This window comes from Microcoleus sp. S36a_B3, from assembly GCF_036700745.1.
Lineage (GTDB): Bacteria > Cyanobacteriota > Cyanobacteriia > Cyanobacteriales > Microcoleaceae > Microcoleus.
Genome location: NZ_JAUBPN010000003.1, coordinates 173,014 through 288,356, shown reverse-complemented (window position 1 = coordinate 288,356; position 115,343 = coordinate 173,014). Strand labels below are relative to the sequence as shown.

At 45.6% G+C, this 115,343-nt stretch carries 103 protein-coding genes, 1 tRNA gene and 1 pseudogene (1 of these 105 running past the window's edge); 51 read left to right on the top strand and 54 right to left on the bottom strand.

The features are described 5' to 3' along the window. Together mltA and QUA01_RS05195 are read right to left on the bottom strand one after the other, a co-directional pair. Positions 1-1,133: the 5' portion of a murein transglycosylase A gene (gene mltA, locus QUA01_RS05200; RefSeq protein WP_333087289.1), read on the bottom strand. 70 nt of this gene lie to the left of the window's left edge; 1,133 of the gene's 1,203 nt are visible here — the first part of the coding sequence; it begins with the start codon at positions 1,131-1,133; its stop codon lies beyond the left edge, outside the window. A 13-nt stretch (positions 1,134-1,146) separates the two neighbouring features. Further along, positions 1,147-1,401, bottom strand: a complete 255-nt coding sequence (locus tag QUA01_RS05195; protein WP_194009230.1) for a hypothetical protein — start codon at positions 1,399-1,401, stop codon at positions 1,147-1,149. A gap of 678 nt (positions 1,402-2,079) precedes the next feature. Between QUA01_RS05195 and carB the strand changes: the two genes are divergently transcribed. Then, a complete protein-coding gene (gene carB, locus QUA01_RS05190) occupies positions 2,080-5,391 on the top strand; it encodes a carbamoyl-phosphate synthase large subunit (RefSeq protein ID WP_333087491.1) in 3,312 nt (1,103 codons plus the stop codon). Positions 5,392-5,611: 220 nt separating this feature from the next. On the opposite strand, the gene QUA01_RS05185 is transcribed toward carB, so the two are convergent. Both QUA01_RS05185 and QUA01_RS05180 read right to left on the bottom strand, forming a co-directional pair. Beyond that, a complete protein-coding gene (locus QUA01_RS05185; protein WP_333087288.1) occupies positions 5,612-5,851 on the bottom strand; it encodes a DUF6737 family protein in 240 nt (79 codons plus the stop codon). A 53-nt stretch (positions 5,852-5,904) separates the two neighbouring features. Continuing rightward, the gene (locus QUA01_RS05180) at positions 5,905-6,507 is read right to left on the bottom strand and encodes a Uma2 family endonuclease (RefSeq protein WP_333087287.1); all 603 of its coding nucleotides are present in this window, start codon (positions 6,505-6,507) and stop codon (positions 5,905-5,907) included. A 247-nt stretch (positions 6,508-6,754) separates the two neighbouring features. Between QUA01_RS05180 and QUA01_RS05175 the strand changes: the two genes are divergently transcribed. From QUA01_RS05175 to QUA01_RS05150, 6 genes are all read left to right on the top strand, one after another. Then, on the top strand, positions 6,755-7,417 hold the full coding sequence (locus QUA01_RS05175; protein ID WP_194009233.1) for a vWA domain-containing protein: 663 nt from the start codon (positions 6,755-6,757) through the stop codon (positions 7,415-7,417). Between the two features lie 419 nt (positions 7,418-7,836). Beyond that, the gene (locus QUA01_RS05170) at positions 7,837-8,616 is read left to right on the top strand and encodes a PP2C family serine/threonine-protein phosphatase (RefSeq protein ID WP_333087286.1); all 780 of its coding nucleotides are present in this window, start codon (positions 7,837-7,839) and stop codon (positions 8,614-8,616) included. Positions 8,617-8,654: 38 nt separating this feature from the next. Beyond that, positions 8,655-9,326: a hypothetical protein gene (locus QUA01_RS05165; protein ID WP_333087285.1), complete on the top strand. Its 672-nt coding sequence runs from the start codon at positions 8,655-8,657 to the stop codon at positions 9,324-9,326. A 151-nt stretch (positions 9,327-9,477) separates the two neighbouring features. After that, positions 9,478-10,170: a hypothetical protein gene (locus tag QUA01_RS05160; RefSeq protein ID WP_333087284.1), complete on the top strand. Its 693-nt coding sequence runs from the start codon at positions 9,478-9,480 to the stop codon at positions 10,168-10,170. Between the two features lie 563 nt (positions 10,171-10,733). Continuing rightward, on the top strand, positions 10,734-12,485 hold the full coding sequence (locus QUA01_RS05155; protein WP_333087283.1) for an NACHT C-terminal helical domain 2-containing protein: 1,752 nt from the start codon (positions 10,734-10,736) through the stop codon (positions 12,483-12,485). A 170-nt stretch (positions 12,486-12,655) separates the two neighbouring features. After that, the gene (locus QUA01_RS05150) at positions 12,656-14,773 is read left to right on the top strand and encodes a DNA-binding protein (RefSeq protein ID WP_333087282.1); all 2,118 of its coding nucleotides are present in this window, start codon (positions 12,656-12,658) and stop codon (positions 14,771-14,773) included. A 202-nt stretch (positions 14,774-14,975) separates the two neighbouring features. Here the strand turns inward: QUA01_RS05150 and QUA01_RS05145 are convergent, their stop codons facing one another. The 3 genes from QUA01_RS05145 to QUA01_RS05135 all read right to left on the bottom strand — a co-directional run bounded on the left by QUA01_RS05145 (position 14,976) and on the right by QUA01_RS05135 (position 16,864). Next, the gene (locus QUA01_RS05145) at positions 14,976-15,287 is read right to left on the bottom strand and encodes a hypothetical protein (RefSeq protein WP_333087281.1); all 312 of its coding nucleotides are present in this window, start codon (positions 15,285-15,287) and stop codon (positions 14,976-14,978) included. 109 nt (positions 15,288-15,396) lie between these two features. Next, positions 15,397-15,699, bottom strand: a complete 303-nt coding sequence (locus tag QUA01_RS05140; protein WP_333087280.1) for an immunity protein TriTu family protein — start codon at positions 15,697-15,699, stop codon at positions 15,397-15,399. Positions 15,700-15,760: 61 nt separating this feature from the next. Beyond that, a complete protein-coding gene (locus QUA01_RS05135; RefSeq protein ID WP_333087279.1) occupies positions 15,761-16,864 on the bottom strand; it encodes a precorrin-8X methylmutase in 1,104 nt (367 codons plus the stop codon). A 295-nt stretch (positions 16,865-17,159) separates the two neighbouring features. Between QUA01_RS05135 and QUA01_RS05130 the strand changes: the two genes are divergently transcribed. From QUA01_RS05130 to QUA01_RS05120, 3 genes are all read left to right on the top strand, one after another. Next, complete coding sequence (locus QUA01_RS05130; RefSeq protein WP_333087278.1) at positions 17,160-18,284, top strand: flagellar assembly protein H; 1,125 nt, start codon at positions 17,160-17,162, stop codon at positions 18,282-18,284. A gap of 113 nt (positions 18,285-18,397) precedes the next feature. After that, entirely contained in the window at positions 18,398-18,523 is a 126-nt protein-coding gene (locus tag QUA01_RS05125; RefSeq protein WP_333087277.1) for a hypothetical protein, read from the top strand. A gap of 73 nt (positions 18,524-18,596) precedes the next feature. Continuing rightward, entirely contained in the window at positions 18,597-20,510 is a 1,914-nt protein-coding gene (locus QUA01_RS05120) for a heavy metal translocating P-type ATPase (protein WP_333087275.1), read from the top strand. A 181-nt stretch (positions 20,511-20,691) separates the two neighbouring features. Here the strand turns inward: QUA01_RS05120 and QUA01_RS05115 are convergent, their stop codons facing one another. From QUA01_RS05115 to QUA01_RS05100, 4 genes are all read right to left on the bottom strand, one after another. After that, positions 20,692-21,039 carry an IS1 family transposase gene (locus tag QUA01_RS05115; RefSeq protein ID WP_333087490.1) on the bottom strand — a complete coding sequence of 116 codons (348 nt, stop codon included), beginning with the start codon at positions 21,037-21,039 and terminating at the stop codon, positions 20,692-20,694. Positions 21,040-21,150: 111 nt separating this feature from the next. Further along, positions 21,151-22,764 (bottom strand): glutamine-hydrolyzing GMP synthase, encoded by a 1,614-nt coding sequence (guaA, locus tag QUA01_RS05110; RefSeq protein WP_333087274.1) that lies wholly within the window; start codon positions 22,762-22,764, stop codon positions 21,151-21,153. A gap of 335 nt (positions 22,765-23,099) precedes the next feature. Beyond that, on the bottom strand, positions 23,100-24,386 hold the full coding sequence (gene cbiD / locus QUA01_RS05105; protein WP_442921507.1) for a cobalt-precorrin-5B (C(1))-methyltransferase CbiD: 1,287 nt from the start codon (positions 24,384-24,386) through the stop codon (positions 23,100-23,102). A gap of 122 nt (positions 24,387-24,508) precedes the next feature. After that, positions 24,509-24,685, bottom strand: coding sequence for a hypothetical protein (locus QUA01_RS05100; RefSeq protein WP_333087273.1), 177 nt, complete (start codon positions 24,683-24,685; stop codon positions 24,509-24,511). Positions 24,686-24,894: 209 nt separating this feature from the next. Here QUA01_RS05100 and QUA01_RS05095 point away from each other — a divergent pair, with 209 nt between their 5' ends. Next, positions 24,895-25,299, top strand: coding sequence for an STAS domain-containing protein (locus tag QUA01_RS05095; RefSeq protein ID WP_333087272.1), 405 nt, complete (start codon positions 24,895-24,897; stop codon positions 25,297-25,299). An 818-nt stretch (positions 25,300-26,117) separates the two neighbouring features. Here QUA01_RS05095 and rpsD read toward each other — a convergent pair. Then, positions 26,118-26,726 carry a 30S ribosomal protein S4 gene (rpsD, locus tag QUA01_RS05090; protein WP_194071088.1) on the bottom strand — a complete coding sequence of 203 codons (609 nt, stop codon included), beginning with the start codon at positions 26,724-26,726 and terminating at the stop codon, positions 26,118-26,120. A 194-nt stretch (positions 26,727-26,920) separates the two neighbouring features. On the opposite strand from rpsD, the gene QUA01_RS05085 reads away from it, so the two are divergent. Together QUA01_RS05085 and QUA01_RS05080 are read left to right on the top strand one after the other, a co-directional pair. Further along, positions 26,921-27,529: a hypothetical protein gene (locus QUA01_RS05085; RefSeq protein WP_333087271.1), complete on the top strand. Its 609-nt coding sequence runs from the start codon at positions 26,921-26,923 to the stop codon at positions 27,527-27,529. 318 nt (positions 27,530-27,847) lie between these two features. Next, a complete protein-coding gene (locus QUA01_RS05080) occupies positions 27,848-28,201 on the top strand; it encodes a rhodanese-like domain-containing protein (protein WP_333087270.1) in 354 nt (117 codons plus the stop codon). Between the two features lie 633 nt (positions 28,202-28,834). Here QUA01_RS05080 and QUA01_RS05075 read toward each other — a convergent pair. Beyond that, positions 28,835-32,440 (bottom strand): zinc-ribbon domain-containing protein, encoded by a 3,606-nt coding sequence (locus QUA01_RS05075; protein ID WP_333087269.1) that lies wholly within the window; start codon positions 32,438-32,440, stop codon positions 28,835-28,837. A 599-nt stretch (positions 32,441-33,039) separates the two neighbouring features. Beyond that, positions 33,040-33,276, bottom strand: coding sequence for a hypothetical protein (locus tag QUA01_RS05070; RefSeq protein WP_333087268.1), 237 nt, complete (start codon positions 33,274-33,276; stop codon positions 33,040-33,042). A 184-nt stretch (positions 33,277-33,460) separates the two neighbouring features. On the opposite strand from QUA01_RS05070, the gene QUA01_RS05065 reads away from it, so the two are divergent. Further along, entirely contained in the window at positions 33,461-33,733 is a 273-nt protein-coding gene (locus QUA01_RS05065; RefSeq protein ID WP_333087267.1) for a hypothetical protein, read from the top strand. Here QUA01_RS05065 and QUA01_RS05060 read toward each other — a convergent pair. Continuing rightward, entirely contained in the window at positions 33,730-34,689 is a 960-nt protein-coding gene (locus QUA01_RS05060; RefSeq protein ID WP_333087266.1) for a cation diffusion facilitator family transporter, read from the bottom strand. The two genes, QUA01_RS05065 and QUA01_RS05060, sit on opposite strands and share 4 nt — an antisense overlap. 241 nt (positions 34,690-34,930) lie before the next feature. Between QUA01_RS05060 and QUA01_RS05055 the strand changes: the two genes are divergently transcribed. Continuing rightward, a complete protein-coding gene (locus QUA01_RS05055; protein ID WP_193974387.1) occupies positions 34,931-35,278 on the top strand; it encodes a hypothetical protein in 348 nt (115 codons plus the stop codon). Between the two features lie 85 nt (positions 35,279-35,363). On the opposite strand, the gene QUA01_RS05050 is transcribed toward QUA01_RS05055, so the two are convergent. The 9 genes from QUA01_RS05050 to QUA01_RS05010 all read right to left on the bottom strand — a co-directional run bounded on the left by QUA01_RS05050 (position 35,364) and on the right by QUA01_RS05010 (position 45,963). Continuing rightward, on the bottom strand, positions 35,364-35,510 hold the full coding sequence (locus tag QUA01_RS05050; RefSeq protein ID WP_333087265.1) for a hypothetical protein: 147 nt from the start codon (positions 35,508-35,510) through the stop codon (positions 35,364-35,366). A gap of 163 nt (positions 35,511-35,673) precedes the next feature. Continuing rightward, the gene (locus QUA01_RS05045) at positions 35,674-36,516 is read right to left on the bottom strand and encodes a sulfurtransferase (RefSeq protein ID WP_333087264.1); all 843 of its coding nucleotides are present in this window, start codon (positions 36,514-36,516) and stop codon (positions 35,674-35,676) included. Positions 36,517-36,530: 14 nt separating this feature from the next. After that, positions 36,531-37,178, bottom strand: a complete 648-nt coding sequence (locus tag QUA01_RS05040) for a type IV pilin-like G/H family protein (protein WP_333087263.1) — start codon at positions 37,176-37,178, stop codon at positions 36,531-36,533. A 4-nt stretch (positions 37,179-37,182) separates the two neighbouring features. Continuing rightward, positions 37,183-38,244, bottom strand: a complete 1,062-nt coding sequence (mtnA, locus tag QUA01_RS05035) for an S-methyl-5-thioribose-1-phosphate isomerase (RefSeq protein WP_333087262.1) — start codon at positions 38,242-38,244, stop codon at positions 37,183-37,185. A 300-nt stretch (positions 38,245-38,544) separates the two neighbouring features. After that, positions 38,545-39,132, bottom strand: coding sequence for a TIGR04376 family protein (locus QUA01_RS05030; protein WP_333087261.1), 588 nt, complete (start codon positions 39,130-39,132; stop codon positions 38,545-38,547). A gap of 430 nt (positions 39,133-39,562) precedes the next feature. Continuing rightward, positions 39,563-40,792, bottom strand: a complete 1,230-nt coding sequence (locus tag QUA01_RS05025) for a hypothetical protein (RefSeq protein WP_333087259.1) — start codon at positions 40,790-40,792, stop codon at positions 39,563-39,565. A gap of 574 nt (positions 40,793-41,366) precedes the next feature. Next, positions 41,367-43,289 carry an ABC-F family ATP-binding cassette domain-containing protein gene (locus QUA01_RS05020; RefSeq protein ID WP_333087258.1) on the bottom strand — a complete coding sequence of 641 codons (1,923 nt, stop codon included), beginning with the start codon at positions 43,287-43,289 and terminating at the stop codon, positions 41,367-41,369. 245 nt (positions 43,290-43,534) lie between these two features. After that, positions 43,535-44,644, bottom strand: coding sequence for a reverse transcriptase domain-containing protein (locus QUA01_RS05015; protein WP_333087257.1), 1,110 nt, complete (start codon positions 44,642-44,644; stop codon positions 43,535-43,537). A 236-nt stretch (positions 44,645-44,880) separates the two neighbouring features. Continuing rightward, positions 44,881-45,963, bottom strand: a complete 1,083-nt coding sequence (locus QUA01_RS05010) for an RNA-binding domain-containing protein (RefSeq protein WP_333087255.1) — start codon at positions 45,961-45,963, stop codon at positions 44,881-44,883. Positions 45,964-46,006: 43 nt separating this feature from the next. On the opposite strand from QUA01_RS05010, the gene QUA01_RS05005 reads away from it, so the two are divergent. The 8 genes and pseudogenes from QUA01_RS05005 to QUA01_RS04970 all read left to right on the top strand — a co-directional run. After that, entirely contained in the window at positions 46,007-46,390 is a 384-nt protein-coding gene (locus QUA01_RS05005) for a hypothetical protein (protein WP_333087254.1), read from the top strand. Further along, on the top strand, positions 46,380-46,727 hold the full coding sequence (locus QUA01_RS05000; protein ID WP_096830237.1) for a DUF5615 family PIN-like protein: 348 nt from the start codon (positions 46,380-46,382) through the stop codon (positions 46,725-46,727). Before QUA01_RS05005 ends, QUA01_RS05000 begins: the two co-directional genes overlap by 11 nt. A 316-nt stretch (positions 46,728-47,043) precedes the next feature. Then, positions 47,044-47,601 (top strand): DUF262 domain-containing protein, encoded by a 558-nt coding sequence (locus tag QUA01_RS04995; protein WP_333087253.1) that lies wholly within the window; start codon positions 47,044-47,046, stop codon positions 47,599-47,601. 60 nt (positions 47,602-47,661) lie between these two features. Continuing rightward, entirely contained in the window at positions 47,662-48,366 is a 705-nt protein-coding gene (locus tag QUA01_RS04990; RefSeq protein ID WP_333087251.1) for an MAE_28990/MAE_18760 family HEPN-like nuclease, read from the top strand. A gap of 107 nt (positions 48,367-48,473) precedes the next feature. Continuing rightward, a complete protein-coding gene (locus QUA01_RS04985; RefSeq protein WP_333087250.1) occupies positions 48,474-48,728 on the top strand; it encodes a hypothetical protein in 255 nt (84 codons plus the stop codon). 65 nt (positions 48,729-48,793) lie between these two features. Continuing rightward, positions 48,794-49,078 carry a type II toxin-antitoxin system RelE family toxin gene (locus tag QUA01_RS04980; RefSeq protein ID WP_333087249.1) on the top strand — a complete coding sequence of 95 codons (285 nt, stop codon included), beginning with the start codon at positions 48,794-48,796 and terminating at the stop codon, positions 49,076-49,078. A gap of 289 nt (positions 49,079-49,367) precedes the next feature. Next, positions 49,368-49,994, top strand: a complete 627-nt coding sequence (locus tag QUA01_RS04975; RefSeq protein WP_333087248.1) for a TMEM175 family protein — start codon at positions 49,368-49,370, stop codon at positions 49,992-49,994. A gap of 78 nt (positions 49,995-50,072) precedes the next feature. Beyond that, positions 50,073-50,240 (top strand): annotated as a pseudogene (locus tag QUA01_RS04970) (nucleotidyltransferase family protein); the annotation flags it as partial. A 23-nt stretch (positions 50,241-50,263) separates the two neighbouring features. Here QUA01_RS04970 and QUA01_RS04965 read toward each other — a convergent pair. After that, complete coding sequence (locus tag QUA01_RS04965; RefSeq protein WP_333087247.1) at positions 50,264-50,455, bottom strand: hypothetical protein; 192 nt, start codon at positions 50,453-50,455, stop codon at positions 50,264-50,266. Between QUA01_RS04965 and QUA01_RS04960 the strand changes: the two genes are divergently transcribed. From QUA01_RS04960 to QUA01_RS04920, 9 genes are all read left to right on the top strand, one after another. Then, a complete protein-coding gene (locus QUA01_RS04960) occupies positions 50,363-50,953 on the top strand; it encodes a Uma2 family endonuclease (RefSeq protein ID WP_333087487.1) in 591 nt (196 codons plus the stop codon). The genes QUA01_RS04965 and QUA01_RS04960 overlap by 93 nt on opposite strands. A 185-nt stretch (positions 50,954-51,138) precedes the next feature. Then, positions 51,139-51,474, top strand: coding sequence for an NADH-quinone oxidoreductase subunit K (locus QUA01_RS04955; RefSeq protein ID WP_194009618.1), 336 nt, complete (start codon positions 51,139-51,141; stop codon positions 51,472-51,474). A gap of 9 nt (positions 51,475-51,483) precedes the next feature. Continuing rightward, positions 51,484-52,911, top strand: coding sequence for a cation:proton antiporter (locus QUA01_RS04950; RefSeq protein ID WP_333087246.1), 1,428 nt, complete (start codon positions 51,484-51,486; stop codon positions 52,909-52,911). Then, positions 52,908-53,294: a Na+/H+ antiporter subunit E gene (locus QUA01_RS04945; RefSeq protein WP_333087245.1), complete on the top strand. Its 387-nt coding sequence runs from the start codon at positions 52,908-52,910 to the stop codon at positions 53,292-53,294. The genes QUA01_RS04950 and QUA01_RS04945 overlap by 4 nt, the downstream gene beginning before the upstream one ends. Beyond that, positions 53,291-53,542 carry a hypothetical protein gene (locus tag QUA01_RS04940; RefSeq protein WP_333087244.1) on the top strand — a complete coding sequence of 84 codons (252 nt, stop codon included), beginning with the start codon at positions 53,291-53,293 and terminating at the stop codon, positions 53,540-53,542. The genes QUA01_RS04945 and QUA01_RS04940 overlap by 4 nt, the downstream gene beginning before the upstream one ends. Further along, entirely contained in the window at positions 53,539-53,844 is a 306-nt protein-coding gene (locus QUA01_RS04935) for a monovalent cation/H(+) antiporter subunit G (protein ID WP_333087243.1), read from the top strand. The genes QUA01_RS04940 and QUA01_RS04935 overlap by 4 nt, the downstream gene beginning before the upstream one ends. After that, positions 53,841-54,455, top strand: a complete 615-nt coding sequence (locus tag QUA01_RS04930; RefSeq protein ID WP_333087242.1) for a DUF4040 domain-containing protein — start codon at positions 53,841-53,843, stop codon at positions 54,453-54,455. The genes QUA01_RS04935 and QUA01_RS04930 overlap by 4 nt, the downstream gene beginning before the upstream one ends. Beyond that, positions 54,452-55,114, top strand: coding sequence for a Na(+)/H(+) antiporter subunit B (locus tag QUA01_RS04925; protein WP_333087241.1), 663 nt, complete (start codon positions 54,452-54,454; stop codon positions 55,112-55,114). The genes QUA01_RS04930 and QUA01_RS04925 overlap by 4 nt, the downstream gene beginning before the upstream one ends. 355 nt (positions 55,115-55,469) lie before the next feature. Further along, positions 55,470-56,924: a cation:proton antiporter gene (locus tag QUA01_RS04920; RefSeq protein WP_333087240.1), complete on the top strand. Its 1,455-nt coding sequence runs from the start codon at positions 55,470-55,472 to the stop codon at positions 56,922-56,924. 512 nt (positions 56,925-57,436) lie between these two features. Here the strand turns inward: QUA01_RS04920 and QUA01_RS04915 are convergent. Together QUA01_RS04915 and QUA01_RS04910 are read right to left on the bottom strand one after the other, a co-directional pair. Then, positions 57,437-58,210, bottom strand: coding sequence for a TerC family protein (locus QUA01_RS04915; RefSeq protein WP_333087239.1), 774 nt, complete (start codon positions 58,208-58,210; stop codon positions 57,437-57,439). An 83-nt stretch (positions 58,211-58,293) separates the two neighbouring features. Beyond that, a complete protein-coding gene (locus QUA01_RS04910; protein ID WP_333087237.1) occupies positions 58,294-58,521 on the bottom strand; it encodes a hypothetical protein in 228 nt (75 codons plus the stop codon). A 137-nt stretch (positions 58,522-58,658) separates the two neighbouring features. Here QUA01_RS04910 and psaM point away from each other — a divergent pair, with 137 nt between their 5' ends. Then, complete coding sequence (gene psaM / locus QUA01_RS04905) at positions 58,659-58,754, top strand: photosystem I reaction center subunit XII (protein WP_015174804.1); 96 nt, start codon at positions 58,659-58,661, stop codon at positions 58,752-58,754. Positions 58,755-59,032: 278 nt separating this feature from the next. Further along, entirely contained in the window at positions 59,033-59,449 is a 417-nt protein-coding gene (locus tag QUA01_RS04900) for a hypothetical protein (RefSeq protein WP_333087236.1), read from the top strand. Between the two features lie 86 nt (positions 59,450-59,535). Here QUA01_RS04900 and ctpA read toward each other — a convergent pair whose 3' ends face one another. Then, positions 59,536-60,786: a carboxyl-terminal processing protease CtpA gene (ctpA, locus tag QUA01_RS04895; protein WP_333087485.1), complete on the bottom strand. Its 1,251-nt coding sequence runs from the start codon at positions 60,784-60,786 to the stop codon at positions 59,536-59,538. A gap of 603 nt (positions 60,787-61,389) precedes the next feature. Between ctpA and petB the strand changes: the two genes are divergently transcribed. Both petB and petD read left to right on the top strand, forming a co-directional pair. Continuing rightward, positions 61,390-62,058: a cytochrome b6 gene (petB, locus tag QUA01_RS04890; RefSeq protein WP_194013049.1), complete on the top strand. Its 669-nt coding sequence runs from the start codon at positions 61,390-61,392 to the stop codon at positions 62,056-62,058. Between the two features lie 171 nt (positions 62,059-62,229). Continuing rightward, positions 62,230-62,712 carry a cytochrome b6-f complex subunit IV gene (petD, locus tag QUA01_RS04885; protein ID WP_333087235.1) on the top strand — a complete coding sequence of 161 codons (483 nt, stop codon included), beginning with the start codon at positions 62,230-62,232 and terminating at the stop codon, positions 62,710-62,712. Positions 62,713-63,361: 649 nt separating this feature from the next. Here petD and QUA01_RS04880 read toward each other — a convergent pair. The 4 genes from QUA01_RS04880 to QUA01_RS04865 all read right to left on the bottom strand — a co-directional run bounded on the left by QUA01_RS04880 (position 63,362) and on the right by QUA01_RS04865 (position 65,150). Then, positions 63,362-63,435: transfer RNA gene (locus QUA01_RS04880), tRNA-Pro, on the bottom strand. 37 nt (positions 63,436-63,472) lie between these two features. Beyond that, positions 63,473-63,841, bottom strand: a complete 369-nt coding sequence (locus QUA01_RS04875; protein WP_333087234.1) for a DUF1818 family protein — start codon at positions 63,839-63,841, stop codon at positions 63,473-63,475. A 133-nt stretch (positions 63,842-63,974) separates the two neighbouring features. Then, on the bottom strand, positions 63,975-64,622 hold the full coding sequence (locus tag QUA01_RS04870; protein WP_194071083.1) for a hypothetical protein: 648 nt from the start codon (positions 64,620-64,622) through the stop codon (positions 63,975-63,977). A gap of 297 nt (positions 64,623-64,919) precedes the next feature. Next, positions 64,920-65,150: a DNA-directed RNA polymerase subunit omega gene (locus QUA01_RS04865; RefSeq protein ID WP_333087232.1), complete on the bottom strand. Its 231-nt coding sequence runs from the start codon at positions 65,148-65,150 to the stop codon at positions 64,920-64,922. 78 nt (positions 65,151-65,228) lie between these two features. Here QUA01_RS04865 and QUA01_RS04860 point away from each other — a divergent pair, with 78 nt between their 5' ends. Continuing rightward, a complete protein-coding gene (locus QUA01_RS04860; protein ID WP_333087230.1) occupies positions 65,229-65,921 on the top strand; it encodes a GDSL-type esterase/lipase family protein in 693 nt (230 codons plus the stop codon). Between the two features lie 214 nt (positions 65,922-66,135). On the opposite strand, the gene QUA01_RS04855 is transcribed toward QUA01_RS04860, so the two are convergent. Continuing rightward, positions 66,136-67,614 (bottom strand): amidase, encoded by a 1,479-nt coding sequence (locus QUA01_RS04855; protein ID WP_333087228.1) that lies wholly within the window; start codon positions 67,612-67,614, stop codon positions 66,136-66,138. A gap of 447 nt (positions 67,615-68,061) precedes the next feature. Between QUA01_RS04855 and QUA01_RS04850 the strand changes: the two genes are divergently transcribed. Further along, positions 68,062-69,312 (top strand): S-layer homology domain-containing protein, encoded by a 1,251-nt coding sequence (locus QUA01_RS04850; protein ID WP_333087227.1) that lies wholly within the window; start codon positions 68,062-68,064, stop codon positions 69,310-69,312. A gap of 214 nt (positions 69,313-69,526) precedes the next feature. Here the strand turns inward: QUA01_RS04850 and QUA01_RS04845 are convergent, their stop codons facing one another. The 7 genes from QUA01_RS04845 to QUA01_RS04815 form a co-directional block, all read right to left on the bottom strand. Next, on the bottom strand, positions 69,527-70,036 hold the full coding sequence (locus QUA01_RS04845; RefSeq protein WP_333087226.1) for a pentapeptide repeat-containing protein: 510 nt from the start codon (positions 70,034-70,036) through the stop codon (positions 69,527-69,529). A 136-nt stretch (positions 70,037-70,172) separates the two neighbouring features. Next, positions 70,173-71,522, bottom strand: coding sequence for an LCP family protein (locus QUA01_RS04840; RefSeq protein WP_333087225.1), 1,350 nt, complete (start codon positions 71,520-71,522; stop codon positions 70,173-70,175). 14 nt (positions 71,523-71,536) lie between these two features. Then, positions 71,537-71,884, bottom strand: a complete 348-nt coding sequence (locus QUA01_RS04835) for a DUF6717 family protein (RefSeq protein WP_333087224.1) — start codon at positions 71,882-71,884, stop codon at positions 71,537-71,539. Positions 71,885-72,020: 136 nt separating this feature from the next. After that, positions 72,021-73,241, bottom strand: a complete 1,221-nt coding sequence (locus QUA01_RS04830) for an aminotransferase class V-fold PLP-dependent enzyme (RefSeq protein ID WP_333087223.1) — start codon at positions 73,239-73,241, stop codon at positions 72,021-72,023. Positions 73,242-73,378: 137 nt separating this feature from the next. Continuing rightward, positions 73,379-73,984 carry a molybdenum cofactor guanylyltransferase gene (locus QUA01_RS04825; protein WP_333087221.1) on the bottom strand — a complete coding sequence of 202 codons (606 nt, stop codon included), beginning with the start codon at positions 73,982-73,984 and terminating at the stop codon, positions 73,379-73,381. Positions 73,985-74,093: 109 nt separating this feature from the next. After that, the gene (locus tag QUA01_RS04820) at positions 74,094-75,158 is read right to left on the bottom strand and encodes an anthranilate phosphoribosyltransferase family protein (protein WP_333087219.1); all 1,065 of its coding nucleotides are present in this window, start codon (positions 75,156-75,158) and stop codon (positions 74,094-74,096) included. 166 nt (positions 75,159-75,324) lie between these two features. Further along, positions 75,325-76,323: a LysR family transcriptional regulator gene (locus QUA01_RS04815; protein ID WP_333087217.1), complete on the bottom strand. Its 999-nt coding sequence runs from the start codon at positions 76,321-76,323 to the stop codon at positions 75,325-75,327. A gap of 583 nt (positions 76,324-76,906) precedes the next feature. On the opposite strand from QUA01_RS04815, the gene QUA01_RS04810 reads away from it, so the two are divergent. Then, positions 76,907-80,320, top strand: a complete 3,414-nt coding sequence (locus QUA01_RS04810) for a PAS domain-containing sensor histidine kinase (RefSeq protein WP_333087215.1) — start codon at positions 76,907-76,909, stop codon at positions 80,318-80,320. A gap of 92 nt (positions 80,321-80,412) precedes the next feature. Here the strand turns inward: QUA01_RS04810 and QUA01_RS04805 are convergent, their stop codons facing one another. Beyond that, positions 80,413-81,774, bottom strand: coding sequence for a HEAT repeat domain-containing protein (locus QUA01_RS04805; RefSeq protein ID WP_333087214.1), 1,362 nt, complete (start codon positions 81,772-81,774; stop codon positions 80,413-80,415). A 334-nt stretch (positions 81,775-82,108) separates the two neighbouring features. On the opposite strand from QUA01_RS04805, the gene QUA01_RS04800 reads away from it, so the two are divergent. After that, positions 82,109-82,978 carry a lipid kinase gene (locus QUA01_RS04800; protein WP_333087213.1) on the top strand — a complete coding sequence of 290 codons (870 nt, stop codon included), beginning with the start codon at positions 82,109-82,111 and terminating at the stop codon, positions 82,976-82,978. 210 nt (positions 82,979-83,188) lie between these two features. Here the strand turns inward: QUA01_RS04800 and QUA01_RS04795 are convergent, their stop codons facing one another. The 3 genes from QUA01_RS04795 to hemW all read right to left on the bottom strand — a co-directional run bounded on the left by QUA01_RS04795 (position 83,189) and on the right by hemW (position 87,281). Next, entirely contained in the window at positions 83,189-84,754 is a 1,566-nt protein-coding gene (locus QUA01_RS04795; protein WP_333087211.1) for an FAD-binding oxidoreductase, read from the bottom strand. Between the two features lie 305 nt (positions 84,755-85,059). After that, positions 85,060-85,332, bottom strand: coding sequence for a DUF1830 domain-containing protein (locus QUA01_RS04790; protein WP_194009647.1), 273 nt, complete (start codon positions 85,330-85,332; stop codon positions 85,060-85,062). A gap of 581 nt (positions 85,333-85,913) precedes the next feature. Continuing rightward, a complete protein-coding gene (gene hemW, locus QUA01_RS04785) occupies positions 85,914-87,281 on the bottom strand; it encodes a radical SAM family heme chaperone HemW (protein WP_333087209.1) in 1,368 nt (455 codons plus the stop codon). A gap of 375 nt (positions 87,282-87,656) precedes the next feature. Between hemW and QUA01_RS04780 the strand changes: the two genes are divergently transcribed. Then, the gene (locus tag QUA01_RS04780; RefSeq protein ID WP_333087208.1) at positions 87,657-88,736 is read left to right on the top strand and encodes a PIN/TRAM domain-containing protein; all 1,080 of its coding nucleotides are present in this window, start codon (positions 87,657-87,659) and stop codon (positions 88,734-88,736) included. 1 nt (position 88,737) lies between these two features. On the opposite strand, the gene QUA01_RS04775 is transcribed toward QUA01_RS04780, so the two are convergent. The 5 genes from QUA01_RS04775 to QUA01_RS04755 all read right to left on the bottom strand — a co-directional run bounded on the left by QUA01_RS04775 (position 88,738) and on the right by QUA01_RS04755 (position 96,753). After that, complete coding sequence (locus tag QUA01_RS04775; protein ID WP_333087206.1) at positions 88,738-89,943, bottom strand: RNA-guided endonuclease InsQ/TnpB family protein; 1,206 nt, start codon at positions 89,941-89,943, stop codon at positions 88,738-88,740. Positions 89,944-90,383: 440 nt separating this feature from the next. Continuing rightward, positions 90,384-92,594, bottom strand: coding sequence for a Tex family protein (locus QUA01_RS04770; RefSeq protein ID WP_333087205.1), 2,211 nt, complete (start codon positions 92,592-92,594; stop codon positions 90,384-90,386). A gap of 465 nt (positions 92,595-93,059) precedes the next feature. After that, entirely contained in the window at positions 93,060-93,959 is a 900-nt protein-coding gene (locus QUA01_RS04765; RefSeq protein WP_333087204.1) for a class II fructose-bisphosphate aldolase, read from the bottom strand. Positions 93,960-94,276: 317 nt separating this feature from the next. After that, positions 94,277-95,011, bottom strand: coding sequence for a phosphoadenylyl-sulfate reductase (locus QUA01_RS04760; protein ID WP_333087203.1), 735 nt, complete (start codon positions 95,009-95,011; stop codon positions 94,277-94,279). A gap of 290 nt (positions 95,012-95,301) precedes the next feature. After that, positions 95,302-96,753 (bottom strand): EH signature domain-containing protein, encoded by a 1,452-nt coding sequence (locus QUA01_RS04755; protein WP_333087201.1) that lies wholly within the window; start codon positions 96,751-96,753, stop codon positions 95,302-95,304. A gap of 405 nt (positions 96,754-97,158) precedes the next feature. Here QUA01_RS04755 and QUA01_RS04750 point away from each other — a divergent pair, with 405 nt between their 5' ends. From QUA01_RS04750 to QUA01_RS04705, 10 genes are all read left to right on the top strand, one after another. Beyond that, positions 97,159-97,365, top strand: coding sequence for a hypothetical protein (locus QUA01_RS04750; RefSeq protein ID WP_333087200.1), 207 nt, complete (start codon positions 97,159-97,161; stop codon positions 97,363-97,365). 378 nt (positions 97,366-97,743) lie between these two features. Continuing rightward, positions 97,744-98,109, top strand: a complete 366-nt coding sequence (locus QUA01_RS04745) for a response regulator transcription factor (RefSeq protein WP_333087199.1) — start codon at positions 97,744-97,746, stop codon at positions 98,107-98,109. 374 nt (positions 98,110-98,483) lie between these two features. After that, complete coding sequence (locus QUA01_RS04740; protein ID WP_194009636.1) at positions 98,484-98,627, top strand: hypothetical protein; 144 nt, start codon at positions 98,484-98,486, stop codon at positions 98,625-98,627. A gap of 26 nt (positions 98,628-98,653) precedes the next feature. Then, positions 98,654-99,154 (top strand): chemotaxis protein CheW, encoded by a 501-nt coding sequence (locus tag QUA01_RS04735; protein ID WP_333087198.1) that lies wholly within the window; start codon positions 98,654-98,656, stop codon positions 99,152-99,154. 266 nt (positions 99,155-99,420) lie between these two features. Then, positions 99,421-105,210, top strand: a complete 5,790-nt coding sequence (locus QUA01_RS04730; protein ID WP_333087197.1) for a PAS domain S-box protein — start codon at positions 99,421-99,423, stop codon at positions 105,208-105,210. A gap of 113 nt (positions 105,211-105,323) precedes the next feature. Next, positions 105,324-105,617 carry a type II toxin-antitoxin system RelE family toxin gene (locus tag QUA01_RS04725; RefSeq protein WP_333087196.1) on the top strand — a complete coding sequence of 98 codons (294 nt, stop codon included), beginning with the start codon at positions 105,324-105,326 and terminating at the stop codon, positions 105,615-105,617. After that, the gene (locus QUA01_RS04720; RefSeq protein ID WP_333087194.1) at positions 105,614-105,931 is read left to right on the top strand and encodes a hypothetical protein; all 318 of its coding nucleotides are present in this window, start codon (positions 105,614-105,616) and stop codon (positions 105,929-105,931) included. Before QUA01_RS04725 ends, QUA01_RS04720 begins: the two co-directional genes overlap by 4 nt. Before the next feature lie 62 nt (positions 105,932-105,993). Further along, on the top strand, positions 105,994-108,801 hold the full coding sequence (locus QUA01_RS04715) for a hybrid sensor histidine kinase/response regulator (RefSeq protein ID WP_333087193.1): 2,808 nt from the start codon (positions 105,994-105,996) through the stop codon (positions 108,799-108,801). Positions 108,802-108,908: 107 nt separating this feature from the next. Continuing rightward, entirely contained in the window at positions 108,909-109,385 is a 477-nt protein-coding gene (locus QUA01_RS04710; protein WP_333087191.1) for a chemotaxis protein CheW, read from the top strand. 196 nt (positions 109,386-109,581) lie between these two features. Next, a complete protein-coding gene (locus QUA01_RS04705; protein WP_333087189.1) occupies positions 109,582-110,286 on the top strand; it encodes a pentapeptide repeat-containing protein in 705 nt (234 codons plus the stop codon). A gap of 104 nt (positions 110,287-110,390) precedes the next feature. Here the strand turns inward: QUA01_RS04705 and urtE are convergent, their stop codons facing one another. From urtE to QUA01_RS04680, 5 genes are all read right to left on the bottom strand, one after another. After that, positions 110,391-111,089, bottom strand: coding sequence for an urea ABC transporter ATP-binding subunit UrtE (gene urtE, locus QUA01_RS04700; RefSeq protein WP_333087187.1), 699 nt, complete (start codon positions 111,087-111,089; stop codon positions 110,391-110,393). 141 nt (positions 111,090-111,230) lie between these two features. Then, positions 111,231-111,977, bottom strand: a complete 747-nt coding sequence (gene urtD / locus QUA01_RS04695) for an urea ABC transporter ATP-binding protein UrtD (protein ID WP_333087185.1) — start codon at positions 111,975-111,977, stop codon at positions 111,231-111,233. A 146-nt stretch (positions 111,978-112,123) separates the two neighbouring features. Further along, on the bottom strand, positions 112,124-112,852 hold the full coding sequence (locus QUA01_RS04690) for a TIGR00266 family protein (protein WP_333087184.1): 729 nt from the start codon (positions 112,850-112,852) through the stop codon (positions 112,124-112,126). 91 nt (positions 112,853-112,943) lie between these two features. Then, on the bottom strand, positions 112,944-114,086 hold the full coding sequence (urtC, locus tag QUA01_RS04685) for an urea ABC transporter permease subunit UrtC (RefSeq protein ID WP_333087183.1): 1,143 nt from the start codon (positions 114,084-114,086) through the stop codon (positions 112,944-112,946). Positions 114,087-114,112: 26 nt separating this feature from the next. Then, positions 114,113-115,273 carry an ABC transporter permease subunit gene (locus tag QUA01_RS04680; protein ID WP_442921508.1) on the bottom strand — a complete coding sequence of 387 codons (1,161 nt, stop codon included), beginning with the start codon at positions 115,271-115,273 and terminating at the stop codon, positions 114,113-114,115. Positions 115,274-115,343 lie beyond the last annotated feature (70 nt).

Genomic DNA, 115,343 nt, shown 5'->3' with positions numbered 1-115,343 from the left:
CCGGTTCCCATAAATACATCAACTCTCCCCGCGCCTTTAATTGCACCGCCGGTATCCTGATCCAAAACATACCGATTCACGGCATTTTGTTCGAGTTTTCCCGCCGCATTGGGATAAGGCAATTTGGTGCTAATTAATGCTAGCGCGCCGGGGGGCATTAAAGCTTTATCTGTGGCGATCGACCTTTCGGCAGTTACCGGCACTCCGATGCTGCCCGTCGGCAGTGCTCCGTTAGTGTCCCGGAAGAACACAAAGCTTTGATTTTTCGGCAAATACTTGTCCATCTCTGCCGGAAAACTGGTGAAATATGCGGTTAGTTTCGGCAATGTTAACTCCTCTAAAGTAAACTTGCCGTCCTTAACTAATTCTCGCCCTACTCCTGTATAATTGCGACTGGTTTTACCTGCGAAACCGACTGTCATCTCGCCGCCTTCTGCTAGCTGCAATCTTGCTGAACCTTGGACTTGCACGAGAAATGCTTGGAATCGATCGCGCAACCAAACTAATTCTAATCCCCGCAGCAATCCTTTGCTTCCCTGCAAAGCATCTGCACCTTCCAATTCCAATCTAGTCGGGTGAGGTTTCGACCAAGAACCGAGGTTTCGCGGCACTCGGTACAGGGGATAACGGTATTCGGAATTAGGCGTGCGAGATGCTGCATAAGTCGGTTCGAAATAACCTGTAAATGCCACTGTTCCTTTGCCGTCTTTGCCGATCGATTTGTAAAAAACAAATTCTCGCTTGACAGATTCTTGGAGTTGTGCAGGTGTAGTGGAACTGACTACTAATTGGCGGAACCGATCGAGGGAACGGCGGACTCGATCGCGCGTAATTCCTGCGACTGGATAGCGGCTGTAAGCACTTGCAGCGGCTGATGTATTGAGATAGCGGAGGCTGTTGTCGATCGACTTTAACAGCAATTGGCGATCGCCCGGTTGGCCATTTTCGCCCCAGATTTGAGCGTCAAGCCCGATCGACTCCAACTCGGTCGCCTGCAATTGATTTATACTAACTGGTTGCAGCGACGGAACTGCAACGGCGGGCACCGAAAAAGCGATCGCCAAAATACAACACGCGATCGTCAATAATTGATAGCGAACAATCTTGATCAATTTCCAATTTTCCCCAATCATTTAATAATTTTGCTTATTCCTCGTATCGTTCGATACTAGAACTAAATAGCGGTTCTACCCGAATTCCGAGAATGCTGCTAGGCCGAATTACCATGTATTCGCCTTGAATATTTTTGATCGGGACATTAACAAATTCTGACGAATCTTGTTTGGGAACCAGAGTTTTATACCACTGTTGAAAATCTTGCAGGGTTGCAAAACGGATTTCTTCGCGGTGGCCGCCCTCAAGCAGCAGGTGCACTGAATATTCGCTAGGAGTTCTAGGCATATCTGTGTTTGAGATTTTAGATTTCAAGCTTTGGGAACGATTTTATATTTTACCTCTTACTCGGCGCATTCCCCGATCTAAGCAGATTCGATGGAGCCAGAGGAGACGGCTGGCGGCGGCTTCCTGCCTTCGGTTGCGCGGTACAAGTCGCGGCCGAGGCTAGAGAGATGGCCAACTGGTAGGGTGCGCCCGCATACCGATTGACTGTGTACCCGGAGAGTGATAGCGGTGCGCCCGCACACCCTACTAGCATCGGTGAAATTTGTAGGCTGCGCCGATTAAGGTGTCAGCAAAATTTAATAATTCAGGACGCATTGCACACCGAAACCTGGTTTCTGACTAGCCCTGCTGGCGCAACTCGCGCGATCGATCTCGCACCAGAAACCGATTGTGTATTTTAGAACACGATTCGACCGCAACACTTAAAATAGTCTGGATTTAGCGATCGACTGCACCATTTTCCCATCAATATTTCTCCTTAGCTGGCAGTATCTGCCAACCACAGTCGCGAGGTTCCGCTTCCAAAATGCTGATAATGGTGCACAATTTCAAATTAACAACAAAACTTGCGCTGTTTTGAGTAAGCTTTTGGTGGAACAGCTCAAAAAGCCTGTTTCTAAGAGTGATGCAAAATATCAAATGTATCCTCAATCTCGTCCAATTACCAATTACGAACCTATGCCCCGTCGCCAAGACTTAAAAAAGATTCTTCTCATTGGTTCCGGCCCAATTGTCATTGGCCAAGCGTGCGAATTTGACTATTCGGGGACGCAAGCTTGCAAAGCTTTGCGAGAAGAAGGTTATGAAGTAGTGTTGGTGAATTCCAACCCGGCCACAATTATGACCGATCCCGAAACGGCCGATCGCATTTACATCGAACCTCTAACCCCAGCCATCCTCGAACAAATCATCGCCCAAGAAAGACCCCAAGCAATTTTACCGACAATGGGCGGTCAAACGGCACTGAATTTAGCCGTTGCTGTCGCTAAAAATGGCGTTTTGGAAAAATACAACGTCGAGTTAATTGGTGCTAAATTGCCAGCGATTGAAATGGCAGAAGACAGGCTGTTATTTAAGGAAGCGATGGCGCGAATCGGTGTCGCAGTTTGTCCTTCGGGAATTGCCAACAATCTCGATGAAGCCAAAGCAATCGGTCACCAAATCGGCAGTTATCCGTTAATTATCCGTCCGGCTTTTACAATGGGCGGCACGGGAGGCGGCATTTCTTACAATCAAGAAGAGTTTGAAGAAATGGCCCAAGGTGGTATTGATGCGAGTCCGGTGTCGCAAATTTTGATCGAACAATCTTTGATCGGTTGGAAAGAGTACGAACTGGAAGTGATGCGGGATTTGGCAGATAATGTAGTGATTATTTGCTCGATCGAAAATCTCGATCCGATGGGCGTTCACACTGGCGATTCAATCACCGTCGCACCGGCTCAAACTCTCACCGACAAAGAATATCAGCGCCTACGGGATGCTTCGATTAAAATTATCCGCGAAATCGGAGTTGAAACAGGCGGTTCTAACATTCAATTTGCCGTCAATCCAGTCAACGGAGATTTCATCGTCATTGAAATGAACCCCAGGGTTTCCCGTTCCTCCGCCTTGGCCTCAAAAGCCACCGGTTTCCCGATCGCCAAAATGGCGGCAAAATTAGCCGTAGGTTACACCCTAGACGAAATTTCCAACGATATCACCAAGAAAACTCCCGCGTCTTTTGAGCCGACAATTGACTACGTAGTAACAAAAATTCCCCGATTTGCTTTTGAAAAATTCCCCGGTTCGGAACCGACTCTGACAACGCAAATGAAGTCAGTGGGAGAGGTAATGGCGATCGGGCGCAGCTTCAACGAATCTTTCCAAAAAGCGCTGCGGGGATTAGAAACCGGCCGCGCAGGCTTCGGGTGCGACAAACCGGAAAAATTGCCGAGTTTGGAACAAATTCGCGCCGGATTGCGGACACCAAATCCCGATCGCATTTTTACAGTTCGCCATGCGATGATGATGGGAATGTCGGTGGAAGATATCTTTGAACTCACAGCAATCGATCCCTGGTTTTTGGATAAAATGCAGGAATTGTTGGAAGCAGAGAAGTTCTTGAAACGAACAACGCTCAAGCAGTTGACAAAAGAGACAATGTTTGAAGTAAAGCAGTTGGGATTTAGCGATCGCCAAATTGCTTACGCCACCAAAACATCGGAAGATCAAGTCCGCGCCTACCGCAAAGAATTGGGCGTAGTGCCGATTTACAAAACAGTCGATACCTGCGCCGCTGAATTTGAAGCATTCACACCTTATTACTATTCCACCTACGAAGCAGGAGCGGCAATTTGGGAACAGGGCGATGAAGAAAAGAAAATTTCGCCTGTCGGTCACAGTCTCGCACCGGAGTCGGAAGTTTTGCCTTCTACTAAGCGCAAAGTGATGATTTTAGGCGGCGGGCCGAACCGCATCGGACAGGGAATTGAGTTTGATTACTGTTGCTGTCACGCTGCTTATTCCTTAGGCGAGGACGGGTTTGAGACAATTATGGTCAACTCGAACCCTGAGACAGTTTCTACAGATTACGATACGAGCGATCGCCTGTATTTTGAACCGCTAACTAAAGAGGATGTTCTTAATATTATTGAGGCGGAAAATCCCGAAGGAGTAATCATTCAATTTGGCGGACAAACGCCGTTAAAATTGGCGATTCCTTTACAAAAAGCTCTCGAAAATCATCCCGACGTACAAACAAAAATCTGGGGAACTTCGCCGGATTCCATCGATACCGCTGAAGATAGGGAGCGATTTGAAAAAATTCTGCGACAGTTGGATATTCAGCAAGCCGCTAACGGTTTGGCGCGCAGTTTTGAGGATGCTTTAATCGTCGCTCAACGCATCGGTTATCCGGTGGTGGTGCGGCCGAGTTACGTGTTGGGCGGGCGAGCAATGGAAATTGTTTATTCCGATACGGAATTGGAACGTTACATGACTTACGCGGTGCTGGTAGAACCGGAGCATCCGATTTTAATTGACAAGTTCTTGGAAAATGCGATCGAGGTCGATGTAGATGCGATCGCCGATACGACCGGCAATGTGACGATCGGCGGTATTATGGAACACATCGAAGAAGCGGGAATCCACTCCGGCGACTCGGCTTGTTCCATCCCTTACCAAACCCTTTCTGAGAAAGCGGTAGAAACAATTCGCCGCCAGACAGTGGAACTAGCAAAAGCCCTGAAAGTGATCGGGTTGATGAACATTCAATTTGCTGTCCAAGGCGAAGAAGTTTTCATTTTAGAAGCTAATCCACGGGCTTCTCGCACAGTACCTTTTGTGTCAAAAGCGATCGGAGTTCCCCTAGCAAAAATCGCATCGCGAGTCATGTCCGGCCAAACTCTAGAAGCTTTAGGTTTTACTAAAGAGATCGTACCAATTCACGTTTCTGTGAAAGAGGCGGTGCTACCGTTTGCTAAGTTTCCGGGAACTGATACTTTGTTAGGGCCAGAAATGCGATCGACTGGCGAAGTCATGGGGATTGACACAGATTTTGGCAAAGCATATGCCAAAGCTCAACTCGGTGCGGGACAAGTGATGCCGTTATTCGGAGTCGTGCTAGTTTCCATGCGCGATCGCGATAAACTAGCAGTTGTACCGGTTGTGAAGGAATTCTTAGAATTAGGTTTCAAAGTAGTAGCAACTCACGGAACGCGCAAAGTTTTGCGAGAGCAAGGTTTAGATGTATATTTGGAATTGAAACTGCACGAAGGGCGGCCAAATTTGTTGGATTCGATCAAGAATGAAAAAATCCAACTAATTATCACCACACCTTCCGGCGAAGAATCCCGCGCCGACGGAACCTTTATCCGCCGCACAGCTTTGAGTTACAAAATCCCGATTATTACCACAATCGCCGGTGCCAAAGCCACAGCAGCGGGAATTCGATCGCTCAAATCCAACCCGATGAAAGTGAAAGCAATTCAAGACTATTACCCGCAAGCGTAGAGTTATTGTAGGGCGCGAAACACTCTTCGATCGTTAGGCTATCGATCCCCCCTAGCCCCCCTTAACAAGGGGGGGACAAGAGCGTCAAAGCCCCTTTTGTTAAGGGCGAAACCGTCCACTTTTCAAAGTCCCCCTTTTTAAGGGGGATTTAGGGGGATCGAGACTTTGCTATAAACCTAGGATACTTATGGCGCACCCACAAACAGCGCACCACCAAAACCTAATCTGAATGAGAATCTAAAGCACCGCTAGACACCATCAACTTCGGCCAAACCAACAAGAAAAACCCCATCCAAGCCAATAAAGGAATCGCGACTACAACAGTTATCCAAACAGTTTTTAACACAAACCAACTACCGCCAATCAGACTCGTGCCAGTCAAAAGAATTGACCAAGGCTGACACCACCAAGGTTTGTAGTCCCAAGCACTAATAGCTTTTTTTTCAGAAACAGATTTCATATTTTCAGTAATTTTGTATAGATTGGCGATCGGGCTATCTAGAGAAAACAAATTTAAACGTTCATCACCTCTTCTGCTGTCAGCGTTAATTCAGGAAAAGTCCGCGATACAATTCGTTCGCTGCCTTTGAACGCACTTCTTTGATAGTTGCCCTCTGCATCCAAAAGATGGACAAATATAGTTGGAACTTTGGGATTTCCCAGAAATTCCCTACTACCAATTGCTAAGTAATCGACAATCCAATACTCAGGAATTCCGAGGCGCTGGTACTCGTCCAGTTTGTCGATATAATCGTCATCCCAATTTGTTGATGTTACCTCCACCGCCAATTGAATTGGTTCCCGCAACGCAGCATAAGCCGAACGGTTCGAGCGCCATAAATCGCGATCGATGACGCTGACATCCGGTCTCCGCCCTTGTTCAACGCCGGCTTTACTTACAGTTCTGATAACGGCTGTATTGTTGACAACATAATTCAAATTCAATCGCCGAATTTCATCGTTGAAGTCAAATAACAAGACATTAGCAACATCATCATGATTTCTGGTGGAATTCATCTCTACAATTTCTCCATTTACCAGTTCATAGCGCCCATCTTCTGGACATTCTACAAGGAATTGGTCAAAGGTTAATTTTTTCGTGACTGTTGCAATCATAAGATTTATCCTTATTTTGCAGTAATACTATTAGTCTACATTACCACAGGCAGGAATGAATTTGTTTTTTTGACCGCAGATATCTAATTATACAATCAAAAATATACAATCAAAAATCTCAAATCGATTCAGGTAAATGGTAAAATACGATCGCCAGCCGGCAGATTGAGTTAAATATGTCACCTACTGGCTAGGGTAGAAAGTAACAAACCTAGAAATCAAGCCACTCCAAGGTCAACCCCGAACCATGAGACTAGACGAAGCTGTTGAATTTGCCGAAAACCCAGAGCCGCGCTGTCCCTGCGTTTTGCTGCTGGACACCTCCGGCTCCATGCAAGGCGCAGCCATAGATGCCTTGAATGAGGGGCTGGAAGTTTTTAGGAATGACCTAATTAAAGACGAACTAGCTAAAAAGCGAGTTGAAGTCGCGATTATTTCCTTTGACAATAATATCAAAGTCGTGCAAGACTTCGTGACCGCCGACCAGTTCGAGACACCGCTGCTGACAGCCCAAGGACAAACCCACATGGGCGCGGGCATTCAGCTCGCACTAGATACCATTGCCGCCCGCAAATCCGAATACCGCAACAACGGCATCACTTACTACCGCCCGTGGGTATTTATGATTACCGACGGCGAACCTCAAGGCGAATCAGATGATGTTGTGGAAATAGCAGCACAGCGAATTAAAGAGGAAGAAACGAACAAGCGCGTGGCATTTTTTGCTGTCGGAGTTGAAGGTGCTAATATCTCCCGTCTCGCAGAAATTGTCGATCGCACTCCTGTAAAATTGAAAGGATTAGACTTTCGAGAGATGTTCATTTGGCTGTCGGCTAGTATGCAGAGAGTTTCTCACTCAAAAATTGACGAACAAGTAGCACTGCCGCCGCCCGGATGGGGAACTGTTTAGTTAGTTAGTTGTTATTTGTTAGTTGTTGGTTGTTGGTTGTTGGTTGTTAGTTGTTAGTTGTTGATTGTTAGTTGTTAGTTGTTGATTGTTAGTTGTTAGGGCTCATTAGTTAATAATAGTAATAGATTCTTAAGGAATCTCTCTACAAAATGAACACAAACTAATAATTGATGAGACAGATTGTAAAGCAGAGATCCGAACTCAGGATTTTTTTTGATTCTTTTATGGAATAGTTCAATCTAAATTGCTGCTTGATTCTCATAGCCAATAACCAATAACCCACAACTAACAACTAATAACCAATAACCAACAACCAAAACCCACAACTAACAACCAAAACCCACAACTAACAACCAATAACCAATAACTGTTGACTAATGACTGTTGACTAATGACCACAGACTAATAACTAATGACTGATGACTAACGAATCTGAACTATTGAGTAATTGGCAAGTTGTAGCGGCATCCGTGACGGGTACTAGCCACGAAAAACGATCGCAGCCCTGTCAAGATGCCCACTGCTGGCGCGTCTTGGCCAACGGTGTTTTGGTAGCAGCAGTTGCTGACGGCGCGGGCTCGGCTGCACTGGCAGAAGTTGGGGCAAAAATTGCTGTAGAAGCGGTTGTCGAAATGATTTGTCAACAGGATTTGCAGCCTGAGAATGACGGCGAATGGCAGGTATTTTTGACAGCTTCTCTGCAAGTCGCGCGGGCGCAGGTGGAAGCAGAAGCGGCTGTGCGGGAAGTGCCGGCGAGGGATTTGGCTTGCACTTTAATTGCGGTTGTGGCGACACCGGAATTAATCGCAGTTGCTCAAATTGGTGATGGTGCTGCGGTTGCGGGCGATAGTGAGGGAAATGCGATCGCCCTTACTGTACCCCCTTGCGGCGAATATATCAACGAAACCATCTTTTTGGTTTCGCCAAATGCGATCGAAACAGCGCAATTTCAGGTAATGCGGCAACCGCTGCGGCACTTGGCCGTGTTTTCCGACGGCTTGCAAATGCTAGCTCTCAAAATCCCCGAAGGTACGCCCCACAAGCCGTTTTTTACGCCGTTGTTTCGGTTTTCGGGCGAACCGAAGGAAGAGTCGGATGCAAAAGAGCAGTTAGAGTCATTTTTGCGATCGCCCAGAGTTTCCCAACGCACCGATGATGACTTAACATTATTGTTAGCAAGTCTTTCTGGTGATGTCTAACATATTCAAATCTACTTAAAAAAAGCCAGATAAAAAATATGACTGCTCCACTAATTAGTGCCAGAAGTTTGTTACGAGAAGCATTTGCTAGTATGGGAACTATATACGTTCCCCACTTGATTATCGGCTCTCCCCTGTTCATATTTAGCGTGCTGAAACTTTCAGGAAAACTAGGTTCAACAAGTGTTGCTTTGAATATTATCTACTTATGTGTTTTAATTCCTTTAGTGAGGGGAGCCTTGATTTTCTACCTTTACAGAAGTTTCACAGGGAATCAAGTAACTGTGAACGAGGCTTTCCAACAAGCAAACAGGAGGTTGTTGCCCCTCATATTGGTTTTTGGTAAGTCGGCGGTGATGGTTTTTGCAGCCTCCCTTGCACTAATAATTCCAGGAGTTTATTTAGCCTGTCGCTTACTATTTGCACCTTGCGCTACCGTCATTGACAACTGCGCGGATGTGGACAGTCTTAACAGCAGTTGGCAATTAACTAAAGGACGCGAGTGGTTGCTATTTCGATCGAGCTGCTTGGTGTCATTTGTGTATTTTATTCCAGGAGTATTGATACCCATATCAATTGATCCGACAGGAATATCCCTAGCATCTAATCTCGCAGGTAAAGCAGCTCTCTTTTTAGTTGCGCCGTTGATAAATGTTTTTGGAATTTTATTGTACCTGCGCCTGCGGGAATCGGCAGCAACTATTAAATAGACATCTCCTAAAAATCAAGTTAAGGGCTGTCAGGATACCTACCCCACAACAATTGTTCGAGATGTCTAACGAGATATGAAAATTTGGCGCTGTTCTATAATAAAATCGAGGTGTAAACAATTCTGGTTTAATCTGTACAGTAGGTCGTCACTTGCAAGCACAAGATATTAAGGATAAGCTCAACTCCCTAATTAGCGCAGCAGATCGAATAGATCCGAGTTTGGCGAGAAGATTGGAGGAAATCAATCGCTGGGTAAAGGATCTTAAACCCGGTTCGCTAACTGCTAAGAAATTTGTGATGGCTTTTTTGCTGCAGCTTATCCGAGATTCTCAGGTTTGGCTGGCGGTTCAATCTCTACCTTCGGAAATAGAAAAACAAGCGGCGTTTGAGTTAATGACTCCGGGAGAAAGGTATTGGTACGGCTATTTATTTCCTAAATGGCTGAACGAAAACGATCGCAAATTTTACATCTGGAAACAAAAACTCAAGGCTGGTGAATTCGATCCGGCTGACGATATAGTGATTCGGGCGATCGCATCCCGGATTGTGGAACGCCAAGGCAGTTTTTTGTATCGCTATGTTGCCGATCTTTCTATGGCAACTGATTCGATCGTTAGCAACCGCCAACAGCAGCCCCTCTGCATTCAAGTCACTACTCTTTCTGATGAGTTTTCCGAACAAAAATATCAAAAATGGCAACAGACTCTTCAAGATTGGGGGATTGACAGAGGATTATTTTTAAGTTATGATAGAAACGATGCAAATTTCCTGAACCAGTTAGTTAACATTGCATTATATAATAGTGATAATTTGCCCCCAGGTCGTTACCTGAAGTTCCCGTAAATCTACCAAATCTGCTGCTGAGAATAGTTCGACTCCTAAAAACTCGGTGAAGAAGAAATTTTGAATTGCCTCATATATTCCACAACTCTAGACGGTCAAAATCTAAGCCTCAGTTCGCTTCTCTTGTCCGGGAAGACTGCGCCAAGATTTTTCCTCCCATTTTCTGTTTCCGGGAGGGGTATTCTGCCAGACTGCGGCCACAGGCATAGCTGTCAATTTAATGTCAAACTTAGTATGGGTCTGCTGTTTGATTATTAGGCCTTGGATCGCCCTGGCCCCTCCAATCTATCGGGGGGACAAGAGTTTTTTATTGCGTCCTCCACTTAAGGGGGATTGAGGGGGATCGAGATTCGGGTATAAACGAAAAATACAAAGGTTTTTAAGCGATTGTTGACATCATGAAGGGCAACAGGCTATCGATACGAATGCTAAGCAACGGGAAGATTTACCGCAGCAATCAATAGCGGTATGGTTCCTAATTTGCACCCTAAGAAAGATAGAGATTTGATTGTATCGCAGTGAAATTGTTGGAAATAAAATCAAATTACATCAAAATCAATACTATGACAGTACAAGGTACAAGCACCGTTGAAAGCAACTTGCAAAAAGTCTTGGAAGAACTGGAAGCAGCGAGGAAAATGCAGGATGATTGGATGGATCGCGGGGTAGATTTTGTTGATTTGTACGTGGAAGATGCAGGCAGTGATTGGTTGGAAAAATGGGATGAATGTGAAAAAGAATTAAAGCAGATAAAAATTCAAAAGGTAGATGTTGAAGCAGTCAAAGCAGCGATCGACCTGCAGGACTTCGGGCAAACCGAACTGCTGGAAATTGCCTTGACTAGCCGCTGGCAGCTAGGCAACAAGTGCGATCGCCAAACGGGGAAAGAGGTGAAGCAGCAACGGCTGTCACTCCTAGGCGGAGCGATTTTTGATGCTGTTGTTACCGACTACCTGTACCGCACCTATCCCGATCTGAACTGCGATTATATAGCAACGCTAAAAAGTCGTTTAGCAGACCAAAAAAAAATTGCCGAATTAGCACAAAATTTAAAATTGAGCGAATTTGGTCGGCCTGTCGGTAACTGGAAAGAAACAGACAATGGCGAGTATAATAATTTTTTGTCTCAGACTTTTGAGGCATTGTTTGGGGCGATTTACTTGGAGTTCGATCGCAATTTTTACCGTGCGGGTAAATGGCTGATTGAACGATCGATCGAAACAACTCTCAGCCAGCATATCGACCTAACTCAGCGCCCCGAAAGCGCGCCAGAGAACGAACTAAAGCGGCGGGAAATCCTGGGTGCGGCGATTCTAGAGGCGATCGCGATCGACTATCTGTACAACCGCTTTCCCGAACGTAACAGCAGCCAGCTAACTCACTGGAAAAATCTGTTAGCCGCCAAAGAGATTTTCCCCAAAGACTTTAAGGCAAAATTAGGCAGTCATTACTTGGAATTGGACAGCAATTTCTCGCGTACCCGCGACTGGTTGGTGGATAATTTTATCAAAACTGCAGTTGACGAACTAATAGAGGAAACCGACACTCAACCAGAATATCTGATTGACAGTGCCAACCCGGAATCGCTACCAGAATTTGTCAGCCGCATTGCAGACAAAAAGTGGAAAAATGAATTTTTGAGAGTCGCCGGCATTTTGCAACCTGCTGACGAACTTGTGCTGCTAATGCAAGAAAAAATTGACAGTATGGCAGCGAAAGATCAAACCTTGCAGCAGTTGCTAATCTGGGCTAATCAGAAGTCGGTGTTAGTGGGAAATAATTTGAATAAAGGGGAAATTCGGGCTTTTTATGTAGCCTTGGTTTGTGTCTTAGATTTGACTTTGACTCGCGTCCTCGAACCAAGTCTCGATTTTGATAAATCGAAATTTTGCAAGTTGCGAAATTGTTTGGCAAAAGCGGGACAAGATGTGGAATTTGCGGAGAATATCGGGATGCGAAAACTGGAATTTGACGAGGATTTGACTGGTGTATTGGTGGGGATATTGGGGCTGAATATTGAACCGGAACTCAAACAACTGCTGCAACAATTTCAGCATCAGATGCCAGATTTGCAAAATTGGAAAAAGTGGCGGAAAGAGTGCGGCAAAAGTTGGCTGGCAAAATTTAAGAGCGCGATCGGCTACAATTTAGATTTTCGCCCCCAACAAAAAACCTTGCTGAAACAGTATTACTACGCCTACAACTTGCTGGTGGAATGCCTCAACACCGATAATTGTCAGGTGACACCCGCCGTCAAACAAAAAATTGAGGATAAGATGTTATTGTCCGTGGATTTGAAGCTGATTCACGTCTAATTTGCATGGGAGGGGCGAGACACCCTTCCCACGAACAACCACAATAAAATTGGTTCGATCGTTCGGACTTCAGTCCGGATCCAAGGACGCTTCTGTACCACTACCGCAAATCTAAAATCTAAAATCTAAAATCTAAAATCTACTAATCCTCTATCCCCTAACGGAATTCTATGCAGTTGCAGCGCCAATTTAGCGGACAACTGATTGCGATCGACAGCAACAGCGCGATCGCCAGCGGCGGTGAAGGTCGCATCTACCCGATCGCCCAAGATCCATCCCTAGTAGCAAAAATCTACCACAAACCGACAGACGAAGACGGCGACAAACTCACAGTCATGTTCAGTATGCCGCCGGATGCGCCGATCGCCGAACCGGGACACGCCTCAATAGCTTGGCCAGTCGATTTGCTGCATACTGTCGGCGGGCGCGAAAAAATCGTCGGTTTTGTGATGCCGCGCGTCAAGAAAGTGATGCCAATACACACTTTCTACACTCCCAAAACCAGGCGCGAACAAAAACCGCTATTTAGCTATCTTTACCTCCACCGCACCGCCCGAAATCTCGCCTCGGCTGTCAACGCCCTCCACGTCAGGGGTTACGTCATCGGCGACGTGAACGAGTCGAACATTCTCGTGACGGATACGGCTTTGGTAACGCTGGTAGACACCGATTCGTTTCAAGTGCGCGATCCTTATACGGGTTACGTTTATCGGTGTCCCGTGGGGAAGCCGGAGTTTACGCCGCCGGAATTGCAGGGACAGACTTTTCGGGATATTGATCGAGCCCCAGAGCACGATTTGTTCGGTTTAGCGGTGCTAATTTTTCAATTGCTGATGGAAGGTACGCACCCGTTTTCGGGGGTTTATCTCGGTAGCGATGAACCGCCGCCTTTGGAAGCGAGAATTCGATCGGGCCATTTCCCCAACGGTACCAAACGGATACCCTACCGCCCGATGCCCGCAGCGCCGCCCTTCGATATGCTGCAGCCGAGGCTGCGACAGATGTTTATCCGCTGTTTTGAGGAAGGACACCTCAATCCGGCGGCGCGCCCGGATGCGAAAACTTGGGTGAATGCGATTCGGGAAGCGGAAGATGCTTTAGTTACTTGCAGCAAAAACTCTCAGCATAAATACGGAAATCATTTGAGTCGGTGTCCTTGGTGCGATCGGGCAAAACTCCTCAAAGGCCGCGATCCGTTTCCTTCGCGACAAGCAGTCAACAACGGATTGCACTTGCAGCCCGCCAAAACCAAGCGTAAAAAGCCCCAACCCACAGCGCCTGTGAGGGACACCGCACCGCGCCGTCAATACTCCTCAACGGGGCTGCCGCGCCAACTAGGCCAGTACGCAGTGCCGCTGTTACCGATGCCGATGTCTTCTCGGAGTCGGACTCCTGCGGCGAGGGCTCCGGTGGGCAAGTTGGAGCGCATTGTTCGGGATGCTGGTTGGGGCGGTGTTTGGGGTACTTTGTGTTTGGCGGCGGCGGCGGGGGTTTTTTCGGCTGTGGCCCAGGGCGGCGGCGCGATTTTGGGGGCGATTTTTGTCGGTTCGATTTGGGGAAGTTTTTTTGGGATGATTTGGGGGATTTTTACTTTGCCGCCGAACCAGATTTGGCGGAAGTGGGGAGGGGTTTTGGTGGGGACTCTGTGGGGGGCTTTCTTTTTGGCTGCGATCGGCGGTGCGGTGTTTGGGGTGATGAGTGAAAATCCGGCGATCGGGCAGGGAATTTTGTCCGGCGCGGGGGTTGGTATGGTGTGGGGCTTTGTTTGGGCTGTTTGCAAGCCTCCTCTGGCGATGCCTGTGGGGAGGACGTGGGGCCGGCGGGGAGCGTATTTAGGAGCGGTTTGGGGAGCGTTTGCGGGTACTGTGGCTGGTATTTTGTTGGGGGCCGGCCTGGTGGTTTGGCAGCAATATAGCGGGCAGATGCGGCCGGTGAACGAGTTTGCGAGTTTGTTGCTGGCTGTGGCGATCGTGGCGGCGGGTGTGGGTGCTGTTGGGGGTGTGGTTTCTGGTAGTTTGTTGGGTGTTTGCGGGTTTTCGCCGAAGCTGCCGGTGTCGTTTCAGCCTTCGGGTTGGAGGGGTGGAACTTTGGGGGCGATTTGGGGCAGTTTTTTGGGGACTTTTGCGGGTGCTGTGTTGGGGGCGGGGGTGTCTGCGATGTTTCCGGCTTTGGGCGCTGGGGTGCCGATGCAGTTTGCGCCTGTCGCGGGGGCGATCGTGGGGGCTGGTTTGGGGGCGATTTGGGGTGTGGTTTCGGGTGCTGTTTGGGGGGCGTTGGGAAAATGGTGAAGGAAGAAGCAACGATGTAAATTTGCAACCGCAGAAAGGAGAATTTGATTTGTACGCTGTTGTTCGCGATTTAGTGGTTGAATGAGCTGCCATTCGGCGTCTGTTCAGTGCTAAGGCTAGTTACAGCGTATTCCAGTTTATGAAATGTAGGGACACGGCAATGCCGTGTCCCTACGGTGAGCTAACGATCGCGCGGTGTACTTCATAAATGTGGAATCTGCTGTATTATTTCCCTACAGGCTTCTATTATTTCCTCTTTTACTAAAGAAATATATTCATTTTTTTCTGTATCTAATCTTGACAACGCTTCTGAAGCCCATTGTTTTCTTTCTGCGGGGACAATAGGAAAAATATCTGTCTCGGAATCTATTCCTCTTAATACAAAGAAGGCTTCAGGTGGCTCTGCTAATTCACGTTGAAGATGCACTAATGTACGACATCCATCTAATAAATCTATTTCTTGGTTAATGATATTGGTAGCAATTTTGATGATTTTAGCCTTTATTTCTTCCATTTTTTTAATTCCTCACATCTGGATAGATCGTAATTTTGGGTGCGAGTTTTTGACCAGTTACAATATTTTTATACAAATGAGTTTCAATATGTATATATTTAACTCCTTTTCAACAAATGTTTAAATTCAAAATATTGAAGAAGTTTTCACAAGCTTTGCTGAAGTTAAAATTCGCCTGAATCTTTAAATATTCATCAAACACCATTTTTTCTGAAACAACATCTATAATTTCTAGTTGAGAATCTCCCGATTCCCATAGTGTTATTCGAGCGATATAATTATCAGAATCTAAGTCCAAGCGTAGACTTTGTTGAGCTACATCTGACGGAGATTTTACGATCTCTAATTGATAACCCCAGTTTTCAATTTCCTGACGTTTGTCCTGAATCCAACTTTCAAATTGATCTAACATAAATCTGAACAAACTCTTTAATGTAACTTTGTTGCTGTGTGAGTTATATTTGTTGCCTTAGTCACTTGAGATGACAGTGGCAATTCGGCTTTTCAATCAAAGACTCAACCAAAGCATTCAAAGCCACCGCCGCCAATAAACCACCGCCAAAAGTTCCCACCGTCGTAATATAAGGAACGCCCGATCGCACTAACCGCCGTTTCGCCACCGGAGAATGACTAAACCCGATCGGCATTCCAATCACCAAAGCCGGTTGCAGTTGCCCGTTCTCGATCGCCTCGCACACCGCCATCAGCACAGACGGCGCATATCCTATCACCAATATACATTTTTTTTCCAATTTCAACAACTTTTCAAACCACTCACGCTCAGCCCAAAATTCCTGTTCAGCTTCCGCCGCAGCATTGATGTGCGGATCGTCAATTAAAGTTGCAATACTTATTCCCAAATGCGCCAATCTTGTGTGATCCAAAGCCGCAAACACAGGCGGCACATCAGCGACAATTTGACATTGATTTTTCAAAGCTTCCCGCGCCGATTTAATCGCCGTTTGGCTCAACTTCACAAACGGCAACAGCGAACAATCACCGCAGGCTAAAACCAGTTTAGAAAGCAAGTCTACCTCAATTTCCGAGCGATCGCTCAAATCCGGCAACAAATGCTGCAACGACTCCCCAAACGCCTCCGGGTGAGTGTGCGCCCCCGCATCCCAACCCTCCCAAAGTTGTTCCAACTGTCCCAACTCCCCGTCAGTTTGCGCCTGCAACAGCCTCAATTGCGCCAGTGCGCCCGCTTGCACCGCTTGACACGAAAGATCCCGCCCCAGCAATCCTTCCAGTGCACAAGCCGTTTCTCGGAGGCGAACAATCTGCTGAATTACCGACAGATATTGCTGTTGCAAAGCCGCCACCAGCGCGTCAGGAGAAGCATCCGCATCAGTTTCTAGCAATTTGCGAATGTGAGACAGTTGAAAGCCTTGTTGCTTGAGTGCGACTATTCTTTGAAGTCTTTGCACGTCGCTGCGGGTGTAAAGTCTGTAGTTAGAGGTCGATCGCACGGCCGGAGATAGCAGCCCCAAAGCGTGATAATGCCGCACCATCCGAGGCGTAATTGTGCCTTTTACCGCTTCAGTAAGTTGTTTGATTGTCAGGTATTCTTGTTGCACAACACCAATTCTGCAAACTAGGACTAAATCTTCTAAATTATATCCGATATCTGTAGGTAAACGGCATTGCCCTGTCCGGCGCGGGACTATGCAGTTTTTATAATAAATATTCTTATTTGAGAGCGTTTAATAGTTGATATAAGTCTATTCTTAGAAGTATCATTGCGACGTAAAAAATAATTTATATTTTGGCAATTACTTCCTTTCTCATAAGAACATAAAACCTAAAATATTGCTTTGAAGCATGATAAAATTGACTGATGCAGTGAATCCAAAATTTTAAATCTAAAATCGAATGACTCGATTAATTCACGATCGCTTTGCCAAAGAATACCTAGAAGAGATGCTGTCTCCATTAGGAACAGTCAATATCGGTCGCGATGTCACTTCCGAAGTGCAAGAAATCGATGTTTACTTTACTCATGAAGCCACAGTCCCAGAACATATCAAAAACTTAGGATTGTTGGGGCAACTAGCAACTGCGACGGCAATTTTTGAACCGTTCCGCAACCCGGCAACTATCAGGGAAGTTGTAGGTTGCATCAGCAAATTGTTTGATATTCAGAGCGAATTAGAGCGAGAAGCCAGAAGAGACAATCTTCGACTTAACGAAAATGATTTTCCGAAATTGTGGATTCTCACTCCCACAGCGTCAGAATCGCTGTTAAACGGGTTTCGCGCACAACCAGACGAACCCAATTGGATGCCCGGTATCTATTTTTTGGGGGAATATTTGCGATCGGCAATTGTGGTAATCCATCAGTTGCCAAAAACTCCCGAAACCTTGTGGCTGAGGATTTTGGGCAGAGGAAAGGTGCAGGAAAAAGCAGTGGCCGAGTTGATCGCCTTGGCTACAGACAACCCCCTGCGAACTAATGCGTTAGAATTGCTGTATCGACTGCAATCAAACTTAGTAGCAAATTTAGAACAGCCCATAGAAACAGAAGACCGGGAGTTAATTATGACTATCGCACCTCTCTTTCAAGAACAGTTACAAGCAGCACAGGAACAAGGATTAGAGCAAGGATTAGAGCAAGGATTAGAACAAGGATTAGAACAAGGATTAGAACAAGGAAGACAAGAACAACAGCGCTTAATTTTAGAGAATTTTCTGCGAGTGAGATTTGGAGAACTAGACTCGTTGATGATAGCGTTTCTCTCTCCCGTGTCCAGGATACCTGCTGCCGAGTTTACGGTAATTTTGCTGGCGATATCTATGCTCGCGGTGGATTCAGCAGGCAGGCAAGAAGCGGTGAGATTGTTAGCAGAAAATGTCTTGGCACTGCGCTTAAATGAATTTGGCGATAGTTTACCTACACTGGTTGCTAATTTGTTGGCTTTACCTGTCGCAGAGTTGACATTGTTGTTGGAACAATTGCCTCAGTTATCGGCTGATGAATTGATTTCCAGATTGGGATAGATATAGTCTTGGACGCACGGGTGGTCAGAAACCTGGTTTTTACGAAAATACTTGATTGTAGCCGACAGATTGGGTGAAAAACCGGGTTTATTTGGCTTGATGTGTCCAGGACTATGTTTGTTTGTGCAGGACATGGCAATGCTGTTTTCTTACCAGATTTACCGACAGTTTATCGCGGTTTGCGATCGCCCGAAATACAGGAAACGGCAGTTCCGTTTCCCTACCCGCAGGGAATTTAGACCAAAAGCTTGACATTGACATTAATGTCAAGGTTTACGATGCAGGAGTCATTCTACCAAGTCAAATTTTCCCATGACTCCCAATTCCCTCCCCACCTCGCGCCTCTCGCGCCTCGCAGAAGAGCACCCCGATGCTTTAACAGCCGCCCTGTGCGGAATTCTGGTAATTTTGGGCTCGATCGCCCTACAAGTCGGTTGGCTGGGCTTAGCGGTGTTAATATTGCCCGCTGCTTACGTGATCGGCGGCTATTCCAGCACCCGCGAAGGCTTGACTACGCTTTTTCAAGAACGCGAATTAGATGTAGATTTGTTGATGATTGTTGCTGCTTTGGGCGCGGCAGGTTTGGGGCTGTGGCGGCAAGAATATCATTTAATTGTTGACGGTGCGGTGCTAATTTTAATCTTTGCAATTAGCGGCGCGCTGGAAGGTTATGCGATGCAGCGGACTGAACGCAGCATCCGCAGTTTGATGAGTTTGACGGCGGATACTGCTAGGGTGATAATGTACGATGGGGAACGGTTGGTTGCGATCGACAAATTGGCAATTGGCGATCGGCTTTTAGTCAAGCCCGGAGAAATTATTCCTACAGATGCGATAATTATCGAAGGCTACAGCACCCTCAATCAAGCCTCGATTACCGGCGAATCGATGCCCGTGGAAAAAGTTGCTGGCGATGAAGTCTTTGCAGGCACGATTAACGGTGCCGGCGCGCTACAATTAGAAGTTCACAAAACTCCCGAAAGCAGTTTGATTCAGCGAGTGATTCGGCTGGTACAACAAGCACAAACAGAAGCGCCTCCTTCTCAGCAATTTGTGGAAAAGTTCGAGCGCGGTTATGCTAAATTAATTGTCGGTCTAGGCTTGTTGTTGGCAATTTTGCCGCCTTTTATTTTAAACTGGAATTGGGAAGATACCATCTATCGAGCGCTGATTTTCCTAGTAGTCGCATCCCCCTGCGCGCTGATGGCTTCGATTATGCCGGCGCTGCTTTCGGGTATGGCTAACGGGGCGAAACAGGGAATTTTGTTTAAAAGCGGCGCGCAATTGGAGATAGTTGGTAAAGTCCGGGCGATCGCCTTTGACAAAACCGGAACCCTCACCACGGGAAAACCTGAAGTTATCCAAATTGTACCAGCAACCGGATATACTGAAACAGAAGTTCTGCAATTGGCTGCAGCCCTCGAAACTCATTCCGAACACGCGATCGCCCAAGCAATTGTCCAAGCCGCCCAGCAGCAAAAGTTACAATTGTCAAGCGCGATCGACGTACAAGCAAAAATAGGTCGCGGAATAGTCGGCAAAGTTAACAATCAAACGATTACCATTGGTAAAGCCGATTTTGTGCGAGCAACTTCGGAGTTGACTCACATCAGCCAACAATTGCAAGCAGAGGGAAAAACAGTTGTTTGGGTAGCAAAGGGCGATGAACTTTTGGGCATCATTGCAGTCGCAGATACAGTCCGCCCGGAAGCGGCAGCCACAGTAAAACGCTTGCAAAATTTAGGTGTAGAACATATCATAATGCTGACAGGCGACAACGAACAAACCGCTCAATACATCGCCCAACAACTAGGCATTAACGAAGTGTACGCCGAACTTTTGCCGGAAGACAAAGTGCACCTAATTAAAAAGCTGCAAACCCAGTATCAAACCGTCGCAATGGTAGGAGACGGCATCAACGACGCACCAGCCCTCGCCCAAGCTTCCGTGGGAATTGCGATGGGAATTTCCGGTAGCGATGTCGCTTTAGAAACTGCTGATATCGTATTAATGGCAGATAAACTAGAACAACTAGGTAAAGCAATTAGTTTGGGCCGCCGCGCTCAAAATGTAGTCAAACAAAACATTGTTTTTGCGCTAAGCTGCATTATACTATTGTTGGCTGCTAATTTTTTAGGAAATATCACAATGCCGATCGGCGTTATCGGTCATGAAGGATCTACAGTTTTGGTAACATTGAGTGGTTTGCGGTTGCTGAGACATTAATTAAATTACTCGTTACCAGACACACAGCGATCAAATTAAATCCACTAAAATCCCAGAAACCGGGTTTCTTCCCCGAGATCTCCCACTCAACCTAAATCTTCATATAAACCCGGTTTATCGCCACGCAGCGATCAAATTAAATCCACCAAAATCCCAGAAAGCGGGTTTCGGCGTTGCTGAATCAAGGTATGAATGCCCCGGTCATGGGAATATCGTCAAACTTCAAGTAATCTATTAATAACTTAATAGAATGCTTGAGCATTTCCTCACATTTAGAATAACAAAGAGTCTTACGATGTAGCCTAGCCAAATAATGTCTTAGTCTGGTATTTTTCCCTTCAACTCGGGTCATATAAGTCTTGCTAATAATCTGATCCCCATCAGGAATAAACATGGGATATACAGACCATCCATCAGTTACATAAAAATAGCATTTCCATGCACTTACTTGGTCCCATAATGGTTCAAATGTCGGCGTTGCTGATTTAGGGTATGACTGGCTCAATATGCAAGTCAGAGAAACCAGTATCTACAAAACTTCGGGATTTTCAAGTTATTTTTTTCATACCCTGATTAAGCAACGCCCGCAAATCCAGCAGACGGACAAAAGAATTGTCCGCCCACCCGTCCTAAGCGAAAATCACTCCCACTCGATCGTACCAGGCGGCTTAGAAGTAATATCGTAAACCACCCGGTTTACCCCCTTAACCTCATTCACAATCCGGTTCGAGATCAGTTCCAACAAATCGTAAGGAACCCGTGCCCAATCAGCCGTCATCCCGTCTTCACTTGTGATAAATCGTAGAACGATCGGGTAAGCATAGGTGCGCTGATCGCCCATCACCCCAACACTGCGAATCGGCAGCAAAACAGCAAAAGCTTGCCAAAGTTCCCCGTACAATCCGTGCCGGTTAATTTCTTGGCGAACTATAAAATCAGCATCCCGCAGAATATTTAGTCTCTCTGCGGTAACTTCTCCCGTAATCCGAATGGCCAATCCCGGGCCGGGGAAAGGTTGTCGGTTGACGATTTCTTCGGGAAGCCCGATCGACCGGCCGACTTTTCGCACCTCATCCTTGAACAACTTTCGCAGCGGTTCGATCAACTTAAAGCACAAATCTTTAGGCAACCCGCCCACATTGTGGTGACTTTTAATTTTAACAGCAACTCGTTCGCCGCTTTTCGGGTCTACATTCGTGTCAGCAGATTCAATCACATCCGGGTAAAGAGTGCCTTGGGCTAGGTAATCAAAAGGGCCCAGACGCTTCGATTCTTCTTCAAATACACTGATAAATTCGTGACCGATCCGCTTGCGTTTTACTTCAGGATCGGTAACACCTTCAAGCTTAGCCAAAAAGCGACTGCGAGCTTGAACGTACTGCACCGGAATGTGGAATTGCTCTTGAAATAATTTCACCAACCGTTCCGGTTCCTGCTTCCGCATAAACCCTTGGTCGATAAACATACAAGTAAGTTGGTCGCCGATCGCCTGGTGCAGCAAGAAAGCCAAAGTCGAAGAATCAACCCCACCGGATAGAGCCAACAAAACTCGTTGATCTCCCACCCTGGCACGAATTTCGCGAATAGTTTCTTCGACAAAAGTAGCTGTCGTCCAAGTCGGTTCGCACTCGCAAATATGGTAAACAAAATTGCGAATCAAAGCTTGTCCGCCGATCGAGTGAACCACTTCTGGGTGAAACTGAACGCCGTACAAACTTTTCTCATGGTTAGCCACAGCAGCAGACGGAGTATTGTCCGTGTGAGCGAGGATCTCAAAACCCGACGGCAACTCGCTACAGGAGTCTCCGTGGCTCATCCACATCGTGCTGCCCTCCTCGACATTTGTCAGCAAATCCGTAGGATCGTCAATAAATAGCGATGCCTTGCCGTATTCCGCCAACTTAGCCCGCTCAACTGTCCCGCCGAGTTGCTTTACCATCAACTGCATCCCGTAGCAAACACCCAGCACAGGGATTCCCAAATTCCAAATTTCCGGGTCGCATTGGGGAGCTCTTTCATCGTATACAGAACTCGGCCCTCCTGACAGAATAATTCCTTTAGGTGCGATCGCTTTTAACTGTTCTGCAGTAGTGCGGTAAGAAATAACTTCTGAATATACTTGAGTTTCGCGAATGCGGCGAGCAATCAGTTCGGAATATTGCGAACCGAAGTCGAGAATCACGATCATTTGGCGGTCTATTTGCCCCAGAGAAGAGTTTGTGAGGTCAGAGTCAGTTTCTATTTGAGTAGTCACGGTGATTGCGTAATTGCTAATTGCTAGTTGGGCAGAATGTAGCGGAGGTATTGGTCGCTGCTTGAGTCCAAAATTGATGGAAGCGAGCTACCCTTAGTCGCTAGGAATAAATAAGATTTATACTAGATTGCTGTCAGCGATCTCAGTCAATTAATAGGGTTTGCGACAAGCATAAATTTACTTCTAGCCTTACCCTAATTAATTAAACTATTGCATCAGAAATTTATTCAGGACGCAACCCAGTATAATCAAGGTCTAGGGACTGAGAATTATTACTTGTTAAATATTATCCCTGAGCTATCTTTTACAAAGAATTACGGGATATTCACACTACATTAACAAATTTGTGTCAAAAATGTATCTCCTATGTCACTTTTAACAATAATTTTGCGATCGCGCCCAAACATCACTGAGCCCACGGGAATACGCTGGTTGGTGTGAGTAAAAATGCAATCCGCCGATCGCAAGTCTATTTCTCGGCTAATCTCACCGTAAATTCGATCGACCCAATTGCTACCAGTTGCCGCATCCAAAGCCCGCAGTTGCCCGAGAGCCTCTTCGGCCGTCGCTGCTGAAAAAATCGCGGAACAGGCATCGGCGGGCATTCCAGCTTTAGCACAGTAAGCTGTGAGAATTTCCCTGCGCCCATCGGCGAGGTGGTGGTGAGTGTGAAAAATCCCCGCCGCCAATTTCATCAATTTACCGTGATAGCCAAACAGCAAAATCGATCGCACGCCCTGAAATCCAGCCTCTACCAGCAGCGGGCCCAGCCAGTTAGCAGTTTTCACCAGCCGCTGCGGATCGATCCCCAGTTGTCGCGCCAAATCCAAGCCATTTTCGCCAATGCAGAAAACTAAAGTGTCAAACAGTTCGGCTTTTTGTTGCAGTTGTTCGCGATAAACTTCCAACTGTCCGGGGGCGCTCAGCGGTTGAGAAATGCCCGTTGTACCCAGCAGCGAAAGTCCTTCTACGACACCGAAAGCTGCGTTAGAAGTGCGGGCCGCCAGTTTGCGCCCTGAAGGCAAAATCAGGGTGACAGTAATTTTTTCTCCCCGTGCGAGTTCTCTGCTCAGATTCGATCGCAGCAGCCGCATCGCATAATCATAGATTGCCGCTCCTCCACCTGCTTTGTGATGTCCAATTCCCTCACCCCCAACAATCACAATCTGCTCTCCCTCTCTTCCATTCTCCCCCTCTCCCTCTCTCCTCATCTCTCCCCCATTCTCCCCCTCTCCCTCTCTCCCCCTCTCTCCCCCATTCTCCCCCTCTCCCCCTCTCCCCCTCTCTCCCCCATTCTCCCCCTCTCCCCCTCTCCCTCTCTCCCTCTCCCCCTCCCCTCTGTGCAATTCCACCATTGCCCAAACGGGGGTATTGCGAGTCAAATCGAGGTTGTCTCCCGGCTCGGAGCGAGTCACGCCTAGAGCAGTATCCGTTTTGAGTACAGATGCTTGTTCGATCGGAATTTCTGCAGTTACTTGCGGTTCCAGTAAATCTACTGATACAGTATCTACATACTGAATACCTCCACGCAAGCACCGCAAAGCTGCAAGTGCTGCTGCACAGGCAAATACTGGCAGTGTATACCCGGATAAAGGTTGAGTTTGTGTCACGATGGAGTGCATAGATCCGTAAATTTGCCGACGATCGACATCACCTACTAGCAGCGATCGCCCTCAAACATTTAAGCTTGTTTTTAGAGTTTACTAGGATATGCAGTTCAGGTGATTTTTGTCAAGCGATAATTTTATTTTACCAGTTGCCTTGAAGCCAGCAACACTTTTTGAGAATAACGGGCGATCGTTCGCTCTCGCGTTCCCGTTCCCCGCAGCGGTTCGGTGAAGAGTAGGATAACTATCCACCTTCCAGAATCGCCCACCACCGACTCCGAAGCCTTACTGGCCCGCAGATGTTCACAAAACACCCGCAGCCGCGGCGAAGCTATCCCTCGCGGGCCCAATCGCCAGCGCGTCCAAGAGTAACAAACAAATTCCAGGAATTAAGTACAAATACTGTAAACAAATTTTTAAAACCAGATGGTTATAGCTATCTTCCAGACACCTTGCATCCTTTTTCCCCCCATTTACCCCGTATTGAGTAGAGTTATGTTGCGGTCTCGCAGGGGGAAGAAATATGAAGACCGCTACTAACCTCACGCCTGCATTTGTTTCGGATTCAACCTCTCAACTAGCTCACCGAACCACCCCATGCAACACCATTATTTTGCAACTCAAGGGCTGTCTCGGCGGCATCTCTGTCCTAGATTTCCAAATTAATTTGGAGCAAGCTTTGGAAACGGCCACCCTGAGAGTTGTCGTGGATCTGCAGCAAGTGGATGCTGTCGCGCCAGAGGGAATTGCCGCCCTCGCCCGAGGATTGGAGTTAGCCGCTATACTCGGCAAGTCGATCGTCTTTAATGCTATGGATTTAGCTAGCTCTAGAGATTTGAGAGCCGAGTGGATGAGTTCGCGCGAAATTTGTTTTGGCCCTTGGGGCGATTTATTCGATCGGGAATTCGAGCAATTTTTGGCGGGCTAAATGCTGCCATCGTTTCCTTGTTAAGCCCTAAAACCTAGGTTTTTAAATCGGCAAATTAATATTTTTGCTCTTTACCAGGCTCTGCCTGGTAATGCATATCCGGAGGCTCTGCCTCTCTTGAGGCCTGGGCTTCGGGAGAAAAAACTGGCATTGCACAAGTCACGGAATCGATACATAAACCGCAGATAAAAAGCAGATGCAACACGGTTCGACGCAGATAATTTCAGATAATTTGTAATTTTTGCAAGAGGTATATAGTAGTTATCATAAAAAAGATGAGGTATAGCCTTTCTGTGCTCTCACATGAGGTACTATCCGGCATAGGCCAAACCGGGCATAGGCCAAACCGGGCATAGGCCAAACCGGGCTATCCTCACTTTTTTGAGAACCGCTATATTGATCGATATATCCCTGAATCCCTCAATTCCCCAGTCTAAAACTTGTACGCTCGCGAAGCCGAAGAATCTCAAATCTCAAATCTCAACCTGTACCTCACCTTTTTGAGAAAGGGTATAGAGACGAGTGTGGCAGATATTTAAATTATTAAATTTTCCTTCCTTACAAGCTAAAGCCCGAACATCGAACAATCGGGATATAATTTAACGGCCAACAATTAACTGTTAACTATTAACACTTAATTGTTGACCGTCAAAAAGCTTTTTTCAGCCTTCAGCATAGCTGTGTCTAAAAAATCAGTCTTCAGTCCTTAGCCCTAGTTATTCAGTAGCAATTAACTAATCACAGAGTGCGTACCCAATTTTTAATTCTTTGCTAGCAACTAACTGATGACTAATGACCAACGACTGATGACTAATAAATTAAGCTTGACGCGAGTAGTATTCAACCACTAGCAGTTCATTAATCTGAAGAGCAATCCACTCGCGTTCGACAACGCCGTTGACTTTGCCGACCAGTTTTTGCTTATCAAATTCCAAGTGACTGGGCAAGTGAGCCAAGCCTGGATCTTTGAGATTGGTTTCCACCATCGTGCGCGATCGCTCTCTATTTTTCACTGCAATCACTTCACCAGGCTTGCACTGATAGCTGGCGATATTGACTTCACGATCGTTAACAGTGATGTGACCGTGATTTACCAATTGTCTAGCGGACGGAATGGTTGGAGCCATTCCCATCCGAAACACAGTATTGTCCAAGCGCATTTCCAAAAATTGCAGTAACACTTGACCTGTGGAGCCCGTGGCACGGCGGGCTTTGCGGACGTAACGGAGCAATTGGCGTTCCGTCACACCGTAATTGAAACGGAGTTTTTGCTTTTCTTGCAAACGAACCGCATACTCAGAGAGCTTTTTGCGGTTTTGACCGTGCTGCCCAGGCGGGTAATCGCGTCTGGGCGTTTTGCGGGTTAAACCGGGCAACTCTTTCAGGCGACGAACGATTCTTAATCGGGGGCCTCGATATCGAGACATTTATTTTCCTCTCTAATCTCTGTATGCAATTTTATGCAGACTCTATATTATATGTTTATAACGCTCAAAATTCTCACAAATATCAATAAAAAAATTGATCGACCGCAGCGAACCGTAATGTGCGGTAAATTCTGAAGGAAAAGCCGATCGCTCGATCGCCCCAATCAGCCCAAAAACTCACAACTCGATCAGCCATGCAAAAGCGCAATTTTTCCCTAACTTCTGCCCCAAAGCCAGCACCGCGCTGGATGTTAGCTCTCGGCACTCCCCTAGTCGCCCTGAGTTTGTTGGCAGTAGCACTGCCAATCTCCCCAGCATCAGCCATCACTCTGAGATTTCCCCGAACTCAAAATTCCTATCGCGTCTGCGCTAAAGAATTAATCGAAGCCGGAGTAGGGGCCGAGGCAGCTGCAGCAGCTTGTGCCGACGCGCTCCACCCCCGCGACATATCTAGATGCGCCCTCCAAATCAACCGCAAAACAAATATTTCTGGTCTCGAAGCCCTCTCTACCTGTCGGCAGGTGAGGCGGCCAGACGAATTGACTACTTGCGTAGTGAATATTCACACCAAAACAAAAACTCAACCTGCAGCTCCCCTGTTAGTGCTTGATGGGTGCCGCCGCAGTTTATTACCAGAACAGTTTGCTGAATGCGTCGTCGGGTTGAGCGGCAGGCTCGACTTTCCCACTGACAGGTTGCTGGCAACTTGTCTCGATCCAAGGGAAAAAGTGAGCCAGTTGGACGGGCGTCCTGCACCTACTCCTCCCGTCGAGCTAATGCCACCGCCTTCGCGGCTCAATTAATTATTTATTGGGAAATGGTAATTGCTAATTGGTAATTAGTAATTGCTAATTGTAGTGAGTGCGATCGTCCTCATCACAATCTGCGGGCGCACTTGCAACCTCAGAAACTCGGTTTCGAGCTTTTGTATGTGAACCCTGAAACTGTCCGAACAGTTAACTGTTAGCTGTTGACAGTTAGCTGTTAGCTGTTAGCTGTTAACTGTTAGCTGTTAGCTGTTAGCTGTTAAATGACTAATGACTAATGACTAATGACTGCTGACTACTGACTGCTGACTACTGACTACTGACTACTGATTAATGACTTTTTTAAATAATCAAATGTCACAAAATTTTGCTCAAATTACCGTCGAAGAATTAGGTCGCTACTTAGCAGAAAAAACGACCGATGCTGAGAAATTTCAGCTTGTGGACGTTCGGGAACCTCACGAAATTGAACTCGCGGCCCTGCCGGGATTTGTAGTTTTTCCGCTTAGCGAGTTTGCCGAATGGTCTGGTGAAATTGACACTAGACTCGATCGCGACACAGAAACCCTCGTCCTGTGTCATCACGGAGTGCGATCGGCTCAAATGTGCCAGTGGTTAACCGATCGAGGATTTACCAACGTTAAAAATATCGTTGGCGGCATCGATGCTTACTCAATGGTAGTCGATCGCACCGTGCCACGCTATTAATCTGACGCCCGCTCCAACTACGACAATATAGATTTGTAGTGAGGACTTAAGTGAAATGGCACTGAAAAAGGCTTAATTACGCCCTCAGTCAGCTTAGCTTTCAAGAGAGAGCGAGGTTCCTGCATTCGAGAATACGGTTTCGGTCTGCGTTTCAACACTCCTTGTTCATAACGCTCATGTCGAATCGTGAGTAAATTAGTTGCCACCTGTTCCAACAGTAATTGATGTCATTGGAGCTGTTGACCTTTTCCTGTAGTTGCCAACAGCGTCAATAGACCTCTTGCGAAAGTCTCAGGCGATGGCTAATTTATCTTCAAAGAAAGTTCATAATTATAAATACCAGCAATCAAATTAAATCTTAATCAGAAGCGTCTTCTTTGATTCCGATATCTTGATGAAAGTATTCTAAATATATTTAGGGTTTGCTGAATAATCGATCGCAATTGCTAATGTCATAGGCTCTACCAAGTTGCTACTTCTATATTAGCAAGCATCTGTTATAGTTCTAGATTACCGCAGTTTTTTCGTGAAAGTCGATCGCCCGTATGGCCCCAGAAAACTTGAAACTCAAGCGAAATTTGCAAATCCGCCCTCAAAATTGCGCGACAACGATTTGTTAGCCCGCTCGGTACACTAGAGTTGTACTCTAATTTGTGAGAGTTCAACCTCTTCTGATTTGATTGCTTGAATATACCGGAATTTCCATACCTCGGTATTTTCAATTATTCTAAAACCTGCTAGTTCAAGTCCCCTAACAAACCCTTGAATATCTTTAATGTGGGAAGTTACCTGATAAATCGAAATCTGTCCATCAAGTTTGAGTGTACGGGCTGCTTCTCGAATATAATCAGAGATATTCAAACCTATAAGTGACAGATTAAACATAGCAACGTCCAGACAGCTATCCTCTAAAGGCACACGAGTCATATCGCACTCGATGACTGAATCATTGATAGCAATGAAATCAAAACTGTGAACTGTATGCTTACCAGTAAGAGTTTTAGCTATCAGTGCTTCCCCACAACCAAAATCAGCCACTACTAAATCCGAGCGCTTCTGAAGCCACTTGATAGCCTCCTCATAAGGAGTAACTGACCAGGTTTTTCGAGCTTCTTGATAAAGCGTATGGTATTGCATCCACTCTTCTGGATTGCCTTGTAAGCGTTCGTAGGTAGTGTGACTGTAACTGCTATTCCAACGAGCATTCATACGGCTAAAATCACCGTACTGAAAATTACGTCGCTGCACATCTATAGGATCAACATCTGGAAGTGGAACAAAGATTCTAGGGCGAATAATTAATTTTTGTTCGCCTATTTTCAATCGTTCTAACCACTGCCGCAAGTCTCGAAATGCTTGAGATTCTGTACGTAGCTGACCTTGAGGCATCACACCATCAACCGCAGCATCGGCAACTGTTTGTTTGTTTTGTAACCGAGCTAAGCGCCCCTCATCCCAACTCCAGCGTTCTCCGTTGTCTAAACCATAAGTTACAGGCATGAGGATAGTGAGAGTATCGTGAATTTGCCCCTGACGATTCAATCGCCCTTCTAGCTGCTCTAATTCAGCACTTGTCCAGGGTGGAATATTCAGAATTAGGCGATCGCAAACTCGTTGAAATCCATCGACACCAGTAGCCATTGCACTACTGGCAATCAAAATGTCTGTAGAGCCATCAATAAAATTGTTACGGCCACTTTTATCTCCTCCCATGTGAAAACCGACAGTCCATCCTTCTCCCTCGATCGCCTCTTTTAGCTGATCGACAATGCCCTCAACGTAATGAGTATAAACAATTGTTTTTGGTTGAAGTTCCTTCAAAATGGCTGGAATTCTGGCGCGGGTAAGAAGTTGCTCCATCTTTAAAATAGATGTAGCTTTTTCCCGCATTTCATCAACCAAGTGAGTACAATCAACTGGAATCGAAACCCTGTTGATTTTGATCTTAGGCTTGACTCGGGAGCGAATTCCCAGAGTAACAAGCGCCTGATGCAAACGCATACAGTTGTTGAGTGTAGCTGTTTCACCTAAATCAGAGCGTTCTACACCTGTTACTAACTCAACTAAACTTTTACCCTCTTTTAGGTTGTTAATTACAGGAGTTGCACTCATTCCTAGCACATTAAGAGCCGGATTCTTCTCCGCTGCATTAGTAATTAGTGCAAGAACCATCTGTCGTCGTTTGGATGGATTATCACTACGATGTTTACAACGATGAATCTCATCCACAATGATGAGGTCAATTTTGTATCGTTCTAGCAGTTGTCGAATGTGAGTAGGTGTTGAGGGTTGCTGGAACATTTCATGATTCAGCAGAATGTAGTGATGTCCCTCCTCAATCTCTAACCAATGAGGATTGAAATTTTTTATTGTTACTCGACTCTCTGGAAAAACGTGCTTGATTTCTCCATGCCAGTTTGGAATTGTATCTAATGGAGAGATAATTATTGTGAGATGAGAATCAATAATGCGGCTGCTAAGAATGCCACCTATAGTTTTACCTGTTCCTGTCAACGAAAGATTTAACATCCGCTTTCGATTGCGTAGCTGTACCGCCGCTAACTTCTGCATTAAGTTTGGAGGGGTAATTTTGCCATTAATGCGGAATGCCCAACCTGACGGAATTTGCATATCCCGCGCTTGGTTGTATTCGTCAAGAAATTGATCTCTCACCTGATGACCATAACCCTCATCGGTAAATGCTTCTACACCTTCAACAGCAGATTCATCCTCAAAAACTTCTGCCCAAATCCGATTAAGCCTAGAAGCAATAAAGAAATCAATCGCCTCTTGATCTGCTGAAGCAACAACTTGACTGCTTAGAAATTCTAGGCTTTTCTGTACTTTTAGTCTTGGCAGTTCATTAGATTTATCAAGTTGTTGTGGAGAATTAGCAGTTGTTTCAAAAGTTTGAGATGTTTCCTCAACAATTTTTAGTTCAGAATCTCCTTTTATATCCTCATCTAAGCTAATCTCAACCTCAGAGATTTTGATTTGCTTACCTTGAATTACATCTCGAAGTTTTTGCCCTGTCAGTTTACCCTTGATAATATCTTTGACGATCTTGAACCCCTTAGTATTCGTTGTATCTAAAACACCTGATTGCTCAAATATTTTATATAGTTCAGCCTGAGTTAGGTTGGGAATATGAACTTGTAAACTAGCAACAAACTGACGAATAGCTTCTAAAGACCAGCCAAAACAACGAGCGCATCCACTATTCCCTTGACTCCAAGAAGCTCTTGTAATACTATTTATCCGGGTTTTCCATTCATATCCATCTATAGGATATTTAAACCAAGCCTCTTGGTTAGATCCCTTAGTCAATGCTGTTGGATGTAAACCGAGTTGATGATTTTTTTCATAGTCCCAATACTGAGGAACATAATCGGGATAAATAGAAATCAAAGATGTAGTTTTAGTCGCAACCCAGCCCCGACACGCAGGACAGCCACTGTTGTCTCTTTTCCAAGAGGATTTAATTTGAGAAAGAGGCGCAACCCACTCATAACCATCAATAGGACACTTAAAAAAAGCTTCTTTAGTCGATCCAATTGTTAATTTCATGGGATCAAGTCCTAGCTCATTATTGGCTTCATAAAACCAATACTTAGCAACTTCATCAGGAAATTCAATCCCAATAGGATTTGCTTGACCCCATTCCCCTCGCTTTCTTTCATGAGTACCATTACATACTCGGCATCCAGCATTACCCTTTGACCACTGTTGATTGATTGTTGAGGCAACAATTGCCTGCCATTCATTTCCATCATGGGGGCATTTAAGCCAAGCTTTTTTATTACTACCTAAAGAAAGGGTGACTGGATCTAAATCCAGTTCTTTATTTTTTTCGTAATCCCAGTATTGACTAATCAGTTCAGGATAAACTTCTATTAAACTAGCCTTTTTTTCAGCCTTCTTTTTTCTACCTGCACACATTGGGCATCCACTTGTTCCATTATCTTTCCAGATGGCGGCAATATCACCAACTTTCTTTTTCCAAGAGTGTCCATCAAGAGGATATTTAAGCCAAATAAATTGGGTGACGCTCCCAGCAGCAATATCTTCAGGTTTGATATCTCCATTCTTTTCATAATCCCATAATTTTTCAACTCTTTCTGGGTAAAGGACAGCTAAACTCTTTAAATAAAAGTTATTTTTTAACTGTTCTTTTTTCTCTTGTTCCGCGATGGCTTTCGCTTCTTCTTCAGCAACTTTTTCTTTTTCACGTTCTTTCAAATATTCATGGAATGCAGGATTGACATCAAGAACCTGCCTAACTCTTTCTCTACTTAATCCATGCTGATCGCCTATATCCTGATAGCTAAACCCTTGTTTATAAAGCTCTAAGAACTGATTACTCTTCTGAAGTTTCGCCTCTCTAATTTTAGTTAATTTAGATGATTCTTTTTTGCTTTCACTTTCTGCTTCTGGCGAAAAATCTACTTCTCCATCATCATTCTGCCCTTGCCAAATTTGACAAACAGCCTGCCCTAAATTGGTTAGAGAAACCCGATCGATCCTCTTTTAATTGAACAAGACCTCTATCCTGAAGACTGAGTAATGTGCTTTTGACAGAGGTAAATTTTTTGATGGGTTCAGAGGATAAATATAGCGATTGAAGAATGTGTTTCTGCATCCTACCAAATCCCTTTGTATCCTCTCGGATATTGTACGCATCATCCATAGCTCAACCTGAATAATTAGAGGTGTCTATGTACTATTTTATAGATAAATGCGGAATATATGCCTAATATAGCCCAAAAACAAATCAGGAGATTTTAGACTAACGGGAGGTCATTGATCCGGGGCTAATGCGGTTGGTGATTTAGACTTGGTTATGGGATGAAACTTACCAAAGTTAGATGGGTGAACTTACCGCCGACGGCATTCGTGACTTCCGCACGACCTATGGGCAGACCACAAACCCTAGCAGTTTCCCCCTTTTTCAATTTACCGGAACCTTCCATAGCAAATAGATCAACAATTGACCCGGGGCGTTGCTTAATCAGGGTATGAAAAAAATAAGTTGAAAATTCAGAAGTTTTGTGGATTCTGGTTTCTATGACTTGCATATTTAGCCTTTCATACCGTAAATCAGCAACGCCTGACCCGGAGGTGGTTGGGAGCTTTGGGCTCCCAAGTCGAAATTCTGCTACCTTGGGACTTGCGACAGAAAATGGCCGTAGAAATCCAAAAAACTACCAACTTGTAAGTAGTAAGACACAATTAATTACACAAAACTCTGGGCTACAAGCCTTGTCTAGTAAAGAATCAGCAAAAAATCAGTGTGTAATTAATTCTGTCCAATTACTTACCATAGTCTTTCGATCGATAATTATCAAATTTATTGTGGAAAAGTTGCCTTTTCCTGTGGAAAACCCCCCTTTTCCTGTGGAAAAGCGCCACAAAATTAAGTGTGCTCGCTTGAATCCGATTGATAAAATTTCAAAAAATCTAGGAATGCCGATCGCCCAAAAAGGCTTTCTTGCTCAATCCCAGAGTCTGCTGTTTGCTGCCGGTACAGCCTAGATATTTCCTCCTTCCTGCATCCTCTTTCCTGCTTCATTCTCTTGAGAATCGTAGCTAATTCGATCGGACTCGTAAGCCGGAGGCTCGACGTGAATTAAGATGCGTACAGGGCTGAAACGTTCTTCCAAACGGGCTTCTACTTCTTCTGTAATCTGGTGAGCAGTTTCTACATCAGCCGCATTCACAATCATGTGCATATCAATAAACACTTGACGCCCGATCGCACCGCGAGAGGCGATCGAGTGACAGTTGACAACACCCGGTACATCCATTGCGATCGCGTGGATCGCTTCCGGGGCGATCGCCATTTCATCCACCAACCAAGGCAGATTTTCCCTTAAAACTTTCCAACCGCTGCTAAATACCAAAACAGCCACAGGAAAAGACAAAAACACGTCTAGGGATTGCAATTGAGGTATATTCCAAACCTGCCCTTGCCAAACACCAATCAACCCAGCAATTACCATAATTGTCACCCAAACATCACTCATCGTGTGCTGAGCGTCAGCCACCAAAATCGCGCTACCGAGACGTTTCCCAACCCTGCGCTCGTAAAAAGTGACAAAAATATTAATCCCCAGTACGAGCAGCAATATCCACAGTTCATTTGGGGATATTTTGACAACTGTGCCACCTTTGAGCAACCTTTCAACAGCGCCGCTGAGAATTTCAAAACAGGCAATTCCCAGAAAAACAGCTATTCCCAGAGCTCCGAGAGCGTCAAATTTCTGGTGTCCGTAGGGATGATCGCGATCGGGCTGCGGGTTGGCATAATGATTAGTTACCAATCCTAAAATATTATTAGCGCTGTCTGTGACGCTGTGCAAAGCATCTGCCAGCAAACTGAGGGAACCAGTCAGCCATCCCACGGCTGCTTTAATTGCCATCACCAGCAAATTTAGCAATAAGGTAATGATTAAAACCTTGCGGACTTCGGAACGGTTATCGGCAACCATAAAATCTCCTCGATCGGCGATCAAGTGTTATGGCTTCTAGTTTAAAGCCGATCGATCGCTCGCAAATTAAAAGTATTGTAGAATCTAGGTTGCGGTTAAATTTACATTCATTAATTTTGCCCAGCTTCTTGAGACAAATTGTAATTAATAGCATTCTTGCAGTCCAATTTAGCTGGCAGGTACTTCTTTTGGGTTACTATATCTTTTATCATTAACAATTGTATGTTAAATTTCATTGCCCATGTCTCTTTCTCCCCTGACACTGAATTTAATTGAAGGTTCTGTTTCCTTTAGCTTTTCCCCGCAAGCCGCGCGGGATTTGCAAAGCGAGATTGCAGCTTTGATGGACAGCTTAAAAGCCGTAGCAGCCAAAACCGCTGGCGCTAAAGCTTCTCCCCAAAAACCGATGGAATATCGGTATGCGGGGGATGTATTTTTGGAGGTTTTTTGCAACCCCAATATCTGGCCAACTCCTTTTGCTGCGAAAGTGCTGATTACGGTTAGGGACGATCGCGTGCGCGTCACCACCGAAGCCGAACTCAGCCGCCTGCGCGACGATCTCGCTCAGTATATCGAACAAGTCGGTTGAGATGCTGCAACGTGAAACCCGCCGGTTTGTCAAGGTTAAATGCCCGATAAATTAGCCGGTTTTGTCACAGCGAAAATAGGGTGAGTCAGTTGTAGGGTGAAGGAGTTAGTTGAGAAACTCCAAGCTGACGCACCGGGATCATCTGGTGTTTTGCATTATATAGTGCGATCGTCCCTGCGAGCGTATTGTACAACTTGCGATCGCGATCGGGGGAGCATCTGTGTGCAAGCATTTATAGTGCGATCGTCCCCGCGAGCGGATTCTACTCGCTCGGAGGGACGATCGCACTATAATAAATAAAAAAATGCTTGTTGTAAAACTGAGATGCTCCCTACCACTGAAAGTCTAAACTGCGTCAGCTATCGTTATTTCAACTATAAATTAAAAGCTCCAAACTAACGCGCCCTAGGTTTTTTTTCCAAAGGATAGCTATCCGCCGGCGCAGCCGACCATTCCCACATTGAACCTGCATAATTCTTAGCATTAAATCCCAAACTTGTCAAGACACAAGTTAACCATGCAGACCTAATTCCCCCAGTACAATAACTCACAATTTCAGTTGACTGCGAAACTCCTTTCTGCTGCAACATAGCGACAATTTCCTGGCGTTCCAGCAGTTTTCCCTGTTTGTCCATTAACTCTTTGTAGTAGAGATGCACCGCACCGGGAATGTGACCGCCCCTGGTTTCTCCGTAAGGCGTTTTACCTGCGTATTCTCGCGGTTCCCTCGCATCAATCACTGCTAAATTAGCATTGCCTAAAATAGCTTTTAAATCATCCCGATTAATTTCCCAATTCGAGCGGCGAGATACAATAAAATCTCCTGGCTGCGATGGATGATTTGTGCGGTTTGTGCGATCGATTCCAGCTTTAACAAAAGCTCGATATCCTCCATCGACAAACACAGCTTTTTCGTGTCCCAAAGTTCGCAGCATCCAAACAATCCGCCCGTCTTCGCCCCAGCCTTTCGCGGAATCCGCAATGACAATGACTGGTTGGTCTTGACAAATCCCCAATGCTTGCAATTTTTCTGTTAAAACTGCATCATCTTCGAGAATTTTACCTTGCTGCGGAAAGTCGGAACAGGCAAATTGCTGCCAAGTTACGGGAATAGCTGGCGGCAGACGGCAAAACCACTTTAAAACAGGTTCGCGAGCATCAAGCAGAGTCGCCCCTCCTAATAGCAATTGCTTAGCAATATCTGCGCTGACAATCCAATTGTCTGCCAAATTACACATAAATTAAAGATAGTTTATTTAACAATTTTTGCTGTTTTAGCAGCGCAGTTTAAAACCCCATTAGTATTAATGGGATTAGCTGGTTTAATCTTGCCGGAAGCTACATTTACGCACAAAATTGTTTGCCTCTTGTTGCCTACTAAAAAAACTCCTCCCACAAAACTTTTGAGATTAGCTTGATTCGACACTGCATAATTAAATACAGCTTTGTTGCCGGTATTAATTGAATATTTGTAATTAACTGTGTCAGCTTTAATGCGACCTAGACCTAAATTGGCAACAGAACTTGTAAAACCCGTATTGTTTGCATAGTAGGCTTGCTGACCTTTATTCATCGCTGCCACATATTGTTTAGCTGCTGATTCCTGAGCTTTCAAGGTTGGCGACAATTGAGCCTGAGCGACTGTAGCAAAAACTACTGGCAAAGTTATAGCTGCGATCGCAACTTTCCTCTGCCGATTGCGACAGCTACGAATCCGGCTTGTAGCATTGCTGCAAATTTGAGTCGCGCTAGGAAAACAGAACTGCTTTGTCCTAACAGTTGTTTGGCGTTCCTCTAAAAATTCTCCCTCAATCTTTCCCTGAAATTTATCGGCAAACCTACTTGACAAAAGCGGGATTATTTGCAACAACTTTGCGTGAATAGAGCGGGTGAGTAACATACAATTAAACTAATTGTTTTGCTTGAAACTGTTTCAATTTTCCAGGAGCAACCGTGCCGTGTTCCGTGATAATTCCTGAAATTAATTCGGCCGGAGTCACGTCAAAAGCGGGATTGTAAAATTCTACACCCTCTGGACAAATTCGCGTAGTTCCAACTTGATACATTTCCACAGCATTGCGTTCTTCAATGGGGATTTTGCGGCCGTCTGAAAGTTCAAAATCAATTGTTGATAAAGGTGCGGCGACAAAGAAGGGGACGTTGTGAGCTTTGGCAACAATTGCTAAACTGTAAGTACCAATTTTATTGGCTGCGTCGCCGTTAGCAGCGATTCTGTCTGCACCGACAACTACTGCGTGAATCATGCCGAGTTTCATGCAGTGGGCAGCCATATTGTCGGCTATTAATGTGACGGGAATTCCTTCTTGCACGCATTCCCAAGTTGTGAGTTTTGCACCTTGGAGACGGGGACGAGTTTCGTCTGCAAATACTCTACCGAGTCTGCCTTCTCGCCAAGCAGAACGAATTACACCTAATGCTGTTCCGTAGCCTGCTGTAGCTAAGGCACCGGCGTTGCAGTGAGTTAGTAAGTTCAATTTTTCGGGTGTTGCTGGCAGAACTTCTAAGCCTTTGTCGCCGATATCTTTGCAAGTTTGCAAGTCTTCGGCTTGAATGGTTTTTGCCATTTCTAACAAAGTTTTTTGGATTTGTTCGACGGAACCGCTAGTTTTTTCGGCTGTTTTGAGCATTCGGGATATCGCCCAAAACAAATTAACGGCTGTGGGACGAGTCGATCGCAATAATTCACCAACTTGTTCTAGTTTAGCGAGAAATTCGGTGCGATCGCCCGTTTCAATTTCTCTCGCGCCCAAATACATCCCGTAGGCTGCCGCTACGCCGATCGCCGGAGCACCTCGGACTATCATAGTTTTAATCGCCTCAGCCATATCTTGAGAGTGGCGAATTTCGACAGTGCCGTATTCTTGAGGCAGTCGGTTTTGGTCAATTAGCAGAACTCTGTCTTCTTTCCAAGTGATGGGGGAAACCGGGGAGTTTTGAGCGGTCATCAATTTCAGTTATGTGAGGGACAAGTTTCTATGATGCCATAAAGGCGACTATTTCTCTATGTTATGGGTGACAGGCTGGATTTGCCAAAATCGTCCCTACAATCTGAGAATGCTATTTAATCTCAAATAGACTTGCTGCATAAATTTTTGATCTATCGGTCATATGATGTCCCATTGACCGCAATCAGATTCGTTCGTAGTGCGGACTTAAGTCCTCCGCCAAGCAAGCGTATGCAAGTCCGCACTACAAACCTTTTTTGTGACAATGGTCTGTTCGTTTAGTCGGATCGCTATAGATAATTATCTGCCTATGTTGCGCTTCATGCGATCGAGTTCTTCCTGAGCTTCCCAGTGTTGAAACTTGTCTTCGAGAGGGTCTGCAGCATTAAAACTGTTATAATTATAGGTTTGATTCCAACCCTTGGTATCCCAATTCTGCTCTGCTTTAGTAGTAGTTTGAGCGGCCGCGGCCACAGCCGCTTCCGCTGCTTTTGAGCGAACTTCTTTTCGCCGCAATTGAATTTGGCGGTACAGTTCTTTTGCTCTTTCAATTCGTTCTTTGCAGCCCTGCATTTGTCCCCAGCGCTGATTTCCCTGACGCAGCAAAGCCGCTTGTCGCTCTTGGGCTGCTTGAGCTAAATCCAGCCTTTGAGCTGCTTTAGCTTTGTTTGCTCGATCGTTCCAGCGTTGAATTTCTTGGGCGGCAGAGAGAATTTCTGCTTGCAGTGTTTTTTCTTGTTTCTGGATTTCGAGAATCAGCCGCAGAGTATCTTCTTCTTGTTCCTTGAGTTGTTCTTCTATTGCTTGCAATTCCAGATGGGGATTGCTGCGTAAAAATTCTTCTAATTTGGTCTCTAGAAAGCGGCTGAAATCGTCAAATAAGCCCATTTTTTTTATAATTCCTCAGTTATTGGTTATTGGTTATTAGTTATTGGTTATTAGTTATTAGTTATTAGTTATTAGTTATTAGTTATTAGTTATTAGTTATTGGTTATTGGTTATTGGTTATTGGTTATTGGTTATTAGTCATTAGTCATTAGTCATCAATCATTTGTTGTGGCTTATTATAGCTTTTCTTAAAAAGATGAGGTGCACTCCTATTCCCTGAATATCGGGACTTTAAAGCCTTATTACATACCTCACTTTTTTGAGAAAGGCTATATATAACTCTTTTCAACCTTTGTGAAGTACAGCCTCATAATTGCCAATTACCAATTACCGATTACCCAATTACCGATCACCAACCCGTAACAGATGACTAATGACTAATGACTAATGACTAATGACGGATGACTGATGACTAATGACTAATGACCTATTAGAACTTTTGACCGACAAAAACCGATCGCACATCTCCGCCCTTGCGGATCACAGCTTCTTGATTTTTGATTTCTGCCAGAGTCCAACCGCTAGCGCCGATGCTTTCGCCCACATAAATTCTGCGGGCTACGCCGTCTACTTCAAACAAAGCAGCAGATCGATCGCCCAACTCCAAAATTCCCACCAGCGTGTGCGCGGAAGTCGAGGCGCTGCTGACGGCAGGTGCCGATTCCCTCGCTGCTGGTGCCGGCGCAGATTGGCCTGCTGCTGGTGCCGGTTCGGTTTCGCGAGCCAAAATCTTCGGCTGGGGAGCCTCCGACTGGGCGGGGGCAGCGGCCACGGGACTTCGATTCCCGGCTGCTGCGATCGCCCTACCCGAGACTGAAGCAGCCGACGAGGGAGAACCTGCGACGGTTTGAGGAGCCTGAGTCACCGTCACCTGAGCTGGAGGAGCCGGAGCCACCGTCACCTGAGCGGGGGGAGGGATGACTACGACTTGGGGCGCGGGTGCTCCCGGCTGCGCGGCGACTTGTTCTAGGGCATCAGCGATGCGGTTGACTGCTGTGGAAAGACCTGCGGTTGGTGGCGGCGCGCCGGAAATTGCAATGCTCGGCAGCGTCCCTGGTGTGGCGGCTCCAGGAAGTCCGGCAAGTTGCGATTTGGACTGGGGTGCTTTGTTTTGTTCGATCGATACTAGCGAGCGCTGCGCGTATTCTACAAACTGCGTGTCTGGTGTTGTTTTCCCGCTTGCAGTTGGCGTTTCTGGTGCGGGGGCGACGGCGGCGGGCAAGCGTACCAGTCCAGATCTGCTGGCGAGCCACAATCCCATGACTAATAGCAGCGATCCAAATGCTGCTCCCAGCAGGATTTTGTCGAATGATTGTTTAGACTGCTGTTTTTTGGTTGTTTCTAGAGCGACTTGGCGGGCGAGCGCTTCTACGTCTTTTTCGCTAGCTTGCGGAGACTGGGGTGTCAACTGCGACAAAACTATTTGAGGTACCGAGATCGATTTGAGCGCCACGAATTCTGGCCGTGTCGGCTCGGCTGGCAGTCCGCCGCTGCCGTCGCAGGCTCGATCGACTCCTTCAAACAGTTCGTCCATCAACCGATCGGCGTAGGACTCAACTGCCACTGCTTCGGCTGGAACTTTTTCGACTGTCGCCACTACGGCGATCGGATCTGACGTTGATTCCAAAGGCATCTGTTTGGCGATTACTTTTTGAGACATAGTTTTCTGTTTGCTCCCGCTCGACAACCCTGAGATTGTCTGGTTCAGACTTCTACAAGATACTTGTGATGTTGACCAATTCTTTGCTCAGAACAGGTCAATTGTAGCTTAACCTCACCATATTTTAGTGGTCAATCAATTTACTTTGCCCGATCGACTTTTGTTGTACTTACTTTTGGGCTTTTTGACGCTTTTTTGCTACCGAGCTTACTCAAGCTGACTGCTTATACACTTTTTACCATATTTGTCAACCCCGTTTGGCGGTAATTCGCAGGTTTTGACATAAAACTTGAATTTGATGATAGAGGCTCGTAGTGCGGACTTCAGTCCGCCCTCATGTTGCGGACTTCAGTCCGCACTAAGGACCGGGTTGTGCGTGGGGACACGATATCATGTCTTGTTACCAAGTCAAGCTACTGGTTTGATCAAAGATTCTGTTGCTAATCTATCTCAAATTTTGACTGCGGAAAAAACGTTTTTAGGGGAGCGTGCGGAAGTGCTACCAAAATCTTGACAAGCACAAACAGGCGAAGGATTGCGATCGGTTTTGTATCTATAGTAGCACTGCCCAAAATTAACTCACCAGTTCCGCCAATTCCAACCAGCGCTCCGTCGCCCGATCGATCTCTTGAGTCAATTTCGCCAAACGATCGGATAATTTCTTCACCTCAGCAAACCCGCTCGGAGCATTGTTAGACAAAATCTTCTCAATCTCTGCTTTCTCAGATTCCAACTGCGGAATTTTAGTCTCTAACTGCTCGTATTCCCGCTTATCATTAAACGAAACTTTGGTAGACTTTGAAGTAACAGCTTTGGGTTTTGAGTTGTTAGATGCTGCGGTGCGTGCAAGTTTTTCTTTTTCTTTTTGTTCTTGCACTTCCTTGGCTTCTTCGGCTTTTTTATAGTCCAAATACACCGAGTAATTGCCGGGATACAAACGCAAATTGCCTCCTGGTTCCAAGGCGAAAACCATGTCGATCGTCCGATCGAGAAAATAGCGATCGTGGGACACCACAATCACGCAGCCGTTAAAATCTTCGAGATAATCCTCCAAAACCGCCAGAGTTTGCACGTCCAAGTCGTTTGTCGGTTCGTCCAGAATCAGCACGTTGGGCGCGCTCATCAGCACCTTCAACAGAAATAACCGGCGCTTTTCCCCGCCGGAAAGTTTGTTAATCGGTGCATACTGTTGGTTCGGCGGAAACAGAAACTTCTCCAACATTTGAGAAGCGGTAATGATTTCTCCATCGGCCGTTTCTACCAACTCCGCCACACTTTTCAAGTATTCAATAACTCGCTGGTCTTCATTCGGTGTCAAATCCTCTGAATGCTGGTCAAAATAACCGATATGAATGGTTGTCCCAATTTCTACAGTACCCGAATCCGGCTGAATGCGTCCGGTGATGATATCCATCAATGTGGATTTTCCCGCACCGTTGCAGCCAATAATTCCGATCCGGTCTTCGGGAGTGAAATTGTAGGTAAAATCTTTGATTAAAGTGCGATCGTCGTAAGCTTTACTGATATTCAGTAACTCAATCACCTTCTTACCAATCCGGCGGCCCGCTGTGGCAATTTCGACTTTGCCGTTGGCTGTTTTGAATTCCTCTGCTCTCATGTCTTTAATGCGATCTATCCGGGCTTTTTGCTTGGTACTGCGCGCCTTCGGCCCTTTTTTGAGCCATTCTAACTCGCGCCGCAATACTCCCGAGAATTTGCGCTGAGTGCTGGCGGCGGATTCTTCAGCTAGGGCTTTTTTCTCCAAGTAATAAGCGTAATTTCCAGCATAATTGTAAAGGTCGCCGCGATCGATCTCTAGGATGCGATTGGTGACGCGATCGAGAAAATAGCGATCGTGGGTAATCAGCAGCAGTGCACCGCGATAGCCGTTCAAATAGTTCTGCAACCACTCGACAGACAGCGCATCCAAGTGGTTTGTCGGTTCATCCATCAGCAACACATCGGGTTCGGAAAGTAAAGCCGTTGCTAAAGCAATTCGCTTGCGGTAGCCGCCGGACAAATCAGAAATTTTCGCATCAAAATCCTCAATTCCCAGCTTAGTCAAAATCAATTTCGCCTTGGTTTCCAAATCCCACGCATCCACCTGATCAATGCGTTCGGACACCGCAGACAGCCGCGCCATTAACTTGTCGGTATCGCCTTTTCCGTGGGACAATTGATCCGAAATTTCCTCATATTCTTGCACTAAAGCCATTTGTTCGCCGCTGTCGGCAAATACTTGCTCTAAAACCGTATGATTTTCGTCTAAATCGGGCTGTTGGGGGAGATAGACAATTGTAGACCCTGGATTGACCCAGCGATCGCCAGAGTCGATCGACTCCATACCGGCAATCATTTTCAGCAGGGTCGATTTCCCGGAACCGTTGGTGCCGATGAGTCCGACTTTATCGCCTTCATCGAGGCTGAAACTGGCATCTGTCAAGAGTTCCTTGATGCCGAAGTCTTTTTTGATCGATCGCAGAGTAAAAATAGTCATGAGTATATAAGATCGTTTACCTAACTTAGTTTAGCGCCCCCTTCCCACTCCGGCACAAACCAGATTATTTATATCTGGCACAAACCAGATTATTTAGAGAATCCCTAAACAAACTTTATTCTGTTACAGCATAACAATTGCCGATCGATTTGTGTAGCTCGCGAGCGGCATGAGGATACTTGTCCTCCAGCGCTAAAGGCAGATACACCGCACGCAATTTCAATTGTTGGGTCGTATTTTAGAAGTTATGGTGGAGCTTCTGTCTCTGTAAGTTTTTGATTATCTGCTTCTTTTTTTCTGATATCGTTGAACTTACTCAGAAGCTTCTGATAGAGGTGGTCATCTTTGCCTCTAACACTACCTACAAACTCGATTTTCCCACGTACAGAGTCTACGAAACGCGATACCTCCTTATCGGGCAAGGTCACTTTCTTCGCATATTTTGATTCATAAGTTTCTGTAACTAGCTGTAGTCCATACTTTTCCCAGGCATTAAGAGCACCGTCAATATTACGGACGTATTTACGACTTACATTGACAGTTTGATTTACAATTAGACCTGTAACTTCCTGCCTTTGTGTTTTGTTGTAAGATAGCCTCACTTTTGCTTCGTTAATTCTAAACCCATTTCTCTCAATGAGCGATCGCAATTCATCTCCTAAAACAACCTTAGAAGAACCTTTTTCATAAGAAGAAACTAATGATACTGGTAGTTCCTTCCTGTTGCTAGATAAAGTAATGTCATCTGCATATCGTGTATGAAATAACCCATGCTCTCTAGAAAATCTTTGTAATTCGCTATCCATTTTTGCACAAATAAGATTTGAGACTATGGGTGAAGTTGGTGCTCCTTGTGGTAGTCGATTATCGAAACAGCATATCTGAGCTAAGATAGTCGCGACTTTATCGTCTAGTCCATAAGGTTTTCCCATGAACAATCCCCTAACTCGACCAAAGTTAATAGATCCAAAGAAATCCTTAATATCCAGGTTTAGAATAAACTTTTTTCCGACGTGAGCTTTAGCGTTAGTAATAATGCTACGCGAAGTCGCAAATCCGTGAACAGAAGGTCTTGGTCTATAGACAGCATATAAAACTTGGCTGAGCTTTCTTTGAACTATTCCTAACGAACCATTAGGGGAATGAATAGTTCTATAACCTCTAGATTTCTTGGGAACCTGAAATTTTGTGTACCGAAAATCGTGAGGGATTCCGTAAATATAGTAGATAAGATATTTATAAGGAACTTGCAATAGTTGAGCAACATCATAAGGTGATTTCAGCTCTTTGAACTTTTTGGAAAGTTCTTCGCAACTCTCATATAAAAATGGAGCAAGATAAGTCTTTTTTTTCATAACTATCCGCTCAGACTATTGAGATGAAGTACCTACTCTTTGAGAATTCACGCTTTTTGCACAAGCACAAGCAGGGCAGTTGCACCTTTGAAAGGCGTAAGGCTAAGTTGAAAATCCTCCGTCGCAGTATCGCTAACGGAAATAAATACCCATTAAGTAGGTACTAAATTGATAATACCATGATTTTCCAAATCGGTCAACCTTATAAAAACTCTCCTTGTATTTTGTAAATATTCTTAATGCGTTCGCCCTGGTTTAAAAATTTCATAATATGTTTTTTTCTTTTCATAGCTTGCCAATCTATAATTGGGGCATTTTGAGAGTGCATAATTAAGAAATTTAAGGGATTCCGTATATTTCCCTAGATGCCTGAATGCAACGCCTATTTGAGTAAGAATAGTATAATCATTCGGCTGTGATTCAAGCAGAGATTTATAAACATGAAGTGCTTCCTCCCATCTATTTAAACCGAAAAGCATTAATCCTTTATTCTTTAAAATAGAAAAATCGTTGATATCTGATTTGAGTGCATCGTTTAGGATAGATAATGCGCCTTCTAAATCACCTATGCTCTTATGAGCAATTGCATACGTTACCCTGACTGCTGAGCTTTGAGGAGACAATTCAAGCCATTTCCTGTAAGTTCGATCCATAGTATCAATATCACCCATAAACTTTGCAACCTCGGCTCTACGTTCTAAAATTTTTTGATTATTAGGTTCTTTTTCTAGTTTTAGATCGAGTTCGCCGGCTTCTTTTCGCAAATGCACCTGTGTGCGCCTCTCTATTTCTTTGGTAATGTCTTGACTGTTCAGCTTTAAACAACTTGACCCTTTCTTAAGGTATACACTACCTCCTGAAGTTCTATAGAGATCTTTATCTTCTATCTTGACAACGTGTATTTGCACTACACACAAGTCTTCTATAAGCTCCCCCTCAGAATTTAAAATATCATAAATCTCCACTATATAATAGTGAAGAGGAATAGCCGGATCAGTGCTTCTTAATTTATTAGGAATATTTCTACAAATCTCGTCTCGGTCATTTCGATTAAGAGTGACCCCCTGAATGCTCCCGGAGTCATCTATGCCCAAATAAAGATCTCCCTCTATTTGGGCATTCAGGAATCCAACCACATATTCTTCAGCATGGTTCACAATCGTATTGACTGGCCGCTGTGACTTTATCTCCTTAAACTCAACAGAACCTCCTTCTTCTTGAGGAAAAGTTTCTCCTTGCACAAAGTAAATGGGCTGTGTCATATGTATGGGAATAAACTCTAGTTTCAATGTTACAGCAATTTGAATTTTAGATCGCAATCTACTATAATTCCGATACCAACCTGTGTAGGAGTATTTTTATATGTCCCTGCAAGAGCTTAAAGAAAAAGCCAGCCAACTCTCTGTCAGTGATCGCCTTGCCCTGCTAAGTGCGATCGTTCAATCACTCCAAACTACACCAGAAATCGAGAATTGGCAATATTTAATTGCACGTCCTCATCCTTGGCGAAAACAACTTTATATTAAAGGACATAAATTACTGGCATCGACTATTTGGCGAGACATGACTGCTAATCATATGTCATCGGAACAAGCATCCGAAAATTGGGATTTACCACTTGATGCTATCTATGAGGTGATTGATTACTGTGAGAATAATCAAGAACTTTTAAAATTAGAAGCAGAGGAGGAACGCTATCGATTAGAAGTAAAAGGAGTCCAACTTGAGCCTACGAATGCTGCTTGACGAAGATTCTCAAGCAAAGTATTTAGTTAATCTTCTTCAGGCAGCCGGTCACGATGTAGCGACAGTTAATACATTGGATTTAATGAATCGTCCAGATTCAGTCGTGTTACAGGCTGCCAGAGAAAATGAGAGAGTCGTGCTGACACGCAATTGTGATGACTTTCAGGAATTACATCAAGCGAACCCAGAACATTCAGGAATTTTGGCAGTTTATCAAGATTCTGAAGCTTCTAAGAATATGAGTTATCAGGCGATAGTGAAGGCAATTGATAATTTAGAGACAGCAGAGTATGACCTAAAAAATCAGTTTGTTGTTCTCAATCAATGGAGTTATTAATTTACCAAAAATTTATTGTAAAGTAAGAAAGCTTAATGAAAACCGCGATCGCCCATGCCTTCCAATGTACTATAATATAGATACCAACAAAAGTTGGAGTATCTTTTTACAATACTTCGGACAGTTTTATATCTAGTCGAGTCTCCGAAACCCTTGCGGGCTATAGACTAGACTCTTTTTTCAATGTTTGAGTTCAGCCCTAAGTTTCAGAAAATGCGTAAAAAATGGCAGGGCTTACTCTGTAAGGCTTACACGGCCGTTAAAAAACTGTCCGAAGTATTGTTTTTATGTCCTTGTTATATAGACGCAGGTGCTTATGTCTCAAGCAATTAGGCAAGACATCATCAATATCGCCGAAGAGCAGATTGACGAAATAAGGCAAAAGATTGACTACCATACCACAGAATACACCATCGAATTCATAGTCGATAAATACCTGGAACAAGATGATGGAGGGTTCAGTGAGATTTATATCCCTGAATATCAAAGAGAATTGATATGGGATATAGATCGTCAATCTCGATTCATTGAATCCATTATTCTTGGTGTTCCTATTCCTGCCATGATTGTCGTAGAAATCTATGAAACTGGAAGACTAGAAATTGTGGATGGCTCTCAGAGGGTGAGGACTCTTGCAGCTTTCATGACAAATCAGTTGCAATTGAGTAATCTCCAAACATTAGATTCTCTAAATGGTTCCTATTTTAACGTTCTCGCCCCCTCACGGCAAAGAAAGTTTAAATATACTTCGCTTAGAATGATAGTTCTCTCAGACAAAGCTGATGAAAAAGTAAGGAATGATATTTTCTATCGCATCAACACCAGTAATCTCGATCTAACTCCTAATTCTAATAGTCTGCTACCAAACTCATAAGCCTGAAAATATGAAACCAAGAATTGACTGTGCTAAGGATAAGCTTTTAAGTCAACGTCTATGAAAGAGTTCATTAAAGACTTTAACAGGCGAGTGGCAGAAATCCAGAAATATTTTGAATTAGTAGATAAAATTGAACAACTTGGTGCATTATCTTCTAAATCAATCATCTTCCCATCAGGTGAATATATTGTTGATAGCGAGATTAAAAAAATCTTGCAGTCTCATTGTTACTTGCTATTATACAATCTTGTCGAATCTTCTATCAGAAATGGTATAACTGCCATTCATGATGTTATTTTAGTCGAGCAATTAACTTATAAAGATTTAAGTCCGAAAATAAAGAGATTGTGGTTGCTGAACGATAAAAGTAAAAGTTTCAGAGACTCATATATCAAAAAGGATAACGTAGCTGACAATCTTCAGGAATTAATTAAATCGGTTTTGGATGATGAGATGGTTTTGTTAGATCCATCTAATATTCCCCTATCGGGAAATTTGGATGCTAAAACTATCAAAGAACTCATAGATATGTATGGCTTCTTTGGAAATTTAGGAGTTGCGAGTAGAGAAATAGATGACATTCTGAATTTTGTGGTTAAGATTCGATGTGATTTGGCACATGGAAATGTTTCGTTTTGTGATGCTTCGAGTCAAATACTTTGGAGCAAGTTAGTTGATGACAAAGATAAATTGGTAAAATATCTAACTCATCTGCTGAATAATATTGATGATTACATTGAGAAGAAGAAATACAGAATCTAGCAGTCGATTTTGATGAGTAAACTTTGGCTAGATCGCGATAGCCAGTGGAGATTGACAAACAAAAATCCTCTGCGGTAAAATGAGGAAAAAGCACGGATAATTCCCAAATGAACGATCGATCCTCAGCAGATTTGATATCACCCGCAGAATTACACCGCCAGCTTAATGACTTACTCAAGCAACTATCACCAGAACGATTACAAGTGCTTGCTGATTTTGCGGCTTACTTAGCAAATGCTGAAAGCGAAGCTGCAACTCAAGAACTTTTGGAAATTTCTGGATTGCTAGAGCGAGTTAAGCAAAATCAAGCAACCCCTAAAACTGATTGCACAAACTGGAGAAGTCTTCGATCTGATGTATGAAGTTGTTCTCCATCCTGATGCTCAAAAGGTTTATGTCAATGCTGACAAAGCGCTAGCGAAAAAAATTGCCCGATGTCTGGAGCAGAAGCGAGCAAACTCCTCGGTTACACCCTAATATTAAAGCCCTCAAAGGAGATTATGCAGGGTACTATCGCTACCGAATTGGGGACTGCAGAGTCATTTACTCGATCGACGATGAAGTGGTGCAGGTATTTGTTATGGCGCGATCGCTCATCGCAGTGAGGCGTATGAACCGTGAGGGCGAGTTAGTCAGCCCAGCAACAAAAGTGATTAATTTAATCACTAAAAGGGCGATCGATCGCAGTTTCAACTGGATTCGCCACCTTTGAAATTCTCTCTACTGCTCAAACTATCTATGTCAAATAGCCACATCGCGCTTCCTTAATCGATCGCTTTTTTTTTCAACAACTGCTTCTCCCCTTCTACTCGTTGCTTGATCGGGTATTTATAAGAAGTCGTGCCGATCGAGTGCTTAAACAGATGAGCGAAAAGTCCGTTAAGGTTATCTGTTTTCAGCCGAGATTAGGCAAGCAAAATCGTTAGCTTGGTTGGTAAGTGCCAGCGATCGCCGATCGAGGTATCACACATCACTGCAACCGACCTTATGCTAAATTATTGTTGGAAGTACAAGCGATCGCCAGCGCAAGCAGAAAAGGAGGATATACAAAAATGGGTAAAGGCAGGTTAGAAGCGTTCAGCGACGGTGTAATCGCCATCCTCATCACCATTATGGTGCTGGAATTGAAAGTGCCCCATCAAGCTGATTTAGCTGCGCTGCGTCCGCTAGTTCCAGTATTTCTGAGCTATGTACTCAGTTTTATTTATCTTGGTATCTACTGGAACAACCACCATCACTTGTTACAGGCGACTCGGCACGTCAATGGTAATGTTTTGTGGGCTAATCTGCATCTGCTGTTCTGGTTGTCACTGATTCCCTTTGTCACTGCCTGGACAGGCGAGAACCACTTCGCGGCATGGCCAGTTGCGCTTTATGGCACTGTGCTGTTGTTGGCTGCGATCGCTTACTTCATTCTTACTCGTGTCCTTATTTCTTACCACGGTAAAGATTCCACTCTGGCAATCGCACTTGGGCGAGACTTTAAGGGTAAAGTATCAGTAGTAATTTATGCCGCAGCAATCCTGCTTTCCTTTGTGAACTCGTGGTTTGCTTTCATGCTGTATGTTTTAGTTGCGATCGTGTGGCTGATCCCCGATCGGCGTATTGAGAAGATACTGACTTCGTGAAGAATATTAGGGGGAGTTTAACGCTCATTCTTCGTCTTACCAATTACCAATTACTAATTACCAAATGACGACTTTCATGCAGAAAGCGACATCGATATCCTAGTTGCTTTTGCCCCCACAGCCAACTGGAGTCTACTCGATCGCGCCCAAATGCAGGAAGAACTCGAAGCACTGCTAAGCAGACCAGTTGATTTAATCAGTAAACAGGCGATCGAGCGCAGTTCCAACTGGATTCGTCGTCAATAAATTCTCTCTACCGCTCAAACTATCTATGTCAAATAGTCGCGAGCGTCAGCGCCCGAACAACTGGCTGTACCATTAAATCCATTGTCAGCAGTTTCAAAAACCCAACTCGCTACAATTACACTATTGATTTTCTCTCCCACATCATAATTGCGATTCCGTCTGGATTTAGCCCCCAAGATTACCTTTCCCTCGAACGCGATAATATCATCGGACATGAATATCGGCACGGTTTAGTCTACGCAATGGCCCGAAGTAGCGATAATCATAGCCGTCTCAGTATTAATTTTTTAACCGCAATTAATCTTCACCTGCGTGATGGCGACTGTCAGTTTTTTTCCAGTGATGTCAAGGTGAATTATGTCGATGCGTTTTTCTACTATCCAGATGCCTTTGTCACCTGCGATCCGCGCGATCGCAACGATCGTTATGTGAAGCGCTATCCTAAATTAATTGCGGAAGTGCTATCCCCTTCCACTAAAAACTTCGATTGTAGCGATAAGTTTGCAGACTATCAACAGCTTGAATCCTTGGAAGAATATGTTTTAATCTCCCAGGATGAGATGCGGGTAGAATGTCGCCGTCAGGTGCAAGATGAGAACGGGGAACGTTGGGAAACGGTAGTTTATGGTGCGGGAGATAGAGCGATATTTCAGAGTATACAGCTTGATGTGTCGATCGAGGAGCTATATCGCGGTGTGAGTTTGGAGCGGTAGTCGATCGCGATACACAAAGAACACCCGCTGTCTGGCGAGAAAAGAAAAAATTGCGATCGCCCTTTCGCTGCATCACCAGCGCGATCGCCCTGATTGTAATCGCTACTCCAATTTAACACGCTTTTCCCATTAGTAGACCTAAATAATGTATGATGATCACCAAACCTTAAGCCACAAAAACTTCTGTGTTAGAAGCCTTCGTATTTGCCACCATACTGTGCGGATTTTTTGGTATCATCCTCAAAAAGAACCTGGTAATGAAAATCGTCTCTATGGACGTGATGAGTACCGGTGTAATTGCCTATTATGTCGTGATTGCATCCCTCAATGGCTTGTATACCCCAATTATGGGAGAAGTCAAAAATAGAGCTTACGCCGATCCAGTCCCCCAGGGGATCATCTTAACGGCGATCGTCATAGGCTTTTCAATTCAAGCCCTGATGCTGGTGGGTGTGATGAAGTTAGCACGAGACAATCCCACGTTGGAAACCAGCGAGATTGAAAAAAATAACACGCCCTAAAACCAATCAATGAATATCCTGACGATCGCTTGGCTGACACTACCATTTTTGATCGGGTTCGTGATTGCTCTCATCCCAAAGCTTGACAAATATCTCGCCTTGGGGATCACCTTTGTTTCGGCTGGCTACGCGCTGCTGCTATTTCTCGAACAGTCACCCGTTAAACTACAGTTACTAGATAATTTCGGTGTCGAATTAGTCGCAGATAATTTAAGCGCCTACTTTATCTTGACAAATGCGATCGTAACTGCTGCCGTAATTTTCTACTGTTGGGACAGCGGTAAAACAGCTTTCTTTTACTCTCAAATGATTATTCTGCACGGGAGTATAAATTCTCCGTTTGTTTGTGCAGATTTTGTCAGTTTATATGTCGCCTTAGAAGTCAGCGGGATTGCTGCTTTTCTGTTAATTGCCTATCCTCGCACCGATCGCTCTTTATGGGTAGCTTTGCGCTATCTATTTATCAGCAACACCGCCATGCTATTTTATCTGGTGGGCGCGGTGCTAGTCTATCAAACCCATAATTCCTTTCTGTTTGAGGGTTTAAAAGGTGCGCCGCCGGAAGCTTTAGCCCTGATATTTCTAGGATTGTTGATTAAAGGGGGGATTTTTGTATCGGGATTGTGGCTGCCGCTAACTCACTCAGAATCAGAAACCTCAGTCTCAGCATTACTATCAGGAATTGTCATCAAAGCCAGTATTTTACCTCTCTTGCGCTGTGCTTTAATTTCCGACGAGCTTGGTAATATTGTCAGGATTTTTGGCGTAGGAACAGCCTTGATGGGGGTACTTTATGCCATCTTTGAAAAAGATACAAAACGGATGTTAGCCTTCAGCACAATTTCCCAGTTAGGCTTTATTCTCGCAGCACCTGCAGTAGGGGGATTTTATGCTCTGGCTCACGGTTTAGTGAAATCAAATTTATTTTTAATTGCCGGCTCATTACCAAGTAGAGACTTCAAAGAACTGCAATCTAAGCCGATAGATCGAAATCTTTGGATTGCCCTAATTATCGCTAGTCTCTCGATTTCTGGCTTTCCTTTGTTGGCAGGATTTGGGTCTAAAGTGTTGACATTAAAAAGTTTAGCACCTTGGCAGGCGATCCCGATGAATATCGCCGCACTTGGCACAGCCATAGCCTTCGCTAAATTCATCTTTCTGCCCCGTGGAGACAAACAAGAAATCAAAATCGGTTTGTGGCTAGCGATCGCACTTTTAACGAGCGGGCTAATTATCGCAAATGTGGTGTACTTAGATGCTTATACGGTTGAGAGCATCATCAAAGCAATTGGCACGATCGCGATCGGGTGGCTGATTTATGTTTTAGTTATTAAACGGTTGGCGATCGCACTGCCGCGTGTAGTTGAGGAATTCGATCATCTGATCGGTGTGATGAGTCTAAGTTTGATCGTACTCTTTTGGATGGCATTAGCATGATTGGAACTTTGATATTACGATTGACGATTTGGTTTTTGCTAACTTCCGATCTGAGCGTAGCAAATATCATCATTGGTGTGCTGATTGCATTTCTCCTCCCCCGTGGCTATACATCCCCGGAAAGGTTTAAGGATTGGCTAAAAATGATTAAAAAAATTATGATTGCGATTCCGGTAGCATACATTGAAGCCTTTGAAATTATTGTCAATCCCCACAACGGAGAAGACATGATTCTGGAACGGGTAAAACTCAAAAGGTCGCCGATCATGATATTTTTGGATGTATTTGTGATGACCTTTACACCCAAAACAATTGTTGTGAGACACAACCACGCAGGTTCCTACGAAGTCCACAGGGTTCTGCCGACGAGGAAAAATCCATGAACTTGGTACTAATTGCAATGATTGCAGCTATGCTCATCCCCATGTACGAAGCATGGAAGGATGATGATATTTGGCAGAAAATGTTGGCATTGGCCAGTATTTCCACAAAGGCAGGAATTATGACTTTGTTCATATCTGTCTTGCGCGATGATTGGATGATTGGCGCTGTGGGGGCGATTATCCTCACCGTAGGAAATGCGGGATTAATGCTGTTGGCACATATCATAAAACGACTTGACAACCTATGAGTATTGATGTTTTGAGTTATTTTTTGATGGTTGTAGGAGTATTCTTCTGGTTTTGGGGAACTTCTCACCTACTGGGCAAGCGATCGGTATTATTTAAGTTACACAGTCTTTCAGTTTCCGATACCTTGGGATCGATGGCGATCCTCGTGGCGCTGCTGCTACAAATACCCAGTGAATGGCCCCTGCTAATTTTGGCGATTATTTCCTTAGCAATTTGGAATACAATGCTGGGGTATGTTTTTGCACACTGTTCCAGTGACGGGGAAGAAAATCAGACGGAGTTTCCACCGGAGATATTATGAATGATGATAGCTACATTTATATTTTAACTGCACTGTTGCCCTTGGCTGCTTGCATGGTGGTAGTTCAGGTGAATCCCTACCATGCCCTAGTCATTCGCGGCATATTAGGTGCGATCGCAGCGTTGATCTATTCAGTGTTTGGGGCTGCGGATGTGGCCTTGACAGAAGCATTGATGGGTACGATGCTGGCAATAACGCTTTATGCCGTGGCGGTGCGATCGTCCTTGGTGATGCGTTTGGGCGTGTTGGAAGAGGAGAAAGTCGAGTCTCAGGGCGATGTTTTGAAAGTAGTAATGAGCGTAAAAAGTCCCCGCGATTTTAACTCCTTGATGCAGGAGTTTCGGCGAATTTTTGGTCAATATTATCTCCGTATTGAGGTAGTACCTTTCACCTGTGCGGAGGCTTTACACCGCGCCCTGATGGAGAAAGAAATTCATGCAACTTGTGTGCCTGTGGTAGATAGCGATAGCGCAGGTGTGGCAGAAACCAAACATTATAAAACTGTCACGAGAATCCAACGGCTGTATGACATCATGCAGCCGGAAATTTCATCAATAAACACGAGTCTCGATTATAAACTTGCTTCAGGTTCAGGGGAGGATTATCAATGAAATGGGTTTACATTGGGGCGGGGATATTGCTTTACATCAAAATGCTGTTTTTTGCGAACCCAACGTCAGGTGTATCGGGATTGGCAATAGTAGAATTGATTGTCAAGGATAGCGGGATTCCGAATGCAGTATCGGCGATTATTTTCAGAAATCGGCTCTATGACACGATTTTTGAAGTGGTGGTATTTACGATCGCCATTATGGGAGCTAAATTTCTGTTGGCTACAGAAAACCCGTCCTGCACAATTTATCAGTTTACGGATCAACCATCTATTATTTTATCCCGTTTAGGAGCGACTATTGCAGCTTTGGTGAGTATTGAATTGTCACTGCGCGGGCATTTGACTCCGGGGGGCGGTTTTGCGGCGGGTGTAGCGGGCGGAACTGCGATCGGCTTGGTAGCAATTACTTCATCATCCGAGTGGATGCAGCGGATTTATGAAAAATGGCACGCGGCGACATGGGAGAAGATTTCGGTGCTAGTTTTTATTCTTTTGTCTGCGATAACTTTATGTGGGATAGAGTTGCCGCAGGGAGAGTTTGGAGCATTAATTAGTGGTGGGTTGCTTCCTTTGTTGAATATTTTGGTGGCGCTGAAAGTTGCCTTGGGTTCGTGGGCGGTGGTGTTAGTTTTTATTCATTATCGCGGCTTGTTGTGATGGATTGTAGCATTCATAATTGCTTGGCAGGAGCGATTAAAATGCTGGCTACTTGAAAAATAGAAATCTCTATTAAACTTCTCCTCAAAAGCCTGTAAAGAGCAGGCATCCTGCCTGCTCCACAACAATTATTGGAGTTGTCTGTTGTCAACAGTGTAAAACCATTCTCATCAAAGGGCGATCGACTAAGATCCTGTCTGGTGGATTAGCCACAATAAATAAAGTTCGCACTACGAACCTGGTTAATCGATCGGATATGATATAACTCGCCGGCAAACATATTTCCATCCCCGATCGACTTTTTGATTCAGTTTTTGATGCGATTGAAAAAAATAACACGCCCTAAAACCCATTAATGAATATCCTGACGATCGCTTGGCTGACACTACCATTTTTTATTGGGTTCGTGATTGCTCTCATCCCAAAGCTTGACAAATATCTTGCCTTGGGTATCACCTTTGTTTCGGCTGGCTACGCGCTGCTGCTATTTCTGGAAAAGTCACCCTTAACGCTAAAATTACTAGATAATTTCGGTGTCGAATTAGTCGCAGATAATTTAAGCGCCTACTTTATCTTGACAAATGCGATCGTAACTGCTGCGGTAATTTTCTACTGTTGGGACAGCGGTAAAACAGCTTTTTTTTACTCTATGATGATTATTTTGCACGGCAGCATAAATGCTCCCTTTGTCTGTGCAGATTTTGTCAGTTTATATGTCGCCTTAGAAGTCAGCGGGATTGCTGCTTTTCTGTTAATTGCCTATCCTCGCACCGATCGCTCTTTATGGGTAGCTTTGCGCTATCTATTTATCACCAACACCGCCATGCTATTTTATCTGGTGGGCGCGGTACTAGTCTATCAAACTCATAATTCCTTTCGTTTTGAGGGTTTAAAGGGTGCGCCGCCAGAAGCTTTAGCCCTGATATTTCTAGGATTGTTGATTAAAGGGGGAATTTTTGTATCGGGATTGTGGCTGCCGCTAACTCACTCAGAATCAGAAACCTCAGTCTCAGCATTACTATCAGGAATTGTCATCAAAGCCAGTATTTTACCTCTCTTGCGCTGTGCTTTGGTTTCGGATGAAATTGATACTATCGTCAGGATTTTTGGCGTAGGAACAGCCTTGATGGGGGTATTTTATGCCGTATTTGAAAAAGATACAAAACGGATGCTGGCTTTTCATACAATTTCCCAGTTAGGCTTTATTCTCGCAGCACCTGCAGTAGGGGGATTTTATGCAATGTCTCACGGTTTGGTTAAATCAAGTCTATTTTTAATGTCAGGTTCTTTACCAAGTCGGAACCTTAAGGAATTACAATATAAACCCATAGATTCTAACCTTTGGATTGCCTTAGTTATCGCCAGTCTCTCGATTTCTGGCTTTCCGTTGTTGGCAGGATTTGGGGCTAAAGCATTGACAATCAAAAATCTAGCAGCTTGGCAGGTAATCCCGATGAAGATTGCTGCTGTTGGTACAGCTATATCCTTCGCCAAATTTATCTTTATCCCGCGTGGAGAAAAACAGAAAGTCCAGCCTGGATTGTGGCCGGCGATAGCACTTTTAATTAGCGGGCTAATTATCGCAAATGTGGTGTATTTAGATGCTTATAAAATTGAGACAATCATCAAAGCCATTGGCACGATCGCGATTGGTTGGCTGATTTATGTTTTAGTTATTAAACGGTTGGCGATCGCACTGCCGCGTGTAGCTGAGGAGTTCGATCATCTGGTGGGTGTGATGAGTCTGACTTTGCTGGTACTCTTTTGGATGGTGCTAGCGTTCATTATCGGGCGCGAAGCTACCTTCTAGGGGAATAATGGTCGATCGCAGGTAATACAGCAGATTCCATGTTGGTGCAGCAAGCTGTTGCGACATTTAAATTATCGGTCAAAAAACGATCGAACAATGAGCGGGCCGTTGCTCGGACTGCGCGCAGCACGTATAATTTAAATGCGTTATATCAATTCCGGTTGCACTCATACCGGAATTGTTAACTGTTGACTGTTGACTGTTGACTGTTGACTGTTGACTGTTGACTGTTGACTGGCGCGTCGAAAAACTGAATGGTTTAGTGTTAAGTGTTGACTCGATTTTATGATTCCGATGCAACCGGAAACGACATTACAGATTACAGCCGATCCCAGAAACGGGGTTACCGATCGCCCATCCACTGACAAGCCGAACACTCTAAAAACCCCGGTTTCTATATCTATAGCGGTTTTCAAGCGTTGTGAAGTACGAAAAAGCGATCGGGTGATCCATACCCGATCGAAGAAGAGCAACTCACATTAAGGAGAAAGGCTATAGAATATGCTGTCTAGTTAAATTTCTGACTTCTGTGCTTCTTGCGATTCCGGCAATACAACTTCTGAATCATTTGGATTGAGAGCAATTTCCGAGGATTCTGCAATCTCCAACGCCTCGGAAGTGCGCTTAGAAAATCCCCAAATAAACATCAAGGCGATAGAGGAAATTAGCAGCCACTGCGGAGGTACTAAACTGTCGTCAATTACTCTAACCAACAATCGCATTCCCACAAAGCCAACTGTAATGTAGCCAGCATCTTCTAGGTGTACGAACTCATCGAGCCAGCGGATGAATAATTCCGCCATAAATCGCAGGGCGATAATTCCAATTGTGGCTCCAGTAACCACCAGCCAGATTTCGTCAGAAATTGCGATCGCAGTAGTAACGCTATCCAAAGAAAATGCTAAATCTGTCATAGCAATTACTGGAATTGCTTGCACCAGAGACCCAAATCTAGGGCCTTGATCTTCTCCCTCGGCATCAGGATTTGAGGAGAAGTGCTGGAAAACTAGCCACAGCAGGTACAGCGCCCCCAGCAGTTCAAATTGCCAGAACTTGATCACCCAAGTCGCTGTTAGAATTAGTGCTACTCGCAGTACAAAAGCAATTATTAAACCGTAATTGAGAGCCTGTTGCTGTTGTTTTGGATCTTCCAAACCTTTAGAAATAGATGCCAAGGCGATCGCGTTGTCAGCGGAAAGTACAGCCTCCAAAGCCACCAAAACTAACAATAAGAAAAAGGTATCAACTCCCAAATTGGGGGAACCTTCAAGAAATTGATCTATCATTAACTATTTTCTGCACCTAAGATTTGCAAGCTAAGAGCGCAGCACAAATCACCGGCTCTATTTAAAATTAGTGTCACCTTCACTTATCTTAACCTATGACGGTAAATTTGTCGCGGGCGATCGCGCTTAAGCAAGTTCGGCAACGGATTCTCTAAGGGATTTAACGGATTTAACCTATCGATGTTGAGCCTAAAAGTCAAGCCTGAAGATTTTTCCGACTCCCATCTCCCCATCTCCCCATCTCCCCATCTCCCCATCTCCCCCTCCCCATCTCCCCATCTCCCCATCTCTCCATCTCCCCATCTCCCCATCTGCCCACTCTCGGACACTCGGACACTCATCCCCAAACGCACCAAATATATTTCAAGTTGTAACAAACGATTCCCAAAAGTGCCAATTTGTCTCAAATTGGTGAAAGCTCGTGCCCGCGAAAAGGAGTTTTCCGAATATGTCTTTAACAGATACCCAAGTCTACGTAGCGCTCGTAATTGCTTTGATTCCTGGAATCTTGGCTTTCCGGCTGTCAACTGAACTGTACAAGTAGTTTCTAGACACCAGTCGCGAATCGTAAAATGCCTGTCCGAGTAGTTAAATCTTCAAATTACAGACAATTGCTGCCACCGTGGAGTAGATTGTTTGTGGTCAGCAAGAGGAAACTGCAAGGGCAGGCATTTTTATTGTGCAATTCTGTCCTCAAGCGTTACCCAGTCTCAAAAATTTTGGCTGTCGGCACCGTCACGAACAGGGGCAGGTGTGCGTTAAGCTCGGAATTTGCACGGTTTGTGCTCTAAAACTTCAGTCTCAGGTATTTGAAAAAAAATTATGCAAGCAATTCAACCCACCGTTACCCCACTGCGTCCTGTAAAAACTCCCCGTCGGGTTACTCCTCGTCGCAACAGCAAGCGCCAGCGTTCCTACCCTCATCAAACGCTCGCCGCCGAAAGTGGAGTTAAGTTAGCAGTCAACATTGTACTTTCAGTCTGTGCGACTTCTGCTGTGATTCAGCTTTTGCCTCACTTCCGGGCAGTGCAAGAAAAGTTGCACGAAATTCAAGCTGAAGTCAATCTTACCCAAGGGCGAGTAGATAAGTCGCGATCGGACTTTAACCGCTCTTTTGACCCTAGTCTTGCTAAAACTGTGATGCAAGAGCAAAGCAATCGAATGGATCCCCAGCAGCGTCAGGTGATTTTGGAAGAGTCCCCGACACCAGAAGCCGAAGACTCCACCCCCCAACCTTAAGGGAGTTGGGGGTCGGCCGTTGGCAGTCGGCAGTTGGCGGTCGGCAACTAGCAACTAGCAACTGACTACCGACTACTGACTACCGACTACTGACTACTGACTAATGACTTGGCAATCACGGTTTTTGCCTTCAATAGTTGCAGTGCAGCTTGATATTGCAAGTCTGCTTCGGTGCCGATTAGATCGCGCGCAATCGGCTGTAGCGGCACTACGCGATCGGGCGAAATCCCCAATTTGTTAATATCCGTGTGGTTGGGCGTCTCGTACCTAGCGACAGTCACCGCCAACCCGGAACCGTCAGACAAATCAAACAAAGACTGAATCAGTCCTTTGCCAAAAGTCTTTTCTCCGACCAATTGAGCTCTGCCGTTATCTTGCAGCGCACCAGCCAAAATTTCGCTAGCGCTGGCCGTTCCTTTGTTGACCAAAACAATTAGCGGATCTGCTGTCAAAGCCCCTCCATAGGCTTCAAAACTGCCCAGAATGCCTTGTCTGTTTACGGTGTAGACGATCGTCCCGGAATCGAGCCACAGACGCGCAATCTCAATTCCTGCTTGCAACAGTCCGCCCGGATTGTTACGCAAATCGAGAATGTAGGCGGCGGCTCCTTGTTTTTCCAAACTGTCGATCGCGCCGGCGACTTCCTCAGTAGCATTAGCGCTGAATTGACTCAAGCGAATGTAGCCCAGCGGTAAATTGTCTGGGCCAGACTGCAATTCGGCGTAAACCGGGTGGAGTTCAATCCGATCGCGCACCAACTCAATATCTTCAGGAACGTCTCTTCCTTCGCGCCCCAAGGTCAAGGTAACGGCAGTACCGGCGCGGCCGCGCATTCGAGTTGCTGCCTCGTCTAGGCTCAATTCTGACGTGGCAGTGCCATCAATTTTCAAGATGCGATCGAGCGGTTGAATGCCGGCTCGATCCGCCGGCGAACCAGCCAAAGGAGCCAGCACTGTCAGGGTATTTGTCTGGGAGTCGATCGCAATTTGCAGCCCCACACCAGTCAATTCTCCCGAAGTGTTGACCTGCAAACTGCGGTACTGTTCGGGTTTCAGCAGTCGAGTAAAAGGATCGTCGAGATTCGCCAGCATCCCTTGAATCGCCGTGTAAGTCTGCTCTCTGTCGTTGAGCGGCTGCTTGACAGCTTGTTGGCGGATCGACCACCAGTTTTTAGAGTTAAAGCTGTCGTCCACGTAAGAGCGGTTGACAATTCGCCAAGCTTCGCTCAAAAGCTGCTGTTCTGAAGTTAGGGCCACCGCAGGCTGTGTCCACGCGCCCAGAACCAGGGCGACTTGGAAAAAGAGTAAAATTGCAGTCTGAAAAACTCGTCTGTGCATGATTTTTGTGTAAAAGATAGGCAAGTATGGCATCTCTTGCATTTTTAATTTGTAGGCTTTTAACCTTTTGCGCGGTCAACTCTCCCCCAGACATTCAGGACTCGTCAAATCCGCGTCAAATGTACGCTGCGAACAAAAAAGTATTTAAATTTAACATTTAATTGTAAAAATTAGTGAAGTTTTATCAGGAAAATTAAAACTCACGAGCCAGAGAGTCGCTGACCGACCCGGACTGCGGTCTTGGGCCCTGTTATTGGCTATCTGCCTAGTAGGGGCGGATGTTGAGCTTGCAGAAAATGCTATTTGAGGCGAAGAAAAAAGCGATCGCTGCGTGAATTCTGCACAGCAATTATGTTACATTTTTTATCATAGTCTGGAATTCGATCGGGCAACGCCAGCGAGCAGGAACAAGCGACCGCTGAATTTCCCAGCGCTCGCGGGCGATCGCACAATGCAGAGTTCCTTTCGCAAGCTCCAAATTTTAAAATAGCCTCAGCCATTTGCTAATAAAAGCAAGCTGCTCGGGGCGGGGCGACAAAAAACATTGTGGCTGCTGCCCGCTTACCTCAACCACAGCAATATTCTTTTAGGAATTCTGGCTCCATGTTTTCTAAACAAATCACCGACTCAAAAACCTACCAGTGGTTTGAGGAACGCCTGGAAATTCAGGCGCTCGCCGACGACATCACCACTAAGTACGTACCCCCCCACGTCAATATCTTCTACTGCTTGGGCGGAATTACCTTAGTTTGCTTTTTGATTCAATTTGCCACCGGCTTCGCCATGACTTTCTATTACCGTCCAACGGTAGCAGAAGCGTTTTCTTCAGTGCAATACCTGATGAATGAGGTCAACTTCGGCTGGCTGATCCGCTCCATCCACCGCTGGTCTGCCAGCATGATGGTACTGATGATGATTCTGCACACTTTCCGGGTTTACCTGACCGGCGGCTTCAAAAAGCCCCGCGAATTAACCTGGGTGACAGGAGTAATCTTGGCAGTCCTCACCGTTTCTTTCGGTGTGACAGGCTACTCGCTGCCTTGGGATCAAGTCGGTTACTGGGCCGTTAAAATCGTTTCCGGTGTCCCCGAAGCCATCCCGGTTGTCGGTTCTTTGCTGGTAGAACTTCTACGCGGCGGTGTCAGCGTCGGTCAAGGCACTTTGACTCGCTACTACAGCTTGCACACTTTCGTGCTGCCTTGGCTGATTGTAGTCTTCATGCTGGCTCACTTCTTGATGATTCGCAAGCAAGGCATTTCGGGCCCGTTGTAAGTTTTGAGTTGTAGGGGCGATATTTTTTTGCCCCCTGCGGAATTTTGGGTTGAAAATTCAGAATTCATCACTCATGATATTTATTGACAGCCCGATCGCGCCGCTGATTCAGACTAACGAATACAGCAAGATGCCAAGCCCGGGTAAAAATAAAAGGAGAACACTCTTACTATGTCTATTCTCAAAAAACCAGATTTGAGCGATCCGGCGTTACGCGCTAAGCTCGCTAAGGGCATGGGTCACAACTATTACGGCGAACCAGCTTGGCCCAATGACTTGCTCTATGTTTTCCCTATAGTCATCATGGGAACAATTTCTCTGTGCGTGGGTTTGGCCGTACTAGACCCGGCTTTGGTTGGCGAACCTGCTAATCCTTTTGCTACTCCACTGGAAATTCTGCCGGAATGGTATTTGTGGCCGGTGTTCCAACTCCTGCGCGTTTTGCCTAACAAATTGTTGGGTATTGCTTGCATGGCAGGTGTTCCCGTTGGCTTGATTTTGATTCCGTTCATCGAGAGCGTTAACAAGTTTCAAAATCCGTTCCGCCGCCCTGTTGCTACTACAGTCTTCCTGTTGGGAACTGCGGTAACTCTGTGGTTGGGTATTGGTGCTATTTTCCCGATCGACAAATCTTTCACGCTGGGTCTTTTCTAAGATTTAAGCTTGCTTGATTTTGACGCCTGCGGGTTTCCTGTAAAGTGCTTTTGTACTGCTGGGAAACTTTAGCGGGCGTCATTTTATTTTGGATTTTCGATTTTAGATGGGGGCTTTTTAGCTCTAAAATTTAATAATTCTCAGTAATTAATTCTCTAATTTTATTCAACCGCATCAGTATACAGAATCATCAAATATACAGCGTATTCCTGGTTTATGAAGTACACACTCCTAACCGGGTTTCTTTACAGTTCTCGCATCATTACTGATTCTGTTCTGTGAAACCCGGTTTCTCGCTCTCTACATCTACATGGAATATGCTGTATCTAATACCAAATCCGGGTAACAAAGAATTTCAAAGGTGGTAAGCTGTTGTGCATCCCAATTGTGTATGGTAATTGAGGGGGAGAGGGGGAGAGGGGGACAAGATTTTTGATGGAGCGTCGAAATATACAATTTAAATGCACAACAGCTTACAAGCCCCCGGATCGATCCGTGGAATCAATCCAAAATCTAAAATCTCAAATCTAAAATCAAATGACCCGCCGGATCGATCGCCAAACCAACCCGAATAGAAGTATCGCGCGTGGGATTCCGTCTGTTTAGCTAAAAACAACAAAACCTCCTCAAAGAGAAGGTTTCATTACAATCGGAGCGGCGGGATTTGAACCCACGACCCCTACTACCCCAAAGTAGTGCGCTACCAAGCTGCGCTACGCCCCGACAGCTTTAACAGCATAGCATGAAATCTCAGAAAAAGTCAAAAAACTTTTAAAACTTTTGCAGCCTGCACCAAACCGGGCACCGCAGCCGCCAGCCAAAAACCCTCGCACCTGCGGCCAGCATTCAAAATCAACTGCACGCTGTAAGCCTCGGGATAGCCTTCTACCTCCAGCCACAACAAATCTGTTTCGGCTTCAATGGCGATTTTTTCCTCATCCATTAACTCAGAGGCCATTTGACTCATGGTGTCGGCTAACTGTCCCAACAATCGGCAAAAATCGTTTAACTCAGCCTCCGTGAGTTCGATCGCCCAACCCTCCCCAGCCACCAAACCCTGAAACTCGTGCGCTTCGGGGTTCCATCCCAAACGCCAGCCAACACCAGTCTTGATTACACGTTCCACCATTGAAGGATTTTAGATTTGGGATTTTAGACATTGTTCGGCGGTTGAAACCGCTCCTTGTCAAACAAAGTCCGGATGGTGCGCGGACTAAGAAATAAAGGCGATGTTTAAGCTAGATTCGATCGGCAATAAAATACTAAGGTGTAAGCAATTTCGCATCTCCCGGCTGCGGCTGCGTGATTTCCGGCGAAGTCGATCGCCCTTGTGGTGTTTCGCGCGCCGCCGGTGTCCGCGATCCTGAACTCTGCGTAAAAACATCAACCAAAGCTTGAACCAAAGCATCCCGCTGAGTTCTATTTAAACTTTGAATAGCAGCGCGATCGCCTTCCATCGGATTTTTTCGCAAAACATCCTTTCCCGGATACACGTCTTCCACCAAATAATCGGGAGTCGCCCCTAGATAGTCAGCTAAACTCAACTTCCAATCTAAGCGGTAATTCGGCGGTCTTCCTTTAACAAAGACGTGATATCGAATCAAGCGGCCGACTAAAGTATTGTTTGGATCTACTTTTCCAGTTTCCTGAGAAATGTAGTTATTCTCGATCGGCAAATCTGGCAATTTTTCATACACAAACTTCCACGCATCTTGCGCCCTCACCTGCAGCGGCCCCGATTGTTGAGCAACCCGCACCGCCGGCGCAGACTCAGAACTCCGCCGCAGCATAGGTTCCAAAGCAGACATACTCAGTTCGCCCGATTCCAATACCCAACTCAAAAGCGTGAAAATCGCCACAATCAAAGTAACAAACAGAAAACTCAAGCCCAGCTTTAATTTCTTCTTCACGGTTTTGACAATTTCAAAAATAGAATAATTTCCTCAACTTACCTGCCAACATATCTCCTAGTTTCTAATTTTATGATTTGCGAAATCAACCCAGTTGGGAGAATCCCGATTTGAGAAAAATAGTTTCTTAGGAGTGCGATCGTCCCCCTCGCTTGTGTATATATTTCTAGAACCCTTGCGTACCTAAAATAAACGGATTTTTTACCTAGCGGGCCAATCTAGTTTGAGAAAGTTGTGAGTTTTGAGCGAACAAAAATTGCTGGCAATTCATCACTCAAAACTCACAACTTGCCAAGTCTAAATATCTCCGATAATTTCCGGCTGAGTCATTTCATCCGACATTTCAAATATCGCCCGCATTACAGGTTTCATCATTTGAGTGTCGTCATTGTCAAAATCTTCATAGCGGCGGCGTTTGGCGCGGTTCGCCACCTGCACCGTAATCCGATAGCGGTTGGATGCAGCACCGATCAACTCTTCTGCCCGACGGGTTAGCTGAGTTGAATCGAAGGTTGGACGCTTACTCATCGAAATTACCTAGTTTATCTAATGTTACATTCTAGTTTACTATGTCAAGATTCATAAATTACTAACTGAGTATCGCTTATGCAGGCAGCAACAGGCTATTCCTTTGGTCACTTGCATCGGGTAAATTCTCGTCCCCTCAAATTGGTTGCTTTCGGCGACAGTTTAATCTATGGTTTTGGCGACGGCGTAGGCGGTGGTTGGGTGGAAAGATTGCGGCGCCAGTGGATGTTACCGGAGAGTGCAGGACACGTTTTATACAATTTGGGTGTTCGGGGCGATCGCACCTATCAAGTCTCCCAGCGGCTCGAAAACGAGTTTCGCCACCGTGGCGAACTGAGAAACCGCGTCCCGGATGCGATTATTCTTTCGGTAGGTCTCAACGATTCGGCGAGAGTGCAGTCGCCTACCGGGCGCAGCTACACTGAGTTTGAACATTTTAAAACTGTTTTGGATCATTTGTTAAACCTATCTCAACAACTTTGTCCGGTGATATTTGTCGGGATGGTGCCGGTGGATGAAAGTAAAATGCCTTTTCAAGATTGTTTGTATTACAGTCATGCTGACCAATATCGGTATAAAGAAGCAACGAAATTAGCTTGTGAGTTGCGGGGAATTCCCTATTTAGATATTTTTGATAAATGGGTAAATCGGGGCAGTGATTGGTGGCGATCGCGCTTGATTGCAGATGGGCTTCATCCCAATGCAGCGGGCTATCAATCTTTATTTGAAGATGTCACAAGTTGGGAGCCGCTCGCCAGCATTAGTCATTAGTCATTAGTCAGTAGTCATTAGTCATCAGTAAAAATGAAGTAGGGTGCGTCAGCTAGCATTATTTCTGCTACAAACTAAGAATCTCACAACTGACCCACTCCCGCAAAAAACGGTACGTCAGAGTCATACTTTTCGTGCACATTGAAAATCTCAAACCTCACGCACCCTAACACTGATTGTATTCTTCACCATCAAGTGAAACTTGATAAAATGCTCAGTAACCAGGTGGGTGTTGCAAACTACCAACCATTTTGTCGATCGCCTCTGCGATCGCCAACAACTCCATTTCACGCCACCGCTTACCAACAATTTGCATTCCAATCGGTAAACCATTTTGAGTTTGTCCAATTGGAATTACCACCGCAGGATGTCCACTAAGATTAAAGGGCATGGTATAAGATCCGTTTGCCACTGAATAAGGATAGGATCTGCCATCAATGTCAACGGCATTCCAAGCGGGACGGTGAGTAAACGCAGCGGTTGCGGCAACCGGACAAAGCCATACATCCCACGGTTCTAATGCCTCATCTATATGGGCAGTAAAGCGATCGCGCTGTGTGAGTACCTCGAAATATCTTTTCAAACTTGGATTCAATATCTCAGGTAGCAATCTGCTGAAATCTCCCAATTTTCGGAGTTCCTTGTCGCCTTGGGTGGCGGTGCGAAAGATTAACTCTAAACTACGACGCAGGTTATATCTATCCTGCGGTTGAGCGTAGATAGTGAGGTACATTGAGATCCGTCCGTAGAGATTCAATATTTGGGAAAGGTCAAAGTCTTTGGGAAGCCAGCGTTCGGTTTGGACACCTGCGTCAGAGAGTGTCTGCACGATCGACTCCATAGCTGCTCGAATTTCAGAAGCAACGGGAACTTCGGCCCATTCAGCAGTCCAAGCGATTTTGAGATGCTGCAAAGGCTTGCCAGAGGGTCGATCGAGCGGAATCGGCGGGACATCAGGGCGACGCAGATCCGCGCCTGCAATTAACGAAAAACATAGCCGGATGTCTTCTAGCGATCGAGCAAAACACCCAACGGTCATCATTTGCCGAATAGACAGTGGCATTCCCGGCACTTCAGGAATCTGCCCTGCTGTAGAAATACGGCGATCTGTCGGCTTTAAACCATATATGCCACAGAAATGAGCAGGCTGACGCACCGAACCCCCGAAATCATTCCCCAAATCCAAGGGTGAAAGTCCTGCTGCGACAGCCGCGGCACTCCCCCCAGAACTGCCTCCAGGTGTGTAGTCAAGATGCCAAGGATTATTCACCCGTGGAAACAGAGAATTTATGCTTTGATAATCGGCAGCCAGTTCCGCCATGTTGGTTTTTCCCATAATGACAGCACCTGCTGCCCGCAATCTCGCAACAGCAGTTGCATCCTGTTGAGGCACATAATCTTTGAGGGGAATATAGCCTGCTGTGGTGCGGAGTCCGGCTGTTTCAAAAATGTCTTTAATCGTGATGGGAACGCCATGTAAAGCACCCCAGTTTTCTCCTCTGGCTAGGGCTTCATCGGCAAGTCTTGCTCTTGTACGAGCATTGTCTTCATCCAGGGTACAAATGGCGTTTAATTGCGAGTTGTGCTTTGCGATTTGAGTAAGGTAAGCGTCCAGAACTTCGACGGCAGAGACTTGGCGATCGCGAATCATTCGCGCTAGCTGATGGGCAGAGGCAAACGTCAGGCTACTCATAAGCAACAAACAGGTATTTCTCGATCGAGTCAATTATATTCGCTTTTAGTTAATATATAGCAATCCTTGCAGGAGTCGTAATTTTTTTACCCCACCCCAACCCTCCCCTTATTAAGGGGAGGGAGTAAGAAATTCACAAATGATTTAGGATTTATATAGTTAACTAATATCAAACGGCTTTGTTCCTAAATCCTGTTAATTGCAGACACCAGGTAGATAAGGGAGATAAGCAACATAAGGATTTTAAGGAATTTAAGCATTTTAAAATCCCCGACTCAAAATAAAAATATTTATTTTAAACGACCGTATCTTCCCCACACTAAAAATAAAAGCATTCAATAATGATTACATAAGTGAGGAAAAAAGCCATTTCGGGCAGAATCAATCAGCCCATCAAAAGCTTAGTTCTCCTCAATAAAAAAATTGTGTAAATTGGAGAATCAAAAAATGTCTGTATTACATCGCATCAAATCCGGTACATCTGTTTTATTAACCTTGGGAACCGTTGCCGGAACCGCAGCGCCGATGCTAGCTCCCGCGCCTGCTTTTGCTCAGACAGCTTTTTCGGATGTTAATAGTAACTACTGGGCAAAAGATTTTATTCAAGATTTGTCAGAAAGAGGAATTATCAAAGGATTTCCCGATCGCACTTTCCGCCCGGATGCACCCGTAACGCGGGCTGAATTTGCGGCAATGATTCGTTCTGTCAACAAGGCAAAAACCCGCGCTGCTGTAAGGTTTGCCGATGTTCCGTCTAATTTTTGGGCAAGCGGGGCGATCGCCGAAGCATACGAAATGGGATGGATGTCTGGCTATCCCGGCAATGTTTTCAGGCCAATGCAGCAAATTCCTCGCGTGCAAGTTGTAGTCGCTTTAAATAACGGACTTGGCTATGAACCTACTTGCAATTTTCAAGATGTTCTCAGCTATTATAATGATGCGGATCAGATCCAAAGTTATGCTGTAAAAAGCGTTGCTGCTGCTACTGAAAAAGAGTTGGTTGTCAGCTATCCCAATCCTCAATCTCTCAAGCCAAACCAGTCAGCAACACGGGCTGAAGTAGCTGCTTTTATCTATCAAGCGTTAGTCAGTACCAATCAAGCAAGAGCAATTAATTCTCCTTACATTGCTAAGGCTGATATTGGCCAGAGTGTTGCTGTAAAAATTCCTAGCGGGGTGACTATTCCCATCGAGTATTCCAAAGGCAAGATTTTGCTAGGCCCCAATGACAAGTCTCCGATTACGCTGACTGTATCTTCGGATATCGCGGGGAATAATGGCAAAGTTTTGATACCCGAAGGGTCTAAAATTAGTGGCGAATTGCGATCGACTACTGCAGGCGTTCAGTTTGTGGCCCAAGAGTTAAGTATCATCAACGGCAGCAGAGTACCTTTGAATGCTACTTCGCAAGTGATTACTCGCAAAGAAACTGTGACTAAGGGCGTGAATGTTGGGAATTTGATTAAGAATACGGCGTTGGGTGCAGCAGCAGCGGCGGCGATTGCGGGAGTTACGGGCGATCGGGCGATCGCAACTGAAGAGGTGCTAGGCGGTGCGGGAATCGGGACTTTAATCGGGGTATTTTTGGGTAAAGATAAAGTCGATTTGTATGCTGTTAATCCCGACACTGATTTAGATTTGCTGTTGAATTCAGACTTGGTAGTTACTGCTGCGAATACAGGCATTTGTAGCAATTGATAGAAGCAACAGTTAGCCCCGACGAGGTATTCAGAAACCGGGTTTCTTTGTAGATTTCTCATCACTCAATCAAAAAACTCGTATAAACCCGGTTTCTCGCCCCAACGCGATATTCAGAAACCGGGTTTCTTTCTAGATTTCTCGTCACTCAACCAAAAAACTCGTATAAACCCGGTTTCTCGCCCCAACGCATAATTCCTGCAATCGTAACTTTCTACGGACATCCCAAACTTTCTCGCGTAGAAACTCCTGTCACAGGATTGACACCATCTGCAGTTTCGCACAGGATATTCACTTGATAAGCATCGATAATCGCGTCAGTAAAATCAGCGCCGGAAATTGCAGCATCAAAAAACCGAGTTCGTGTCATAATTGCTTCGGTGAAATTAGTATTCGTCAAATTCGCGCCGTCAAATGTAACTCTATCTGCTAAAGAACCGGAGAGATTAGCACCTGACAAGTTGGCATTTAGTAAAACTCCTTTAGTCAAAATCGCATTGCTTAAATCAGCGCCTTGAAAGTTGGTTCTCCGCATTTCAGAAGCGACGAATGTTCCCCCCGCTAAATCCGAGTTGGAAAAATCGCGATCGGACAAATCAATATTTGTGTAATTAATATTAAGTTTCGGCAGCGCCAATGCAGGAGTAGCACTCAGCAGCACCCATCCCACAGCCAACATTAAACTTAAAAACAGGCTCAGAAAAATTCGGGATACACTTTTCATAATGATCGGAATTGGGAATTGTTGACTGTTAACTGTTGACTGTTGACTGTTAACTGTTGACTGTTGGTTCTAATGACTACTGACTACTGCCAACTGCCAACTAACTACCGCCAACTGCCAACTGACTACTGACTAATTAAAATCGCTTTACCCAATCTTCGCCGACGCGAAGTGTCAAATCAGAATCTATTTCACCAGTAGAAGATGCTTCTATTTTACCGTCGCCTAGCACTTTTTGCAGTTGATTTGCTGCGGCTAAATCTCCTTTCTGGACAATGATTTGACTTTGACGCTGCTTGTCGGGCCAATCTTTGACTACAGATACATTAGAAAAACCATTTTTTCGGAGAAATTCAGCGACGCTTTTGGCGGCTGTGGGTTTGCTAGAAGCGTTTTGGACGGAGATTTTAAGGTTGGTGGGGAAAACTGACTCGCTGGAATTGGGAAATTGCCCTTGGGCAAAATCTGGCACTACTTGCTGGAAATATTGTGTCATAATGCGATCGCGCCCAGCAGCATCTAAAATCCAATAACTCCTCAAATCCCCTTGTCCTGAGCTAGAACGTCCGGGTAACATCACCATCTTAAAATTATCTCGCTCCAATTGCAAACCAAAACTTGTCAGCGTCAAAATTTCCTCAAAATTTAGATTTGTATCCACATATTTTTGCATCAATCGTACAATTTCCGGCAAACGCACCAATACAGAAGGACTTTTGAGGCTGTTGAGAATAGCTTGAATTAAAGATTGTTGTCGCTGAATGCGGCCGATATCTCCTAAACCGTCGTTGCGAAATCGAGCAAATTGTTCTGCTTGTTCTCCGTTGAGAATTTGCCATCCCTGTGCTAAGTTTATTTTTAACTTTTGGGTCGTATCTGTATAGGACATCGCCCGAGGTACAAATACCTCAACTCCTCCTAACAAATCGACTAATTCCCGAAACGCACCGTTGCTGACTCGCACGTATCTTTCTATTGTCACATTGTTCAAGATAGTGCTAACCAATCGCGTCGCCAAAGCCGCTCCTCCTCTAGCATTAGCTTCGTTAATTTTGCTAAAACGAATTCCGGGAATTTGGACTTTAGTATCTCGCGGAACTGAGACCAAACTAATAGATTTATCTCTAGGGTCGAGGTGAAATACGAGTATTGTATCGCTGCGACCTTCAAAAATTTTAGGTGAATTTGCAGCGGTTTCTGGTACACGGTCAATTCCCATAATCAAGATATTAACAGGCCGCGACAGGCGGTATCCAGAAGAGTTGGATGATTTGTAGTTAAAGCCCGCAGCGTCTAGGACTCTACTAATAAATTGCGGTTCCACGGGGGCGAAAAGGGCGGTCATTGCTCCGATTCCTGCGGAGATGGCTGCCGTGAAAATCAGCAAAAGTGTCCAAAATACATACAGGACTATTTTAGGCTTTTTTCGAGTTTCGCGATCGACTGGTTTAACAAAGTTTCGTTTAAAAATCGACAAGTTTTTCATGGACTTGCTGTTAATTATTGCAGTTTTTCAGCTTTGCAGTAAAACTTGGGCGGTGCTTCTATAAAGTATTTGAACAAAGCCGGACACAGCCAGCCTTCAAGATTTTTCGATTCCCACCGATACCAGTTGCCGCCGTATTCTGTTTTAAACCACAGCATTTCTGCTTGATATCCGGGAAATGGATTGGCTGAAAATAAGAGTCGGAAACCTCCATCGGCATTGGGAATCTCTGCGACGAGTGCTTCAATCCTTTCGGGTACGCCCTGAACAAACGGTTCTCGAACAAGTCCGACTCGCTCGTCGTCAAAAACCCAGGTGTACTGTTCGCGATAGGGATAAATTACCATCATCGCATTTGACATTAAATTCTCCTTTTTTCATTTCGTTTGTTTGGGCTGGGGAAATGCAAGTTTTGCTATATTATATTCCAATACGCTTGGCTTAACAGTTTGTATCGCCAGGATATCCCATTCTCATCCCTTTTAAAAAGCGATTAAATTATCTAGTTTCATCAGTTTCTGTACGCTTGAAATCTGCGGTTAACCCATCACTTGTCAACTCAACCAGCGCCTTAGCCAAATACTCATACTGCGCCAAAGTATTGTAAAACTGAGCGGAAATCCTTACCAACCGCTTGCTAGAATCGGGCCAAGGAATCACTGGAACTTCAATTTTGAAAATCTGCCATAGCGCCTCTTGCAAAGGTGGAATTCCTCCTTTTGCAACCGCATCAGATTTTTCATCAGCCAGCGGTACAACTGCCATTGAACCTACCATTTCATCGGGACAAGGTAGTGGCAAATCTAATTTATCTGCCAATATTTTTCTTCCGGCTAACGCTAAAGTATGATTTTTTGCCATCAATTCTGGCCAGCCACCCTTCAACAAAGAACCCATAAAATCAATAGCTACGGGTACGCACAAATAGGGACTCGGATCGACTGTTCCCATCCAGTCAAATTCTAATTGAAAGCGCGATTTATCAGTGCGCGGCGAGTTAGCGCCGTGACTGATAGTAGTGGGGCGAATGGCATTTTGCTTGTCGCGCCGCACGTACAAAAAGGCAGCACCTTTCGGCGCGCACAGCCATTTGTGGCAATTTCCCGTGTAGTAAGTTACGCCAATTTCTGCTAAATTGAGCGCTACCATTCCCGGCGCGTGTGCTCCGTCTACCAATACATCTACGCCGCGATTTTCCAACTCGCCGACTAACTGTTTGATGGGAAATATTAAGCCAGTTTGGCTGACTATGTGGTCTAATAAGGCAATTTTTGTTTTGGCAGAAATGCACTTAATTATTGCTTCAATAATTTGTTCGGGCGATTCAATGGGAAATGGAATTTCTGCTACTATTACTTTAGCACCTGTACGCTCTGCTATAAAATCAAGTGTGTTGCGGCAGGCGTTGTATTCCTGATTTGTGGTTAGCAATTCGTCGCCCGGAACAAAAGTGAGCGATCGCAAAACTGCATTTATTCCCGTTGTAGCATTCGGCACAAAGGCTAAATCTTCTTCATCCGCGCCGATAAATGCGGCTAACTGATTTCTGGCATTATCTAACAGCGGTTCAAATTCTCGCATTAAAAAGCGCAAAGGTTCTCTTTCGAGTTGTTCTCTGAAACTAATTTGCGCTTCGAGTACGGGAATCGGACAAGCCCCAAAGGAGCCGTGATTGAGAAATGTTATATGGCGATCGAGTAACCAATATTCGTTAATCATTTAATTAGTCAATAGTCAGTTGGCAGTTGGCAGTTGGTAGTTGGCAGTTGGCAGTTGGCAGTAGTTTAGTTGGCAGTTGGCATTAGTCAGTAGTCATTAGAACCAACAGTCAACAGTCAACAGCCAACAGTCAACAGTCAACCGCTACCTATTTTATCTTTTAATTGCTCAAACTCTTCTAATGTGTTGCAATTCGATAACATTATTGCTTCTCGTTCCCCTACAGGTAGAGGGATTGCTTGGATTTGATTTAACCATTTTTGAAAGGAACGTCCCCCTTTTTCAATAAAACTTTGCAAACTGGCGAGAGATTGTTGGCGGTAGAATCCGCACAAAGGTTCCCAGCGCGACTTTTGATAAGGGACAATTGCTAGGGTTGATTGGGGAATAGCTGTTAGCTGACTCGCCCAATTTTGAATAATTTGGGGTTCTAATAAGGGCAAATCGCAAGCTAATAGTAAAATCCAGTCGGCGGGAATTTCTGTCAATCCCTGAGTCAATGCAACTAAGGGCCCGGAGCCCGGATTGTACTCTAGCAGAAATTGGGATTGTTCGGTTAAGGTCGATCGATAGCGATCGGGCCAAGCAGTCAAAACATACACTTGTGGCGTTACGGATGCTGCCACCTCCAGCGCCCGCTGCAACAGGCTTTTACCCTCAATTTCCAGCAAAGCTTTATCCGTCCCCATCCGCGAACTTTGACCGCCTGCGAGTACAATTACAGCAATTTGATGGTTAGTCATTAGTCATTAGTCATTAGTCATTAGTCATTAGTCATTAGTCAGTAGTCATTAGTCATTAGTCAACCGTTAACTGTTAACAGTCATTAGCACAAAACCTCATGATTCATTCTCAAATTAAAGCACAAATTGCTTTGCTCACTTCCTCAATTTTTTGCATAACTTGACCGCTGCTCAATAAAGTTTCTGCTTCAATCAAACCCGAGTTTATATCTAAACAAACCCCGCTGCGCCACAGATAAAAGCCGCCATTCCAGATAGCTGACTGCATCAATTCTGAGGGTTTGCCTAGCAACACTTCCTGGATTTGTTTGAGTAAGTCTTCCTCGGATTCAAAGGCGGGATTTGTGTTGCTGAAACCGTAATCTCCGTGGGCCAAAAGCACTCGCTCAAACTCAGTATCCGGCCTAGCAATGCCGATAATTGCAGTACGATCGCGCGGCAAGTCGCAGCTTCCCTCCAATCCTTTGACTGTGGTATAATTTTTGACTCCCCGCAATTCAAAGGCTTTTTGAAACATACCTTCTGTCGGCGGGTGCACGTAGCCAGAGATGACGTTAACGTCGCCGGCGCAGGGACACCACATCAACTCCATTGTCGAAAAAGGCGGCCTTTTGCCGATTTCGCGGCGGTAGGGCACTAAAGCGGTGGCTTGAGGAAAATGCTTGGGAAGGTAGACAAAACCTAAACCGGTACTGTCAAAAACTTGCTGGACTTTTTCTAAACTAAGTTTTGTCCAGTCTACTCCCAAACCGCGCCAAATTTCAATCAGGGGAATGCCTTCTTTGGTTGGCATGACATCGCCCCCGTGCATGACGCTTGGCACGCCAGAGGCGGCTAAAATTAGGGCGGTTATGGGGCTAATTGGAGCGGTGCGCGATCGCCCGTCGTAAGCTACACCAAACACGGCGACGCTAGAAACTGTAAACCCTTTTTCTCGGTTTGGGGGGGCAAGCATGGGCCCGAATTCTTCATAGGCATCTAGCATTCCGGCTAATTCTTCGCCGGTGGGCCGTTTGATGCGGTGGGAAATCATAAAAGCTCCGATTTGAGCTGGTGTTGCTTCTTGCAGCAGCATCATCCGCGTGGCTGCTGCTGCTTCCTGGCGAGTTAAGTTTTCTCCTGTGTGTATTCCGCTGCCAATTTTTCGCAGCAATTCTCTAAATTGGTCACTCATAATTCTTGTAGTTGGTTATTGGTTATTGGTTATTGGTTGTTGGTTATTGGTTGTTGGTTATTGGTTATTGGTTATTTGTTATTGGTTATTGGTTATTTGTTATTAGAAAGAGAAGAGACAACAGTCAACAGTCAACAGTCAACAAAAAAACCTGATAACTCGCGAATTAATTCCCTAATTTTCCGAGCTTGATGACATCTAATGGTGGCACAAATTCGCGTACTAGATTCCAGAAATGGGCGATCGGCGGAATTTGCATTCGATCGTGAGTTGTCACCAATACCACTTCGCGAGTCCAAGCTGGATCGATCGCCGATTGTCCGTTACCGAAGCCCTCGAAGAGGATCGTCGAAACTTGGGGATTTGCACTTTGTTTGGCGACGATGGGCCGAATTGCTAAAGTGCGATCGCCCTGGGCCTCAATCAAAGCTGAATGTGGTAGCAAAGCAATCAATTCTCCCTGTCGCACCACACCCCGAAAAGCATCGAGAGTGTTGAGTTCCAAAACAGCATGAAGTTTAGCGCCGATGCGTTCAAATTGTTCTTGCACCATCCGCTGCATTCCGTACCCGTCCTTAAACACCACTTGCGGGTAACAAATCAATTCCGGCCAAGGTACTCGATCGTACACGGCCAGGGGATGATTTGCCGCCATCAATACCTCGATCGGCTCATTGTAGAGTACCTCAACCAACATTTCTGGAGCTTGAGTAAAATAACGGTTGTTCATCACCACCGCGATGTCCACCAAACCGTCTTTGAGAACTTTCAGAGCTCGATCGCTCCCCAGCGCAGTCACCCGCAACTGCACTTCAGGATAATCGCGACAAAACCTTTGCAGCACAGGCGGCAAATAAGCAGCACAAACCGAATGAATCGCAGCCACGCACAGTTCCGGCTGCTTTCCCGCCAGCAAATCCGCCAATTCGACCGCAGCATTTCGCCAAGTCTGACAGATTTTGCGAGCGTGAGGCAACAGGCGTTCCCCTCCCACAGTCAGCTTCGCGCTTCCCGCACGGTGAAACAGCGACAAACCCACTTCCGCTTCGAGTCCCTGCACTTGACGGCTAATAGTCGATTGAGTCACGCCGCACTTCCGGGCCGCTTGCTGAAAGCTCCCGGTTTCAGCAACCGAAAGAAATGCTTGAAGCTGCTCTAAGCGCATGGATGTTTAATTCTAGATGGTTTCAGACATTTTCCTCGAACGATCGTAAGTAACGTTAACCGATTTAGTTGAAGAATTTAGTAGAATTTGATACAGTACAGATTAGTTTTGATGCTGACAGACGCGGAGATGCTCGTTTTTACGAACCAACTTGCTGGGGCAGGATTTCGGAGCGTCCGAGTAAATGTCGCTTCTCCAATGTTGAAGGGATTTCTGAATCTGCCAACTTATCAACAAACCGATTAAATTTCGATAAATTTAGAGAATTTTGCCAGTTGATAGCTCAAGATTTTTAATAAAATTAGCAGTCGCCATCGCTCGCTTGCGTTAAGCTGCGGGATTTTTTGTTGAATTTCGATCTCAAAAGATAGCATTTAATTTGATAATTAATGGAGCATTATAGTACCTGAGTTTCCCTATAATTGTCAATAAATGTCCGAAGATTGGCGCACGGTTAAAACCTGCAATGAACTTTTATCCCGGCTGAAAGTGACTGTTATTTTCTGTTTCTTTGTGTATAAACTAGGAATTAGCGGGTCAGCAACACAAGTGCAAGTACGATCGCACGCACGGGAAAGCCGAAATGCTGCAATTTCTTCTTAAAATTATGTCATTTAACCACAATTTTATTTCCCAAGGTGGATTAGAAGAGTGGCCACCGCAGTTAATGGGACTGCACGCGGTCAGCGATTTGTTAATTTCCTTGGCTGATTACTCAATTCCAGCGATTCTGACATACTTTGCCTGGAAGCAGCGCAAATTGCCTTTGAGCAGGGGGTTTCTGTTATTGGGAGCCTGGTTTTTCTGCCGGGGCACAACTCATCTGATGCAAGTTTGGATGCTGGTGCATCCCAGCTACTGGCCCTCAAGTTTCCTCGCCGCCATTACGGCTGTGATTTCTTTGTGGGCTGTGGCGGAACTGATGCCATCGCTTTCTCAACAATTCTTGGCTTTGGACGGTTTGGCTTTTTTCTCGGCAAATACAGCGCCGGAAACTCAAAAGCTTGATCGAGCTCCTGCTGTGATGGCCATTAAAAATTCCACCGCCTCCCCCCCAAACGAACTCCAGCAAATTAACCAGCAATTGCTCGCAGAAATAGCGCAGCGCGAGCGAGTCGAGCAAATTCTGCTCGATACTGTCAGCAAGCTGCAAGAAAGTGAAGAACGCTTCCGCGTTTTTCAGGAATTATCTATAGATGGATTTAACGTGTTCCGCAGCCTTCGCGACGAATCTAAAATTGTGGATTTTGAATGGGAATACGTCAATCCCGCAGCGGCAAAAATTCAGCATATGACTCCTGAAGAATTAATCGGAAAGCGATTGCTGGAAGTGCTGCCCGGTCATAAAGAGCGCAATTTGTTCGACCGTTACGTGGAAGTTGTAGAAACAGGAACTCCCCTCGATACCGAGATTTATTACAACAGCGAAGGCATTGTCGGCTGGTTTCGGATTGTGACGGTTAAATTGGGCGACGGTATAGCTATTTCTTTTAGCGATATTACTGAGCGCAAGCAAGTAGAAGCATCTTTGGGCGACGCGATGCAAAAACTCACTTCTCATTTTGAAAATACACCCCTAGCTGTGATTGAGTGGGATAAAAATTGTCGCATCAGCGGGTGGTCGCCGGCTGCCGAAAAGATTTTTGGGTGGAAGGAAACAGAAGTTTTAGGCAAGCATTTTAGCGAATGGAATTTTATTGGGTATGGCGATTTTGAAGATGTACAATCGGCAATTGATAGTTTAAAAAACTCACAGACTCGCTGCAATGTAGTTCGCAACAGCAATTATAATAAGGGCGGTTCGCTGCTGCACTGCGAGTGGTACAATTCGGCTTTTTACAGCGATTCTGGACAGTTGATATCGTTGCTGTCTCTGGTTTTGGACGTGACGGAACGCTTTAATTTTGTGGAAGTGCTGCGACAGTCTGAAGAGCGGTTTCGGATTGCGGCAAAAAGTGCTAGCGATTTGATTTACGAATGGGATATCGATACGGGTATCGTGCTGTGGTTCGGTGAGATAGACGGACATTTGGAGTACGAAAAAGGCGGATTTCCGAGGACGAGAGCAGCTTGGAACAGTATCTTGCATTCGGAAGACCGAGATCGAGTCCTGGCTGCACTCGATCGATATTTGAGCGCGCCAGACTGTTCTGCTGCCCCATTTTTTGAGGAATACCGCGTTCAGAACCAAGGTGGCGGCTGGCTGCACTGGATCGATCGCGGCATGGCAGTGCTTGACTCTCAAGGCAATCCCTACAAATTGATCGGGGCGATCGGCGACATCAGCGATCGCAAACAAGCCGAAGCACAGCGGAATCTCGCCTTGGCGCGGGAACAAGTAGCCCGCCGCCAAACAGAAGCCAGCGAACAGTTGTACCGCGCCCTCGCTGAAGCCATCCCGCAAATAGTTTGGACTGCTTTACCCGACGGCGCGATCGATTATTGCAACCAGGGCTGGTTTGAATATAGCGGCATGACGCTGGAGGAAACTAAAGGCTGGGGGTGGCAGCCAATTTTGCATCCAGATGACTTGGAACACACCCTAGAACGCTGGAATAACTCGGTACAGACTGGGGAGACTTATGAGGTGGAATACCGCTTTAAACGGGCATCTGACGGGGCTTACCGCTGGCATCTGTGTCGGGCATTGCCCGTGCGGGATGCTGAGGGGAAAATCATCAAGTGGTTCGGGACTTGTACGGATATTGACGATCGCCAGCGAGCGGCCCAAACAGCCGATTTCCGCGCCCGAGCCTTGGCTTTGCTGTCCTCGGCTTCCTTAGATTACCAGCAGGCGCTGCAAGGTCTGGCAGATTTAGCAGTGCCGGAGTTGGGGGATTGGTGCTGCGTGCATTTAATCGAACCCGACGGCTCGCTCCGCTTGCAAGCAGTTGCTCACTCCGATCCGAACAAAGTCGCCCTGCTGTGGCAAATCGACCAGCGCTTGCCGGTAGACCCCCACGGAAGGCACGGAGTGGCAAAGGTGCTGCGGACTGGGGAGGGGAAACTTTACCCAGAAATACCGAATTGGGCGCTCGAAGCGGTGGTACCGGACAGGGAATTGCTGTTGGTGCTGTGTTCCCATAGCCCGCTATCGGCAATCTGCGTGCCGCTGATGGCTCGCGGGCGGACGCTGGGAGCGATTTCGCTGCTGTGCGGAGAGTCTGGCCGCCGCTGCGAGCACGCCGATTTGGTTTTACTGTCGGATTTGGCGCGGGATGCGGCGGTGGCGATCGACAATGCGCGGCTTTACCGGGAAGCTTCCGAGACCAACCGGATTAAAGACGAGTTTTTGGCAACGCTTTCCCACGAGTTGCGGACTCCTCTCAACGCGGTGGTGGGCTGGTCTCAGATGCTGCGACAGCGCAAGTTGAGTCCCGAAAAAACGGCTGTGGCTTTGGAGACGATCGAGCGAAACGGGCGGTTGCAGACTCAGATGATTGAGGATTTGCTGGACGTTTCCCGGATTGTCAGCGGTAAAGTGTGTTTGAAGCTGTCCCCGGTGAATTTGGTTGGGACTGTAGAAACGGCCGTCAAGGCCCTGATTCCTGATGCTGAAGTTCGCGGAGTGGAATTGGTGAGTTATTACGGCGAAGGAGTGAGTACCTTGAGGGGCGATGCTGCTCGTTTGCAGCAGGTGGTGTGGAATTTGCTCTCGAATGCGATTAAGTTTACGCCGCGGGGAGGTCGCATAGAAATCAGGGTCTGGGATGACGGGGAATCGCGATCGGCTGGTGATGCCATTTTGTCTGTGTCTCCGGTTCACTCTGTGACGATCGCCGTCACCGATACCGGAATTGGCATCAGCAAGGAGTTTTTACCGTTTGTGTTCGATCGCTTCCGCCAAGCTGACAGCAGTTCTACGCGCAATTACGGCGGGCTGGGACTGGGATTGGCGATCGTCCGCCATCTTGTGGAACTCCACGGCGGCACTATCTGGGTCGAAAGTCCCGGCCTAGGACTAGGCTCGACTTTTGGGGTGCGATTGCCAATTTAGTCAGTTGTTAGTTGTTAGTTGTTAGTTGTTAGTTGTCAGTCAACAGTCAACAGTCAACAGTCAACAGTCAACAGTCAATAAGACTAATTCTCCTACCATTCTTGCAGGGCGATCGCAATTCCCTCTCTCAATCCCGGTTCCAGACTCTCTTGTTTAACTAAACTTTCTAATTGCTGCCGAACCTCCGCCGCACCAAGCCGTTTGAGTGCTGCAGCGCCGTGCAGCCTGACGCTATTATCGCCGTCGGCTAACAATTGAATCAGCGCGTTTAGCGCTCTAATATCACCTAATTGTCCTAACGCTAAAGCTAAAGATTGTTTGATTTCGGGAGGCTGCACCGCCGGATGATTCCCCTCCAGCAAACCGATCGCAATTTCAGCAGCTTTAACTTTTAACTCCGGCTTTGACCCTCGCCCTAAAACAGCGGCAATTTCTTGACAAACAGCAGGATTAATGTTATTTATTTGCCAGGATTCGCTGGCATTTAGCACTCGATCGCTATTTGTGAATTCGCTTGGTTGTGCGTTAAAAAGCGATCGCCCAATCAGCGCAGTTTGCAAATATTCTAAAGCAACAGCAGTTTCGCTCCAGCCTAGGGCGCGCACAGTTTCGATTTGCAATTCCAGGGGAGTTGCGGGGTTTCGCAGGAATTCAAATAAACTGTACGCTGCAGCATCGGTTTTCAGTCGCCCGATCGCGATCGCCGCTTGTTGGGACACTTCAAATCGGATGTCCCAAAGCAAAGGTTTGAGCAAATTAACTAAATCTAATTCTGCATCTAAATAAGCGCGAACTCCCAGAGCTCTCACGGCTTCTTTTCTGACTGATGTCGCGACATCTTTGAGTGCTTCTACCAGTACCGGCGGGATGCGGGAGTCGTGAAAACTACTCAAAGCCTCGATCGCAGCCAGCCGCACCGCAATTCTAGAGTCTTTGACTACACTCAACAGCGGGGCGATCGCTTCGGGGCGGCGAATTTGGGCGAGGGCTGCTGTGGCAAACTGTCGCGAGTCTTCCTGCTGCAATAGAGTTGCTAGGGATTCTATAGCTGTCGGGCCGAAATTGGCGAGGGTTTGGGCCGCGATTTGGCTCAATTCTTCGTCGGAATTTTTGACTAATTGTACTAAAGCTGCAATCACTTCCGGGCGCTCGAACTTTCCGAGAATGCGGGCGGCAAACCACCTGGGTTCGGTGTCTGCGTCTTCGTCTTCGATCGTGGCAATTAAAGGTGCGATCGCGCCATTTCCCAGATTTGGCAATACTTTAGCAATTTCCCAGCGGTCTTGAAAATCCCCCCATTCCAAGGTTTGTATTGCTAAACTTACAGCTTGTTCTAAAAATATTTTTTCCTGTGGCTGGCTGCGGTTGGCTGTCACTTGCTGCAAGCATTCGACTACAATAGGCCAGTTTTGGCGATCGGCAGCGGCTTGCGCTTGTTCCAAAATATGAGACATAAATTTAATTTAGCTTCAAGAAGGTAGATGACAGCTAGCCCAGAAGCGCGATCGTCTCCCGCAATCTGTTGCTACAATTATCAATTATTTTAGATTGATGTCAATCCCTCACCAATGGTAAAATACAATTAAAACATTAAATCAATCCATTTAAATCATCAATTTGTCATATTTTTTCAACAAAAGGATTTAATTTCTACTTAAATAAAAATAGAGCTAATAAATCCCAATTAAATAAAGCCATTTCTTCCTTCGGTTCGCAGTGCGGACTCAACTCCGCACTACGAACCGTGACATAATTAATTTTTTTACCCAACTCTTAGCCCATTTTTCCATGAAAAAAGCTCTCCTTTTAGTAAACCAGCACTCCCGAAAAGGAAAAAAACTATTATCTCAAGCCACTGCCAAATTAGAAGCACTTGGTTTTGAATTAATAGTAAAATCAACCGACAGCGCCAGCGAAATTTCCGACACAATTCGGAAGCACAAAAATCAAGTCGAATTAGTCATCATCGGTGGTGGCGATGGCACACTTAACTGCGCCATCGAAGGTTTGATGGACACTAAATTACCCTTGGGTATTTTGCCGATGGGAACAGCTAACGATTTAGCCCGCACTCTCGGAATTCCTACCAATTTATCCGCAGCTATTCAAGTAATTGCCAGCGGTAAAATTCGGCTTATAGACATAGGCTGGGTAAACCAACAGCATTTTTTTAATGTAGCGAGTTTGGGATTGAGCGTCGAAATTACCCAGAGACTGACTAAAGATGTAAAGCAGCGCTGGGGAATTTTAGCTTATGCTTTTGCTGCTTTGCAGACAATTTTTAAATCGCGACCATTCAGAGCAGAAATCAAGGTCAATAACCAATCTTTTAATGTAAAAACAATTCAAATTGCCATAGGCAACGGCCGCTACTACGGCGGCGGCATGACAGTTGCCGAAGATGCCACCATCGACGACAAGCGACTAGACTTGTATAGTTTAGAGACACAACATTGGTGGGAAATCCTTGCTTTGCTGCCGGCAATGAGGCAAGGAAATCATACCACTTGGCCGAAGGTTCGCGCCTTGCACGCTCAAGAATTTGAGATTAATACTAGCAAACGCCGTTCGATTAATACCGACGGTGAAATCACCACTCACACGCCTGCAAAATTCCGAGTGATTCCCCAAGCTTTAGCAGTTATAGCTCCTGTATAAGTTTGTAGTGATATCAATTCCGGTTGCACTCATATATAACTGTTGACAGTTGACAGTTGACTGTTGACTGTTGACTCGAAAAACTGAATGGTTGATTGTTAACTGTTGACTCGATTTTATTATTCCGATGCAACCAGAAACGATATGAGGATTTTATTCCTCTGATTTTGACACAGACTCAAGTCCTCACTACAAACCGAATTACCATAATTAATAATCGCCTCCCGCGCCGTATTGCCACGCTTCAACTAATCGGTTAAAATAATATTGCTGTTCTGCAGATAAATTTTTAACCTGCGGTTCTACCGCTTTCCCCAATGGCTGCAATCCCGTATAAATTCCTAAATTTACATAATGAACCATCCAATCAAGCAAATTAGCTATTCCCACCTGCGGAAGGATTTTCATCACTAATCCGGGATGACTAATTGCTGTTTTAAACAGGGTTTTTGACAAACCCGGAAATAACACAATATCCTGCAGAAACGGTTTGAGTACCGGTTCTCCCAACTCTTCCATTACCTGAAATACAGCAGCCAAAAGTTGATTGATTTGATTGGGCTCAATTTTTTGATTCATCGCAGCACTCATCGAACGCTGAAACAACCAGGTAACAGATAGATTGGGCTGGTACGGTTGCAAAAGTGCGAGGGATTTTTTGTCTAAACTCTCGCTTGTCAAAGCTTCGTCAATTCCGAGAGTCAATCGTTTGAGGTGGCGCACCATTGCCCCAAAACCGCCGAAGCTGAGGGGCGATTGGCTACCGCTGCTGTCTCCGACTGGAAGTATGCGATTCCAAGGCATTTTTAGAGGACTTTGACGATAGCAGGGAAAGAATCCGTAGAGTGCTCTTTGGAATTTTAACTGTTCGAGTTTGACGTTTTGATATTGGGGCAGCAAGCGCAAATATTCTTCAAATAATGTTTCTAAACTGAATCTTTCTGTGTCAGCGTCTATGTAGGTAAATAAGTAAGTAGTGCGCCCGTCTCTGGCTGGAAATGCTTCCCAAAAGTATTGGCACTGATTTTGCATTGGGGTGAAGGATGCAAATATGTCGCCGGTTTCGTTTTTGGGGTATCCTTGGGCGCAAGTGCCGACTACTAAACATACTGCGTCGGGTTTTTTGCCTTGTCTGGCTTGGCGGACAATGGGGGAAAAATGTCCCATTGCATCTAAGAATAATCTGGTTTTAAATAAATTTTCGGCTGTCGGTGAATCTGTAATTGCCGATTCTACCGCGACTCCGTTCGGGTGAATTGTTGCTGTTTTAAATGGTGTTTTTTCAAATAGTTTGCCTCCGGCTTGGAGAAATTTTTGTTTGAGGGTTTCGAGGAGGTAAACTGGGTCTATTCCGATGTTTAGTACGTCGCGCACCCAAATGTCGGGGGTGTTGGCAAAGCTAATGCGGGCTGGGTTGTATTCGGTGGCTATTGCTTTGTCTATTTCAGCAGCAGTCAGCAAATTTAGTTCTAAGAATGCGTCTAATTCTTTGCGCGAAATGTTCCATTCTTGTTCGCGCCCTCGCAGGATGCCGCGTTCGAGTAGGGCTACTCGCCAACCCCGCACGGCTAAGGCTGTTCCGATGAGTATTCCTAGGGTTCCGCCGCCGATAACTATGTCGAAGTCGAGGGTTTCGAGGGGTTGTTGGTTGTGCTTGACTGCTTGGGGTGCTGGTGCGGTGTTTTGTTTGAGGTTGTTCCAGAGTCGATCGACCTTTTGCAGGCCTTCAAGGGCATTTCCGGGCACTTGGGAGAGGATTTGTTCGGTGAGGGACATCGGGTTTTAAGATTGAAGAGCGGTGGATTTTCTATAATTTAGCTTAGATCGATATTTCGGAGAGTTTTAGGGCTGATGTGGGGTAAAAAAACCGGTTTATAGGAGTTTTGGGCTTAACGATAAATCACGCCAGAAACCTGGTTTCTGATAAGTAGGATGCGTCAGCTACGACTATTTCGGCGACAAACCAACAATCTCATGCTGACGCACGCCCCGAATTAAATCAAGGGTGCGTCAGCATGAGACTTTTTCGCCACGATTATTAAGATGTCAAAAATGACGCACCCTACGATTTTTGTTCCGGTTCAATCAGCGGTGCTTAATTCTTCTACTTGCAGTCGATCGCACAAAATTGGTTCGCACGCCACACCACCAGTCTCTGCAGCTGTCCAAATTTCTAATTTAGCTTCCGGTACCGCTTCAAACAAAAAACGTTCTCCCGGAAACACCGTTCGCTCAAAATGCCAATTAGGAATATTTGTAATTCGAGCAATTTGCACTTGGCTAGTATTGTTAAGATACCAACACAAAATGCGCGTATTCTGTTCGGAAATTACCTCATTCATTGTCAAATTCATTTGTTTTACTTGTTTGTGAAATTGTGTAATCCATCGGCTGCTAGCCCGATCTTAATATAACATATTACAATAAAAAATAGACATACTTTGGGTATATTAATAAATACCTCTGCATGAAAAATTGCTCTTTTCTACGTGTTCCCAAGAAGGTGCAAAAGGCGACATTGCTAAGGTGCAAGATTTCCATCCTCCCCTCACGGGTGCATTCAACAATTGACAGTGACCAACCGATCCTCTTGGATCTTTGTAGTAACAGCAAAAAGCGCATTTAGAAATAGAAGTGCAGGGCGGAGCGCTAGTTACAAGAATGGATTCGCTGTGAAGGTTGTTGCGTTTGAGAGTTAGAGTTTCCATCGATATCTTTTTCAAATCTTCAATCTCAAGTATGACAGCCGGATTTCAGTCGCTGCGTCTACCTCAAGGCTTAGTTCGATTTTAAGTTTTGTTTAGGGATCGATAGAAAACATATCTTTTTTGACGGAATAAAACTAGGGAGCAATTAATTTTTCTATAATTTTAATTTGCTGCCCTGGCTCGATCGCCCTCGGTTACTGTCTGAGGGAGTAAACCTCAGACGCCAGTTAGTTATCCTTGCCTAGCTGGCTGAACAAATCGGCTAAAATTGTATTGGAAAATAAAAAACCTTCAGGATCGCTCAACCTCAAATTCCCTGAAAGCGGCAGTTTCGCGCCTTCGCCTAAAGTTGCGTCAAGCGGATCTATCCCGTAGGAAATAGCCCTATCGGCTGTCACGATTTCCACCCATCGCAGCCGCCAGTAGGGTTGCAAACAATCCCAAATTCGATCGACTGTTTGCTGCGTAAACTGTTGAGTCAGCGCCGAAAGGCTAACTCCTTCTGCTAAACGCAAGCCTAGCATCAGCGTTTCTAACAAAATGTCATTTTCTGAGACTTGAACATTTTGATCGACTGCTGGGTAAATATCCTGCGGGGTTTCCTCCCCTATTTTTGGGGTGGCTGCTGAAGCGATCGCACAGATCGATCGCACCCACTGATAATATTCTTGAGTTTTGCGAGGCCTTGTCAACCTCCGGCCTTCCACGTAACTCGCCGCCCCCATTCCCAAACCGTAATAAGGGCGATTTTCCCAATAAACGCGGTTGTGGCGGCACTGATAACCGGGCTTAGCGTAATTAGAAATTTCGTAATGTTCGTAGCCAGCCCCAGTCAAAATCGATCGCGCCAAACGGTACATTTCAGCAGCGGTTTCATCTGCCGGTAGCGGCTGCGCGCCTGCTTCAAAGTAGCGCCCAAAGGCCGTCCCAGGCTCAACAATTAAGTCGTAACTCGACAGGTGAGTCGGGCCAATTTCTACCGCCGATTTGAGGGAAGTTTCCCACTGTTCTAAAGTTTGGTGCGGCAGTCCCGAAATTAAATCTAAACTGAAATTGACAATCCCGGCCGATCGCACGATTTCTACTGCTTCAAAAATTTCTGCCACAGAGTGCGATCGCCCGCAAGCTTGCAGCAATTCATCCTGAAAAGCTTGCACTCCCAAACTAACTCGATTTACTCCCGCCGCTGCATATCCCCGCAACTGTTCTAAATTAAAAGTACCAGGGTCTATTTCTATAGAAATTTCCGCCCCAGCAGCAATCCCAAATTTGCCGTCTAGAGTCTCTAAAATATCGCTCAACTGACTGACAGAAAGCAGCGAAGGTGTGCCGCCACCAAAAAAAACTGTTTTCAGAGATGCGCCTAAATTTGGAGTTGCTTGAATTTCTTGACACAGTGCGGCAACGTATTGCACGATTGTGCCGGAATTTTCGCCATTTTTGCGATCGCCCACCACAAAAACCGGAAAATCGCAGTAGTAACAGCGGCGGCGACAAAAAGGTACGTGCAGGTAAGCCGAACTCGGAATGCCGGAATTTGCCGCTTGGCCGCTTTTTTTGAATTCAAATGTTAAATAATCTGTAGTAGCGTTCATTACTCTCAAGCCACAATTGCCAGTTCAAATCTCAAGCTTTAATTAAAGCATCATGAATAATTATGTATATTATGACAGTTGGTCAGTAATAAAGGCCTGGGTTCGAGCGGCTATTTTAGTTGCACCTACTATCGGTGGCGATCGGCAGAAATTCCCGAATAGCCAGAGATTCCTGTATTGGTATCTGGTAGATGCCCTCGGCAGACCTCGCTAAATCTAGCTCTTGCTCGATCGCGCATCCCCTTCACGGTAGAGGCGCGAAATATAAGTTCATTAAAATTTATGAATCAAGATAGCGATATCCGACCGCAACGTCGGAAAAAACTATCAGCACGGGAAAGATATAATGTAAACAAATTCATTAACCTAGAACTAATGCTAGACGCAATCATAATAATCTCATTCATAATCGCAGGCGGAGGCATCGGCTATTACGGAGTCGAGCTGCTACCGAACAACCTGCTGGAGCAAGTTACAAATATACAAGGTTTAAGTTCTGTACTAGGTTCCTTTGGAGCATTAATCGGCTTCGTGATGGGATTAGTGGCTCAAACAACCTATCGGCGCTTGGAAAAACAAGTCCGCGATATGCCAGTCGAGATGCTGCTGACGCGGGCGATCGGCTTAATCATCGGACTGCTAGTAGCGAACTTAATGCTGGCTCCGCTATTCCTGCTGCCAATTCCCCGCGAGTTCGGCTTCATCAAACCTCTAGTCGCAGTCTTGGGTAGCGTCATGTTCGGCTTCACAGGTGTCAGCTTGACAGACACTCACGGCCGCGCTTTCTTGCGACTGATCAACCCCAAAAGCTTTGACACGGTGTTGGTAGCCGAAGGTACTTTCAAACCAGCAACTGCCAAAGTTGTCGATACTAGCTGCATTATTGACGGCCGAATTGAAAACTTGCTAGAAACAGGTTTCCTCGAAGGTCAAATTATCGTGCCGCAATTCGTGCTCCAAGAACTGCAACTGGTAGCTGATTCCGCCAACGATCAAAAGCGAGTGCGCGGACGCCGCGGCTTAGATGTACTCAACCGCATCAAAGAAACATATCCAGAACGGATTCAAATTCACTCGGCTGACTACGAAGATATTGCCACAGTCGATGCGAAATTAGTCCGCTTCGCTTTAGATATCGACGGAATTTTGCTCACCAACGATTACAACTTATCGAAAGTAGCTACCGTCCAAAAACTGCCGGTTTTGAATATCAACGATTTGACTCATGCGGTGCGCCCGACTTATTTGCCGGGAGATACGATCGAACTAAAAATCCGCAAAGAAGGCAAAGAACCCTCTCAGGGAATCGGTTACTTGGATGACGGCACAATGGTTGTCGTAGAAGCAGGAAGCAGCTATGTCGGCGGCGAAGCCAGAGTCGTAGTCACCAGCGCCCTGCAAACAAGCGCCGGCCGCATGATATTCGCCCGTCCTCAAGAATCCGTTATTGTGTAAATTACCCAGCACTGACCTGAGTACAGGTACAGTGTGGGCTTTCAATAGCCCTGAAATGATCTTGCACATTGCAAAACAATCTCGAACCTTCGGGCTTATTTACGGAAGCCCCAATAGCAGCAATATTCTTACTGCCGTTTAAGTCGGCATCACCTTTCCATCCACAATGACCACAAGCAAACTTTTTACCGTTTCTATAAGATTCACCCTGTACAGGGTGAATCTGATTGCATTTGTGGCACATTTGGCTAGTGTATCTAGGCTCAACAAACAAAATCTTTACGCTATGCTTTATAGCTTTGTAGATTAGGAATTGGCGCAACTGAAAGAAGGCCCAGCTATTGCTAAGTCTCCGCTCTTTTTTCGAGCGTGGCTGCTGATTTGCGCGCTCTCTAATTCCCGTCAAATCTTCCAAAGCGATAACTTGATTTTTGTTTTGAGCCTTCGTTACGATACGGTGACTGATAGTATGATTTACTAAGGTCTGAAAGCGTTTTTCCTTGCCCGACAACCGTTTCAACAATTCTCGACATCTACGCCGAGAGCTGCGTGTGCCTTTCGTGGCTTTTCGCTGGATATTTGCTCTCAACTTGGCATAATGATTTCTAACTTTGGTAATTTGTTTACCGCTAAATGTATCTCCATCAGAAGTAACTGCAATATCAGTCCTACCCAAATCACAGCCCAAAACTTGATTGCTTGGTGGAGGCTCGGCTGGCTGAGATTCAAGCTGAATATTAAGATAGTAACTACCATAAGAGCGTTTGCAAAAAGTAGCAGTCTTGGGGTTTTGACCTTTGAGCAATCCAAGTTGGTAGTTTCCGATAGCCAGTACAAACCGTTCCCTACCGCCAGTAGTAGTCAAACTTACTGTCCAATCTTTTTCCCTAAAAGAAAATATACGGGTATCGTAAGTGACGCTAGTAGGAGCAAAGCGGATGACTGGCTTCCCATCTTTTTTAGCTGTTTTTCTGTTGCCAGAAACCCGTCTAATAGCATGGATTGCCAACTGCGCCGAAAGTCCAAACATATCTCTGACATTGTGATATACCAAGGATTGCATCGCCAATTCATTTGTCAGAGTTGGCGGCACAGTTTGATTCACGTATTCACAAGCATTAGCGAACGCCTTACAGGTTGCATCAATTTTGATGGACTGCTCAGGCGTTACTTGGAGCTTGCAAGATACTGTCAAAACTTGTTTCATGACAAGGTTGTATCACGTATTGAAGAAATTCTGTTGTGTTTATAGATAATTTGTTCAGCTCTTGAGCCTCACGCGCATTCCTCCCGTCACTCAACGGAGTACCGTTAGACTGCGGGACTCCTGCTGTTTTAGTTGAAACTGAGTAACAATGGCCAGGGCAATCAGAATCAAATATTGCGATCGTTGTTCCCAATCTGCCCCGACTCTCTACCGCGCCCGGTATGACGAGTCGGGGCAGTGGTTTTTTTTGTGTCTTAAATGTTGGGAATCGGTAAGTAAAAACAATCCTTTTTACTTCTACGGTGGCACTTGGAAAGCTAGCAAGAAAAAATAGCAATTACCAGCTTCTTCTTCTTTTCTCTTCCTTCGCGTCCTTCGCGTCTTCGCGGTTCAATCATATCAATATCTAATTCCAGATTATTCCAGTTTCCCCCAAAGTTTTAACGTCGGCGCGGGGCCGGAAGCCTAGCGCTATTGCCATTTTGCGGTTGCGGTTTTTCTTGCAGCTTCATTGTCAAACTAACCCGCTTTAACTTCTCATTCACCTCCAAAACCCGCACTTTCACAACTTGTCCGACTTTGACAATCTGTTTCGGATCTTCCACGAATCGATCGGCTAATTGAGAAACGTGAACCAAACCATCTTGGTGCACTCCCACATCAACAAAGGCTCCAAAGTTAGCTACATTCGTGATTATGCCTTCTAATTCCATCCCAACTTGCAAGTCGGAGATTTCTTTAATTCCTGCTTGGAAAGTGGCATATTTAAACTCGGCTCGCGGGTCTCTTCCCGGTTTTTCTAGTTCGGAAATAATGTCTCGGAGTGTTGGTTCTCCGACTTTTTCCGTGACATATTTCTTGATGTTTACAGTCTTGATTTTTTCCGATATTTGTGTTATTCCTGTCAACGGCAAGTCTAAATCCTTGGCGATCGCCTGCACGACAGGATAACTTTCGGGATGAACTGCGGTATTGTCCAGGGGGTTTTCGCCGCCGCGAATGCGGAGAAAGCCGGCTGCTTGTTCAAAAGCTTTTGGCCCAAGTTTGGGAACTTTCAGGAGTTGGCGGCGATTTTTAAATGCGCCGTTTTCGTTACGGTAATTAACGATATTTTTGGCAACTGTTGCCGTCATTCCTGACACAAATGTCAGCAGTTCTTTCGAGGCTGTGTTTAAGTCAACTCCGACATAATTAACGCAGCTTTCGACTGTTTCGTCGAGTTTCTTTTTGAGCAGTTTTTGGTCAACGTCGTGCTGGTATTGACCAACTCCTATTGATTTCGGGTCGATTTTCACGAGTTCGGCGAGGGGGTCTTGCAAGCGCCGTCCGATGCTGACTGCGCCGCGGACGGTGATGTCGAGGTCGGGAAATTCGGCGATCGCCACATCGCTGGCTGAATAAATCGATGCACCGGATTCATTCACCATGACTTTAATCGGTTTCCTGTCCATTTGGGCCAAAACTTCCGAAACAAATTCGTCTGTTTCCCGAGAAGCTGTACCGTTGCCGATCGCGATTAATTCAATCTTATATTTTTCAATTAAATGCTTGACAATTTTACCAGCTTGCTGTCGCTGAGCGGCCGCTTGGTGGGGGAAAATTGCTTGATATTCTAAAAATTGCCCGGTTTCATCGAGGGCGGAAACTTTGCACCCCGTGCGAAATCCCGGATCGATCGCCAGTGTGGGTTTCATTCCCGCCGGCGCCGACAGCAGCAACTCGCGGAGGTTGGTTTCAAAAGTGGCGATCGACTCGATATCAGCGACGGCTTTGTTGTGCGATCGCACTTCTGTAATTAACGAAGTCTTCATCAGTCGGTTGAAGGCATCCTTCAAGGTCGATCGATAAAACTCTTTAACGAACGGTATCCTAGTTCTAATTTCCTGACCTTCCAAATAAGCCATCACTGCGGATTCATCAAAGGCCAGTTCCAAATCTAAGACTCCTTCCGTTTCCCCGCGAAACAGGGCTAACATATTGTGCGACTGAACGCTTCTCACTGCAACTTGATAATTGCGGTACATTTCAAATTTAGTGCTTCCTTCCGGGAAATCCTCTTTAATTTTCGAGACAAAAACTCCTGTTTTCATCAAAAACTCTCGCAAATAAGCCCGCAATTCGGCTTTTTCCGAAACCGCTTCCGCCAAAATATCCCCAGCACCTTTGAGAGCTTCTTCTGAAGTTTTTACGCCCTTTTCTTCCGACACATATTTGCTAGCTTCCGCTGCGATATCGGCCGATTGAGCAGTTGGCAGGTTCAGAGATTTGATAAATTTTGCCAGGGGTTCCAAACCTTTTTCTCTAGCAATTGTCGCCCGCGTCCGCCGCTTCGGTTTGTAAGGCAAATAAAGGTCTTCGAGTTCATTTTTTTGCAGACACGATTCAATTTTAGCTTGCAATTCTTCCGTCAGTTTGCCCTGGGAGGCGATCGTCTCCAAAATCGATTTTTTGCGGTCTTCAATTTCCGTCAAATAAGTAAAGCGATCGGAAATATCCCGCAAATGAATTTCGTTGAGGGAATCGGTACGTTCTTTGCGGTAGCGGGCAATAAACGGAATAGTTGCTCCCTCGGCGAAAAGTTCCAGAGCATTATTGACTTGGGAGAGATTGATGTCAAGTTCTCCAGCAATCAGTTGAGGAATGTTGAGCATAGTACAGAATTTTGGGTCAGTCGATTTTAGGTTTTAGATTAACTTCACGGAAGAACGTAAAAAAGGTTTCAATAAAAGTTTGAAAGGTGTTGGCGATTGTCTTGACACTATTAAAGTCATTTTAGCATAAATCTAGTATTTTTTCAAAATTACCAGTCAACATCAGACTAAAGTCCTGCTTATAACACAGGTTCGTAGTGAGGATTTCAGTCTTGCTTCTAACTCCCGAAGAAGACTCGCCTTTCCACCGAGTAAACAGGTTCCTAGTGAGGCATTCAGTCCTTCTTTTTACAAGTTTGTATTCGGGAATTCAGTCCTTATTATAACTCCTAAAAAGGACTTATTTTCTACTTGTCACACAGGCTCGTAGTGATGAAGAATTAAGTCCTTTTTGAGATCCCTGTAAATGCCAAAATTTTCACTACAAAAGAATTAATATTTAACAATAATTTGATTAAATTCAGCTTATTTATTGCTAACATTATTTGCCGTCAACTCATCGGCGTAAGGTGACTGATGCAAATAAGCCTTACCCGCAGAACCAAAAAGTTGCAGTTTGCCAGAAATCACCGATCGCATAGCATCGATCGCCTTTTGCATAACTTCCAACAAATCAGGATCTGACAAAGAATTGCTAGTTTTCAACACCTCCATATAAGCATCGCGAACTTCCGTATTCACATTAAACTTAGATACGCCTAATGTAATAGATTGATTAATCATCGATTCTGGCAAACCGCTAGCGCCGTGCAACACTAACGGCACCGAAACAGAAGCCCGGATTTTTGCCAAACGCGGAAAATCGAGTTTCGGTTCGCTGAAATATTTGCCGTGAACGTTGCCAATTGTTACCGCCAAAAAATCCACCTTAGTTGCTTGAATAAACTCTACAGCTTCCACTGGATCGGTCATTTTAGCCGCTTTTTCTTCGATTGTCAAACCGTCTTCCGTACCGCTAATTCTGCCGATTTCTGCTTCAACCACCGCACCGTTAGCGTGGGATAATTCAGTCATTTTGCGAGTAAATATTAAGTTTTGTTCGTAGGACAAAGGAGAACCGTCAGCCATAATTGACTTGATGCCGGCAGCTAGGGCGAGGTGAATATCTTTTTCTGAGGTACTGTGATCTAAGTGTACTGCGATCGGCACTAAAGACTTGCGCGCGGCTTCCATGCAAAGCGCGACTAAAGGCGATTTTCCGTATTTTAGGGCGCTGGGGTGAAGTTGCAGCATCGCAGGACTTTGCAGCGCTTCGGCGGCATCGATGACGGCTTTTACTCCTTCGAGATTGTACACGTTAAAAGCGCCGATCGCATAAGCGTTTCTCCGGGCCGTGTTCAGCAATTCGCTAGTTGAGGCGAGCATAAATACCTGACTTAAAAAATTTTTAGAAGTGAAGATGGAAGATGGAAGAAGTCATTAGTCATTAGTCATTAGTTATTTTACCCTGAGCGAAGTCATTAGTCATTAGTCATGTTTTGCTGTCGCCTCCGAGCTTTCCGTACAACGTCATCAGGAAGAAAGAAGCCGTAGGGTGCGGATACATCGACAATTCCTAAACAAACATCGACAATTTCACAGCGACGCACCTTATACAATAGTTATTGTATGGTGCGTCAGGGCTGAATATTTTGACAAAAAACTCATAATTTTCCACCTGACGCACCATACAACTTTATGCACTATTTTTGTGCATTACCAGCGTGCAAGCCGCACTCTTTCATTGTCGATTCTTCCCACCACCAACGACCTTCGCGTTCGTGTTGGTTTGGCAATACTGGTTTTGTACAAGGTTCGCAACCAATGCTGACAAAACCGCGTTCGTGCAACTTATTGTAAGGCACTTCCAAAGCGCGAATGTATTCCCAAACTTCTGCTGAAGACCAATTGGCTAAGGGGTTGAATTTAATTAATTCATGGTCTGGAGTTGAAAAAGCACCGTCAACTTCAATCACCGGAATACCGTTGCGGGTACTGGGGCTTTGGTCTTTGCGCTGACCTGTAATCCAAGCATCGAGGGTATTCAATTTCCGGCGCAGCGGCTTGACTTTTCGCACGCCGCAGCATTCTTTGTGACCGTCTTCATAAAAACTAAACAATCCCTTTTCATCTACTAGGGCTTGTACTTCTGCTGCATCGGGAAACATTACTTCTAACTTAATGCCGTAATGTTTTCTGACGGCATCTAAAAACTGATAAGTTTCTGAGTGCAATCGTCCGGTGTCTAAAGTGAAAACGCGGAAGTTTTTGGTAATTTTCGAGGCAATGTCGATCAGAACTACGTCCTCGGCACCGCTGAAAGAAATTGAGATATTGTCAAAATTTTCTAGGGCAAATTTGATAATTTCTCTGGGTGTTTTTTGACTGTATTCTGCTTCTAGCGCGGCAATGTTGAGATTTCTTTGGATGGCAACCATATTTTCGGATTTTCGGTGTTCTTTTCCTCTAGCCCTTTATTATAGCCGATCGCAGTATCTATCTCACTGATTAATTTGACGGCATCTGGCGGCAGTCTTTTCGGCTGTACCCGCGAGGAGAGATTGAGGAGGACGATCGCCCGTTTGTAGCAATTTCGGTCAACCCAAAATATTCTACCGGGGAAAATATGACTATCGCACAGTTCGCCCAGGTTTGTAGTGAGGAATGTGAGTCATGCTTAATTTTTGCGGACTCGCATTCCTCACTACAAACTGATTAGTCGCAATCATTATGACAAAGATTCCATTTCTTTTTGCCACTTTTTCAATAAAACTTCGCGTTCTTTTTGTTCTTGAGGTTCCGGCCTTCTCAAGCCATTTGTAGCATCATATTTGCCGTAATACTGCGACATTCCCTGAAAAGATTTAGTCCCCTCATTGGGCAGAATTTTTTTCTGTTTCAGCCATTTTTCACAGGAACTCTGCCACATAAAAACGCGATCGTGCACTTCGCCACCTAATTTTCTGATGCGCTTAATTGAAAGTTCTTTTTTGACAAACAACAGCCGATCGCTCTCTTTGCTGCGCCCAATTAACCGAATTTCCGCCCCAGTGCCCCGGAAAAACTCGATCGCACAATAATCCTCAAACTGAAAAATACAGACCTCAGTTGGAGGAGCGCCCTCATCTGGTAAGATATCCACATCAAACTGCAACTGGTAGCCGATCGCGCTCACAGACGACTGCGGCAAAAGCAACCGCACCCGCTTCAGGCGATCGCTATAATTTGCCCAAAAATCTCGGCGCTCCTCCAACTGCTTAATTTCTGCATCAGACAGCCGCAGCATCCGCGCCACCAAATCAATTGTTTTCTGGAAATAACTATAATTTAGTGCGCCAATCCATCGAATCAGCGACTCTCGGGCGGGAGCCGAAACTAACTGCAATTTGGGATAATATTCATCTCGCACCCACTCAACCAATTTAGGCCTTTGATTTTTGAGAATATCGCTCGAAATTTTCACTAACAACTCTTCAACTGCTGCAAGTTGCGGCGCTGGTGGCATTTCCTTCAAGCACCTAAGCAGCCATTCTACGCCCGACAAATCGGAAACCTGATTTTTAGCAAAAATTCCGGCAAGATGTACTTGAGCGCGATCGACTGCGGGGATTGTGGCGGGTAACTGAGCTTTTGCTAATAGCTCTGTTGGGGTTTTGAGATATTGCCAACTGAGTTTTGCTAGCTCGTAATCAGAGTTATCGCGAGTCAGGATTTTAATAATTTGTACTGGTAAAGCATCGATACCCGCCGCCGTGCTGGCAAATTCGGCAAAGCACTCTACCAAAAAGCGATCGAGCACCGGAACATTGCTAGAAACAGGATTTTCTAACTGGTGGCTGTGGTGCAGAGCCAAGCGCCACAGCAACTGCTGTTTCAGGCGGACATTGTTTTGAGCTACCAGCCAAATAGCTTGGGATATTTCTGGGGCGCGATCGGGGTTTTTGGTGTCCCATTCAGCTTTAGCCCAGAGACAATAAGTCCATTCCAGAGGAGTAATGCTGTCACCTCGCTCGTTCTGAATATCTGCTATAATTTCAGTCATCCCTCGCCGCGATATCCCCTTCACTTCGGGCACATTGGGCTTGTTTTGATGGGCAAAACTGCCAGCGTTTTTTATTTTTTCTGGTTGTTGCTGGCTGGGAATTGAAGGGAGTTGAATCTCGCTAAACTGAACGCTCATATTTATAAATTTATCCCAATTAAATTACTGAATTAGCATTCTTTATTTGGCGGCGCATCAACCGAGATTTTTTTGATAATAATTTCAGGGGAGTGGGCGCGAGCGAGTTGAAAAAGCCGATTTTGGCGATCGCCAGCGCGTCAGCCCTTGTACTGCAGTATTTTACACAACTTTTGATATTAAGGGAAGATGCTACTGGGAAAAATACCTCGATTGCGTAGGATTCTTTCTTTCGGTAGAAGTCAATTAAGCTGGTTTGCGGTTTAGTAGCCCTGTTATATCAAAATCAAAGCCAAAAAGTGCGATTGGCTGATGTGAAAATCTCCATCTTAGGTACTATGGACTAAATATTTAAAATGTTATTAAATTAACTGTGCGCGATAAGAAGTTATCAGTTAACAGAACTTGCCAGCACAACCTACCGCAGCAAATATCTATCGCACAACAAATTTTAATGTAGATCGCCCCGTGCAGTATCCTGTAGCTTGTTCGCCCCAAGTTTGGGCAATCGGCAGTATTTTTTTAACTCTGGAAAATGATGTTAAATTTAGTCCCCGATTTCCCCAACAACCAACTGCGAATTATCGAGTCCGCACTACCCAAATCGATTAACAAACTGTCGCGGCACAACTTAAAAATCTGCTCAACTTTGCTGGATTGGGAATTTGAGCGATCGGGTTCATTAATAGCCTGTCTGGTTACTAAAAAGTGCGGTAATTTGCGAGTAATTATTGAAGTTTAAATTGGGTAACTCGTAATGGAAAATTTCAAATCCCAAATCCCAATTGCCAAATTCCTCAAAATCCGTTTGCATCTTGTATATTGTTCGTTAACTAAACTTTTTTCTGCCCGCAGCGGCAGTACGATCGGCTATATTGTATTTAGAAGTGAATTAATTTTTTCGCTGGCGGGGTGCAGCCAAACAACCATCGCGCCAGCTTCTCAATCCTGAATTGTCGGCTGTCAACAACAGCAAGGAAGTATGGAATTATGTCAAAAATTTTAGTAGTAGACGATGTTCCCAGCGAACTCGAAATCATCTGCCGCATTCTTCAAGATGCCGGAATGGACGCGCTCCGGGCTAGCGACGGCGAAGAAGCGATCGCCCTGATCCGAGAAAAACCCCCGGATCTTGTCGTTTTAGACGTAGTGATGCCGCGAATGAACGGATTTGAAGTGATCAGAGAATTGCGGGGCGATCGCGCAACTGCCAACTTACCAGTAGTATTTTGTACTCATAAAAATACCGACATTGATAAAGCTTGGGGAACCGATTTAGGCGCAGACGCTTACGTCAGCAAACCCTTTGAAGCTCAGCAACTCGTCAACATCGTGCAGCGCTTGCTTTCGGCATGAACACAATATATAGCCTTCATTAGCTCTCACAAAAAACATTATAGCTAGAAACCCCGTTTTCTTGAAAAAACTGGGTTTCACAATTCCTTAAAATTTTTACTTTTAATAATAATCGCAAGTTGATTAATTGTCAAATCCGCGATTTATTTAATATCGTGTCCGGTCGATTAACGGAGTTTACATTGGTTAGTAATGCGGAATGCAGTCCGCATTATTAACCTTTTTTATTTGGGTAATTGACCGGACAGGGTATTACACGGGAGCATCTGGTGTTTTGCAAAAAACATTTTTTTTATTGAGCGTGCGAGCACCTCAAGAGCTCGCGTATTGTGCTGGCGAGATATTAAACTCGTACTATAAATGCAAAACACTAGGTGCTCCCTATTACACAAAGTGCGATCGGAGCGATCGCTATAGGTATAAATCTAGGAATCTGGACGATCGCACTCCTCAAAGACGGTTTTTGCCCTCTCGTGAGATGCTCCCCTTTCCTGGCAAAGCAAAATCCTAATTTGTAAGCTAGACTATAAACAAAAAATCTACAATGAAAGCAACTGCTCCCACCGTAGCGGGGAATCAGACAAGTGGAACAAAACAATTTCTTATCTTCGGTCAAGGAGGCAGTCTGTTCGCCATAGAATTAGAGGCTGTGCGAGAAGTGCTTTCCCTCAGCGAACAACCGATTTCCCCGGTTCCCAACACCCTGCCTTTTTTGCTGGGATTAACCAACTTGCGGGGCGAAATCTTAGCAACCGCAGACTTCGGAGGGTTTGCAGGTATCGAACCGGTTGACACTCACCACCCAAGCAGCCGCATTTTAGTGGTGGAAGCGCCAGATCCCCGAGACGTGAGATTGTCGAAGATGCGGATGGGATTGGCCGTCTCCCGCGTCGAAGGAGTTTTATCTCTAAATCCCGATCGCACTGTCTCGGCGATAGATGTCAGCCCTGACTTAGCTCCTTTTTTGAAAGGTTTGTACAATTCCGACGGACGCTTGCTCATGATAGTCGATGTCGAAGCCATCGCCCATTCCGATCGCTGGTAAGTAGAAGGAAGTTCGGCAACGAGCAATGTACGGGATGTAACGGATTATGTAACGGATGTAACGGATGTAACGGATGTAAGTCCGTCGGAAGATGGAAGATGGAAGATGGAAGATGGAAGAAGTCATTAGTCATTAGTGCTGTCCTCCCCCCATCGAACGTCCAACGTCATCAGGAAGAAGGAAGAATATGGAGTCAATCTAAAATCTAAAATCTAAAATTGATCGTTCCATCGCCCGCATTTGAGTTGCCAACTATAAATTTTATCATGAAACTTCTCTATAGCTCGATCGCCACGACATTCACCCTCACATTACCTGACTTCTCTCCATCGATGCTAACTGGGATTGCCAATTGCATCATTTGTTTGTGTTATTTTGCGATCGGCTTCCTGATCAGCTTAGGTTTGTGGCGAAACCGTCAATTTGGGTTTGACATCTTCGCCACAGTCACAGCAGGCATATTTTTGAGTTGCGCTTTCGGACACAGCGGCCACGCCGCCCAATATTTGGGACTGCCGCACTCCCCGGTGGCGCAAACTATCTCCGATTGGATGACTGTCATTCCGGCGATCGCATTTTTGAGTTTGTCCAACCGCTACCAATTCTTAGTAGGTTCCACCCAAATTCTCAAGTCCAAAAAAGCAACAGAACAAGCCCTCAGCCAAACTACTCAGCGATTTCAAGCCATCTTCGATCAAGCTTTTCAAATCATCGGATTGTTAGAACCAGACGGTACTTTGATCGAAGCAAATCGGACAGCGCTAGAATTAGGCAATTTCCCAGAATCACAAGTGCTGGGACAGAAATTTTGGCACACACATTGGTGGGCAGCATCCCCAACCAACCAGCAGCGAATAAAAACCAACATTCAACAAGTCTCTACCGGCCAATTTGTGCGGGAAGAATACGAAATCACCGGCTTCAATAACCAGTTGATAGTAATGGATCTATCCTTAAAACCCCTGTTAGATGAAACTGGACAAGTCTATCAAATACTTGTAGAAGGCCGCGAAATTACCAAACGCAAACAAACAGAAGCTGCCTTGAAACAGCTAACGGCAGAACTAGAGCAGCGAGTCCAGGAAAGAACCGAGCAAATTTCGCAAACTAACGCCCAATTGCAACAAGAGATTCGCGAGCGCACCGTTGTTCAAGAGCAATTAAAAGCTTCGGAACAATTTTTAAACAATATCCTTAACACCATCCCCGACCCGATTTACGTCAAAGACGAACAGCACCGATGGCTAACATTAAATGATGCCTTTTGTCAATACATCGGCCACAGCCGAGAAGAACTAATTGGCAAAGCTTACCGCGACTTTTTACCGAAAGAAGAAGCAGATATATATGAAGAAAAAAATCAATTAGTCTTTTTGGCAAATACGAGCATTGAAACCCAAGAAACTATCACAAACCCAGCCGGAAATACCCAGTTTTTCTCCGTCAAAAAATCTACCTTTGTAGATGCCTCCGGGAGCAAAGTCCTCGTTTGCGCGATTCGAGAAATCACCAAGCGTGTGGAAATGGAAGAACAAATGCGGCAAACACTCGCAAAAGTAGAAAATTCCCAACGTTTGCTGCGGACAGTAATTGACGCCACCCCAGACTGCATCTTCGTCAAAAATCAAGACCGCCGCTACGCCTTAGTCAATGCAGGTTTCGCCGCCGCCTTCGGCAAAACTCCAGCAGAAATTATCGGCAAAGATGATTTAGAACTTGGCATATCGGCCGATCGCATCTTCAGCAACACCCACGCCCAAACAGACTCCCAAAACCAAATCCAAAACTTCCGCGCCGACAACAAAACCGCGCCGGCCCCCAACGACTCCGCCACCTTAGCCGACGGCAAAATACACGTATTCGACACCCAGAAATTGCTGCTCAAAGATGCAGAAGGCAATACTATAGGAATGCTCGGCTTCGCCCGCGATATCACAGAAAGCCGCGAATCCCAACAGCAGCTACTGCGGCTCAAAGCCATCCTAGAAGCCACAACAGACTGGGTAGGGATGACAGACTCCCAGCAGCACACCATTTATCTCAACCAGGCCGCCAGGGAAATGTTAAAAGTTGGCGAGGACGCAAATTTAGCCGAAGTCACCATTTCCGACCTGACATCGCCCAAAAGTGTCGATACTGTTATAAACGTCGCCATCCCCGCAGCTTATCGGGATGGAGTTTGGAGCGGCGAGACAATTTGGCAGACTTTAGACGGCGAAGAAATACCGGTTTCTCAAGTAATTATTGTTCACAAATCCGACAGCGGAGAAGTTGAATTTATGTCAACGATCGCGCGCAATATCACCAACCGCAAGCGCGCGGAACAAGCCTTGCAGCAAAACTTGCAAATGCTCGACCTCGCCAGCGATGCTTTGATTATTCGAGAGCTAGACGGGACGATCGATTACTGGAACCAAGGCGCTGAAAAAATATACGGCTGGAAAAAGCAAGAAGCTTTAGGACAAGTTACTCACACTCTGTTCGATACGAGATTTACCCAACCTTTAGCATCAATTTCAGCACAGCTAGAAGAGCAGGATTATTGGGAAGGAGAACTGATTCACACCACCAATTACCCAACCAAAATTACCGTGTTCAGCCGCTGGACTTTGCAGCGAGACGAACAGGGAAAACCCAAGGCAATTTTAGAAATTAACAACGACATTACAGAGCGCAAGCTGGCTGAGATCGAAAACAAAAAATTGATTTCGCTTGTCGAAAGCAGCTCGGATTTTATCGGCATAGCAACAATGGAGGGAGAGCCAACATACATAAATGCCGCTGGAATTAAGCTCGCCGGATTGCAAAATATTGCAGAAGTCAAAAGCAAAAATATGTATGACTTCTTCACACCAGAAAACGCTAAGATCCTCAAAGAAGAGATATTGCCCGCCACTGTGCGAGACGGTTTTTGGCAGGGCGAATTCCAGTTTAGAAACTTTCAAACAGGCAAAAACATTCCCGTTGACTTCACCCTATTTACCGTCAAAAACCCAGAAACAGGCGAGGCGGTGGGCCTGGCCACAGTGACGCGAGACATCAGCGATCGCCAGCGGGCCCAAGAAAAGCTGCGCGATCGCGAAAGACTGTTCCGAGCCATTTTTGACCAATCGTTCCAATTAGTCGGGCTACTAGAACCAGACGGCACCGTTTTGGAAGCCAACCAAACAGCCATGACAGCCGCCGGACTCGGGCGCGAAGACTTCGTGGGCACGCAGTTTGCCGAGAATCTGTGGTGGCAGATTTCCCCAGAAGCCAAGCAAAAAGTGCAAGCTGCCGTCGCCTCTGCCGCCGCCGGCGAATTTGTCCGCTACGAAGCCGACGTGCTCGTGGCTGGGGGTGCTGTGATGACTGTGGACTTCTCCCTCAAACCGATCGTAGACGACAGCGGCAAAGTCGTGCTCCTGATTCCAGAAGCTCGCGACATTAGCGATCGCAAAGCCCTAGAACGAGAATTAGTTTTGCGTCAATCCCGCTTTGACGCATTTTTTGCAGCCGCCCCGGCCGCCATGTTTATCTTTGACGACCAATTGCGCTACGTGCAAGTCAACGAGAAATTAGCCGAAACTACCGGCCCATCAGTTGCCGAACACCTCGGCAAAACCGTCAGGGAAGTTATGCCCGAAATGGTCGATACTCTGCAGCCGATTTTGGAGAGCGTTCTGACAAACAACCAATCATTTTTAAACATTGAGGTATCGGGAACAACCGTCAATCAACCGGGTGTAATCCGAGATTGGCTGGCTTCTTACTTTCCTTTGGCCGGAGAGGACGGCAAACTGATGGGTGTCGGCGGTGTGGCGATCGAAATTACCGATCGCAAAAAAGCCGAAGCAGAGCGCGAGCGATTTTTTACCCTGTCCCTAGACTTAGTTTGTATTATAGATTTTGAAGGCAAATTCAAGCGCATCAATCCCGCTTGGGCAACAACCCTCGGCTACACCCTAGAAGAACTGCAAGACCAACCTTTTATCAATTTCGTCCATCCAGACGATCGCGAAAAAACCACAGCAGAAGCTGCAAAAATAGCCGGTGGCACCGAAACAAAGTCTTTTGAAAATCGCTACCGCTGCAAAGACGGTTCCTACAGGTGGCTGTCGTGGAAAGTGCGACCGGAAACCGAACAAAAGCTCATGTATGCAGTGGCTCGCGACGTTACCGAAAGTAAACACGCGATGGTGCAACTGGAAAAAACAACCGCCCAATTAGCGAGTTCCGAAGACAAATTTAGAGGTCAAAGCAATCTCTTGCAACTGTTAATAGACAGCATTGGCGACGGCATAATTGCTGCCGACGAAAATGGCAATTTTGTTTTATTCAACCCCGCAGCCGAAAACATCTTTGGCTTGGGTTCAACGGATACTCTTCCCGACGAGTGGTCGGGAAAATATGGCTTATTTTTGGCCGATACCGTCACTCCCTATCCCGCCGCCGACATACCTTTAGCGCGCGCCATTCGAGGAGAATCAGTACGCGAAGTAGAGCTTTTTACCCGCCATGCAGCCCAGCCGGAGGGCCTGTGGATAAAAATTAGCGGCAGCCCGCTCAAAGACGAAACGGGAGCGATCAAAGGCGGTGTAGTAGTTTGCCGCAACGTCACCCAGGAAAAAGCATCCCAGGAGCAGATGCAGCAGTTTGCCGAGACACAGCAACGCTTGCTGCAAGAACTCAAAACGCGACAAAATGCCCTAGACGAAGCTGCGATCGTCAGCGAAACTGACATCAAAGGCATGATTACCTACGTCAACGACAGATTCATTCAAATCTCCGGTTACAGCATGGGAGAACTCCTGCACCGCGACCACCGGATCGTCAATTCCGGCTACCATCCCAAAGCATTTTTTGCTGAAATGTGGATGACAATTTCGCGCGGTTTGGTGTGGAAAGGAGAAATCAAAAATCGGTGCAAAGATGGCTCATTTTATTGGGTAGATTCGACGATCGCCCCAATCTTCGATACCAGCGGCACAATAATCAAATATATCGCCATCCGCTTTGACATCACCGAGCGCAAAGAAGCAGAAGAACGGCTAGGAAAATTGGCAGCAGAACGCAAAGCTGAAGCCGATTCTATGACTCAACAAGTCCTCAAATTGTTGGGAGAAATTAAAGGCGCGGCTCAAGGCGACTTGACAGTCAGGGCGGAAGTTACCAACGATGTTTTAGGTGCTGTTGCAGATTCTTTCAACTTCTTAATCGGTTCTTTGCGGAAGGTAGTAACGGGAATTCAAACTTTAGCCGAACAGGTAACATCTGCCACCGGCGAGTCAATCACCAATACCAGCCAACTCACCCAACAAGCGGAAGTTCAAGCAACAAAAATATCTGCCATCATGCGGGAAATCGAGCGGATCGTGAATTCGATCCGCGACGTGCGAGATGTTTCGGTGCGGGCTGAAACAGTCGCCCAGCAGTCTTCTCACACTGCTGAAGTCGGCGGTATGGCGGTCGATCGCGCTGTCGAAGGCATTAACGAGCTCCGGTTGACGATCGCCTCAACCTCAAAAATGATGAAGCGTTTGGGCGAATCTTCGCAGCAAATCGGCAAAATTGTCACTTCGATTTCTCAACTTGCTTCCCAAACGAATTTGTTAGCTCTCAATGCTACGATTGAAGCAGCCAGAGCCGGCGAACAAGGTTTGGGTTTTGCGGTTGTCGCCGAAGAAGTGCGGAAGTTGGCAGAGCGATCGGCCGGCGCTACTGAAGAAATCTCGGAAATTGTCGGTACAATTCAAGAAGAAATCAGCCGCGTGATGAAAGCAATGGAATCGGGAACGCTGGAGGTAGTCGAAGGCACAAAACTAGCCAGCGAAGCTAAAACTCACCTCAATGCTATCATCGAAGTTAGTCGAGAAATGAATGCTTTGGTGCAGAATATTACTCGCGCATCTGCCAAGCAAACTGTTTCGGCTGAGGAAATTTCTAACAGTATGCAGCAAGTCAACGAGATTGCTAATACAACTGCACAAAAGGGTTCGGATGTCAAAGCTTCTTTGGACGATCTGTCCGGTTCTGTTGAAAAATTGCAAAAGTCGGTGGCGAATTTCCGCTCGTAATTTTAGAACCCCGACTTCTTGAAGAAGTCGGGGTTCGAGGTATTCTGGCAGTGTGCGATGATGAATGGTAAGATGGATGAGTATTATAAATATTTTTAGGGTGCGGCTCAGAAGTGTTTGAGATTGAGTTTACAGACCAAGCGATTGAGGATTTGCAGTGGTTTAAGAAACACGAACAGAATCTAATTGTTGACGGTATTGAAGCCAACCTTTGTTATGAACCCACTACCGAGACGCGCAACCGGAAACCCCTGCGCCCAAATAATACAGCAGAATGGGAATTGAGAGTGGGGGTATATCGCGTTTTGTACAACGTTGACAAGCAAGTTAAAATTGTCAGTATAGAGCGCATAGCTGCCAAGCCGGGGAATAAATACATACTTCAAGGAGAAGAGGAAGAACTATGATGAACTGGGATTATCGAGTATTTTTTGAGGATGGCAGGTACACAATTCGCACGGTGTATTATGACGATAAAGGTGCGATCGCAGCCTGCTCTGAAAAAGAAACCGCACCTTTTGGAGAATCAGTGGAAGAACTTCAAGAAGAATTAAACCAACTCCTTGCTGCTCTAAAAAAGCCAGTTATTTCTGCTGACGATGTGCCGCCTCCAAGCGATCGCCCGAAGGCAAAAAGAGGAAAATCATTGCAAGCAGTCCGGCAACAACTTGGCTTACAATCGGAAATAACGAAAGAAAGTTCGTTGAGTTCAAGCGATTAGCCAAGAACCGAGGTTATCGGTAAGAGTTCAAAACTACTGGCCGCTTGTCTTAGTCTATATATATGAATGACGATGATTTAAACGAATTAATAGATGCTTTTACCGCAGAAACCAGCGAGTTTCTCCAGTCAATGGAGACGCACCTGCTGGCGATGGAATCCTCGGATTTGGAACAGCGAAAAGCAGCAGTTAAAGAAATGTTTCGGGCGGCTCACTCGATTAAAGGTGCGGGCTCGATGTTGGGCTTTCAAAACGTGTCGGCGGCGGCTCACACCCTAGAGGACTGTTTTGTCATTTTGCGCGATCGCACGGACTTGTTGGCGCTGGAACAGACCACTGTAAGTGTTTTACTGCAAGGGGTGGATACTCTCAAAAAGATTTCTGTCGAATCCATTCATCACTCAGATGTCAGCACTCCAGATCAAAGGTCAAATTTGGAGGATCTCGCCCAAATTCACGCCCAGTTCGAGGCCAAGTACGGCAAGCCAGAACCGCCACCAGTTCCCGCCGCCAGTCGATCGGCAGCCCCGGAAACCCTAAAACTGATTTTTGAACACGAATTGCCGCCAATCTTCAATCGCCTGGAAACCGAACTTTCCCAAGCTTCTGAGGCAGATTTAGCAAAAAGCGTTACCGCCCTCAACCAGGTTTATTATCAACTCTCCGGTTTGGCTGGAATGCTGCAATTGCCGGATTTTGGGAAAGTTGCCGCACCCCTGAGAGATTTGATCGATTTTCCCGACTTGACTTTAGAACGCCTCCAGTCCGAGGGTTGGGCGATCGCCCAAAACCTGCAAACCGCCCGCCTGCAGCTATTGGAAGGAAGGGCGATCGAACTCCCCCAAATCTCCCCACCCACAGACGAATCACCAGCATCCGAAACCCCTCCCCAAATCTCCCCCTCCCCAAATCTCCCCCTCTCCCAATCTCCCACTCCCCCACTCCCCAACCTCCAAAGACCGACAATCCGAGTAGACTTAGAACGCTTAACAGAATTGGTGAACCTCGTCGGAGAATTAGTCATCAACCGTACAAATTTGGAACTTCAAGAATCCGAACTGCGCGGCGAAGTCAAGCGCATCCGCCGCAGTATCGTAGATTTGAACCAATTCGGCGGCCAGTTGCGAGAAGAATACGACAGACTGAGTTTTGCCGATTGGAGAGGGGGAAACGGCAATTCGGGATTACAAAAACTTGCAGCATCTGAAATAGAATTTCCACTGATTGCTAATAGCAAATCCTCGATCGCCCATGCTCACTTCGATATCTTAGAGATGGATCGCTATACAGAGTTCCACTCTACAGCCGCAGAAGTCATCGAAACCGCCCAAGCAATTTCACAATCCGCCACCAAATTAGACCTCCTAGCCATGAAATTCGAGCGCAGTACCGACCAACTGCGCCGCATTACCGAACAACTCCGCAGCCGCGTCATGCAGTTGCGAGTCGTGAGTTTCAGTCGCGCCGTAGACCACTTGCCCCGAGCGCTCCGGGATATGTGTCTCACTTATGATAAAGATGTCAACCTCCTGTTAGTGGGAAGAGATACCAAAATTGACGAAAGTTTGCTTGATGCTTTGCGCGACCCCTTAATACACTTAGTGAGAAACGCCTTCGACCACGGCATCGAAATGCCCGAAGTTCGGCAAGCTAGCGGCAAACCCGCCAGCGGTCAAATTGAAATAGCAGCCCGCCACCAAGGCGGCCAAACTATTATTACTGTCGCCGATGACGGAAAAGGCATTGACCCGGAAATCATCCGCCGCAAAGTTGTCAACAAGGGTTTAGCGACAGAGGAACAAGCTCAAGAATTTTCCATTGCTGAACTCTACGATTTTCTGTTTTGGCCTGGTTTTAGCACCGCAGAAGGGGTCAGCGACCTTTCGGGGCGGGGAGTCGGACTCGACGTGGTGCGAACGAATTTGCGGACTGTGCGGGGAACGGTGAAGGTGGACTCTCGCCTGGGAAAAGGTACAAACTTTATCATCAAGCTGCCGCTGTTGCTGTCGATTACTGACGCTTTGATGGTGAAGACCGATCGTAATAAAATAGCAGTACCGCTGGATGCAGTCGAGGAGATTCTCCACATCAAAGCTTCGGAAGTTCACACCGCCGGCAATCAGCCTATGCTGTGGTGGCGGGAGGAATTTATTCGTTTGGTGAGGATGCAAGATTTGCTCGAATATAGCGTCCTAGGGCCCGATGGCCCCTCTCCAGATCCTTTGACCCAAGACCACATTCCTGTCTTGGTTTTGGCTTCGAGTGAAGGAATGCTGGCTGTGGCTGTGGAACGGCTGATCGGTCAGCAGGAAATTGTGGTTAAACCCTTGCCACCACCTCTATCCAAGCCTCGCGGGGTTTTGGGGAGTACGATTTTGGGGGACGGCAAAGTTGTAACTATTTTGGATGTGGATGATTTGGTGGGTCAACCTTCGTTAGCCAATAGTTCGATCGCCCCTGTGTCCGGTACAACACCGCATATGGCACCGAGTTCGAGTCAGTCACCCCAGATTTTGGTAGTGGACGATTCCTATACAATTCGGCAGTTGCTGTCTCTGATGCTGACTCGTGCCCGCTACCGAGTCGTACAGGCTAAGGACGGGCTGGATGCTTTGGAAAAGCTGCAAAATGGTCTTGATTGCAGTTTGGCGATTGTGGATATTGAAATGCCCCGGATGGATGGATTTGAATTGTTGCGATCGATGCGATCGACCCAGCGGTTTGCTAAAATCCCTGTAGCCATGCTGACCTCCCGCAGCGGCGAAAAACACCGGCAAATGGCAATGGAATTAGGCGCAAATAAATATTTCACCAAACCTTACAGCGAAGCCCAACTTTTAGAAGCCATCCCCAAATTAATCAAACATTAAATAATCCAAACAGCATCTTCTTCTTCCTCTTCCTAGCGCTTACGCGCCGCTTCGCGTACTGCGTTCTTAGCGCCTTCGCGGTTCATTAATCTTCAATCTAAAATCGAATGACTCACGCCAATTACAATCGCCGTTTTCGCAGCCAAAAACAAGGTGCTGTCAGAACCCCCCCTCGAAAACTTCTTTCCTTTGAACTCGGAAACGTTAATTATGCAGTTCCCATTGAAAAAGTCCAGCGCGTTGTCAAAGACTTTAATCCCTACGGTTTTTTAGATAGCGGTCAAAGTTTAGTGCGACATCAAGAAGAATTGATTACCCTGATTAACTTATCCAAAATATTTCCCAGCAGTCGCAGTATTGCTGACTTCAACTACCTGATTGTTTGCAGTTTAAATAAAAGCGATCGCTGGGGAATTCCCATTCCTGATATGCCAAAAATCTTGGAAGTTACCGAAGAAAGTTTCTGCGAAATTCCCGAATTGTACCGCCAACAACAACTGCCTCCGGTAATAGAAAAATTAATTCGCGCACCCGACGGTTCCGAAGTTTTTTATCTGAACTTGGATCTATTTAACTCAATGTAGCGCGCCCGCTGCTAATCAATGTTAGGTGTTGGCAATTAGGAGTTGAGTTTTCTTTAAAATCCAAAGACTAAAATCCTCACTACCAACCAATTTTATATTTTTATGTCAAACACATATAACGCAATTATTATCATACAATGCTGCCATAAAGGCGGATAATAATATACAATATTAATGGTTTATTTGCAATATTTTTATGAAAAAAATCACAAGATTGTCGATCGCCCTGTTAATGTTTGCCGCTACTCTAGAATATCCGCAAGCGGGGCTGCAACAAAGGGCGATCGCCCAAACACCAACACCCCAACCAGAAACACCTCAACCACAAATCATCCAACCACAAATACCCCAACCACCAACAAGTCAACCCCCAACAAGTCAACCACCAACACCCCAAACACCAACACCCCAACCAAAAGCAGACGATCCCAAAAACCTCGGCTACGTCTCCCCAGAATTGGCCGAAAAATTCTCCCAGCAACAAATTGACCAAATCAACGCCAACGTCGAAACCCTGTTGCTAACTCAAAGTTGCGTCCGCTGCGACCTCCGAGCCGTAAAATTAGTTAACCTGCGCTTAAAAAATGCGATCGTCACAGGAGCAGATTTATCAGACGCCAACCTCAGCGGAAGTCGCTTCGAGATTTCAGATTTTGTCAACACCAATCTTGCTCGCGCCGACTTAAGCGGAGTAGAATTAATCGGAGCAAGAATTAGCAACACCAACCTCAGAAAAGCCAACTTGACAGGAACCAATTTAGACGGCGCAGATTTACGATTTGCCGACCTCAGAGATGCCAACCTGTCAAATGCCAACCTCCGCAATGCTAACATCGACGGAGCCAGTTTGGACAGAGCCAGCATGGGAGGTACAACAATGCCAGACGGCCGAAAAAATTAATAACATTAAATCCAGCTTGAATATCCCCTTCATTCTTGAGTCCGCGTAGGCGGACTTCGTTTTTGTAGTTGCGGTTTCAACCGCCGAGTCTTATTGATTCGACATCAAACAGCCAAAAACCTCTGAATCACCTCATCGCTCAATTCGCTAGTGCTTCCCGAAGCCACAATTCCCCCTTTTTGCATAGCATAATACCAGTCAGCTTGCCGCACAAAATGCAAATGCTGCTCCACCAACAAAACCGAAATACCCCTAGTCGCAATCACCCGACGCACCGCAGCCTCAATATCCAAAATAATAGACGGTTGAATCCCCTCCGTCGGTTCATCCAAAATTAGCAATTTCGGCTCACCCATCAAAGCCCTAGCAATCGCCAACTGCTGCTGCTGTCCCCCGCTCAAATCACCCCCCATGCGATCGAGCATAGTCTTCAAAACCGGAAACAAATCAAAAATTTCATCAGGAATTTCAGGATTTTTAACCGCAACTGGTTTCGCTTCCAAACCCAAAAACAAATTTTCTTTAACACTCAACCTAGGAATAATTTCCCGCCCTTGAGGCACGTAGCCGATGCCCAACTTTGCCCGCTGGTGAGTCAACTTAGAAACAATCGACTCACCGCCAAAATTAATCTTACCGCTGCGGGGTTGCAGCAACCCCATCAGCGTTTTTAGCATCGTAGTTTTGCCAACGCCGTTGCGACCGATCAAACAAACCATTTGCCCCGCATTAACGCTTAAATCGACACCGCGCAAAATGTGACTTTCGCCGTAATAAACATTCAAATCAGAAACTTGCAGCATAATTATTTACTGTTGGTTATTGGTTATTGGTTATTGGTTATTGTTATTGGTTATTGGTTATTGGTTATTGGTTATTGGTTATTAGCTAATACCAATAATCCACAAACAACTGCCAACTGCCAACTGCCAACTGCCAACTGACTACTCTTCTGGTTTTCCCAAATATACTTCAATAACGCGATCGTCATTTTGCACCTCATCCATCGTTCCTTCACACAAAACAGCACCCTGATGCAAAACCGTCACCTTTTTAGCAATTTGCCGCACAAACTCCATATCGTGTTCTATCACCAACACCGAATGACTTTCGGCCAGCGAAATCAGCAAATCTCCAGTCAGCGCCGTTTCCTCATCAGTCAAACCAGCCACAGGTTCATCAACCAACAACAAATCGGGAGATTGAGCCACCAACATCCCAATTTCCAACCACTGCTTTTCCCCGTGAGAAAGCAAACCAGCATGAACATCAGCTTTAGCAACTAAACCAATTGTTTCTAACAAACCAGCAACCGTCCGCTTTTCCGCCACAGGAGAACCCTTAAACAGAGTAGGAAATACATTTTTATTGCCGTTGCAAGATAGCTCTAAATTTTCCCTCGGCGTTAAATTCAAGTAAACTCGCGGCGTCTGAAACTTGCGGCCAATACCGAGGCGAGCAATCTGATATTCCGACAATTTGCGTAAATTGCGACCTTTAAAAATTACCCGCCCTTCCGTCGGCTGCACCTTCCCGGTAATCGAGTCGAGAAAAGTTGTTTTCCCCGCACCGTTGGGGCCAATGATAACTCGCAGTTCGCCCGCATCCATACTAAAATTCAGATTGTTAATGGCTTTGAAACCATCAAAGCTAACAGTCAAATTTTCGATTTCTAATACTTTTTGGTTCATGTATTTGTCAGAAAATTTATTGAATGTTTATTGAATATTTGTAGTAAGAGCTTTAGTCTTTTATTACTGAATATTTGGAGTAAGAACTTGAGTTGCTTCTTACAGATTTAGCCTGAATGCGGACTAAAGTCCTCACTACAAACCTTTTACTCGAAGCTAGAACTGCTAGAACTGTTCGTTAAAGGAGCTGGATTTACCGCCATAATCCGCTCAGCCAATTTCGAGAGCGGCAGACTTTGCAAATACACTTTGCCAGGCCCGGTTAGCTTGACTAAAAACAAGCCTTCGCCGCCAAATAAAGCATTTCTAAAGCCGCCCACAAACTGAATGTCGTAATCTACAGTCGGCGCAAAAGCTACCAAACAGCCAGTGTCTGCCCGCAACACTTCGCCAACTCCCAAATTTTTCTCAACTATTGTTCCTCCCGCATGAACAAAAGCGAGGCCGTCACCCTGCAATTTTTGCAGAATAAAGCCTTCTCCGCCAAAGAAACCGGCACCAAGCCGCTTGGTGAAAGCTACATCAATGTCAATACCGTTTGCCGCACAGAGAAATGAGTCTTTTTGACACAGAAATTTGCCGCCAAGTTGACCTAAATCGAGGGGAATTATTTGCCCAGGATAGGGGGCGGCAAAACCGACGCGGGCTTTGCGATTTCCGCTGTTGACAAAGGTGCTAATAAAAAAACTTTCCCCTGTCAGCATTCGTTTGAAACCTTGAAATATGCCACCACCTGTGGCTGTTTGCATCTGGATGTCGCCTTCCATGTATGTCATGGCTCCCACTTCAGCTCTGACGCCTTCTCTGGGGTCGAGTTCAATTTCAATCAGTTGCAAATCGTCGCCGTAGATTTTGTAGTCAATAACATCTGCCATATGTTTCCCCTCATGTTAAATAATTGAGTTATTTTACTACAAAATCTTTAGTTGGAAATCCGCTAGCATACCAGATATCATTTTTGAGCATTCAATGTTCAAGTTCTTCTTTTTCTCGCTGTACTTCGGGGTCTTGTTCCAGGCTGGGGTAAGTTGATGCGTACTTTGGTTTTTTGAACAGGCGGCGGATGTGTTCAAAATCTTTATTTTGCAGCCATCCGACTATGCCGTCGGGCAGGACTGTGACTACTATTAAAAATAGCGCGCCTTGAAAAAATAGCCAGACTTCAGGAAATTGTTCGCTCAAGAAACTTTTGCCAAAGTTGACTAGCAGCGCTCCCAATATGGCCCCAGATAATGTGGCGCGCCCTCCTACGGCCACCCAAATTACCATTTCGATGGAAAATGCAATATCCATCGCTTTTGGGGAAATGATTCCGGTTTGTACGGTGAATAAAGCGCCTGCTATTCCGGCTAAACCGGCGGATATTGCAAATACTAAAACTTTGTATCCTGTGGGATTGTAACCTGAGAAACGCAGGCGCACTTCGTCGTCGCGAATTGCTACGAGCAACCGCCCGAAACGCCCGCTTGTCAGCCACCGGCAGAGGGCGTAGGTTGCTACTAGAAATAGTACGGTGAGAATGTAGAAAATATATTGAGTGTCTCTACTGTTTACTGAGGCTCCGAACAGGGTTTTAAAGTCGGTGAGTCCGTTGGTGCCGTTAATCAGTTTTTGCTGGCCGTTGAAAAAGTTGAAAAATACAATGGTTGCTGCTTGGGTGAGAATTGAAAAGTAAACGCCTCGAATTCGATTGCGGAATACTAAGTAACCTAAAAGTCCGCCCAAGATGGCGGGAATGAGAAATACTGCGACGACACTGAAGGGAAAAGAGTAAAATGGTTGCCAAAACCAAGGCAGTTCGGTGACGCCGTAGAGGCTCATAAATTCGGGCAATTGAGTGCTGGCGGTTGGGGGAATTTGCAGTTTTAGGTGCATGGCGAAGGCGTAGCCACCTAGGGCAAAAAACACGCCATGTCCCAGACTGAGCAAACCTGTATATCCCCAGATTAAGTCTATGCCGAGGGCTGCAATTGCTAGTGCTAAAAATCGGCCCAATTGGTTGAGACGAGCGTCAGGAACTATTCCTGGGACGAGCAATATGAATGTTAGGGCGATCGCCCCTACAATTGCTGCTTCTTTTAGCCGTGCCTTTTTTTGTGTATTTTTCATTTTTTTGGCGATCGAAGCTGTAGTTGTTAATTCTCAACAGTGCGTCCTTTTTGCGGGAAAATTCCTCCTGGTTTCACTTGCAGAAAAGCCATAATCAAGGCGAATACCATGACTTTTGCCATGCTGGTGGTGGCGAAAAATGTGAAAAAATCAGCTAAAGGCTTGACAGGAGCAAACATTAATGCTATTGTCCCAGATCCGATCAAGTAATTTGCAGTGCCGATCGCCATTGCAGCAACCACACTCCCCACAATCTTGCCGACACCGCCCACAACCACAACCATAAAGGTATCGACAATATAATTTTGTCCGGTATTTGAGCCTACCGAACCAATCAGACTAATCGCGCAGCCAGCAACACCAGCCAACCCCGAACCCAAAGCAAAAGTCAGCGCATCTACTTTCTCGGTAGGTATTCCCAAACAAGCGCTCATGCTGCGATTTTGCGTCACAGCGCGAATCCGCAATCCCCACACAGATTTTTGCAAAAATAGGTAAATTCCCGCCAAACAAACTCCTGTCAGCGCAATAATAAAAAGTCTGGCGTAGGGGAGTTGAAAATTGCCCAGCGGGATGCCGCCGCGCAGCCATGCAGGCGCAGTCACATCGACGTTTTGAGCGCCAAACCAAGGTTTAGTTACTGCGAGTTTGTAAGTTTCGCTTAAAAGTGCGCTGACAGCCCAAGAAATACCCAAAGATAAAGGTAAAATTATGGCGATAATTCCCTTGCGAATGCGATCGAAATCTGCGCGTCGCTTCAGCACCTGCAAGCCGCCAAAAAATAGCAAACAAAACACCGCAATTCCCGCTACCAAAACCCAACTAACACTGCGGACAAACTGCTGCAAAATTAAACTTACGCCCCACGTCGCCAGCAATGTTTCTAGGGGCCGCCCGTAGAGATAGCGAATCACTCCGCGTTCGAGAATTAATCCTACCAATGCAGCTACTAAAAAAGCTAGGGGAATGGCAAATAAAATATAGATTTCAAAGGCAAATCCTCCGATACCTTTGAAAACATTCTGCACTACGAAAGTTGTATAAGCCCCCAGCATCATCAATTCGCCGTGAGCCATATTAATCACGCCCATCAACCCGAAAATAATCGCTAATCCCAGGGCTGCAATTAGTAAAACAGCGCCGATGCTAATGCCGTTGAATACACCGTCCAATAAGCCACTCAGCACTTTTTATCCTCCTATTTTTCGATATTTGATGTCGCGATTTTTTGTATAAAGGTAAGGTGCACTCCCAAGC

Excerpts from the sequence above, each read along its gene's own strand:
- QUA01_RS04935 (WP_333087243.1), top strand. The coding sequence starts at position 53,539 with ATGAGTATTGATGTTTTGAGTTATTTTTTGATGGTTGTAGGAGTATTC.
- QUA01_RS05180 (WP_333087287.1), bottom strand. The coding sequence starts at position 6,507 with ATGATTGCAACAGTCACGAAAAAATTAACCTTTGACCAATTCCTTGTA.
- QUA01_RS04830 (WP_333087223.1), bottom strand. The coding sequence starts at position 73,241 with ATGATTAACGAATATTGGTTACTCGATCGCCATATAACATTTCTCAAT.
- QUA01_RS04805 (WP_333087214.1), bottom strand. The coding sequence starts at position 81,774 with ATGTCTCATATTTTGGAACAAGCGCAAGCCGCTGCCGATCGCCAAAAC.
- QUA01_RS04850 (WP_333087227.1), top strand. The coding sequence starts at position 68,062 with ATGTCTGTATTACATCGCATCAAATCCGGTACATCTGTTTTATTAACC.
- petB (WP_194013049.1), top strand. The coding sequence starts at position 61,390 with ATGTTTTCTAAACAAATCACCGACTCAAAAACCTACCAGTGGTTTGAG.
- QUA01_RS04820 (WP_333087219.1), bottom strand. The coding sequence starts at position 75,158 with ATGAGTGACCAATTTAGAGAATTGCTGCGAAAAATTGGCAGCGGAATA.
- QUA01_RS04770 (WP_333087205.1), bottom strand. The coding sequence starts at position 92,594 with ATGCTCAACATTCCTCAACTGATTGCTGGAGAACTTGACATCAATCTC.
- QUA01_RS04690 (WP_333087184.1), bottom strand. The coding sequence starts at position 112,852 with ATGGCAGATGTTATTGACTACAAAATCTACGGCGACGATTTGCAACTG.
- QUA01_RS05095 (WP_333087272.1), top strand. The coding sequence starts at position 24,895 with ATGAAGACCGCTACTAACCTCACGCCTGCATTTGTTTCGGATTCAACC.
- QUA01_RS04705 (WP_333087189.1), top strand. The coding sequence starts at position 109,582 with ATGAAAAAAATCACAAGATTGTCGATCGCCCTGTTAATGTTTGCCGCT.
- QUA01_RS05085 (WP_333087271.1), top strand. The coding sequence starts at position 26,921 with ATGCAAAAGCGCAATTTTTCCCTAACTTCTGCCCCAAAGCCAGCACCG.
- QUA01_RS05080 (WP_333087270.1), top strand. The coding sequence starts at position 27,848 with ATGTCACAAAATTTTGCTCAAATTACCGTCGAAGAATTAGGTCGCTAC.
- QUA01_RS05140 (WP_333087280.1), bottom strand. The coding sequence starts at position 15,699 with ATGTTAGATCAATTTGAAAGTTGGATTCAGGACAAACGTCAGGAAATT.
- QUA01_RS05030 (WP_333087261.1), bottom strand. The coding sequence starts at position 39,132 with ATGGGCTTATTTGACGATTTCAGCCGCTTTCTAGAGACCAAATTAGAA.
- QUA01_RS04995 (WP_333087253.1), top strand. The coding sequence starts at position 47,044 with ATGTCTCAAGCAATTAGGCAAGACATCATCAATATCGCCGAAGAGCAG.
- QUA01_RS04790 (WP_194009647.1), bottom strand. The coding sequence starts at position 85,332 with ATGAATTTGACAATGAATGAGGTAATTTCCGAACAGAATACGCGCATT.
- QUA01_RS04720 (WP_333087194.1), top strand. The coding sequence starts at position 105,614 with ATGATGAACTGGGATTATCGAGTATTTTTTGAGGATGGCAGGTACACA.
- QUA01_RS04735 (WP_333087198.1), top strand. The coding sequence starts at position 98,654 with ATGAAAGCAACTGCTCCCACCGTAGCGGGGAATCAGACAAGTGGAACA.
- QUA01_RS04925 (WP_333087241.1), top strand. The coding sequence starts at position 54,452 with ATGAAATGGGTTTACATTGGGGCGGGGATATTGCTTTACATCAAAATG.
- QUA01_RS05040 (WP_333087263.1), bottom strand. The coding sequence starts at position 37,178 with ATGTTACTCACCCGCTCTATTCACGCAAAGTTGTTGCAAATAATCCCG.
- QUA01_RS05150 (WP_333087282.1), top strand. The coding sequence starts at position 12,656 with ATGCAGTTGCAGCGCCAATTTAGCGGACAACTGATTGCGATCGACAGC.
- urtC (WP_333087183.1), bottom strand. The coding sequence starts at position 114,086 with ATGAAAAATACACAAAAAAAGGCACGGCTAAAAGAAGCAGCAATTGTA.
- QUA01_RS05155 (WP_333087283.1), top strand. The coding sequence starts at position 10,734 with ATGACAGTACAAGGTACAAGCACCGTTGAAAGCAACTTGCAAAAAGTC.
- QUA01_RS05145 (WP_333087281.1), bottom strand. The coding sequence starts at position 15,287 with ATGGAAGAAATAAAGGCTAAAATCATCAAAATTGCTACCAATATCATT.
- QUA01_RS04825 (WP_333087221.1), bottom strand. The coding sequence starts at position 73,984 with ATGACTAACCATCAAATTGCTGTAATTGTACTCGCAGGCGGTCAAAGT.
- petD (WP_333087235.1), top strand. The coding sequence starts at position 62,230 with ATGTCTATTCTCAAAAAACCAGATTTGAGCGATCCGGCGTTACGCGCT.
- QUA01_RS04755 (WP_333087201.1), bottom strand. The coding sequence starts at position 96,753 with ATGAGCGTTCAGTTTAGCGAGATTCAACTCCCTTCAATTCCCAGCCAG.
- QUA01_RS04710 (WP_333087191.1), top strand. The coding sequence starts at position 108,909 with ATGACTCACGCCAATTACAATCGCCGTTTTCGCAGCCAAAAACAAGGT.
- QUA01_RS04845 (WP_333087226.1), bottom strand. The coding sequence starts at position 70,036 with ATGAAAAGTGTATCCCGAATTTTTCTGAGCCTGTTTTTAAGTTTAATG.
- QUA01_RS04950 (WP_333087246.1), top strand. The coding sequence starts at position 51,484 with ATGAATATCCTGACGATCGCTTGGCTGACACTACCATTTTTGATCGGG.
- QUA01_RS05070 (WP_333087268.1), bottom strand. The coding sequence starts at position 33,276 with ATGCAAGTCATAGAAACCAGAATCCACAAAACTTCTGAATTTTCAACT.
- QUA01_RS04775 (WP_333087206.1), bottom strand. The coding sequence starts at position 89,943 with ATGAAACAAGTTTTGACAGTATCTTGCAAGCTCCAAGTAACGCCTGAG.
- QUA01_RS04715 (WP_333087193.1), top strand. The coding sequence starts at position 105,994 with ATGAATGACGATGATTTAAACGAATTAATAGATGCTTTTACCGCAGAA.
- QUA01_RS04900 (WP_333087236.1), top strand. The coding sequence starts at position 59,033 with ATGCAAGCAATTCAACCCACCGTTACCCCACTGCGTCCTGTAAAAACT.
- QUA01_RS05025 (WP_333087259.1), bottom strand. The coding sequence starts at position 40,792 with ATGTCTCAAAAAGTAATCGCCAAACAGATGCCTTTGGAATCAACGTCA.
- QUA01_RS05120 (WP_333087275.1), top strand. The coding sequence starts at position 18,597 with ATGACTCCCAATTCCCTCCCCACCTCGCGCCTCTCGCGCCTCGCAGAA.
- cbiD (WP_442921507.1), bottom strand. The coding sequence starts at position 24,386 with ATGCACTCCATCGTGACACAAACTCAACCTTTATCCGGGTATACACTG.
- QUA01_RS04990 (WP_333087251.1), top strand. The coding sequence starts at position 47,662 with ATGAAAGAGTTCATTAAAGACTTTAACAGGCGAGTGGCAGAAATCCAG.
- QUA01_RS04760 (WP_333087203.1), bottom strand. The coding sequence starts at position 95,011 with ATGGTTGCCATCCAAAGAAATCTCAACATTGCCGCGCTAGAAGCAGAA.
- mtnA (WP_333087262.1), bottom strand. The coding sequence starts at position 38,244 with ATGACCGCTCAAAACTCCCCGGTTTCCCCCATCACTTGGAAAGAAGAC.
- QUA01_RS04965 (WP_333087247.1), bottom strand. The coding sequence starts at position 50,455 with ATGTCCGATGATATTATCGCGTTCGAGGGAAAGGTAATCTTGGGGGCT.
- QUA01_RS05055 (WP_193974387.1), top strand. The coding sequence starts at position 34,931 with ATGTCTCTTTCTCCCCTGACACTGAATTTAATTGAAGGTTCTGTTTCC.
- carB (WP_333087491.1), top strand. The coding sequence starts at position 2,080 with ATGCCCCGTCGCCAAGACTTAAAAAAGATTCTTCTCATTGGTTCCGGC.
- QUA01_RS04800 (WP_333087213.1), top strand. The coding sequence starts at position 82,109 with ATGAAAAAAGCTCTCCTTTTAGTAAACCAGCACTCCCGAAAAGGAAAA.
- QUA01_RS04730 (WP_333087197.1), top strand. The coding sequence starts at position 99,421 with ATGAAACTTCTCTATAGCTCGATCGCCACGACATTCACCCTCACATTA.
- urtD (WP_333087185.1), bottom strand. The coding sequence starts at position 111,977 with ATGAACCAAAAAGTATTAGAAATCGAAAATTTGACTGTTAGCTTTGAT.
- QUA01_RS04810 (WP_333087215.1), top strand. The coding sequence starts at position 76,907 with ATGCTGCAATTTCTTCTTAAAATTATGTCATTTAACCACAATTTTATT.
- QUA01_RS04765 (WP_333087204.1), bottom strand. The coding sequence starts at position 93,959 with ATGCTCGCCTCAACTAGCGAATTGCTGAACACGGCCCGGAGAAACGCT.
- psaM (WP_015174804.1), top strand. The coding sequence starts at position 58,659 with ATGTCTTTAACAGATACCCAAGTCTACGTAGCGCTCGTAATTGCTTTG.
- QUA01_RS05185 (WP_333087288.1), bottom strand. The coding sequence starts at position 5,851 with ATGAAATCTGTTTCTGAAAAAAAAGCTATTAGTGCTTGGGACTACAAA.
- QUA01_RS05165 (WP_333087285.1), top strand. The coding sequence starts at position 8,655 with ATGACTGCTCCACTAATTAGTGCCAGAAGTTTGTTACGAGAAGCATTT.
- QUA01_RS04835 (WP_333087224.1), bottom strand. The coding sequence starts at position 71,884 with ATGTCAAATGCGATGATGGTAATTTATCCCTATCGCGAACAGTACACC.
- QUA01_RS04910 (WP_333087237.1), bottom strand. The coding sequence starts at position 58,521 with ATGGGGAGATGGGGAGATGGAGAGATGGGGAGATGGGGAGATGGGGAG.
- QUA01_RS05060 (WP_333087266.1), bottom strand. The coding sequence starts at position 34,689 with ATGGTTGCCGATAACCGTTCCGAAGTCCGCAAGGTTTTAATCATTACC.
- QUA01_RS05050 (WP_333087265.1), bottom strand. The coding sequence starts at position 35,510 with ATGCTTGCACACAGATGCTCCCCCGATCGCGATCGCAAGTTGTACAAT.
- QUA01_RS04940 (WP_333087244.1), top strand. The coding sequence starts at position 53,291 with ATGAACTTGGTACTAATTGCAATGATTGCAGCTATGCTCATCCCCATG.
- QUA01_RS04865 (WP_333087232.1), bottom strand. The coding sequence starts at position 65,150 with ATGAGTAAGCGTCCAACCTTCGATTCAACTCAGCTAACCCGTCGGGCA.
- QUA01_RS04985 (WP_333087250.1), top strand. The coding sequence starts at position 48,474 with ATGAACGATCGATCCTCAGCAGATTTGATATCACCCGCAGAATTACAC.
- QUA01_RS05170 (WP_333087286.1), top strand. The coding sequence starts at position 7,837 with ATGACTAACGAATCTGAACTATTGAGTAATTGGCAAGTTGTAGCGGCA.
- QUA01_RS05195 (WP_194009230.1), bottom strand. The coding sequence starts at position 1,401 with ATGCCTAGAACTCCTAGCGAATATTCAGTGCACCTGCTGCTTGAGGGC.
- QUA01_RS04860 (WP_333087230.1), top strand. The coding sequence starts at position 65,229 with ATGCAGGCAGCAACAGGCTATTCCTTTGGTCACTTGCATCGGGTAAAT.
- QUA01_RS04855 (WP_333087228.1), bottom strand. The coding sequence starts at position 67,614 with ATGAGTAGCCTGACGTTTGCCTCTGCCCATCAGCTAGCGCGAATGATT.
- QUA01_RS04920 (WP_333087240.1), top strand. The coding sequence starts at position 55,470 with ATGAATATCCTGACGATCGCTTGGCTGACACTACCATTTTTTATTGGG.
- QUA01_RS05015 (WP_333087257.1), bottom strand. The coding sequence starts at position 44,644 with ATGAAAAAAAAGACTTATCTTGCTCCATTTTTATATGAGAGTTGCGAA.
- QUA01_RS04795 (WP_333087211.1), bottom strand. The coding sequence starts at position 84,754 with ATGTCCCTCACCGAACAAATCCTCTCCCAAGTGCCCGGAAATGCCCTT.
- QUA01_RS05175 (WP_194009233.1), top strand. The coding sequence starts at position 6,755 with ATGAGACTAGACGAAGCTGTTGAATTTGCCGAAAACCCAGAGCCGCGC.
- QUA01_RS05130 (WP_333087278.1), top strand. The coding sequence starts at position 17,160 with ATGACTCGATTAATTCACGATCGCTTTGCCAAAGAATACCTAGAAGAG.
- QUA01_RS04945 (WP_333087245.1), top strand. The coding sequence starts at position 52,908 with ATGATTGGAACTTTGATATTACGATTGACGATTTGGTTTTTGCTAACT.
- QUA01_RS05000 (WP_096830237.1), top strand. The coding sequence starts at position 46,380 with ATGCTGCTTGACGAAGATTCTCAAGCAAAGTATTTAGTTAATCTTCTT.
- rpsD (WP_194071088.1), bottom strand. The coding sequence starts at position 26,726 with ATGTCTCGATATCGAGGCCCCCGATTAAGAATCGTTCGTCGCCTGAAA.
- QUA01_RS05005 (WP_333087254.1), top strand. The coding sequence starts at position 46,007 with ATGTCCCTGCAAGAGCTTAAAGAAAAAGCCAGCCAACTCTCTGTCAGT.
- QUA01_RS05045 (WP_333087264.1), bottom strand. The coding sequence starts at position 36,516 with ATGTGTAATTTGGCAGACAATTGGATTGTCAGCGCAGATATTGCTAAG.
- ctpA (WP_333087485.1), bottom strand. The coding sequence starts at position 60,786 with ATGCACAGACGAGTTTTTCAGACTGCAATTTTACTCTTTTTCCAAGTC.
- QUA01_RS04745 (WP_333087199.1), top strand. The coding sequence starts at position 97,744 with ATGTCAAAAATTTTAGTAGTAGACGATGTTCCCAGCGAACTCGAAATC.
- QUA01_RS05125 (WP_333087277.1), top strand. The coding sequence starts at position 18,398 with ATGTTTGTTTGTGCAGGACATGGCAATGCTGTTTTCTTACCAGATTTA.
- QUA01_RS04875 (WP_333087234.1), bottom strand. The coding sequence starts at position 63,841 with ATGGTGGAACGTGTAATCAAGACTGGTGTTGGCTGGCGTTTGGGATGG.
- hemW (WP_333087209.1), bottom strand. The coding sequence starts at position 87,281 with ATGAACGCTACTACAGATTATTTAACATTTGAATTCAAAAAAAGCGGC.
- QUA01_RS04780 (WP_333087208.1), top strand. The coding sequence starts at position 87,657 with ATGCTAGACGCAATCATAATAATCTCATTCATAATCGCAGGCGGAGGC.
- QUA01_RS05020 (WP_333087258.1), bottom strand. The coding sequence starts at position 43,289 with ATGACTATTTTTACTCTGCGATCGATCAAAAAAGACTTCGGCATCAAG.
- QUA01_RS04840 (WP_333087225.1), bottom strand. The coding sequence starts at position 71,522 with ATGAAAAACTTGTCGATTTTTAAACGAAACTTTGTTAAACCAGTCGAT.
- QUA01_RS04815 (WP_333087217.1), bottom strand. The coding sequence starts at position 76,323 with ATGCGCTTAGAGCAGCTTCAAGCATTTCTTTCGGTTGCTGAAACCGGG.
- QUA01_RS04930 (WP_333087242.1), top strand. The coding sequence starts at position 53,841 with ATGAATGATGATAGCTACATTTATATTTTAACTGCACTGTTGCCCTTG.
- QUA01_RS04915 (WP_333087239.1), bottom strand. The coding sequence starts at position 58,210 with ATGATAGATCAATTTCTTGAAGGTTCCCCCAATTTGGGAGTTGATACC.
- urtE (WP_333087187.1), bottom strand. The coding sequence starts at position 111,089 with ATGCTGCAAGTTTCTGATTTGAATGTTTATTACGGCGAAAGTCACATT.